Below are 115,343 nucleotides of genomic sequence, written 5' to 3'. Positions count from 1 at the left end.
TAGCTCGCCTAGAACCACCGTCGAACAATGGCATGGCAACATTCGCTAACAATGAACTGACCACTGAAGAACCGCTAGTTAAGGAACCCAAAGTCAGCGCGCTTAAACCAAGTGAACCGCTCAACGAGAAATTTGGCAACCGCGCTGCATCAGCTTGCGCCAGTTTTGCAAAGTCAGCAGTGACTCGATATTCAGCAGCGCGCACATCGGCACGTTGACGCAAAGTTTCAGCAGGAAAATTCAAAGCCAAATCATTCGCAGCCTGCGGCACTGGGTTAACTATCGATAATTGCTGCAACAAGGCAGCAGGCGGCTGACCTGTGAGCACAGCGAGCGCGTGGCTTATCTGCGCAATAGATGTTTGTAGAGGCGGAATAATGGCGCGCGTTTGCTCTGCTGAAACCCTCGCCTGCTCTGAATCTAATGATGAAACCAAGCCCGCTTGAGTCCGCCATTCGGTTATTTGCAGCGTTTCCAGCTGGCTGGTTAAATTGCTATTAGCAATCGCCAAGCGCGCCTGAGCATTGCGCAGCGAAATATAATCCAGCGCCACTTCAGCGGCAATGGACACCTGAACATCACCTAAACTCGCTTCGCTTGCCTGAGCCGTCGCCTCACTCGCGTTTAGCCCGCTACGATTGGCGCCAAAAATATCCAGCTCCCAACTTGCATCTAAGCCAGCAGAGAAATTATTCACCGCGCTATTGTTACCAGATTTACTTCGTCCTGCAGATGCCGAAGTATCAAGTGTTGGCAACAAAGTAGCCGCAGCTACATCGCGCAAAGCACGGGCTTCTTGCAATGCTGACTTTGCACTATTGACACTCGTATTGCTCTGCAAAGACTGCTGTACAAGGTTCACCAGAAGCGGATCATTAAATCGCTGCCACCAGTTATTGAGCGAGGTTGAACTAGAAGCCGCAACCGCCTCATCAGCCGACCACTTGGCAGGCACTTCCACTTTAGCTAATTCAGGATGGCTCGGGTTAAGCAAAGCACAGCCGTTGAGTGTCAGCAATAGACTAGTCAGACATAGCAAGCTCAGCTTATAGTTTTGGTAAGATTTTTTGTGATTGTCTAGTGGAACATTCATAGGCTTAAAACATTCATGGTTTTACTTTAGGTTTTGTTAAGTTTGAAGTTTGGTTAAATTTGATACTCTTAACTTAAATCGATTGTGGTTCTTAGGACATTAAAAACGTTGAACCCATTATGACCATATGCAGAAAAAATAGAATAGGCTAAATAGTAAATCCGTGTAAATCTGGGTAAATCCATATTAACTAGGATTGATAGGCTAAATCGAAGTAAGTTCGCTTCTGGACAAATTTACATCAGCCATTCAACTTCATGGTTATCTAATATTCTTATAGATTACTCTGACTTGATTTCTTACAATGACTGATTCCCTTGGTATTCATTTAAATTGAAAATAATATGACTATAAAAATTCGAATCGCCCAATTAGAAGACCTTGAGCCGCTCGCGGAGCTATTTAACGCATACCGTGAATTTTATGAAGAGACATCAGACATCGGTCTGGCAAGGCGCTTTCTGCAAGATAGACTCAACAACAAAGATTCCATCATTTTTGTTGCTGAAACTGCGAGTAATGAAAACCAAGCACAAAAGCTGATTGGCTTTTGTCAGCTTTACCCGACATTTTGCTCAGTTCTCGCTGCGCCTATCTGCGTACTTTATGATTTATTTGTAGATGTAAATATCAGAAAATCTGGTGCTGGCAAAGCGTTGATGCTGACCGCGCATGAATATGCAGCTAACAATGGATATGTGCGACTAGATTTAACCACCGCAAAAACTAACCTGACAGCTCAATCGCTGTATGAGTCTTTAGGCTGGGTGCGAGATGATGTTTTTTACACCTACAACAAAACAATTACACCAGCTAAATTAGGATAATAAATGTACTCAGCAACTTTTATTTTTGATAAAAAACAATTCGATGAAGCGTTTTATCGACTTGACCAAGCCATAGCAGAAATCGCCAAGCTAACTTCGGGTTACTTGGGCGAGGAAGCATGGGAACATCCTGAAACTGGTCGTGTGTCCAATGTGTATTACTGGCAAACCATGGACGGCCTACATGAGTTAATGAAGCATCCAAAACATCTTGAAGCCAAAGCAGCGCAATCTAATTGGCTGAATGGCTATCAGGTCATTATCTCTCAAGTGTTGCGCACTTACGGTGATGGTGCGATTTCACATCCCACGGCATCGTTTATCAATAGCTAACATTTCTTAATAATTGAAGAGCAAAAGCTACTGGCTCATAGCAGCTTGATACCGCTCAGATTCTCGGCACACGTTTGCTTGATAATATTCACCAGGTCTAAAGTGTAAGGGCGCGACATGGTGTCTGCGGTACAAGTCGCATGCAACTCAGACCATAAACCATTTTTACCTATCGACTTAGACAGAACATATTCGTGGTCAATATAGCTTTTGATGCCCCAACTAGGCAATGCCGCTAGACCTCTGCGACTTGCTACAAGCTGCATAATGGCTACCGTCAGTTCTGCCGTACGTCTGTTAAATACAATATTGGCTGGCTTTAGCACATTCCGAATAATATCAATGCGCTCTTCAGGAACCGGATAAGTAATCAAGGTTTCATTGCTAAAGTCTTCTGCAAGCAATCGCGATTTATTACCCTTGCTGCTATCTAACGGCAATACCGCCATAATCTCAAATTTGAATAGCGGTGCATGGCGCAAATCACGCATTTTCTCTGGTAAGCCTCCTATCACGATGTCGGCTTTACCTTCACGTAGCAACTGCCACGGGTCGCTATGAAATCCTGCCACTAAATCAAGCTCAACTTCTGGCCATGCGCGTCTAAACGCATCCATCACTGGTGTGAGCCAATCAAAGCAGGTGTGGCACTCCAGTACGATGCGCAATTCGCCAGACTGATCACTTTTCAATCGAATTAAATCACGCTCTGATTTTTCAATAAGCGGCAGTAACTCATTGGCTAAGTCTAGTAATCGCTGACCTGCCGGCGTGAAGCGCAAGCCTTGCGGGGTGCGCTGAAACAAGGTGATTTCATAATGTGTTTCTAGCGCACGTATTTGATGCGAAAGCGCAGATTGCGTTAAAAATACACGCTCGGCTGCTAGCCCTAATTTGCCAGTTTCGGCGATGGCTTTTAGTGATTTTAGGTGGCGAATTTCTATCATAATAAATTTTAGGTATGAATTTAATTCAAATTTATCACAAAAACTTTCGCTTTATTAAAATATTTGCAAGTTAGAAAATGCATGCCTTACATTGAATAAGGCTTAACACATGACTAAAAATAACATTAAAGCGCATATCTTGGGCTACCCACGCGTAGGCGCAAAGCGTGAACTTAAATTTGCACTGGAATCTTTTTGGCGTAAAGAAGTGCCGTCAGACGATTTGCAAAATACCGCCAAAAACTTACGTGCTGAACATTGGCAAAAACAACAAGAAGCTGGTTTGGCTTTTATCACCAGTAATGACTTTTCATTATATGACCATGTGTTGGATCATTCTGTATTGTTTGGCGCGCAACCAAAGCGCTTTAATAAAAAACCTTTTGGTGAAGCGAACCCAGCCCCAGAGAATGCATATTTTGCACTAGCACGTGGCAATTTAGAGCAACCCGCTATGGAAATGACTAAGTGGTTTGATACGAATTACCACTATATTGTGCCAGAGCTGGCAAACGATACGCAGTTTTCAATTAACGTGCATGATTATTTAAGCCAGTTAGATGAGGCGCAAAAAATCAGCAAAAATGTGAAGCCTGTATTGCTTGGTCCAGTGAGCTTTTTATACTTAAGTAAAGCTCGCGGTATTAATAAGCTAGATTTGCTAGATGGCCTGGCGCAACAATATGTGTATTTGTTGCAAGAGTTGCAGTTGCGTAAAATAGAATGGCTGCAAATTGACGAGCCTATTTTCGCCCTAGATTTAGATGATGCTTGGCTGAAAGCCTTTGACCGCGCCTACTCTTGGTTTAGAACATCACGCCCGAAATTATTACTTACCACTTACTTTGCCAATGTGTCGCGCTATCAGGCGTTTATTACTAGCTTGCCTGTGGATGGCATCCACATTGACTTGGTACGCGCGCCAGAGCAGTTAGGTCCTTGGGTAAATGCGATCCCAAGTCATTGGGTATTGTCTGCTGGCGTGATTGATGGCCGCAATATTTGGCGTAATGATTTAGATAAAACATTAGCATTGTTAGACCCATGGGTAAAAAGATTAGGCGATCGCTTATGGATTGCACCAAGCTGCTCACTGCTGCATACGCCAGTGACGCTTGCGCATGAAGTGAAATTAGACGCTGAGATTAAATCATGGTTAGCCTTTGCCGATGAAAAGATCATTGAGCTTAGTATTATTGCCAAAGCATTGAATAATGGCGTGGATTCTGTCGCGCAAGAATTGGCTATTTCACGTGCGGCGATTGCTTCACGCAATCAATCAAACCGAGTACATGACACCAATGTAAAAGCACGTATTGCAGCGCTAAGTACATTAAATGAAAATCGTGTAAGTACTTTTGAGCTGCGTGCTAAAGCCCAAAAAGTGCGCTTGAATTTACCACTTTTACCAACCACGACGATAGGCTCATTTCCCCAAACTCCTGACATTCGTGCTGCACGCGCCGCATTTAAAAAAGGTGATATTAGCCAAGCTAAATATGATGCTGAGATGGAGGCGCATATTGCCTATGCCATTGCCCAACAAGAGGAAATTGGCTTAGATGTGCTGGTACACGGTGAAGCAGAACGCAACGACATGGTGGAGTTTTTTGGCGAGCAGTTAGCTGGCTATGCCTTCACGCAAAATGGCTGGGTACAGAGTTATGGCTCGCGCTGCGTAAAACCACCTGTTATTTATGGAGATGTGCATAGACCAAAACCAATGACTGTAGACACAGCAAGTTTTGCACAATCACTTTCAAGTCGCCCAGTAAAAGGCATGCTCACGGGACCAATCACCATATTGCAATGGTCTTTTGTTCGTGATGATCAACCAAGAGAAACCACTGCCATGCAACTAGCGTTGGCAATACGTGATGAAGTTGAGGATTTGCAAAAAGCAGGCATTGCGATTATTCAAATTGATGAACCTGCTCTACGTGAAGGCTTGCCATTACAGAAAGCTGCTTGGGCGCAATATTTAGCATGGGCGGTAAAAGCATTTAAGTTGTCAGCCAGTATTGCACGTGACGATACGCAAATTCACACTCACATGTGTTATGCAGAATTCAATGATATTTTGCCTGCAATCGCAGCGATGGATGCGGATGTCATTACCATTGAAACTTCGCGCTCAGCCATGGAACTATTAGATGCATTTGGCGAATTCTCATACCCTAATGACATTGGTCCGGGTGTTTATGATATTCACTCACCTCGCGTACCAAGTGTTGAGGCGATGGAAAAACTCATGAAGCGTGCGTTCGATGTCGTGCCTGTAGAACGCTTATGGATTAACCCAGATTGCGGCCTAAAAACGCGTGGCTGGCCAGAAACTAAAACTGCATTAGAAAACATGGTGTCGGTGGCTAAAAGTTTGCGCGAGCAATTGGCATAACTTTACTCATCTCCATTTATTTCCCTATATTTTATTAACTTAGGTCGTCATTCCCGCGCAGGCGGGAATCCAGGAAAACCACAATCTCAGTCTGAGTAGCGTGGGTTCTTGAACCCACGCGATTTAAGCAATTTAAAGCACGGCTAAACGTGGGTCACAAGTGACCCACCATACAAATACTAAAAATTACAAGCTACATATGTACGCTGCCTAGATTCCCGCCTACGCGGGAATGACGAAAATAAAACAATTAAAAATTCCATATAAAACAGATATATAGAAAATAATTTAAAATATTATCTATATATAGTGTTTTTATGTTTAACAAATCCGCTATATTGCGTTATAGTGTTGTTACACGGTTCTTACGTTTTAGTCAAAATGTAAGATAAAAGGGAATACGGTGCGGTGTTTGAGCCTTCTTTTCAAACGCTTATGCCATAGCTGCCCCCGCAACTGTAATCAGCGAGTTATTTGTTACGCTTGTTTAAAAAGCACTTGCCACTGAATTGGATATTGTCAATTTGGGAAGGCCAACAAATAACGATGACCTGAGAGCCAGGAGACCTGCCGTGTACATTTTTTGCACTTACTTTTAGAGTTTAAAACCATCAATTTAAGCAATCTAAAGCAAGCGCAAAAGTACTTTTATAACGTTTGAGGCGGGGTGTCCTCGGCAGATGGAATGATGTTTTGCATCATTCCGCCATGCTGTTTTTTGTTCAAGCAATAAGCACGATATTGTTGCGAGCAAAGCGTACCTGCCCTTTTTGAAAAAGGGAATAACCAAATGGATGATGTCAGACCTTCTGTTAACACAGATTTATCTTTACCTACATTGCAAGTCATTCGTCGCAATGGCGTCGCAGTTCAATTTACACTCGATAAAATTTCTATCGCCATCACCAAAGCATTCTTAGCAGTTGAAGGTAACCAAAGTGGCGCCTCGCAACGCGTGCGCGACCAAGTCGCTACATTAAGCCAACTGGTCAATAATGCGCTGATGCGTCGCTTGCCTGCTGGCGGCTCCATTCATATTGAAGATATTCAAGACCAAGTAGAATTGGCTCTGATGCGCAATGGCAACCACGATGTAGCACGTGCTTATGTGCTTTACCGTGAAAAACGCAATGCTGAGCGTGCTGCTGAAAAAGCGAGCCATCCAACTACAGAGCCTAGCCATACGCTTAATGTGAATATTGATGGTAAGTTGATTCCACTCGATATTAAACAATTGGGTGAGATGGTCGGCGAAGCCTGCCTAAACTTGGGTGATGTAGTGAATCCAAACTTAGTGGTTGAGCAAGCCGTGCGTGATTTGTATGATGGCATTCCATTTACGGAGGTATACAAAGCACTGATTTTGTCTGCCCGTAGCTTGATTGAAACTGAGCCTGCCTACAATTATGTAACTGCCCGCTTGCAGTTGGATTTGGTACGTGCAGAAGTCCTAGGTGAGCGCGTGAGCCATGCGCAAATGGATGAGCATTACGCAGAGTATTTTCCGCGTTATATCAAAATTGGCATAGCTGCAGAGTTGCTAGACCAACGCCTAGCTCAATTTGATTTAACTAAATTAGCGGCAGCGCTGAACAAAGACCGCGATTTCCAATTTGGTTATTTAGGCATACAAACTTTGTATGACCGTTATTTTCTACATATTGAAGAGCGTCGCATTGAGTTGCCGCAGATTTTCTTCATGCGTGTAGCGATGGGCTTAGCGATTAACGAGATTGACCGTGAAAGTCGTGCGATTGAATTTTACAACGTGCTTTCTAGTTTTGACTTTATGAGCTCAACGCCAACTTTATTTAACGCTGGCACCCTGCACTCTCAGCTTTCTTCCTGCTACTTAACGACCGTCAGCGATGATTTAGACGGCATTTATCAGGGAATTAAAGAAAATGCTATGCTGCAAAAATACGCAGGCGGTTTGGGCAACGACTGGACGCCAGTGCGTTCACTAGGTGCCCGCATCAAAGGTACGAACGGCAAAAGTCAGGGCGTGATTCCATTCTTAAAAGTAGTGAACGATACGGCTGTTGCAGTGAACCAAGGCGGTAAACGTAAAGGTGCGGTATGCGGCTATTTAGAAACTTGGCACTTAGACATTGAAGAGTTTTTAGATTTACGCAAAAACACAGGTGATGACCGTCGTCGTACGCATGACATGAACACAGCGCATTGGATTCCAGATTTATTCATGCGTCGCGTGACTGAAGCCGGCGATTGGACATTATTTTCACCATCAGATGTGCCAGATTTGCATGATAAATACGGCAAAGCCTTTGAAACCGCTTATGTGGAATATGAGCGCCGTGCCGAAAATGGTGAAATCAAACTATTTAAGAAAATCCCAGCCCTGCAAATGTGGCGCAAGATGCTTTCCATGCTGTTTGAAACAGGCCATCCTTGGATTACCTTCAAAGATCCATGCAATATTCGTTCACCACAACAACATGTGGGCGTGGTACATAGTTCAAATCTATGTACAGAAATCACACTGAATACATCAGAGACTGAAATTGCCGTATGTAACTTAGGTTCTGTGAACTTATTACAGCACTTAACCGAAGTTAACGGCAAGTTGGTGCTAGATAACAACAAGCTGCAAGCTACGATTAAAATAGGTATGCGCATGTTGGACAACGTGGTGGATATTAACTTTTACCCAGTTGGCAAAGCACGTAATGCGAATACTCGCCACAGACCAGTAGGCATGGGCATCATGGGCTTTCAAAACTGCTTACACGCCATGCGTATTCCTTACGCCAGTATGGAAGCCGTAGAGTTTGCCGACCGAGCAATGGAAATGGTCTGCTACAACGCCTATTACGCTTCGACAGTGTTGGCTGAAGAGCGCGGCGCGTATTCAAGCTTTAAAGGCAGCTTGTGGGATCAAGGCATTTTGCCGCTCGACACATTAGACTTATTACTGAGTGAGCGTGGCGGTAATGTAGAAGTCGATAGAAGCAAAACGCTAGATTGGGATGCTTTGCGCAACCGTATTCAAAAAGTTGGCATGCGCAACTCTAACTGCGTTGCAATTGCACCAACGGCAACCATTTCTAACATTGTTGGCGTGTCTGCGAGTATTGAGCCTGAATACCAAAACTTATACGTGAAATCTAATCTATCTGGCGAGTTCACCATTGTGAATGAGCAATTAGTGATTGATTTGAAAGCACGTGGACTTTGGGATGCGGTCATGGTGTCTGATTTAAAATACTTTGATGGCTCATTACAAAAAATCGACCGCGTACCAGCAGATTTAAAACAGTTATACGCAACTGCGTTTGATGTAGACCCAACTTGGTTAATTGAAGCCGCAGCGCGTCGCCAAAAATGGATAGACCAAGCGCAATCGCTGAACCTGTATTTTGCTGTGCCATCAGGGAAAAAACTCAATGACACTTATCTATTGGCTTGGCAACGCGGTTTAAAAACCACGTATTACTTACGCTCATTGGGTGCAACCGCAGCAGAGAAATCGACAGGTTCAGGTGGTGAGTTGAATGCAGTTTCTGCTGGTTTAGAAGAAGCGCCGAAAATGTGCTCGATTGATAACCCCGAGTGCGAATCTTGCCAATAGAAAAAACCTCCCACCGTCATTCCCGCGAAAGCGGGAATGACGGGAATAAGTAAGAATATTGAAAATAAAGTACTTAAGAATAAGGAAAAAATATGCTTTCATTTGAAGATGACATAGCCGTAGAACAAACCAAGCCAAGTTTAATAGTTGTACCGCTAGCAGAAGTAAAACCTGCAACTATTGCAGCCAATCAACCATCACACTCAGGTCGCGTAAACGCTTCTGACAAACGCATGATTAATGGCCAAACCGACGTGAACCAACTTGTGCCGTTTAAATATCATTGGGCATGGGACAAGTATTTAGCAGGTTGCGCAAACCACTGGATGCCGCAAGAAGTGAGCATGAGCCGCGACATTGCACAGTGGAAAGATAGCACCGCGTTGAGTGATGACGAGCGTTTAATCGTGAAGCGTAACTTAGGCTTCTTCACCACCGCAGACTCACTCGCTGCGAATAATATCGTACTCGGTACCTACCGCCATATTACCGCGCCAGAATGTCGCCAATATCTTCTACGCCAAGGCTTTGAAGAGGCGATTCATACACATGCTTACCAATATATTGTTGAGAGCTTGGGCTTAGATGAAAGTGAAGTGTTTAATGCCTACCAAGAAGTAGCTAGCATTAAAGCTAAAGATGATTTTTTAATTCCATTTATTAATATTTTAACTGACCCTGAGTTTAAAACGGGTACACCAGAGGCGGATCAACAATTACTGCGCTCACTCATCGTATTTGCTTGCATTATGGAAGGCCTATTTTTCTATGTAGGTTTTGTGCAGATTTTAGCACTTGGGCGCCAAAACAAAATGCAAGGCGCGGCAGAGCAATATCAATATATTCTGCGTGACGAATCGATGCACTGTAATTTTGGCATTGATGTCATTAACACGATAAAACTTGAGAATCCACATTTATGGACGGCCGAGTTCCGTGAAGAGATAAAAACGCTCATGCAACGCGGCGTAGAGCTTGAATATCAATACGCTGAAGCCACCATGCCGCGCGGCGTGCTGGGTTTAAATGCCACCATGTTTAAAGAGTATTTACGTTTTATTGCCAACCGCCGCTGTACGCAAATTGGTTTGGATGTGTTGTATCCTGGCGCAACAAACCCATTCCCATGGATGAGTGAAATGATGGATCTTAAAAAAGAGAAAAACTTCTTTGAAACTCGCGTGACTGAGTACCAAACTGGCGGTGCTTTAAGCTGGGACTAGCTAAGACTCACTATTTATTGGCTACGATGTTCTATTAGTCAATTCAGTTATTCGTCATACCCGCGTAGGCGGGTATGACGGACTTTTTTTAAGCTTGTTCAGCAAATTAACACTTATTGCATCAATCACAAGTTATTAACCCAATTTATCTCGCAATTGATACCACAACATACCTAGTACCAATGCGGGCGTACGCAATAACTTTCCACCAGGAAAGTCATGATGCTTAATACTTGCTAACAAATCTAAGCGCTCAGCCTGCCCTGCTATGGCTTCTGCAACTAGCTTTCCCGCCAAACCAGTTAGCGCCACCCCATGCCCTGAAAAACCCTGTAAATAATAGACGTTAGGCGAGATCCGCCCAAAATCTGGTGCGCGATTCATCGTAATATCGACGAAGCCACCCCAAGTGAAATCCACTTTGGTGTTTTTAAGTTGGGGGAAAGTCTCGGCCATACGTGCTTGCATATTTTGCGTAAGATTAGGCGGCGTTAATGCACTATAACTCACACGCCCGCCATAAATCATACGTGGTCCGCTTGCTTTGGTGTTGGCAGAAAACCTAAAGTAATCGAGTACAAAATTAGTATCGCAAACAGCTGAATTAGTGGGGATTAACTTGCTAGCTAAACTGGGCGCAATCGGCTCAGTTGCAATGATATAAGTACCAACAGGCATAATGCGCTTAGCTAAACTTGGCGCAAGTTTAGGTGAAATTTCAGGTAAATACATATTACCTGCCAGTACAACGAACTTTGCCTTAACGCTGCCAGTAGCAGTTTGCAAATAAGCAGATTCATTATTGCTAACATTTGCATGCTGCATTGCAGTAACAGCTGAATTTTGGAAAACACGCACGCCAATACGGCTTGCGCCTTTCGCCAAGCCTAGACAATAATTAAGCGGATGCAAATGCCCTGAGCGCTTATCAAAATAGCCGTTGAAATAGCGCGGGCTATCTATCCAACTACGCAGGTCTTTAGGCTCTATCCATTGCGTATCGGTATCATAATGATAGCGCTTTGCCATATCTTCATACCAACTACGTAGATAAGCGCCTTTTTTTGCATTGACCGAAACGCCAAGAAAGCCATCGCTTAAGTCGCAGTCTATGTCAAAGCGTTTAATGCGCTCTCTCACCAAATCTAGGGCTTCTAGCGACATGCCCCACACTTTTTTGGCTGCGTCAAAACCCAATGCTTTTTCAATGACATCTTGCTCGCATGCAAGGCCTGCAATAATTTGCCCACCATTGCGACCACTAGCGCCCCAACCTATATGCTTAGCTTCCAGCACAACGACTGAGTAACCACGATCTGCTAGCTCTATCGCGGCAGATAGTCCGGCAAAGCCACCCCCAACCACGCAAACATCAGCTTCGATATTTGACTCAAGTTTAGAATAAATAGGCTGTTCGTTCGCACTCGCCGCGTAATATGAGTTTTGTGTAAGCTTTAATTCTGTAGCGGCAGACATTCCCTTTTACCCTTCTACTAACGATCTTGAATACAAGTCGTATGGTCGACAAACCAATTTTCAACTAAGTTCTTTTTGCAACAATACGCCCGCACAGCCACGTCCATATCAAAGTTGCGGCAGCATTTGAAGTTAATTCAGCGTGATCATAAGGCGGAGATACTTCACATAAATCCATGCCTACCCAGTTCAAATCGTGCCAAGCTTCTAGCAATGTCATGGCTTGCGCAGTGGTTAATCCGCCAACTTCTGGCGTGCCTGTACCTGGTGCAAATGCTGGGTCTAATGCATCAATGTCGAAGCTTAAATATAAAGGCGGATTACCGGCTTTTGCCATGCGTTCGCGCACTTCATCAATGACACTTTGCAAGCCTGCGCCATCTTTGCCACGTAGTTCACGTGCGGTGAAGATTCTGCCTCCTTGATCATTTACAAATTCACGCGCCGCACGCTCGCCGGATGAACGTATGCCAATTTGTATAAAGCATTTAGGATCAACCAAACCTTCGGTAATCGCTTCATACACCCAAGTGCCATGTCCAGAGGGTTCGCCAAAATGACTTTCCCAAGTATCACAGTGGGCATCAAAATGAATGCACGCGAGTGGCTGTTGGTAATGTGCGAAGTAAGCACGTAACAAAGGCAAAGTAATTGAGTGGTCGCCACCCAACCAAACCATTTCGTATTGACCAATTAACGCACTAGCTTGTGGCATCAGCGCAGCGCGCATGCTTTCAAGACTGGTATTGGGTAGCAATAAATTCCCTAAATCCAAGGTATTGTCGACAGGGGTAACATCAAATAATGGATGTTCATCTCCGCATAGCATATGACTGGCTTGGCGTATAGCATTGGGTCCAAAGCGCGCACCAGGTCGATTGGTCACGCAGCCATCCCACGTAATACCTGCTACGGCAAAAGTGCTAACGTGACTTTCTTGCCGAGACGCATTTTCTGAGGTAAACAAATCTGTAATTGGCAGGCCAAGAAAACCTCCTGTAGCGCTAAATGCAAAACCGTGATCCATAAGCCTCCCCCATCAATTCAATTAATTTACCATTAGCATACAGTTATACAAAATATTTGTACGCATTTTTTATGCATAAGATTCATTAAATGTTAAACTAAATCTTTGGTTTAACAAATAGAGCCAATTTAGCATTTTAGTTAGAACCACTTTCTTAATTTTTAAAGCTCAAAATTTTAAATTTAAAGTTACTTACCATGTTAAATCCCAACTTAATCACTAACGCTCAAGCCCTGCTAGCAAGTGAGCGCGCCAGCTACATGAAGCTGCACCCTAAGTCCGCCGAATTATCAGTTAAGGCTAACCAACACTTTCTGTATGGTGTGCCTATGCATTGGATGAACGATTGGGGCACACCTGTTCCGCTATTTATCAATCATGCCGAAGGCGCACACTTTACCTGCGCAGACGGTATTGATTACACCGACTTCTGTTTAGGCGACACGGGCGCCATGTTTGGGCATAGTTCTGCGCCAGTGGCTAAGGCAATCGCCGCACAAGCTGGTCGTGGCTACACTGCAATGTTGCCGTCAACACTCGCGCCTGATGTTGGTGAGACTTTAAGCGACTTCTTTGGCTTAGATTATTGGCAGCTTGCCACCACCGCGACAGATGCGAATCGCTTTGTATTGCGCTGGGCACGAGCGGTGACTGGTCGCAGCAAGCTATTAGTGTTTGATGGTTGCTATCATGGAACAATAGATGACACTGAAATAGATATTGTTAATGGCAAAACTGTTAACCGCGCCAGTTTATTAGGCCAAGTGTACGATTTAGGCTTACACACAGTGGCAGTGCCATTTAACGATTTAGCCGCCGTTGAACATGAATTAGCCAAGGGCGATGTCGCAGTGCTACTCACTGAACCAGCTCTCACTAACTGTGGCATGGTGTTACCGCACGCAGGTTTTATTGAAAGTTTACGCGCACTCACCTCAAAATACGGGACATTATTAACGCTTGATGAAACCCACACAATATCAACAGCACGCGGCGGCTGGGCTAAAGCCAATAGCGTCACACCGGACTTCTTAGTAGTAGGCAAACCCATCGCAGGGGGCTTACCCGCAGCGGCCTATGGTTTTAGCGAGGCGATGGCAGCCCGTATGAAAGCAGCCAAAGACGAAGCACCTGCTGGGCATTCTGGCATAGGTACGACTTTATCTGGCAATATGATGACACTAGCGGCTATCAACGCGACATTGCGCGATACCGCTACGGAGGCCGCATACCAACACATGCTTGGTTTGGCAACCAAGCTAGAAATTCAATTTAATCAGGTCATTAAAACTTATGGCTTGCCATGGAGTATTAGCCGCATGGGGGCGCGGCTTGAGTTGCAATTTTGTGCAAACCCGCCCAGCAATGCTGCAGAAGCACGCGCTGCACAAAACGACACCATAGAATCTGCCATACATTTATATTTGCTCAACCGCGGCGTTCTACTCACACCATTTCACAATATGATGTTGATTTGCCCCGTAACAACAGAAGCTGATATTGCAAAATTAGTACGGATATTTAATGAATTTTTAAAAGATCTTTTAAAAGGGATTGAGCAATGAATAAAACAATAAATGATGTGATTGACTTTGCCACCAATAAAGTAGAAGTTGAACTTAGCACAGTGCCGCAAGAACGAGTAGTAGCAGGCGTTGCTAGCGATGCCAAGACCAAAATCACCATGGAAACATACAACCACTACACAGATCCTACTGAACATTTTTTTGCGGGCATTTGGCACTCAAGTGTAGGTGCTAAAACTGTCAATTATACCGAGGAGGAAGTTTGCGTTATTTTAGAAGGCCGCGTGCGCTTAACCGATATTAATGGAAATGCTAAAGAGTTTGGTGCTGGCAGTATTTTTGCGCTGCCAGCTGGATTTAAAGGCACATGGGAAACTGTAGAGGCTATTAAGAAAGTGTATGTGATTTGGAATAACTAAGTTGTGTTAGAAAAAACGCGCCATTCAAAAAGTTTAATTTACTCACATTTTCACCATAAGAAGGAACCTCACATGAGCTTGCATCAATGGCGCCAACGTTTAATTCCAGCGCTAGTTTTATTTTCACTAGCACCTTCAGCCGCTATTGCAGCTACGGAAAAAGTATTAAATATTAACAACTGGGCGGAATACATCAGTGAAAATACCGTGAAGAACTTTGAGAAAGAAACTGGCATTAAGGTACGCTATGACAACTTTGATTCCAACGAAGTGTTGCTCGCTAAAATGCTCATCGGCAAAACTGGCTACGATATCATCGTGCCATCTTCCGACTTCGGCCGCATGATGATAGATGACGGTAAAGTACAAAAACTAGACCGCAAGAAACTCACAAACTGGAGTAATTTAAACCCAGCTGTTATGCAACAAATGGCTAAGCTAGACCCAAATAACCAATACATGGTGCCATGGCTAGGGGGCTCAGTGAGTGTGGGTTATAACGTAGATAAAGTAAAAGCAGCTCTCGGCACTGAGCCAATTCCAGCCGACCCTTTTGAACTGATGTTTAATCCAAAATACACGTCTAAGCTTAAAAAATGCGGAATTTCCATGCTCGACAGCGCCAGCGATGTGTTTCCTTCTGCGTTGATTTACGTAGGCAAGCCAGCCTTTAGTAACAACTCTGCTGATTATAAAGTGGCTGCAACCATGCTGCAAAAAGTGCGTAAAGATATTAAGCTTTTCACAAATAACGGGCACATTACAGATTTAGCAGCAGGTAATATTTGTGTAGCACTAGGTTATGGCAGTGACTTTAACAATGCAGCACTGAAGGCTAAAGAAGCTAAAAATGGCATCCATATTGAAGCACCACTACCGCCAAACGGCATGCAATTTGGCTTTGAATCGATGATGATTCCAGCGGATGCCCCGCATCCTGAAAATGCTTTACTTTGGATGAATTACATTCTGCGTCCACAAGTACAAGCAGAAATTACCAACTACACTATGTTTACCAGCCCCAACTTAGCAGCACGTAAATATATAGACCCAGACGTACTAGCCAACAAAATCGCATTCCCACCAGACAACTACTTAACAAACAAAGCGCAGTTTTACCAAGTGCGCAGCAATGCTACGCGCAAGGTGATGACTAGAGCATTTACTAAGTTGAAATCTGGGATTTAATACAATAGTCAAACCTAAAAAAATGCTCTACAAGCCACATCAATATTTTTTTCCTTGAAGAGTATCGTATTTAACGGATTAAGTTCTGCGTCTAAATGCAATTAAACCTAAACCCAAAAGTACCATGGCGTAAGTACTTGGCTCAGGGACTGATGTAACATTCACCACTGAGTCAATACTAGCTGAGCCAGTAGTAATAATTCCACCAGAACCTATGATTAACGCACCACCTACAACTGGTATATTGCTGCTTGGTTTTAAGACATATCCACTTACAGCACTTATATTCAAGTCCCTACCATCACCAATAATTACAACCGCCCCACCACCTCCTTGTAAAATATCTAGATAAGGCCACTTTACTGTTGGCTGTGTGCGAGCCTGAATAATTACTGTAGGCACGGAAGTTTTTCCGCTAGCTACAGTAATAGCTGAGCTTCCATTTAAGACTACATTATTGCCCATCGTCACGCCGGTTAGCCCTGAAACCGAGATATTAGGTGCAGTAAAAGTTAAATTATCAAGAAACAAATCTCCATCAGCTGAAATGTTAATCACTGAATCTGACGTAATAGAACCGCCGTCTAATGTAAAGTTACCTGCACAAGCAAATGATGCGCCATCTAATAATGATGTCGTTAAAGCACCCGAACAACTGGTGTTTACTATACTTGATGATGAAATTGAAGTTGCGTTGGCAGCAAAAGGGAAAAGCGTTAAGAGGCACAAAACACACAAAAGTCGAGACATACAATTCCCCATTGATTAGTAGCACAATACTAGCACAGTGCTTATGGGGATTTATTACATGTCAGTGAATCCGTAACTACTCAATCTACCTATGCAGTATAGGCAGATTAAGTGGATTGGAAATTCGGCTTTATAACACTCTATTTAAGAACTTTGACCCATTAGCCGCTCAATGCGGCTATCTGGAACAAACCAGATACAAGCAACTGCGGCATAAATCAAGCCTGACAGGATTGGCGAGAAAAACGCCGCGATGATGCCTGCAACATAAAGTGAGGCTGACAATTTACCTTTAACATCACGCCCAACAACTTTGGCTAGCAAAGAGTTTTCACCTTGGCTGACAATAATAGTGCGTTGCAATATTGAATAGGCAATGGCGGCCATCAACAATACTAGTCCGTAAAGGGCTGATGGCATCGCTGCAAAGTGATTCTCGCCCATCCAACCAGAAACAAATGGAAATAGTGATAGCCAAAACAGCAAGTGTAAGTTCGCCCACAAGATATTCCCTTTCACATGCTGAACCGTCTGCAGCATGTGATGATGATTGTTCCAGTAAATACCTACATATATAAAGCTCAACACATAACTTAAAAATACGGGCAGCAATGGTGTTAGAGAGGCAAAATCACTGCCATGTGGCACTTTTAACTCTAGCACCATAATGGTAATGATGATGGCAATCACGCCATCACTAAAGGCTTCCAGACGGTTCTTTTCCATTGTGATTTACTTAGCTAAGGAAACAATAGCTTCAATTTCCACTAATACATCACGTGGTAATTTAGCCACCTGTACGGTTGAACGCGCTGGCGTGTGTGAGCCAAAAGTTTCAGCATATACTTTATTCATCGCGACAAAATCATCCAAGTTTTTTAAAAACACAGTCGTTTTAACTACTTTATCCAAGCTTGAACCTGCAGCTTCAATCACTGCTTTTAAGTTAGCTAATACTTGCGTAGTTTGTACCGTAATATTGCCTTCGTTTAAGGTGCCGTCCGGACGTAACGGAATTTGACCTGAAGTGAATAGCAAATCACCTACCACCATAGCTTGTGAATATGGGCCGATTGCGGCAGGTGCGTTTGGCGTTTGAATAACGTGCATATGAAATCCTTTTTAAAAAAGTGAATGTAGTTAGATTATATAATGCGCTTATATATTGGCGGCATCAAAGTATTGAAAATGTGCACGTTTTACATTGCAAAATAGCTCATAAGCAATAGTACCAGCACTTGTAGCCACCGCATTGGCAGACACTTGATTGCCCCATAACTCTACTTGGCTGCCAATGATTGCGTTGGGAATATCAGTTAAATCTACAAACAGCATATCCATAGAAACGCGACCGATTAATCGCGTCATTTTGCCATCTACGGCCATGGGTGTTCCTGTTACTGCTGACCGTGGATAGCCATCCGCATAACCACAAGCAACTACGCCAACCACTGTGTCACGCTCGGCACTGAATATACTGCCGTAGCCTATAGATTCGCCCTGCTTGATACTGCGAATCGAGATGATTTTTGAAGTAAGCTGCATCACAGGCTTTAACTTGGTATCAGCGTTCATTAATGGATCGGCGCCATAGAGCATGATGCCAGGTCGCGTCCAGTCAAACTTGGCTTGCTTCCAACCTACAATTGCTGCTGAGTTAGCTAAACTTAGCTCTGCGTTTAACCCTTGGGTCGTATTTTTAAAAGTCTCAATTTGTTGCAAAGTATGGTTCGAGCTTAGATTATCCGCATTTGCGAAATGCGTCATCAGCACTATTTTTGCCACGTTTTTATGACTCTTAAGCCGCTCATAAGCTTGTACATAATCGTTTGGCGACAAACCAACTCGATGCATACCACTATCCATTTTTAGCCACACATGCAAAGGTTTTGCGAGTTTGGTTGCTAACAGAACCTCTACTTGCCATTGTGCGTGCACAACAATCCATAAATTATTTGCGACTATTTCGGGCAACTCTATTGCCTCAAAAAACCCTTCTAGCAACAAAATTGGTTCGGGTAATCCAGCTTCGCGTAGTTGCAGTGCTTCTTCTAAACAAGCGACAGCAAAACCATCCGCTTCACCTTCTATGGCTTTAGCGCAATGCACCGCGCCATGCCCATAAGCATTCGCTTTAATCACGGCCAACGCTTTGCCACCATGCGATTGCTTGGCAACACGATAATTGTGCCTAAATGCATCTAAACGAATATGAGCGATTGCTGGACGTGACATGAATATTTTTACTTTTGAGTTATTGGTTTTTTATTAAGCTCGGTTATTGAACGCTGGGGTTGTGTCAGCGCTTTTATTGTAGCGACTTCCCGCATATCGACCAAGTGACAAATCGTCGGTCTGAATCGCTGGTTGGTGATTTGCAAGTAAATCAGCCAACACTTGCCCAGAACCACACGCCATCGTCCAGCCCAACGTGCCATGGCCTGTATTGAGCCATACGTTATTATATATAGCAGAGGCTTTACCTATGATAGGTGTGCCATCAGGCGTCATCGGACGTAATCCTGTCCAAAACAGCGCTTGCGAAGTATCGCCAGCATTAGGAAATAAGCCGTTTAGCACCATCTCTAAAGTTTCACGTCTGCGTGGATTCAGACTTAAATCAAAACCTGCTAACTCAGCCATACCACCCACACGAATACGATTATCGAAGCGGGTAATGGCCACTTTGTAAGTTTCATCCATAACGGTAGAAATAGGCGCTACATCGCTGTTAATAATGGGCACGGTAAGCGAATAGCCTTTAACTGGATAGACTGGAATATCCAAACCCAAGCCCTGCATCAACTCGCGCGAGTAACTACCAAGTGCAACCACATATTGATCTGCCTCTAATACTTCAGCGCCGTTTTGAGTGCTGATTTCCACGCCAGTAAGCTTCCCATGGTGTGTTAGCAAGCAATTAATGGTGACATCTTGCCTAAATTTAACACCAAGCTTTTGAGCTTCTTTCGCCAAGTTAGTGGTAAATATCTGGCAATCACCAGTTTCATCATGGGCTAAGCGCAAACCACCTAACAGATTATCTTTTACCGAGGCCAAACCTGGCTCAACTGCAACACAACCTGCCGGATCTAAATGCTCAAACGGCACGCCCATGCGGCTTAATACGGCGATATCTTTGGCCTCAGCATCTAATTGCTTTTGTGTGCGAAATACCTGCAAAGTACCTTGTGTACGAGCTTCATAAGCAATGCCTGCGTCAGCACGAAGCTCACTCAAGCAATCACGGCTATATTCAGCCAAACGCACCATGCGCTCTTTGTTAAGGTCGTAGCTTTTAGCATTGCAGTTTTGCAATAACTTTAGCGTCCATTCAAGTTGCCATAATGACCAGTCTGGCTTCAATGCCAGCGGTGAGTGACGTTGAAATATCCACTTTAGCGCTTTCATTGGCACGCCCGGAGCTGCCCAAGGTGCAGAGTAGCCTGGGGATATTTGCCCAGCATTGGCATAACTGGTTTCTAAACCTACCGCTGGTTGCCGGTCTATCACCGTGACATCAAACCCTTTTTTTGCCAAATAATATGCGCTTGTTACGCCAACTACGCCAGAACCCAATACCAGCACCCGCATGATGACTCTCCACTACATTATTAAGAATATATTCTCATAAACCATTAACTAACGTTCAGTTAATCAAAGCCCATATATGTTAGTTTATTGAGTAATATCAACATAACTTATCTAAATAATAGTAAATAAAAAGTTAATTTAACTTAATTTAGTGATTTAAATAATATTAATCTCTAAATTTATGACTTATCATAGTTTTTATATAAAATAGTAAGGAATGCATCATGCGAATTCGTACCCATGCTGTTCGTGAACTTGATCGTATAGACTTAAAAATACTGTCGGTGTTGCAGGAAAATGCTCGCATCCCAATTACAGAACTTGCAGAACGCGTCGGACTTTCAGTAACGCCTTGTGGCGAACGTGTCAAAACTTTAGAGAAAGAAGGTGTGATTTTAGGCTACCACGCCCGCCTAGACCCTCACTCGCTCGGGTTAGGCTTACTGGTATTTGTCGAATTAAAGCTATCAACCAAATCCGGGACAATTTTCGGTAAGTTTAAACAAGAAATACTCAAGCTGCCCAGCGTACTAGAGTGTCACTTGGTATCCGGAGATTTTGACTATCTCATCAAAGCACGTATTGCACAAATGGCTGATTATCGAACCTTGCTAGGTGACATATTACTCACGCTGCCAGGCGCACAGGAGTCTAGAAGTTATATTGTGATGGAAGAAGTTAAGGAAAGCTTTGCATTACAGTTGGTGGAAACTAAAGATTAATGCAGATTAATAACTTTCCTCTATAAAAGTGGTTCTAGACTAATAACCTAAATGGCTCTTGCCGCATGTCCAATATAAGAAAACAATGTTATTGTATTGTTAGAAATCTGCATTCATTCAAGTAAAAATAATACGTTTTAATTTTTTCGAAATTTCAACATTATTAGGAGCTTAGAAATGACATCTACACTCGTTAAAAAATCCTTAATCATTGCCTTTTCAACCAGTTTGATCGCTGGGATTTACACCGTTCAGGCTGACACTACGAAAATTGGACAAGGTGAAGGTCAATTAGATGTCATTGCTTGGCCGGGATACTTAGAGCGTGGAGAATCTGACAAAAATTACGACTGGGTAACAGGTTTTGAGAAAGAAACTGGTTGCAAGGTCAATGTGAAAACCGCCGGTACTTCGGATGAAATGGTTTCACTGATGAATAAAGGCGGCTATGACTTAGTTACCGCTTCTGGTGATGCTAGTTTAAGGTTAGTGGCTGGTAAAAAAGTACAACCCATCAACACTGCCTTAGTGCCCTCTTGGTCTACTGTTGATAGTCGATTACAGAATGCCCCATGGCACACTGTAGGTGGTAAACATTACGGCGTTCCTTATCAATGGGGTCCAAATGTATTGATGTATAACACAACCACTTTCAAAACAGCCCCTACCTCTTGGGGTACGGTATTCGAGCCACAAAATCTACCAGACGGCAAACCAAATAAAGGTCGTATTCAAGCCTATGATGGGCCAATTTATATTGCTGATGCAGCGCTATATTTGATGAAAAAAGACCCCTCTCTTGGTATTAAAGATCCATACGAATTGAACGAAAAACAATATGCCGCAGTATTAAAGCTGCTGCGCCAGCAAAAGACCCTTACACATCGATATTGGCATGATGTGACGGTGCAAATGACCGACTTCAAAAAAGAAGGTGTAGTCGCCTCTGGCGCATGGCCATATCAGGTGAATGCGTTAAAAACAGAAAAACAGCCTATTGCCTCGGTGATTCCAACTGAAGGCGCTACTGGCTGGGCAGATACAACGATGTTAGCCACTAAAGCAAAACACCCGAACTGTGCTTACAAATGGCTAGAACACTCACTGGCACCAGCAACCCAAGTGGGCGTGGCTGAATGGTTTGGCTCTAACCCTGTGGTGCCAACGGCATGTAAAACCAAGGCACCGGGCGGCAGCGACTTCTGCGGAGATAATGGCTTTAGTCGTTATGCGGAAATTAAATTCTGGAGAACGCCACAAGCCAAATGCTCACTCAAAGAAGGCTGTGTGCCCTATAGCCGTTGGACTTCGGACTATATTGCCATCATGGGCGGCAGATAGTTTTAGCTTATGACTGCTATTCCAGATGTGTTTACGGCCGTAGAGTTTTCTATCGTCAGCAAACACTATGGCGATGTTCGTGCGGTGGATAACGTTTCAATTGCTGTCGCAGAGGGCGAGTTCTTTTCTATGCTTGGCCCAAGTGGTTCTGGCAAAACCACTTGCTTGCGACTCATTGCTGGCTTTGAGCAGCCAAGCATTGGTAGCATTAAAATTTTCGGCAAAGAAGCAGCAGGAACACCACCATATGAACGAGAAGTAAATACAGTTTTTCAGGATTACGCGCTGTTTCCACATATGAATGTGCTAGATAACGTTGCTTATGGTCTTCGCGTGAAAGGCATCGCCAAGCCAGAATGCTATAAGCGCGCAGAGCAAGCACTAGAGCAAGTCGCTTTGGCTGAATATGGCAAACGTAAACCTGGTGAGTTATCAGGCGGTCAGCGTCAGCGTGTCGCATTGGCGCGGGCATTGGTGAATAAACCTCGCGTTTTATTGCTGGATGAACCGCTAGGTGCGTTGGATTTAAAGCTGCGCGAGCAAATGCAGTTGGAACTCAAAACACTACATAAGAAACTTGGCATTACCTTCATTTATGTCACTCATGACCAAAGTGAGGCCTTATCCATGTCTGATCGCGTCGCAGTATTTAATCGTGGAAAAATCGAGCAAGTTGATACTCCACGCAATCTGTATATGCACCCTAAAACCAGCTTCGTCGCAGATTTTGTAGGTACTTCAAATGTGATTAATAGTGCTATGGCTCAACAACTTACAGGTCAAAATCAGCCATTTTCGATACGTCCTGAGCACATCAAGCTAGGTACTAATGAGTTCAATGATAAGCAAAATGACATCATCAAAGTAGCGGGTGAAGTGGTTGATATTCAATACCATGGCGCTACCAGTAAGGTCGAGGTAAGCGTTGGCAACCAAATGTTGTTCATGGTACTTTCCAACACTGAGCTCTCTGAGGCTGAGCTACCTAAAATCAGCCAGAGGTTGAACCTATGCTGGTCAAAAAGCCGCATGGTCATGCTGGAAAATCAAGCTAGCTAGTGTCGCACCGCCATCATGCAATCGTCTATCATCAATGCAGATACTTCAAAGCCATTTGGACGGAAGTTCAGTAACACGCTTTACCGTAAAAACAATCTCTTCCTATTTTTGCTACTCACCCCGCCACTACTATGGTTTGGAGTGGTTTACTTAGGTTCGTTATTCGCTTTATTGTGGCAAAGTTTTTATACGTTTGATAGTTTCAGCATGGCTGTTTCAAATGATTTAACACTTGAAAACTATCGCAGTCTTTTCGATGCCACTAACTTTGACATTATTCTGCGTACACTCACTATGGCAGTTGCGGTGACGCTCGCAACTGCATTGATTGGCTTCCCCATTGCTTACTACATGACGCGCTACGGTAGCCGAGCTGAAAAAGGTTTTTTCTATATTGCAGTAATGTTGCCGATGTGGGCAAGCTACATCGTTAAAACCTATGCTTGGACGGTGATTTTATCTCAACAAGGAATTTTGTACTGGTGCATCAATCATTTAGGTTTATCCGGTGCGCTTAACCATGTGCTACAAATACCAGCCATTGGCGGCAACACGCTAGCAACTTCTAATCTTGGGCGCTTTATCGTTTTCACCTATATTTGGCTGCCTTTTATGATTTTGCCTATACAAGCCGCACTTGAGCGCGTGCCTACCAATTTGCTGCAAGCCTCTGCCGACTTAGGCGCAAAGCCTGCACAAACCTTTCGTCGCGTATTGCTGCCGCTGGTCTTTCCTGGGGTTGTGGCAGGCTCAATTTTTACTTTCTCACTTACATTGGGCGATTACATTATTCCGCAGCTTATTGGCCCAAGCGGTTTATATATCGGCACCATGGTGTACACAATGCAAGGCTCGGTAGGCAATATGCCGCTGGCTGCAGCATTTACAGTGGTACCCATTACGCTCATTTTTATTTACTTATCACTTGCCAAACGTACCGGAGCATTTGATGCTCTTTAAAACGAAAAAAAACCAACCAAGCGCACCCATTTGGCTAAAAACACTAGCTTATGGCGGCTTGGTATTTTTACACGTCCCAATTGCTGTCATCGTGATTAATGCCTTTCTAGTAAGCGATGGCAGTCATACACACTTTACCTTGCATTGGTTTCATGCTGCTTTTGCACGTGAAGATGTTATGTCTGCGATTGCTTTATCGCTCAAAGTGGCGGCATTCGCAACTTCACTGGCAATCATTATGGGCACCATGACCGCTGCTGCTCTATACAGGCGTAATTTTTTTGGCAAAGAAGCTATTACAACCATGCTGATTTTACCTATCGCACTTCCTGGCATTATTACTGGTATCGCATTACTCTCTGCAATGAATATCCTAGACATTACACCAGGCTTTTTAACTATCGTCGTCAGTCATGCAACATTTTGTGTAGTGATGATTTATAACAATGTGGTAGCACGTTTTAGGCGCATGCCGCATAACTTGATTGAAGCTTCTATGGATTTAGGAGCAGATGGGTTCACCACATTTAGATTCATCATCTTACCGCAACTTGCTACCGCCTTATTAGCTGGTGCTTTGCTGGCGTTTGCGCTTTCATTTGATGAGCTGATTGTGACCATTTTCACCGCGGGTCACGAAGTAACACTACCTATTTGGCTACTCAACCAACTGTCTAGACCGCGTGATTCGGCTATTACCAACGTTGTAGCAATGATGGTCATGCTCGTGACAGCAATACCTATTATTGCTGCATATTATTTAACACGTGGCACAGAAAGCATCGCAGGCAGTAGTCGTTAAAATCAATAAAATATAATTTTTAAAGAGGATACAAAAATGCAGAACTTTCAGACTCAACTACTCATCAACGGCAAGTTTGTTATAGGTGAAGGTGCATTAATCAGTGTGCTGAACCCTGCGACTGAAGCAGAGATAACTCAAGTTGCAGAAGCATCTTTGGCACAAATTCAACAAGCGGTTTCTGCCGCTGCCAGCGCCTTTTCTAGCTGGAAAAAAACCACGCCGCGCGATCGCGCAACCATGCTACTTAAACTTGCAGACGCCATTGAATCTAACGCAGAAATTTTTGCTGAACTTGAATCGATGAATTGTGGTAAGCCTTATTTGGCGGCTTTGAATGATGAGATGCCTGCCGTTGCTGACGTGTTCCGCTTCTTTGCAGGTGCTGTACGCAACATGACGGGCTCATTAGCTGGCGAATATTTAGCTGGCCATACCAGCATGATACGCCGCGATCCTATTGGCGTAGTGGCTTCAATCGCGCCGTGGAATTATCCACTGATGATGGCAGCATGGAAACTAGGTCCTGCATTAGCCGCTGGCAATACTGTGATTCTCAAACCATCAGAAATGACGCCATTGACCACATTAAAACTTGCTGAGTTAATCGCTGATATTTTTCCTGCAGGTGTGGTGAATATTTTAAATGGTCGTGGTGAGTCTGTTGGTGCGCCTATGATTTCTCAGCCGCAAGTGCAAATGATCTCAATTACTGGTGACATTTCAACTGGTCAAAAAATTATGGAAATGGCTGCAAAAAGCGTGAAACGTACTCACCTAGAGTTGGGCGGAAAAGCACCTGTGATTGTATTTGATGATGCAGACATCGCCGCAGTAGTAGAAGGCGTGCGTACCTTCGGCTTTTACAACGCGGGGCAAGACTGCACCGCCGCTTGCCGTATTTATGCAGGCAAAAAAATCTACGATAAATTAGTCGCCGATTTATCTTCAGCCGCTGCAAGTATCAAAGTGGGCGAGCAGAAAGAGTCTGGCGTTGAGATGGGTCCATTGATTTCTGCCAGACAGCGCGACCGTGTGGCAGATTTTGTGAAGCGCGCTGCCGCACAAAAACATATTGAAATTACGACAGGTGGCGCAGCGCGTGACGGTCGTGGCTTTTTTTACCAACCCACCATTGTGGCTGGCGCTTTGCAAACCGATGAAATCGTCTGCAAAGAGGTATTTGGCCCCGTAGTTTCAGTGACTCGTTTTGATGATGAAGAGCAAGTTGTAGGCTGGGCAAATGATTCAGAATACGGGCTAGCAAGCTCTGTATGGACTAGTGATATTTCACGTGCCATGCGCGTTTCGGCTGAATTACAGTACGGCTGCACTTGGGTTAACACACATTTCATGCTGGTTTCTGAAATGCCACATGGTGGTATGAAAAAATCAGGGTATGGTAAAGATATGTCAATGTACGCGATTGAAGATTACAGCAGCGTGCGACATGTCATGGTTAAGCTATAAATAATTTAAGTTAAAAAAGCTAACTTGCAAGCAATGCTTATCAAAACTATATTAAACACTAGTTTTTATAAGCATTGCTTGCAGCTTGGCATATTGCGACAAACTCATCGGTATTGAGCGAGGCGCCGCCTACCAAGCCGCCATCGATATCAGGCATGGAGAACAACTTGGTAGCATTATCAGCTTTCACGCTTCCTCCATAGAGGATGCGAATATTTTCTGCGATGTCAGCATCTAACAACTCGATATGCCCACGCAAAAAACTTAGAATATTTTGCGCGTGTTCTGGCGATGCGGCTTTACCAGTACCAATCGCCCATACAGGCTCATAAGCGAGCACCCCATTCGCTAAGCCTTTGACGCCAATCTCAGCTATCACCGCATTGAGTTGTCGTATAGTCACGACGTCTGTAATGCCCTCTTCATACTCCTCTAAGGTTTCACCCATACAGAAAATAGGCTTCAAACCTACCTTAGTCGCCACTTCAAAGCGCTCCCCAATAGAATGGTCAGTATCATGACCGCGCTGACGGCGTTCTGAATGACCGATAATCACGTATTCGCAGCCAAACTCTTTTATCATGCCTGGCGACACCGAGCCAGTATAAGCACCCGATTCATAACGGCTCATATTCTGCCCACCCCAAGTAATAGCGCTGCCTTTTAACAATGCTTCAGCTTGAAATAAATAGGGATGCGGCATGCATACCGAGTAATCTGCATCCGGATAATCACGAGTACCAGCCAATAAGCCCTCTAAAAAGGCTTTGTTACTGGATAAAGAACCATTCATTTTTCGGTTTGCAACAACCAGCTTACGTCTCATTTAAAGTCTTACGTTTCATTTAAGTTCTCAAAAAAATTTCTGGCCGATGCGCAAGTAATATCCAAGTCATATCAAAGCTTAATCGTCTTATTAAAAAATGCCTCCACTTGGCTATGCGAAACTGGCTTACTCACGAGGAAACCTTGTATTTCATCACAACCCAATTCTCGCAAAAACTCTAATTGAGCTTTTGTTTCTATGCCTTCACTCACCACACGAATTTTTAAGGCATGTGCCAAATTAATAATCGCAGTCACGATTTCCGCATCGTCATTATTGGTTAATACGTCGTTAATAAAACTCTTGTCGATTTTAACCGCATCAATCGGCAAACGCCTTAGCTGACCTAAATTCGAATGCCCTGTACCAAAATCATCAATATACAGATGCAGATGAAGCGCGCGCATTTCCGCCAAAATCTCCATGGTCATTTCAGGATCATCCATCGTTGCGCTTTCGGTAATCTCTACGTTGAGCATAGCAGGATTCATACCTGTAGTTTTGATGATTTCCAAGATATCCGCAATTAACGACAAATCACTAAATTGTCGTGGCGAGATGTTCACCGCGACAGGCGGCGGGTTAAGTCCTGCCTCATACCATCTCACCCACTGCTCGCAAGCTTCACGGATGACAAAACGCCCAATTGGCACAATGAGGCCAGTTTCTTCAGCAATCGGAATAAACTTATCTGGGCTAGTCAGCACGCCAGCATTAGTTAACCAACGCACTAGTGCCTCTAAACCCACCACTTGATTGGTGCGTAAATCCACTTTAGGCTGATACATCAATAGCAACTCACCCTTCTCTAGGGCTTGCTGCAAACCGTTTTCAATTTGTAGTTGCTCATGCGCGAATACGTTCATCTCTTCGCTGAAGTACTCAAAACCGCTACGTTTGCTTTTTGCTTGGTACATGGCTAAATCAGCATGTCTAAGCAATGCATGTGCATCAGTCGCATCATTAGGGTAAACACTAATGCCGATACTTGCACCTACGCTGTAACGTCGCCCTTGCAGCTCAAATGGCTCTGATACTATACCAATGATTTTTCTAGCTAAATTGCTAGCAGCATTGTTCACGGGAGGATGTGTATACACGACAGCAAACTCATCGCCACCTAAGCGCGCAACAAAATCATCAGCTCGCAAAATTTCATTCAGACGCGTAGCTATGATTCTAAGCACCGCATCGCCTAGCTCATGCCCTTCTGAATCGTTAATTTTCTTAAAGCGATCTAAATCAATAAATAATAAGTAAACCTGTTGCTTTTGCCGATAAGCTTGCGCGAGGCTATGCGTTAAAAAGTGTTGAAAATAAGTACGATTTGGTAATGAAGTAAGCGGATCATGGTTCGCTAACTTATTAAGTTCAGCTTCTGCATTATGGCGTTCAGAGAAGGCTGAGGCCACAAACAAGCCACCCAAAGCCATAGGAATAAGTCCAACTTTAAGGGTGAACACTGCCTGCGAGTACAATTCAGAATGGATCTGCTCAACGTTAAAAATAAGCGAAGCAAAAGCAATGAGCGCCGCAATAAAAATAGCGGCATGCGTAACAATTGTTTGAAACCTAAGTGCAGCCAATAACACAAAGGCTAACAACACAAAAATGATAACTTCTGATGATGCCAACATCTGGCCATACTCCAAAGTTAGCCAAGAAACGATGACCATAGCGATAAATGCCGTGCCAATTTCAAGTTTTTCTTGTGTTTGGAAATAAGTATTTTGATATGCAAATATTGAAAGTAATAAAGGTACAGTGAGATAAGCAAGCAGTAACTCACTAAACCACCATGACATCGTCGTCTGAACAATCGAATCCCAAGAGGCAAAGCCCAGCCACTGCATACTCAATATTGTAATAAGAGTATGCGCGGCACTCGCAATTGGCGCGGCAATAAAAGCAAAGGTCGCCACAGTGGACACTTGATTAATAGTCACTACTGTTGGATGAAAGAGCCTTAAAAGGTAGCAGAATAGAAATGCCGCAATGCCACTACCAATAGCCAAGGTGGCAGCGAGTTGCCAAGGCATTTTGAGCAAATGAAACAGCAATGATCCTATGACGCAACCTAAAATACCAGCCCAGCCGTACCTTACGCTAAGTGCAGCAGCTAGCGCGATAGCAGGCAACTCAAAAAATGAGATTGCATCAATATAAGGGGTGATAAACGTGCCCAAATAGGCAATGATAAAGTAGACGAGTCCGATGACGCCAGCGTCTGCTAGAAAAGACTTTGCTTGCTCAATAGTAGGAATACTTACTTTAAATTCCATGTACTTATACTCATTCTTCCAAACTCAATCAGCATTAGATTCATTCTAGCCCATTGTGCTTATCAAGCAAAAACTTAGCTACGATTTTTTATGTAAATTCATGTTAAATCTTCAGACTAAAAGGTCGGTGGACTACAAGAACTCACTAAAGTACATGGCTGAGATCCTGCATTTCTAAAGCGATGCGGCATATTGCTATTAAAATAATAAGCATCGCCAACGCCTAACACCCGCGTGGATTCACCCACGGTGACCTCCAGTCGACCTGATAATATCACTCCACCCTCTTCACCTTCATGTTGCAGCATATTTAAGCCAGTATCCGCGCCCACTTCATAGGTTTCATAAAGAATTTGCAACATATGACCCGCTTTTGCTGAACCAATTTGTCGATATGAAATGCCTTCGCCACCACTAATTTCTGTCAGTGATTCAGCGCGGTAAAACACATCACTTTGCATATTTGGCAGTTCATCAGAAAAGAACTCAGCTAACGTCATTGGAATGCCTGCAAGTATGCGCTTTAGCGCGCTCACTGATGGACTAGTATTACCAGATTCAATCAATGAGATTGTCGCGTTGGCTACCCCAGCTTTTTTCGCCAAAGCACGCTGCGAGAGTTGATGCCGCAAACGAACAATTTTTAGCCTTGCGCCTAAATCTAACTCCATATACTGACCTCTTAAATTTTAACGTGTTTAAAGTGTTAAATATACAATATCACTCGAATAATTAAAACCAATAAAATCAATTGCTTAATTTTATTAAAAACCATCATTGACACAGTTTACTAAACATCTGAATATACTCACCATATTTAAGTTTTTAGAAAACAATCATGTCTCAAAGTAACTCAATCAAACTGCCTAATATGTCTAACTATTGGATGCCATTCACTGCAAATCGGCAATTTAGAAGCATGCCGCGACTCTTTAAAGCGGCTAAAGGCAATTACTTCACTTCCATAGACGATAGGCAAATTCTTGATGGCACCGCAGGTTTGTGGTGCGTACCAGCTGGGCATGGCCGTACTGAAATTGCCACAGCAGTAGGCAACCAGTTATTAACATTGGATTACGCACCTGCGTTTCAATCCAGCCACCCATTGGCTTTTGAAGCTGCAGAGCGTGTTGCAGCCTATATGCCAGAAGGCTTAGACCGTATATTCTTTACGAATTCAGGTTCAGAATCGGCTGATACAGCCCTTAAAATCGCACTCGCTTACCACCGTGTATGCGGTAACCCTTTGCGCAACAAACTAATTGGTCGTGAGCGTGGTTATCACGGTGTGAATTTTGGTGGCATCGCAGTGGGCGGCATTGCTGGTAATCGTAAAGCTTTTGGCAATGGCTTAGCTGGGGTTGACCATATTCGCAATCCATTAGATATTGCAAAAAATGCATTCACCAAAGGCGTGCCTGCCGATGGCGGTGTGGCGCTGGCGAATGAATTTGAGCAACGCATACTCACGCTGCATGATCCATCGACGATTGCCGCGCTAATTGTAGAACCCATGCAAGGCTCGGCTGGTGTAGTAGTGCCGCCAGCAGGCTACTTAAAACGTTTACGTGAAATATGTACTCAATACGGTATTTTGCTCATTTTTGATGAAGTGATTACAGGCTTCGGGCGACTTGGCACTAAATTCGGCGCCGATTATTTTAACGTGATTCCAGACATCATCACCTGCGCGAAAGGCCTCACCAATGGCGTTGTACCTATGGGTGCAGTCGCGGTAAAACGTGAGATTTACGATGCATTTATGGAAAAATCGCCAGCAGGCGCAATCGAATTACCACATGGTTATACTTATAGCGCGATTCCAATTGCTTGCGCCGCTGCCATTGCTACATTGGATATTTTTGCAGCTGAAAAGTTAGAAGACCGCGCAGCAGGTTTAAGCGCCTATTTTGAACAAGCTGCACACAGCCTAAAAGGCTTGCCGATGGTGAAAGATATTCGCAATATTGGGTTAGTCGCAGGGATTGAATTCGAGGTAATCGCAGGTAAAGCAGGTGCCATGGCTTTTGCTACTTATTTAAAGTGTTTTGAAATGGGCATACATGTGCGTTTTACAGGTGACATCATCGCAATTTCACCGCCTTTAACCATAGAGAAGAATGAAATCGATCGCATTTTCAACACGCTTGCAGATGCAATCAAAAGCGTAGCCGCCGCTGGTGAAGTTGGCCTAGATGCCAGCAACTATCTTAAAAATGAACAAGCTTGGGCGATGCAGCAGTCGCTCTAAAGCTGTAGGTCGATTAAGACCGACTTACTAGTAAATACAATATATAAAATGGAATCACAAAAATGAGTATAAAAACTATCGGACACTATATCAACGGTCAGCACATCGCTGGTGCTAGCGGCAGATTAAGTGACGTTTACAACCCAGCAACAGGTGAAGTCCAAGCAAAATTAAGTAACGCAAGCGTAGCGGAAACTGAAGCCGCGATTACTGCAGCACAGGCCGCATTCCCAGCTTGGGCTGCCATGCCAGCACTCAGACGCGCACGCATCATGTTTAAGTTCAAAGCCTTACTTGATGAACATGCCAACGATTTAGCTAAAGCGATTTCACTTGAACATGGAAAAACGATTAGTGATGCACGCGGTGAAGTGACGCGCGGAATCGAAGTGGTGGAGTTTTCCTGCGGCATGCCACATTTACTCAAAGGTGATTTTAACGAGCAAGTTGGCATGGGCATAGATACTTACAGCATGCATCAGCCACTGGGCGTTGTTGCTGGCATTACTCCATTTAACTTCCCTATTATGGTACCGCTATGGATGATTCCCATGGCATTAGCGACCGGCAATACATTTGTACTAAAACCATCAGAAAAAACGCCAAGTGCAAGCTTGATGATTGCGGATTTACTTTCTGAAGCCGGTTTGCCGGCAGGAGTATTTAACTTAGTGAATGGCGATAAAGAAGCGGTTGATGTATTACTCACAGATAAGCGCATTCAAGCTATTAGCTTTGTAGGTTCAACACCGATTGCTGAATATATTTACAGCACTGGCACTAAAAATGGCAAACGCGTGCAAGCTTTAGGTGGTGCCAAAAACCACTTAGTGGTGATGCCAGACGCGGATTTAGACCAAGTGGCTGATGCACTGATTGGCGCAGGTTACGGCTCTGCTGGTGAGCGTTGCATGGCGATTTCAGTAGCTGTAACAGTAGGTGATATTGCTGATAAATTAGTGGCTAAACTAAAAGAAAAAGTGAAAACCATCGTGATAGACCAAGGCTTGAATGAAAAAGCAGATATGGGTCCATTAGTAACACCACAGCACTTTGCCAAGGTGAAAGAATATGTTGATTTAGGTGTGTCAGAAGGTGCAAATCTAGTCATCGATGGTCGCGGCTATAGCCATGCAGGTCATGAACAAGGCTTCTTTTTGGCACCATGCTTATTCGATAATGTCACCAAAGACATGCGCATTTATAAAGAGGAAATTTTTGGTCCAGTATTATGTGTAGTGCGTGCAGAAACGTTTGAAGAAGCATTGCAATTAGTCAACGACCATGAGTTTGGCAACGGCACGGCAATTTTCACACATGACGGTGAAGTCGCACGTGAGTTCACTAGTCGCGTACAAGCGGGCATGGTTGGCGTGAATGTGGCGATTCCTGTGCCAATTGCTTTCCATAGCTTTGGTGGCTGGAAACGCTCATTATTTGGTGACCATCACATCTATGGTACTGAAGGTATGCGCTTTTACACACGCTTAAAAACCACCACTTCTCGCTGGCCTTCTGCCGCTAAAAGTACGGGCTCTGAATTTGTTATGCCGACCATGAAGTAAAAACACCCAATCAATTCACAAGATAAATTCATAAGATAAAAATATGTCATCGTTAAAGCACGTTGCTGAATTAATTAAGAAAAATAAAATCACCGAAGTAGAGTGCCTGTTCCCTACGATCAACGCCACACTACGTGGCAAGGTGATGCGCGCTCATGACTTTGCAAAAGGCAAAGAATTACGCATCGCCAGAGCGGTGATTTTACAAACTATTAATGGCGAGTATTGCGATGACCATGTGATTGGTGCGACAGATAACGACACCATACTTAAGCCAGATTACAGTACATTTAAAATACTGCCATGGCAGCCACAGCGTGCTTGGGTGCTGCATGACTGCATGAATTTTGATGGTAGTCCGTCAGAACACGCACCGCGCAATGTGCTTAGAAAAGTTTTAGCGCAATATCAAGCACTTGGTTTACAGCCTGTAGTCGCGCCAGAAATTGAGTTTTATCTATTTAAACGTGACGGTCAAGAAGCAACAGGTTTCACGCCACCTACCATGCGTGGCGGCAGCATAGAACTAGAGCGTCAAATGGGCTATAGCCTAAACTCTACTGCTGAAATGCGCGACTTTTGGCAGGCACTACAAGCCGCTTTTGATGCACTGGAAATTCGTACCGATACTTGGCTGCATGAAATGGCACCCAATCAGTTTGAAATTAATCTGCTGCATGGTAATGCGCTTAAACTTGCCGATGATGTGGTGCTATTTAAACATACCTTGCGCGAGATTGCCGCTCAACATGGCTTAAATGCGGTGTTCATGGCGAAACCTTTAGCTGATTACGACGGCAGCTCTATGCATTTACACCAAAGTATTATTGACGCTAAAGGTAACAATATTTTTAGCGATAACAAAGGAAACGCCACACCAGAGTTTTACGCCTATATTGCCGGCCTGCAAAACTACATGGCAGATTTAATGCCATGGATGGCACCTTATTTTAATTCGTGGCGCCGCTATGCGCTTGGCACGCAAGCACCGGTTAACCTGCAATGGGGGCACGATAACCGCACTATTGGCCTACGCGTACCACACTCTGTGGCTGCAGCGCGTCGCGTTGAAAATCGCTTTGCTGGCAGCGATGCCAACCCTTATTTGGCAATGGCTGCCTCGCTTGCTTGCGGCTTACGTGGTATGCAAGAAAAACTGAAGTCTACCGCACCTGTGGATGATAAAGATGGTTATGAATTCCCACGCGAAATTGCCATCGGCTTAGAAAGCGCCATCACGCAGCTTAAGCAAAGCAAATCTGCGCGTGAAATGTTTGGCAACGAATTTATAGATGCATTTTGCAACGTTAAAGAGATTGAGCTAGCGCACTTTATGTACGAAGTGAGTAGCTGGGATAGACGCTATTTGGCTTTGCAAGTATAAGTTGCATGCTCACTGCACAACTATCCGATAAACGCCGCAACTTAAGCATAGTTGCGCTCAATGCTGTTTCTACGCTTTCGCAGATTGGTCAGTATGGGCTAGGCACAACCTTGCTGCCCATCGCATTAGTCGCTAAAGGCGCAACGCCAGAGCAAATTGGTATCACTAGCTCCGCACTGTGGCTAGGCATGTTGGCTGGGCTTTTAGTCACAGGTCAACTCATACGCGCTTTGGGCTATCGCATCACGGTGATTTTAGGCTTAGTCATTAGCGCATTAAGCTTTGCTGTAATGCCCTGGCTGGATTGGCAATGGTGGCTTATTCCCGCAGCGGCTATCGGTTTTGGCTTAGGTTTGCGGTGGATAGCCAACGAAACTTGGCTATACCGACTCGCGCCTGCACATGCACGCGGCAGAATTATCGGCATACACGAAACCCTGATTAGCATTGCTGCCATCTTAGCGCCACTGATTATTGTGAGTGTGGGTGCAATCAAACCAACTGCGTTTTTGATGGCGGCAACCATCATCATGCTGGCAATCATGCCGCTATTCATCGCGGTCACTTTATCCGTGACAGATAGCTCACAAGAAAATAATTTCAAAGACAGTCATTTAAATTTAAGCAAACCTATCAAACAAACCATCGCATTTTTGATGGGATTTGGTGCGCTAATCTCAGGTTTAGGCGGCTGGATGGAAGGCAGTATCTTAGCGTTTCTACCCGTATACAGCGCTGACATTGGCTTAGCCAGCAGTAATGTAGCCTGGTTACTCACCATTCTAGGCATTGGTGCGACGACTTGTCAGTTTGCGATAGGTTGGTTAGCGGACAACAAAGGCTTATTATGGACAGCCAAACTATGCACTTTTGCCGCATTCTTAGCGGTACTAATTGCTATCATTTTCGAAAAGAACTTCTTAAATTTAGCAGTGACCATGTTCATATTAGGCGGTGTAGGCGGCGGTTTGCTTACACTAGGCATCTTTTGGGCAACACTGACTGATACAACGGTTACAAAGGCAAGCCATTCAGAAGTAAACTTAAGTAATCGCGTCAGACAAGTGTCCATCGTTTACACAATTTTGTCCGCTGCAGGACCATTTGTAGCGGGCTTTGTCGTGAGTCATGCTGGCAGCAGAAGCTTATTTTGGCAGCAATTGGCGATAATATTGGTGATCGCAATCGTACTATTTTGGCAGTCACATAAAAATACAGTCGATTGATACTATGTTATTGAATACTTTGTAAAAAATATACCCTCCACGCTCTTAATCAGAGTTCATATTCTTGAATAAAGAATCCCCAAACAATCATTATCTTTACATAAACTTACAAAAATTTACAATTAATTCAATAAGTTAGAGCGTTTAACTGCATCTAATCACACATATTGATTACGCCCGACAGTGATTAAATCATCGCTTGGAATATTCAGAAGATGAAATCGCTTTTTTGCTGATCACTTCTCGAAGATATCCATAAATCTACCACTATTTTATTTAGTTAGATTCGCATCCCTCACGACTTATATATCAAAGCTTATATATCAAAGGATGACTGATTAACACTTTATAAATAGAGGAATATTTTGTAAATTAAACTCACTAAGGAGTAATCATTATGACGAGTATCAGTAGTGTGTCATCAACCAATAGTATTTATCAAACATCGCAAACCAGCGCTGGACATAGCGCACATCGCATGAAGCCTGACAATGACCAACGTCAGGGTAAAGATGATGGTGGACTAATGGGTGCAATAGACACTGCGCTTAAATCTGCTGGAATATCAGGCGGTCTTTCTTCCATCTTTGGCGACCCCAGTGCGTCAAGCACTTCAAGTACAAGCTCAAGTAGCGATACTACAAGCTCAGACACAACGGCCTCAAGCACAGATGCTACATCTGCTTTAAGTACTTTTATGCAAAACCTAATGGCGGCACTGCAATCTCAAAGTGGCTCCAATACTTCAAATGACTCATCGTCATCAGAACAGGATTCTATGCTACCTCCCCCACCACCAATGGGCATGGGAAGCAGTGATATGGATAGCAAAATGCAAAGTTTAATTTCACAACTCAGTAATACTAGTAGCTCGTCTTCATCTGATAGCTCTAGCTCCAGTGATAGTTCAAGCTCTTCATTACAATCCAGCTTTAATGATTTGTTGAGCGCTTTGGGAAAATCCTCTTCTGGCGGAAGTAGCCTAGAGACTTTCTTACAGTCATTGTCTAGCAGTTTAGAAGGTCATGGCGCGTCAGGTAATGTGGTCAGTACTAAGGTTTAAATAGCCATTACGTGTGCAAACCTCACTAGCTGAGGTTTGCTATCACATGTGCAGAACGCCTGCGAATCATTACATGCCAGAATAAACGGGACCGCTTCCACCCTCAGGCGGAACCCACACAATATTCTGCGTAGGGTCTTTAATATCGCAGGTTTTGCAATGTATGCAGTTTTGCGCATTAATCTGCAAATGCTTTGCCTCATTCTTAACGACTATCTCATACACGCCAGCTGGGCAATAACGCTGTTCGGGCGCATCATATATTGCGAGATTGATACTGATTGGCACAGTGTTATCTAGTAAATGTAGATGACATGGTTGATTAGCATCATGCGCAATATTGCTCAGACTAATTGAATTTAATTTATCGAAGCTGTAAATTCCATCAGGTTTAGGATAGTTAATTTTAGGCATATCAGCCGCTGGTTTAGTGCAATTATGGTCAGCTTTATCATGCTGAAGTGTCCATGGTAAATGTAGCTTAAATGCCGCCAACCACATTTCAAATCCACCTAGCAACATCCCTACCCAACTACCAAATTTTGATAATAACGGCTTTACATTGCGTACAGCGTTGAGGTCTTGCCAAACCCATGAATCCTGTAACGCTTTAGTGTAGTTAAGCAACAAAGGCGTTGCTGAGTGATTATCCACTGGATTATTTAGCGCCTCGAATACCGCTTCAGCTGCCAGCATGCCTGATTTCATTGCGTTATGACTGCCTTTAATACGTGGCACATTCACCATACCTGCACTGCAACCAATCAGCGCGCCGCCAGGGAATACCAGTTCAGGCCAAGATTGCAAACCACCTTCGCTAATAGCTCTTGCGCCATAGCTTAAACGCTTACCGCCTTTAAGTAGCGCTTGCATTTTAGGGTGAGTCTTAAAGCGCTGAAATTCATCATAAAGTGATAAATGCGGATTGGCATAATCCAGATGCACGACAAAGCCAACTGAAACCAACTGTTCGCCATAGTGATAGATAAAAGATCCGCCGCCCGTATCTTTATTTAGCGGCCATCCTAGGCTATGCTGAACCAAGCCTTTACTATGCTGCTCAGCAGGAATACGCCAAACCTCTTTAAAACCTAAACCATACTTCTGTGGAGATGAATTTTTGCGTAAATCAAAATGACTTTCTAGCTCGCGCGTAAGTGAGCCGCGAGTGCCTTCTGCGATTAAGGTATAGGGCGCTCTGATTTCAATACCCGCTGTGAATTGTGCAGTTGGCTGACCAGTAGCATCTCGTCCCATATCACCAGTAATGATGCCGACGACTTTATCCTGTTCGTCATAAAGCATTTCTTGTGCAGAAAAGCCCGCGTAAATTTCAACACCCAAGGCTTCAGCTTGCTCGCCCAGCCATCGACATACATCGCCTAAGCTGGCAATGTAATTACCTTGATTGTTCATCAAAGGTGGCATTAAGCGGTGCGGGATTGACCAAGATTTTGTTTCACTTAGTATCAGAAACTCATCATCTTGAACTGGAGTATTGAGAGGCGCACCCTGCTCCTCCCAATCTGGGATGAGTTCGTTTAATGCAATGGGGTCTATCACCGCGCCTGAGAGTATATGTGCGCCAACTTCTGCGCCTTTTTCAAGGACGCATACACTTAACTCTTTGCCAGTTTCATTGGCAAGTTGCTTAAGTCTAATTGCCGCAGCAAGCCCGGACGGGCCAGCACCTACAATCAAAACATCATAATTCATCACGTCACGTTGCATCATTATCCTTCTGTATTCTTCAGTCTATTCTGGTAGTCTATTTCTGGCTAAGCAATTTCTGGCAGATTAACCAAGTCACTTCGCTCAACACCTACAGTCAAACGCTTGCATAAATTTAAAAATTCCCGAACCCCAGTCGTTTGATATTTATGATTTTCTGCTTATGCCACAGAAAATAAAAGAAACGACTCAAGTCCAAATTAGGCGTGGAAATAGCGACCAAGCTGCCGCGGCGAAAAGCATCTTTTAGCGCTAAGCGTGAAATACACCCAATGCCAAGCCCAGATTCTACGGCACGTTTAATCGCTTCGGTATGCTCTAACTCTAACCTGATTTTAAGCTCAGAGTGATGACTATGAAATGCTCGGTCAAACGTTTCGCGCGTACCGGAACCCTTTTCACGCAAAATCCAGTCTTCTTGAAGTAGTTGCTCCATAGAAACTTTACGCTGGCCAGCCAATGAATGATTTGGTGCACTAAACACAACAAGCTCATCAGCTATCCATGGCTGAACCTCAATATCAGGGTGATTGCAATCACCCTCGATTAAACCTAAGTCTAATTCATGATTGGCTATCTGCTGCACTATCGTACTGGTATTATGCACCTTTAATTGTATGCGGCTCTCAGGGTGCTCCTGTAAAAATCTGGCAACCAGAATCGTCGCTAGGTAATTGCCGACAGTAAGTGTTGCACCAATTCTCATATGCCCAAAACCAGCATGTCCTTGCAACAGGTTCTCTATTTCTTTGGCTCTATCAAGTAACTCAACGGCTCTTGGCAACAATTGCTGCCCTGTTTCATTAATGCGTAAAGATTTACCGACGCGATCGAAAAGCTGCAAATCGAATTGCCGCTCAAGTTCGCTGAGCGCAGTACTCGTTGCAGACTGTGAAAGTGACAATGCCTCAGACGCACGCGACACGCTCTCTGTACGGCTAATTGCAACAAAAATCTCAAGTTGTCGTAAGCTATATTTCATGTGCTTAATACCAAATTGATATATCTATACAATAGATATATATAATCATTATAATCCATTTAGTATATATTATACGCTAGTGTAGAATGCACAGCAATTGCAAAGGAAACTGTCATGAAAATATTAGTCGCAGTCAAACGAGTAGTAGATTACAACATTAAAGTACGCATCAAACCAGATGGTTCTGATGTGGATATCGAGGGCGTCAAAATGGGCATTAACCCTTTTGATGAGAATGCACTTGAAGAAGCTTTACGCTTAAAAGAAAAAGGTGTCGCTACAGAAGTTGTTGCTGTTTCTCTAGGCACATCAGCGAATCAAGATGTACTTCGTCATTCATTGGCAATGGGTGCGGATCGCGCCATTCTGATAGAGGCCAGCGCTGATTTACAACCATTAGCAGTTGCTAAGCTATTAAAGTCTATTGTTACACGTGAACAACCAAACCTTATCATCCTTGGCAAACAAGCGATTGACGATGATGCAGGCCAAACTGGGCAAATGTTAGCTGCGCTTTTGGATTATCCACAAGGCACATTCGCATCCACGCTACAAATTGAAGGTGAAGAGGTCACAGTCACTCGTGAGGTAGATGGCGGAACAGAAACGCTTGCTTTAGCTTTACCTGCAGTGATTACAGCGGATTTGCGCTTAAATGAACCACGTTTTGTGAAACTACCAAACTTAATGATGGCCAGAAAAAAGCCGATTGAAACGATTAACGCAGCTGAGCTTGGTGTGAATTTAGATGCACGCCTTAAGTTAATACAAGTAAGTGAACCAGCGGTAAGAAAAGCTGGTATTAAAGTAAATAGTGTTGAAGAGCTTCTCAATAAATTACGCTCGCATGAAGGGATTTTAGTATGAAAATTTTAATTCTAGCGGAACATGATGGCCTTCAATTAAGTTCTTCCGTACATCAAGCCGTGACTGCAGCGCAATTTTGGAACTCACCTATTCACGTTTTAGTTGCCGGCCATAGCGCTGATGCAGTTGTGCAACAGGCTGCTTCTATTCATGGCGTTGAACGTGTGGTGCATGCAAATGCGGCTCACCTCGCTCATCCTTTAGCAGAAGACATTGCTAACTTAGTTGCATCTATCAGTGAAGGCTATGACGTCATACTTGCGGCGCACTCCTCATTTAGTAAAAATGCATTGCCACGCTTATCTGCATTGCTAGATGTAGCGATGATTTCCGACGTGTTGGAAATCAAAGCTGATAATACCTACGTTCGCTCGACATATGCAGGTAATGTATTAACCACGATACAAAGCACTGATGCTGTTCAATTGCTGACAGTGCATGGCAGCAACTTTACTGCGGCAAGTCTTGGTGGGAATGCTGAAATTACAAGTACCGAAACACCTGCTGCTTTCAAAAAAGCTAGTTGGAAATCTGAAGTTCGCAGTCAGTCAGACCGACCACCTTTAGGTTCAGCCAAAATTGTCGTATCTGGCGGCAGATCACTTGGTAGCGCAGAGAAATTTGAACAAGTGCTATCACCATTAGCTTATAAATTAGGCGCCGCACTAGGTGCAACACGTGCAGCCGTGGATGCAGGCTACGCACCTAACGATATTCAAGTGGGTCAGACCGGTGTTGTTGTAGCGCCTGAATTGTATATTGCAGTTGGTGTGTCTGGTGCCATTCAACATACCTATGGCATGAGAGATAGTAAGATTGTGGTGGCTATCAATCAAGATCCTGATGCGCCTATCTTCCAAGTGGCGGACTATGGCCTTGTCGCGGACTTGTTCGATGTCATCCCCGAACTCACCGCGGCTATTCAATAATTACGCGTAATACAAATTACCTTTAATAAATTAAGTTAAGAAAAAATATGAGCAAATATTCAAGCGAACGTGTACTTAGTGTCCATCATTGGAACGACAGTTTATTCAGTTTTAAAACCACCCGTGACCCAGGTTTACGTTTTGAAAACGGCCAATTTGTGATGATAGGACTAGAGGTTGATGGTCGCCCGCTTACCCGCGCCTATAGTATTGCCAGCCCTAATTATGAAGAGCATTTAGAGTTTTTTAGTATTAAAGTACCTAATGGTCCATTGACATCACGTCTGCAGCATTTAAAAGTGGGCGATGAATTGTTAGTCAGCCGTAAACCAACCGGCACCTTAGTGATTCACGATTTAAAACCAGCTAAGAATCTTTACTTACTCTCTACAGGCACTGGTCTAGCGCCATTCATGAGCCTGATTCAAGACATTGAAGTGTATGATCGCTTTGAAAAAGTAATATTGATACATGGTGTACGTCATCTCAGCGAGCTTGCTTACGCAGATTTTATTGAAAAAGAACTGCCAAACAATGAGTTTTTTGGTGAGGAAGTACGTAATAAATTAATTTACTATCCAACAGTTACCAGAGAGCCTTTCCGTAATCAAGGTCGCCTGACTGATCTGATTAACTCAGGAAAACTATTTGAAGATATTGGACTGCCGCCAATCAACCCAACAGATGACCGCGCCATGATATGCGGTAGCCCACAAATGCTGGCTGATACAGAAACGCTGCTTGATAACTTAGGTTTTAAAGTATCACCTCGTATCGGTGACCCAGGTGACTATGTGATTGAACGCGCTTTTGTTGAAAAGTAACCTGCTCTAAATAAGCACTCCCTTGCTCTCGCAGCAAACACTGTAAAAGTAAAGTTAAGTAAATGTCATAGTGCGCTACTGTTTATTGCATGCCGTAGTAGCTATGATGTTGAATCTTTTATTAATTTACATGTGTAATGATGCATAAAATATTGCTTATTGATGACGACATAGCACTCACGGAGATGCTTGAACAGTATCTGGTCACAGAGGGTTTTGATGTGACAGTGGCTAATGATGGTCAGACTGGCGCCCAATATGCACTCGCAGGTCAATTCGATTTAACTGTGCTGGATGTGATGATGCCTAAACTCAATGGCATTGAAACATTATGCTTAATTCGTCAAGCAAGCCACATTCCAGTGATTATGCTCACCGCCAAAGGTGATGAATCAGAACGCGTAATGGGGTTGGAATCAGGCGCGGATGATTACGTGCCAAAACCTTGTACACCTCGCGAACTATTAGCACGAATTCGCGCCTTGTTGCGCAGATCAAAAATCACTAAAGATGGCTCTCAGTTGGCCTTACAAATCATAATTGGCGGTCTAACAATCACACCAGCGCAACGCCGTGTAGAGGTAGCAGGCAAAGCTATCAACCTCACAAGTACCGAATTTAACTTACTAGAAGTACTCGCTAAAAATGCTGGTCATGTAGTGTGCAAAGAAGATCTCGCGCTGCAGGCAATGGGTCGCACATTAGTACGATTTGACCGTAGTGTAGACGTACATATGAGCAGCATCAGGCAAAAAATCGGCACAAGTGCTAATGGTAGCGATTACATTCAAACCGTATATCGCATGGGCTACCAATTGATTAGGGAATAGTGCTGGTAAACTTAATGGGCAGACTATTCTGGAAATTCTTTATATTTTTCTTTTTGGCGCAGCTCACCACGGTTATAGGGTTAAGCTTTGCGATTTGGCTGCATAACAGACATGAAGTTTTACAAGATAATGGAGTCGAAATGTCGCCGCCAGCAAGATCTTTGCTAGCTGCCGCATCTTCAACTTTACAATTTGGCGGCGTAGAAGGACTCAAGCATCTTTTACAAGACTGGCAACGCCAGCCTATGCCAAAAGTGCTCGCGGTAAGAGAAAATGGTCAAGAGTTAATGCTGCGCCCTTACACAAAAGCCAGCTTAGATATGGCCAACAAGCTAGCCCAAGATGCAAAATTTCAAGCGTTTGCCAAAAACATTAAGCTAAGTAATGGTCAGTCCTACTTGTTATTTGTTCAAGATAATGGCCGCAGAGATGAGTTTGGCCATAACCACGGTCAACTGCCAGAACATATGCTAAAGAATGGTATGTCAACCCCAAGACCGCCACCGCGGTTTCCATTAATGCCATTATTCGGTGGCTCTCTTGTAAGCTTGATATTTGCAGCTATACTTGCAGCGTATTTTTCAAAACCTATCAGCAGCCTACGCGCAGCGTTTAAACAAGCCTCAAACGGCAAGTTAGACGTAAGGGTAGCGCATGCCATGGGTAAAAGACGTGATGAACTTTCAGATTTAGGTCATGATTTTGATGCAATGGCTTCGCGCTTAGAAAGCTTATTACAAGCGCAAACTAGGCTGTTACACCATGTTTCGCATGAAATGCGCTCACCGCTAGCCAGAATGCAAATGGCTTTAGGTTTAATGAAGCAGGATCCAACATCTGACTTTCTAGAGCGTATCGAGCTAGAGGCTAATCGCATCGATGGTTTAGTGGGTGAATTATTGGAGTTATCTAAGCTAGAATCTGGCGTCATTCAAATTGCAAAAGAACCGCTGGAATTAAGCGCTTTGCTCAATAGCATTATTGTAGATGCGCAATTTGAAGCCCAATCTAAGCGCATTCATTTGCATCTGACAGTAGACAGAGATTATGTTTTAGAAGGACAGCCAGACTTCCTTTACAGGGCGATTGAAAACGTAGTGCGTAACGCTATTAAATATGGCCCAGAAGCCAGTGATATTAGCATTTCTACAACACATTCTGATGTCGAGAAAAACCTATTCATCGCCGTTACCGATCAAGGTATTGGTGTAAAAGAAACCGAACTGGAAGATATTTTCAAACCATTTATTAGAGGTGTTTCTGGCAGTCAAACCATCGGTAATGGCCTTGGTTTAGCCATCACCAAGCAGGTGATTGAAGCCCATGGCGGCAGCGTTTCTGCGCAAAATCTCAAACCTAAAGGCTTTAGGGTACAAATCGTGCTGCCTTGCTAGTTTTTATAGCTACTCCACTAAACAATCCCACTACCTAACATGTCATTCCGTGCTCGACACGGAATCCAGTGACTTAAAAACTCTGGATACCGACTTTCGTCGGCATGACGATTTTGTGCAATTGGCTACAGTATCGGATTATTTGATGGAACAGCTATAATTAACCAAATTCTACTTAGCTATAAAAAAAGAGGCTTTAGAAAACCTCTTTTTCAGTAGTATTACTTTCAGTTTAAATCACACAGTCACATCAACCACACTACCCACTTTCTGCTGCGCTGCACTATTCTGTGTTTGCTGGTTGGCTCCAGCATCAGACTTCTTGTCAGTTGTCGCATGCTTCATATCGTAAATTAACTCCTCTGCGGCAGACACCGTTCCATCTTTGTTGGTATCTTTCACATCATAACTTTTTGTATCTCCACCACCTTGAGCGCCTCCGGGTTTTCCAGCACCACCTGCAGGCGGTTTTACTGAAGGAGGACCACTCTTGGCAGTTTCTTTAATATCTGCCTCAATATCACTTTGTGAAATTTTTCCCGTATTGTTTTTATCGATGCTATCAAATTTTTTGGCCGCATCTTCCGACGAAACACCCATGGCCGTTAATGCTTTTGTAAACTCGGCTTTATCTAACGATCCATCTTCGTTGGTATCCGATGTCTTCATCATCTGCTTGGACATCTGTGATCCCATCTTCGATACATCAAAACCGCCTGCACTCCCAACTCCGCTAACAGTCATTTAAAATCTCCTTATTCACGATTAATGTTTAGATTAAATTAATTAAGCTATAAACATATATCGTCGGAGATTATCAATAGCTAAGGCTGCAATGAGTAAAGTTGTGTAAAAGTATGTAATGAGGCAGACTAAGGCGAGCAGTGATAAAGCGGCTAAGAATACCAAGCGCGCTGTTGCTTAACATTCAGAAACGTCCAAGCGACGATACGGCTTTGCTTTTGGCCTTGCGCCATAGCAATGGTTTTTACTTCTAAGGCATTTACATTTCTAAGCGCACGGTAAACACTAGGCAAGTTTGCTGCTTTTGAAATGAGCGTACTAAACCACAAGCACTGGGTTGCAAACTGCTTACTTTCGTTGACCATGCCAGTAACAAAAGCCTCTTCGCCACCTTCGCAATACAACTCCGTTGTTTGACCGCCAAAATTTAACGCTGTAGATTGAGTCCCCTTCTTACTTTTACCTAAGCCGCGCCATTTGCGCTGTGTGCCTGCTTGCGCATCCGCTAAAGAAGCATGAAAAGGCGGATTACACATCGTAAAATCAAAAGTCTCACCTTGCTTGATAACACCCTTGAAAATGGAATTAGGTGAGGTTTGCAAGCGCAGCTCAATCATGTTCGATAGCATATTCGCATCCACAATGTGCTGCGCATTTTTTAAAGCGTTGGCATCAATATCTGCCCCAACAAAATACCAGCCATACTCGTGGCTACCAATAAGTGGATAAATTGTATTGGCACCTACGCCAATATCCAATCCTCTGACAAACTCACCTTGTGGCATCACACCAGCATTCGTCGAGCTAAGCAAATCTGCCAAGTAATGCAAATAATCTGCCCTGCCTGGAATAGGTGGGCAAAGATATTGTTTTGGAATATCCCATGTAGCAATTGCATAGAAGTGCTTAAGCAATGCCAGATTGAGCGCCTTAACGGCTTGCGCATTAGAAAAATCAATGGAAGCATCGCCATATTCATTTAACTTTACAAATGGCGCTAATGCAGCATTGGCGTGAATGAGTTGATCGAAATCGTATCGACCTCGGTGTTTATTTCGCGGGTGTAAGCCAGTTTTGATGGTGTCAGATTTAGCCATGGTACTAATCGTATTATTCTAATGATTACATTCAATTATAGGGCAAGTAGCATATCATCTATTTTAAACTCTACAGTCCTTGAAAAGCGCGAATAAAGCACATAAACGCGCTTTATTCATCAAAGTGATTTGCACTGTTTACAGGTAATATTTGCGAAGGAATAAGTAATCAGGTATTCGCTAAAGCACATTGTCTAAAAGTTGAATTTGAGAGTCGAGAATATGGAAGATCAAGCATTTATTGGGCGTCAGCCCATTATGGATGAAAAGCAACAAATCATTGGTTATGAGCTTTTCTTTAGGCATAGTGCAGAGGCGGAAAGTGCCATATTTGAGGACGAGTTTAAAGCCTACTCCAGCGTGCTGATGAACACCATAGGCGGCATTGATATGCAATGGCTTTTAGGTGATAAACTCGCGTTCATTAACGTAAATGAAGCCATGCTGAAAAGCGAATTTTTAGAGCTAATGCCGCCTAAGCGCACTGTACTAGAGATTTTACGTACGGTCCCGCCAAGCGCAGAAACTGTCGAACGCTGCCAAAATTTACGTGAGCAAGGCTTTAAAATTGCCCTAGATAATCCGCATTTAAGCGCAGAAACTTCACCGTTACTGCAATGTGCAGACTATATTAAAATTGATGTTCAAACACTTAGTTCAGCCGAATTACAAAAAGCATACAATGAACTCCATGCTTCCTCAGTAAAAATGATTGCTGAGAAAGTGGAAACCGACGCGCAATTTGAAGACTGTAAAAGAGTCGGATTCCGCTTATTTCAGGGGTTTCATTTTGCACGCCCTGAAACATTTACCTCTAAAGTCATCAACGCCTCATTTGACAGCGTATTGAATATACTCAATACCGTCAGCCAAGATGGTGAAATCAAAGACATTGAAGCTGGCTTCAAAAAAGATACCGCATTATCTTTCAAGCTACTGCGTTATATTAACTCCGTTGGGTTTGGGCTTTCATGCGAAATACAATCCATCAATCATGCATTAACCATTTTAGGCAGAAAACAACTATACCGCTGGCTAACGCTGTTAATGGTTACCGCTGGTGAAAACTCGACTCCACCAGCTTTAATGAAAACATCCATCACACGCGGACGCTTAACCGAACTGTTAGGTGAAAGCTATTTTGAGAAACATGACCGCGACAATCTATTCATCGTTGGCGTATTCTCATTATTAGACGCTATTCTAAAAATGCCGATGGAAACAGTGCTAGAGAAAATTCAACTACCAGAAACAGTGAGTGAAGCACTGCTTACACGTTCAGGCATTTACGGGCCATTCTTGCAGCTAACCGAAGCCTGCGAAGACTCTGACAATAAGAAAATTCTAGAAATAGCCGAATTATTGCAATTTGACGCGACAAAGGTGAATGAGTGCCATATTGCTGCGCTGGCTTGGGTTGAAACACTGGGTATTTAAGTAAATTTAATCTACAAAAAGCCCTAGTCAATATTTTATTGACTAGGGCTTTTTGTATTGAATTAACATGATGTCTTTATATATGATGAAGACTGTTTACGGCACAAATAGCTTAGCCTGCTAAATAAACACTCCAAGAACTTTTCACCCAAAGAACTCATTAAGCTATATGATTTGCGCCAGTACTTGCTATTTATTATACGGACAGTGCAATAGCTAACCGTCAGATTCATAAAGAAAAATAGCATGTCAAAATCAATAATCACAATATTATACGGATACATGCATCTGTATAATAATTCTTAGGGATTCTTCCAAATGGAAATAGCAAAAGTATTCGGTCTGTTTATAATTACGGCAATCGCTGAGATTGTCGGTTGCTATCTGCCTTACCTATGGCTCAAACAGGGTGGCTCGGTTTGGCTGCTTATCCCTGCAGCATTTAGTCTTGCGTTGTTTGCTTGGTTACTCACGCTACATCCTACTGCTGCTGGTCGCATTTATGCGGCTTATGGGGGCGTTTATATTGGGGTTGCCGTTATGTGGCTTTGGTTGGTTGAGTCCATTAAGCCATCAATCACCGATTGGATTGGTGTTTCGGTTTGCTTCGTTGGTATGGTAATTATTATGTTTGGTACTAAGCATGCCTAACCCATTATTAAAACGGGCCCCTTAACTAAAACGTTAAACTAATGGGCTATCAATTACTTACATCTTACTTGCCAATGCCATAGCCTGACGTTCCAAATTATAGGTATACCGATTAATCAAACCTTCATTTCCGCGTGATGGCGAAATAAATTGTAGGCCAACTCGGTACTTGGCTGCGCCATCTTTCATGGTGACTGGTGTGATGTTGCGAACTTGTAGCGTGAGGCTAGTCTCGCCAACTTCAGGGAAGTTAATTTTGCATTTATCGAAATTAGCGCCTATGACTAGTAGCTCATCTAATGGATTAGCAGCTATCACGCCAATTCCACCTAAACTTACATCAATCAAGGTCAGCTCTAGCGTTCTATCAGCATCTGGATTATCTTCATTTGAAATAGGGATGATGCAAGGCACAGGGTTAACAATAGGCGTAGCGAGTCTGAAGAATTCTCTGCGCTGCAAGCGCATTAACTTTTGTGGCAAAGCAATTTTGATGGCTTTGCCGTCTTTTAGTGTGGCTAATGTAAGTTGTTCGCTAGTCCATTTAAGCCTAATGCCATCATCTTTAGAAAAAACCACATAATGGCTAGCCAATAATCGATCATTAAATGCATCATCAATGCCTATATCAAGATACACCACATGGTTATTAACATCGACAGAAATCACATTAGTCAGGCAAGTGTCGTGACCAAACGATACTTTAAGCATTTCGTGATGCTTAGCCAGATCGTTTAATATCTGAATGATTTGTTTTTGATTTTGAACAATAAATTGTTCTTCATCATTTGCACGTGCAGCTTCTTCCATGATCGTCCCATTAACTTTCTACTGTCATTATTATTAACTACTAGCACTCCCATAACTACTTATACCGTGTATTTAATGCTATTTATTCACGATTGTCTTGCCTAAATCTGACGCAGTTGTAGGCACCGCCACCTGCGACATATTGCTGACGCCTTGCTCTATAAAGTTCTCAATCGGCTTTAGCATACCTGGTAATGAAAGGGCTATCACCACCAAGCCTATGCTTAATGTCACAGGGAAACCTATACCAAACAAATTGAGCTGTGGTGCTGTTTTTGTGAGTATGCCTAATGCCATATTGGTAATCAACAGAGCTGCCACTGCAGGCATGGCTAATATTAAGCCTACGCTGAATATAGTTTCGCCCCACATCGCGATTTTTAATGGGTCGATGCCACTGCTACCGACGGTAATCGGCATAGTGATAAAACTATTAGCCACAGCTGTAATGATGAGTAAATGGCCATCTAAACTTAAGAAAATTAGCATCGCTAACAATACCAAAAACTGATTAACAGCGGTACTTTGTCCTTGAGATTGCGGATCGTAGAAGCTAGCGAAACCAAGCCCCATCGACATACCAATCAACTGACCTGCAAGTTCAACCGCAGAGAAAACCAAGCGCATACTAAAACCAATGGCTAAACCTATCACTAATTGCTGCACTAGTATCAGTAAACCTTGAAATGAAAATATCTCAAACTGTGGCATGGCTGGCAATGTTGGCACTATGATTAAGGTCAGCATAATGCCCAAACCCAGCTTCACTTGATTGGGAATGGCTGTATGGTTAAATATAGGCGCGGCGGCTATCACGCCTAATACTCTGGTGAGCGGCCAAAGCAGGCTGACTATCCAAGTTTGTAGAAGATCGCTGCTAATTGAAATCATTGTGTAACCTTGCGATTTTACGTGGCTTAATCTGTTTAGTTTTAATTTAGCAAATCTTGACCCTGTTAACTCTAGCTTAGTTAACTTGGGCCTAGTTAGCCATAGCAGGAATGCTGGTAAAGACTAAATGCATATAATCAACCAAAGTTGTTAACATCCATTGACCAGCGAACATCAGCGTACCAAACACACCGACCAGCTTGGGAATAAACGATAATGTAGCTTCGTTAATTTGGGTTGCCGCTTGAAAAATGCTCACTAAAAGACCAATCGCCAGCACTACTAGTAAAATCGGCGCGGCAACAAGCAAGGTAATTTCCATTGCATCTCGGCCTAATGTCATCACGCTTTCTGGGGTCATTTTTGTTTCCTTTTAGAAAAAATCGTCTAATTTTATTAACAAACTGTTTTATTAAAAATAAGCTTAGTAAAAACTTTGTACCAGCGAACCTAGCAACAACTGCCAGCCATCGACCAATACAAACAACATCAGTTTGAATGGCAATGACACGATGGATGGCGAAACCATCATCATCCCCATCGCCATCAATACACTCGCAACCACCATATCAATAATCAAAAATGGAATGAATATAGCAAAGCCGATTTGGAATGCGGTTTTTAACTCACTGGTCATAAAAGCGGGTACTAACACTAATAAAGGCACTTGATCTGGCGTTTCAATCTTCTCGATTTTTGCCATATTCACAAATAGCGCTAAATCGCCTTCACGTGTTTGCTTCATCATAAAAGCTTTAAGTGGTGCTGCGCCTTTATCCATAGCTTCTTGCATGGTGATCTTATTTTCTGAAAGCGGCTGATAGGCATCTACGTAAATTTTGTCTATCACTGGGCTCATCACAAAGAAGGTCAAAAACAACGCCAAACCAACCATCACCTGATTTGGCGGTGCGGATTGCGTACCCAATGCTTGGCGTAACAATGACAGCACGATAATGATGCGTGTAAAGCCAGTCATCATTAGTAAGGCGGCTGGCAGAAACGTAAGTGAAGTCAGTAAAATGAGTGTTTGTAAGCTCAAAGTGTAGTTTTGACCGCCCCCCGGTGCAGGTAAGGCATTCACTAGCGGCATGCCATTTTCAGCTAATGCTGTGCCAGGTAACATCAGCATACTAGCTAATAACAGGCCTGCTACGGCAATGCATGTTTTGAGTGTAGATTTTAGTAGTGGTGTAGTCATGGCTAACTTAAAAATTAATGGTCTATTTACTATCTGTATCTTTTTTTTCTAAAATCCTGCCGGTTGACTTTAATAACCATGCGGCAAAGGTATTGCTAAAGTCACCGCCACCTGAGTCGGGCATGCTTCTACCCATCGGTATGCTTTCAGCTATGTTGCTAGCACCACTTTCTAAATTCGCAAGGCTACTGACTTGTCCAGCAGCGACACCCACGACTATCCACCGACCTGCGACTTCTAACACCACCACACGCTCACGTGAACCTACACTGACTCCACCGACAATACGAATGACTGATTGCTTGTTGCCCACACCAGGCACCATACGTTTTAGAACCCAAGTAATCAGCGCCATCACAGCCAGCACCACAGCCAGACCGATCACCATTTTAAGCACACCACCAGTTGGCGATACCACAGCAGTTTCTGCGGACAAAGCCAAACTCGGCACAATGCTAAGCATTGCTGAAACACTCCAAGTCAAACTCAAAGTAAAACAGTTGTGATGTTTTTTCATGACAAGCATTTCTATTAGCGGTTTATTTTGCGAATACGCTCAGCCGGCGTGATGATGTCAGTCAAACGAATACCAAACTTATCGTTCACCACCACTACTTCACCTTGCGCAATTAAGCAGCCGTTTACTAAAACATCCATAGGCTCACCCGCCATGCCATCAAGCTCAACTACTGAGCCTTGTGCAAGTTGTAGCAAGTTTTTAATGGCAATTTTGGTACGCCCAAGTTCAACGGTAAGTTGCACAGGGATATCCAAAATGAAATCAATGTCATTTTGCGTATCTTGCAACTTGTTTTTAGCTGTAAATTCAGTAAACACTTGTGTTTGCTCTACATTTTTAGCTTGTAAAACTGAAGTATCTGTGGCCTCTTGCTCGGCCATTGCCGCGCCCCAATCATCAGTTGCTTCAGCAGTGCTTTGTTCTGCCATCGCTGCGCCCCAATCATCTTCGGCTACAGCCGTGTCTTCTGCAGCATCATTCGCCATAAGGTTCTCCTTTAACATATTCAGTTGAGTTGGATCTTAATAACTTTTCTACGCGTAGCGCGTACTGGCCATTAAACATCCCATATTTACAAAGCATGACAGGTACACCATCTACCTGCGCTTCAATAGATTCTTCAATATTAAGCGGCACAACATCGCCCACTTTCATATTTAGCACATCACCAATCATCATATTGGTTTTTGCAAGGTCAGCCACAATCTCTACCTCAGCGGCTTGGACCTGCTGCGTCATGAGTTTTACCCAACGCTTATCAGTACCTAATACTTCACCTTGCAATGGTGAACTGAGCATGTCGCGAAGCGGCTCTAACATGGAGTAAGGGAAGCAAAAGTGTATCTCGCCACTCGCTGGACCTAATTCGACATTAAACGTCACGGCAATCACCACTTCATTAGGGGTAGCGATATTGGCAAACTGCGTATTCATTTCAGAGCGCATGTACTCAAACTGAACTGGATAAACTGGCTCCCATGATTTTGAGTAAGTTTCAAATACGATATTGAGAATACGCTGAATAATGCGCTGTTCAGTCTGAGTAAAGTCACGTCCTTCTACTCGCGTATGAAAGCGGCCATCACCGCCAAACATATTATCCACTACCAGAAATACCAAGGTTGGATCAAACACCATCAGTGCGGTACCGCGTAGCGGCTTCATTTGTATCAGATTTAAATTGGTAGGTACCACTAGATTTCGAACAAAATCACTGTATTTAGTAATGCGAACAGGCCCTACCGACACCTCAACAGTGCGGCGTAAAAAGTTAAACAGTTCGATGCGTACCAAACGAGCAAATCGCTCATTGATAATCTCAAGCGTAGGCATACGCCCACGTACAATGCGCTCTTGCGTAGCAAGGTTGTAATCACGCACATCACCTGCATCACTCGCAGGTTGATCGTCGTCCTGATCACCATCAACACCTTTTAATAAGGCATCAACTTCATCTTGAGATAAAAACTTATCGGCCATGGCTTAATATCTAACGCGTTATTGAATCACGAATGAAGTAAAAAACACGCCGGTCACTTCTTGCGACTTAGCGCCTTTAGAAAATGGCTTATTAACCTCGGCGACAATCTCATCGCTCAGTTTTTGCTTACCTTCAGAAGTTGAAATCTCAGAGGCCGTTTTGCTAGTTAGCAGTATTAATAGACGACTGCGCACTGCTGGCATTTGTGCTTTCATCAGCTCCTCTTGCTCTGGACTAGCCACCTGTAACGAAATCTCTGTCTGCAGAAATTTTTCATCAGGATCAGGTTGAAGGTTGACCGTAAAAGCCTCAAGCGTCACAAATACTGGCGCATGCGCTGGTTCTTCATGCTTAGCTTCTTCTTTTTTATGGTCTAATTTTTGATGCGTTAGAAACCAGCCTGCACCGCCGCCACCGGCCAACAACACAACTGCGGCAATCATAATAATCAGTTTTTTCTTGGATTTTGGTGCTACTTCAGCGCCATCGGGCTTTGGATCTGCTGCCATTTTATTGCCTTTCCATAATGAACTAAACCTGTACTACCTATATGGCAGTCATTGGCGTTATTGATGATTACATTATGGAAAAAAACGGCTGAATAACATGCTTGGATAAGAGAGGGAAAAAGCCGTTAAATTGAGGATTGTGATTAGCAAATATTGCTATTGCACAAATAACAGAACGCCAGCGCACTTATGCTCAGGCACTCTTGGACTCATGCACTCATGCAATGAGTTGCCTATAAAACTTTAACCAGTCTGGCGCTTATGCAAAAGTATCGACCAAACCATTGGCTGTACGCACCAGAGCTTTAGCGCTGCTAGTATGCTCAATCGGAGATGCAGAATCATTTCTGCCAAGTGATGCATCAGCTCTTGATTGCTGCGCAGCCTGTTGAAATTGTTGTTGCATCTGTCCGCCAGAACTCACGTTAGCCTGACCTAATTGAATACCAGACTCGTTCATTTTGTTGCGAAGATTATCCATGCCGTCTTGTAGCGCCTGCCTTACTTCAGCGTTGTCTGAGATAAACGTCGTGTCAGCTTGATCATTATGCACATGAATCACGACTTGCAACGGCCCCATATCTGGGGGATTGAGTGTTAACGTAGCAGTCTGCTCTTGCGCGCCTAACATCCACACCACCTTTTGACTAATGGCTTGATCCCAACCCGTTTTTCCTGGGTAGGCATTGATAGTATTGCTGCTGCCTAACTGTTGCATGGTTTCAGCCGCTTTGACTTGCATAGTTGATTGGCTAGCTAACTGATAATTCGCAGGCATCGCCACTTCTTTAGTCGCAGACTCTTTTTCAGCCTTCAGCATCAACTTAGCCGCATCATCCCCATTTATTGATTTAGATGCATTTGGTAACATGAAATCTATCCAATCTTGGCGTGACTGCTTATCGTCAACCACGGCTAAGTCTTTGGCATCAGCGCTGTTTTTACCTTGAGATAATGCGTTGTTTAACACAGCATCTTTTAATACAGAGCCTCTTTCAGCACCTAAGGTAAGTTGCTTATCCGCACTTACTTCAACACCTTCTCCAGCCTTGCCAAGTGATGCTTGTTTAGTGTCTGACATCATGGATGAAAGTATCTGAGCGCTCGAAATATCTGTGATTGAAGCTTTATCCGTCAAACTAGTATCGGTCAATGCTGTCACGTCACTTTCAGCTTTAGTCTCATCACTATCTTTGGCTAATGTAGGCTTTGCATCAACGGCCATCACGTCTTTAGAAGAAATCTGCAAGGGATCTATTTTTTCTGCATCTTTCTGAGTTTTTGCACGGTTGGCCGCCATCATCGCCAGTTGTAAATGGTTGGCTTTCTGCGCATTCTTTTGCGTTGTAGTCGCATCAACATTTTCAGGATTTGTTGTTGCGCTTGAATCGTTTCCAGTGGGTTTTTGAGTTTGCTTCGCTTGGCTTTGTCTATTCTCAACTTCTCTAACTGAGGTGTGCTTAGCTTGCACCTGTTTGTTCAGCATCATTTGAAATGAAGCATTATTTTCTACTTGAGTTGCACCATCCAATGCCACAGTGCTTTTATTAATAGCATCAGCTGGTTTTTTTAATGATGTTTCTGTCATTTGTAATGATAAATTTTTCATGTTGCTCAACCCCAAAGATTAAAACTCGCTCAAGTTATTACTTATGTTTCAATTAATACTCGCTGTACTTAACTATGCTTAGTTCTAGTAATGCGCATCGCAAATTCATCCATCAGTTTCTGATCTTTTTTCTGCTCTACTTTAAGCTCGCGCTTCTCAGATCTATCTGATAACACTTCGTAAGAAAGTTTTTTACGCTGACTTTCTTGCCATAATTGCTTTTGAATCTTCACCTGCTGATTCGCCAGCTCAACAACCTCTTGTTGCCCAGCAATGGCTTGATCTAACTTGCCAAAAAAATTCTGAAAATTTTGATAAGCTTTAGCGCCCATACCAGCCTCTAAAATCTTATTAAGATTCCTCACATAATCCAGCCGATATTCATTCAGCATATCTTGCTTGGCCTGCGCCTCATTTGCCAGCTTCATTGCCTTAGCCAAAGCGATGGCCGCCTCGTCAACTTCCTTAGAAGCGATGCCTTGTAACATACCTAATACATTGCTTGATTGCTTTGCCATGCTTTCTCAATCTTATGTTTTACGATTAATTAACCAAGCCATCTAAAACAAACGAAAGTTGACCAATACTCTCTTCAACACCTGATCGCTCAGAAATACCTTGCTGCAAAAATGCATCAATCTTGTCGTGTCTGGCAATCGCCTGATCCAGCACAGCATCACTACCCGCTTCATAAGCACCTACATTGATTAAATCTACACTGCGCATATAGCGTGAATTTAGCTGCTTTAACTTACGTGCAAGCTTTTGATGTTCTGGGCTAGTAATGTTGTGCATCGCACGGCTGATGGATTGTTCTACATCAATTGCTGGGTAATGTCCGCTCTCAGCCAAGCTACGGCTTAATACGATATGACCATCTAAAATCGCACGCGCCGCATCAGCGATTGGATCTTGTTGATCATCGCCTTCTGTCAGCACCGTATAGAAAGCCGTAATTGAACCTTCGCCACGTTTACCATTGCCTGTACGCTCAACCAATGCAGGTAATTTTGCGAATACTGATGGTGGATAGCCTTTAGTAGCTGGTGGCTCGCCAATGGCTAAAGCAATTTCACGCTGCGCCATGGCATAACGTGTTAATGAATCCATTATCAACAATACATTTTTGCCTTGATCGCGAAAGTTCTCAGCGATCGTAGTCGCGTAATTTGCACCTTGAAGGCGCATTAAAGCTGGCGCATCTGCTGGCGCCGCTACTACAACCGAACGTGCTAAACCAACTGGGCCTAAGATTTGTTCAATAAACTCCTGAACCTCACGCCCACGTTCACCGATTAAACCCACCACAATCACATCAGCGGTGGTGTAACGCGCCATCATGCCTAGCAGCACGCTTTTACCAACGCCAGAACCTGCAAACAAACCCATACGCTGACCACGGCCAACGGTGAGCATGCTGTTAATGGCACGCACGCCTACATCTAAAATCTCTTCGATGGGTGCACGCATCAACGGATTCATTGGTCGTGCATTAAGTGGTGAGCTTTGTGCTGCTACTATTTTTCCGAGGTCGTCTAAAGGATTGCCAGCGCCATCCACCACACGACCTAGCAACTCATTGCCAACAGGTAAATGACGTGCTCGATCTGTTACTCTCCTGCGTGGCGGATTGCTGTGATGAGGCTTAGGCAAAGCTTCTGCCACTTCTAGTGCAAATACTTTTGCACCTGGCATCACGCCATCCACACTGCTTTGTGGCATTAATAACATGCGTTCACCATCAAAGCCTACAACCTCGGCTTCCACGCGACGACCTTCAGCAAGTGGCACATAGCATGCACTGCCAATCGGTAGTTTAATACCAGCGGCCTCCATGACTAAGCCTGTTAACTTAGTAATGCGCCCTGCTATTTCTAACGGCTCTACAATGCGTAGAATCTCTTTGCAATCACGAATATGGTCATGCCAGCGTTGACGATGTATATTTTGCATATCGACTTTTGACTGAGTTGAGTCTGGCGCATCTTCGCGTAGTTGCTCTAAATCAGGCATGCTGAGGTGCGAAACTTGCGGATCTAAATTCTGTGAATTGAGCTCTGGAGAGTTCATGGTAACAACCAGTCACTTTTTTGTGATAAGGCGTCGCTAATACGTTTCCAACGCACTTCATTGCTTGCGTCAATTTGATTTGCGCCAGTTTCTACAATGCAACCCCCACGCTCAATATTGATGTCTTCTTGAATCTGCCAATGCTGGCTGGCAATCTCTTCAGCCAGATATTCACGTAACATTTGCGCATCATCATGATGAACTAGTATTCTTGCTGGTTTTTGCACATAAGGTAGATAGTGAATAGCATCCATCACCACTGGCAACACCACTGCCGGATCAATATTTAGCTTCACCTTTAACATGGCTTTTGCAATTTCTAAAGCCAGCGAAAGTGCATCATCGGCGATTTGCTCATCGGATTTTTCTAACGCATCACTGAATGAATTCATCAACGTTAAAAAGTTATTTTTTTCCTCTTGCGCATATTCACGTGCTTTTGCCATACCTACGGCAAAACCTTCTTGCATACCTTTGGTGTAAGCCTCTTTGCGCGCCACTTCAAAGATTTGTGAGATCTTTTCTGAAGCGACCGTATCTTCTTTTTTCTTAGGCTTGCTAGCGCCGATACTAGTGTTACCATCGGAAAAAGAAGACATCTCCCAGCGTTCATACGCGGTTTGCTGCTCTTTAGGAATATTCATAGAACTCCTATGCATAATGCGCATTCTTAGAAAAGTTAGACTTAGCGTAGTTAAAAATAGAGCTTTTAGACATATTGATCATCTCCACCTTTACCAGCGAGTTGAATCTGACCTTCATCAGACAACCTGCGTACAATTTGTAAGATTTGTTTTTGTTGCGCTTCAACTTCTGAAAGTTTCACAGGGCCTTTAGATTCCAAATCTTCTTTCATCATTTCAGCCGCACGAGAAGACATATTTTTGAATATTTTCTCGCGCATTTCTTCAGTAGTACCTTTAAGTGCCACAATCAGTGTTTCAGACTGCACTTCTCTCAGCATGACTTGAATGCCTTTGTCATCAATATCGATAATATTATCGAACACAAACATCTCATCCATAATCTTTTGTGCCATGTCATCATCGTAGCTTTTTAGGCCTTCCATAATGATGGCTTCATTATCGCCACTCATGTAATTCATAATTTCAGCGGCCACTTTAATGCCACCCATCGTTTGTTTTTTGAGGTTCTCATTACCGGTTAGCAATTTAGTCATCACATCATTCAACTCACGTAAGGCAATAGGCTTTACGCCATCTAGCGTTGCGATACGCAGCATGACGTCTTGGCGCAAACGTTCAGCAAAGTAACCAATAATGTCAGAAGCTTGATCTGCATCTAAATGTACAAGAATAGTGGCAATAATCTGCGGGTGTTCATTCTTAATAAACTCTGCCACAGTTGGTGCATCCATCCACTTGAGGCTTTCAATACCACTCGCATCGCGTGATTGCAATATACGGTTTAACAGGCCTGAAGCTTTATCTTCACCTAAGGCTTTATTGAGCACTGAACGAATATATTCATCTGAATCTAAACCAAAATCACTGCTTTGCTCAACCTCAGTCATAAACTCTGCAACCGTAGTTTCCACCTGCTCACGACCAACAGATTTCAATGTTGACATCGCCGTACCTATTTTCTGCACCTCTTTTGGGCTAAGAAATTTCATCACTTCAGCCGCCTCATCTTCACCCAAGGCCAGCATCAGTACAGCACTTCTCATTACGCCTGCATCACTCATTTACGCTACTCATTTCCACTTGTCCAATTAGCCACAACACTTGCCACCATTCTTGGGTTATCTTTGGCAAGCTGCTTAGCCGCTGCTAAATTGTTACTACTGGTTGCAACAGAAGCTATTTGCGCTTGCGCGTCTGCACCACTTAAATTCACCACGGCATCTTCTTCATTCGGCGCATTTAAAAGCTTTGGTGCTGGCGCAGTTAGCTTACGTAGCATTGGGCTTAAGGCGCGTTTATAGATCAACAGCAACACCACAATCCCTACAATGAATCGCAATGCATCTTTGCCGTATTCAATGGTTTCAGGATTTTTCCACATAGGCACTTCAGGAATTATTTCTTCAGGCTCGCCAGCAAATGAACTATTCACAACGGTTAAGGCATCGCCACGTTCTTTATTGAAACCCATGGCCTGCATGGCTAAATCATTAATTTGTGTTTTCTCTGCAGCCGTGAGCGGTCTGTAAGTTACTTTGCCTTTTTTATCCACTACAGGCATGTTGTTAACGACTACAGCCACATTTAAACGCTTAATACCACCCATACCTTGTTGTGAATAACGTACGGTTTTATCTACCTCAAAGTTAGTTGTGGTATTTTTTTGATTATTGACAGGTGCTGCTTCAGCAGTGGCACCAGGTGCAGCACCAGCAGGCGTTGTAATTGGCGCAGTAGCATTAGCTGGTGGTTGATTAGATAAAGCACCCGGTACGCCAGTAGCAGCGCCACCATTGCTGGTTAATGACTCATTGCTTTGTAAGCTGCGTATTGCAACATCATCAGGCTTTTGATTAGGTTTATAGATTTCTGCTGCTTGCTCTAAGCTAGAGAAATCAATCTCTGCGCTAGCCTCAGCACGCACGTTTTTAGCGCCTACTATCGGTGTAATAATAGATTCAACGCGTTTAATAATACTTTGTTGAATATCATCGATATATTTAAGCTGGGTTGGGTCTAAATTATTAACCCCCATCTTTTTAGAAGTATCTGATAGTAGATTACCGTTTTGATCGACTACCGTCACATTAGCCGCAGGCAAATTAGGCACGCTGCTGGCAACCAAATGCACTACTGCGCCAACTTGTTGCGCATCTAAGCTACGGCCAGCACGCAAATTCAGCAATACTGAGGCAGTTGGTGATTGTTGATCTCTAACAAATACTGAAGCTTTAGGAATGGCTAAATGGATACGTGCAGTTTCAACTGCGCCGATTGATTGAATACTACGCTCAAGCTCACCTTCTAAAGCACGCTGAAAGTTTACTTGTTCTACAAATTGAGAAACGCCAAATTTTTGATTCTCTAAGATTTCAAAACCAATGTTGCCACCTTTTGGCAAGCCATCAGAAGCTAATTTTAAACGTGCTTGATGCACTTGTGAGGCTGGAACAAGAATCGCTGTACCGCTATCAGAGAATTTGTAAGGAACGTTCATTTTCTCCAGTGCTGCAACAATCGCACCACCATCTTTATCAGTATAGTTAGAAAACAACACGCGATAATCTGGCTGCTGACTCCATAGCCAAAATACCACCATCACTGCGACGACTGCAGCGGCTGCAACTACCAAAAGTAACTTATTGCCTAACTGTGAGTTCAAACCAGTTCCACCTTCATTAACGCCTTGATTAATAAGCGCAGCGTTATTCTCTGCCGCCATCGTATTTCTCCAATGTTCTGCTTTTCAAATACTTAACTTATTGCGCTTTATAAGTGTTGAGTTTTTTAACCATCTAAACACTCAGCATTTACAGAAGAGTTGCTTCTATAAGCTATTGGATACCATTATGCCAATGACTAGAATTTTCAAATTTAGGAATAGAGCAATTTTCATAGACCTATTTGCACGCTCGCTATTAAAGCAAAGTGTTAAATTAACAACTGTTGGAAATGGCGATTATTTAACCGTCTAAATTTAAGTAAGAAGACTGTTAATAGAAGCGTGAATTTAAGTTGAAGGAGGCAAATCATGAAAACAGGTGGAATTGATGCAAGTAGAATAGAATCTATGCTTGCGCAGTTAAAAGCGGCTGCACAGCGCCCGCAAGCCGATGCTGCATCAGGATTAGCTTCTGCAGCAGGTCTCTCTGGCACGCAAGGCGTTAGCCAAAGCACATCAAAAGTTAACTTCTCTGATGCACTGAAAGCTTCACTCAACCAAGTTAACAAGGTGCAAGTTGAAGCAGAACAATTAGGTAAGAGTTTCGCGATGGGCGATGATAGCGTCAGTCTTTCTGACGTGATGATTGCTGGGCAGAAAGCCAACATTTCATTTCAAGCAACGGTGCAAGTACGCAATAAACTAGTGTCTGCTTACCATGACATTATGAATATGCAGGTTTAACTATTATTTAAAATACTGGTATTTAAAACACCGGCGCCTCTTCATCCGCTTTAACTTGTTCTAACTTATACAACCAAGCCAAAACCTCTGCAATCGCCTGATACAAAGCGGGCGGAATATGATCATCAAGATCAACCTGCATGAGCAGCGCAACCAAATCTTTAGACTCATGCACAAACACATCATGCTCTTTGGCTCTGGCGATAATCTGTTCGGCTATAGCACCACGACCCTTTGCGACAACTTTGGGTGCATACTCACCCGCGGCATAAGCCAAAGCAATGGCTTGCTGGTTAGGGTTCACAGCACCCTTAAGGTTAAAATCTGAACTATAGTTTTCTATAGTGCTTGAATTTTCTATTGTATCGGGTTGATGAGTGTTTAGCTGATGGTTACTCATGTCGCACCACCGTTAAAGCATCTAATTGCTGACCATTTTTGCCAATCGCTTCTGCTAAACCTAATCGCTTAGCTGTCAGCACTTCTAAGGTTTGAGCATGCTCTGCCAAAATATTGACGCGCATACGTCCATCGATCAGACTAATTCTCGCGGAAACTTTACCTAGATGCGGCAAATGTAAGATCATCTCACTAGTAATAGGTCGATCTTGATCAGCCTGCGACTGATTGGATGGCTGTTTTCCATCGGCATTTTGCGGCTGTTGATAAACATCCCAATCCATTTTTTGTCCAGGCCAAACTTCGCCGTGCCAGCTCATGCGTTGATTTTCGAGAATTGCCAACTGTTGAGACATTAAATTTGCAATGGGCGAATTGACTTGATTTTGCGGCTCTTGCTTAATCGCCGCAAGCGATTGATTACTTTGCACCAAGTCGCTCAAATGAGACTCATAAAACAGCCCGCTATTACTCACGGCATTTTTTAAATCATGTGCCATCACTTGTGGATTGCTTGGGCTATTAGTTACAACTGCCGTGGCCTGAAAGCGGCTAGTTACGCCATCACTTTCAGCTTGCTTTAGATAATGTCTAATGAGATTAGCGGCAGAACTTATTTCCGTAGTGCTGCCAGCCGCATTAGTGGGCGTAGATGCGAGTAAAAATGTAGGTACAGGATTATCGTGCATATAACGTAAGGTAAGCAGCTGCCCTGCTTTGGCTGCCGTACCTAAATCCATTTTAAGGATGGTTCCTTTAAGGCTTCCGCTTTCAACTTTTACGTTGTAAGCGGTATCACCTACTTTTGATATCACATGCGCAAAATACTCTTGGCCCTTCACAAACTGCGTAGCTCTATCTGCAAGCTCCTGCCGAATACTGCCTATACTTTCTACTGCTAGTATAGGCAAAATTCTAGCCACAGGATTTATGCTTGCGATGTCAGTTTGTTTGAGCATCTTGATTGTGACGTGTCTACTGGTTGTAGGCTCGCGTCAGTTTGTTTTCCATATGTAAACTATTCATCAGTGAGTTCAACCTCACCATCCAAGGTGAAACAATATTGCGTATCTCACGGTCATCAGCCAGTATGCTTTTGATACTCGCCAACTTACGGGCACGCACATCGCTAGGCAGTGGTAATACACTTTCATTCAGCTTTAATGTGGCTACCTGCTTAGCACAGTTGGCTTCCAGTTCAGCCAATGCATCCCAATCCTGCTGCTTGGCTGCCAACAACATCTGCTTGGTTAAGCCAGCAACAGCTTCATAAATCACAATAGTATCTTGATGTTCCATTTATAGTCGTTCCGTTTGTTATAGCTACGTTTATTATGGTTACGTTATTTAGGCTTTTGCGTAACTAGCAACATTACGATTAACCGCCATCGCCACTTGGTTAGGAATCGCCATTGATGTATCTGTAGCAGGCATTTTTACGTGATCAATGGCTTCCCATGCACTCTTTAAGTCAGTCAGCAACTTAATCACTTCATGTATTAATTCTGGTTTGTTATGAATATTTGCCGTCATTAGACGCTTACTCATATAGGCGTAAAGTGCATCTAGGCTTTGAGCAATCTCACCGCCAGATTTTTTATCTAAACTAAGTCTTAAGCCAGACTCTATGATAGAAATCGCTTTTGAGAGCATAGTACCTTTGTTGGCTATATCCTTGTTCTGCATATAGGTATCTGCACTGCGGCACGCTGCAATAGCGCCTTCATAAAGCATAATGATTAATTTATTTGGGCTAGCTGCTAATACACCAGTTTCCATACCAACTTTGGCATAAGCATTCACACCGTTTTGATTGAGTCCAAACATTTTTAATATCCTTCGCTTTTTATCTATTAGCGTTAATCGCGGCAATCTGCTGAGTTAAATATGTACTTGTTGAGGACATACTTGACATCAACGTATCAAGTTTTGTGAACTGATTACGGTATCTCGTTTCAATTGCAGCTAACCTCACTGTAAGCGATTCAGTCTGTTTATCTAAACGTGATATGGAGCTGTTTATGCCTTCTGTTCTTGAAGCCACGATACCAGTGTCACTCATTAAACCGGTAATCAAGCTATCAAACTGGGTAGCATAGCCAACGCTGTAGTTCACAGTACTTGTAACGGAACTTCCTTCAGAAAGTGTAGGGCCTTTGTAAACTATATTTAAGCCTGCACTCGCATCACCAGTCGCGCCAACAATATTATTGCCACTAACCGTTGCTGCAACGCCATTAATCGTGCCTTGCAGGCTTCCACCAGTCATAGTGAAAGTCACGGCGTAGCTGCCGGGTTGCGTTTTGCTAGTGTTGCCAGAGTAGCTGACGAGTGGATTAGTTGATTTTCCTGATGTGGCAAATACGGCAGCAATATCTGAAAAGCTACTTGCCATCGCACTGGTTAGTTTGGTGGAATCCAAGGCTAATTTACCATCGCGCTGAAATGACACGCCAATCTGACTTAATGAATTAATCGTATTACCAGAAGCAATGGTTTTAGTCATGACCGCTTTGACTTGATTAATCACAGATCTTGCTGTTGCATCGCCAAGCAACGCACCAGAAGCTTTACCCGTCTCGTCATACTTGGTGAGGCTACGTAATGTGGTATCTAACTTATTATAGGCATCTACAAAGGCAGTCACTGACGTTTTGACTGAGTCTGTATTGCTAGTCACGCCTAAGTTAGCACTGCTTGCACTGGCAGAGAGTAAGTTAAGTGTGATGCCACTAATCGCATCAGTCACGGTATTGCTTGCTTTAACAACAGCAATGCCATCAATATCTAATAGGGCATTTTTTGGCGCCTGTAACTGCGTCATATTTTTACCGCTACCCGCACTAGCGGTTGGATCAAATGCCAATTGTGATAATCCTGCAGCATCGGTATTGCTTGCATCACCAGCATCGGCCACACTAATCTTTAAGCTATTGACCTCGCCAGTATCTTTTGAAGTAATCACCAATCGATTAGTTGTACCATCATTCACAATAGTAGCGTTTACAGATGAATTAGACGCGTTAATCGCATCACGCACACCAGACAAAGTGTTATTTGAGCTATCAATAGTAATGGTGACATCACTTTTTGCGGCATTGGGTGTAAAGGTATTACCCGTCGCAGCATAAGTACCAAAACCTATCGTTAGCGTGCCTGTGCCTACCGTGTCAGTAATGTTGGTAAAGCCAACAGACGATAACTTTTGCGCCTTAGCGAGCTGGTTCACTGTGACGGCGTAATCACCAAGAGATGCCGCACCATTTGCCGTGGCAGTAAACACGCTAGTATTACCCGAGCTTACTGTTTGTGCATTGAACTTAGACGCGGTAGAAAGCGCGCTAACGGCTGTTTGAAAAGTAGATAGCGCACTTTTTAACGTGCCGTAAGCAGAGATCTGAGATTGATAATCCGTTTTTTGTGTTGCTACTGCGGTTAATGGTTTCTTTTCAAAATTCATTAAATTCGTAACAATAGATTCCACATCTAGGCCAGAGCCTATTCCTGTAGATGAAAGTCCCATGTGAATATCCTTTTCAAAACGGTTACTAATATCATCGGCTTAAACTACAAAATCTTTAGCCAATCCCCAACTTGCGTACACAACACTTCAAAACCACTCAGCCAAGCTATCTATGTAAAACTCACTAAGCCGTTTGCCTAATCATTAAACCTTGCAACTTATCTAGCGTTTTAGACATAGCCAATACCTCTTCATTTGGAATCTGCCTCAACACTTGCTTAGAGGCAGTATCAACCACTTTAACGACCATACGTTCAGACTGATCATCTAACGAAAACTGCACGGTTTGTAAAGCAGGGGCGACAAGTTCATTCAGCTTTTTAACGGCCGTCACCAACTCACTTTTGTCTACTTCTACAGGTTTAACATCAACCTTAGCATTTTCGGTCTTTATAACGGGTTTAAGCCCTGATGGGCTCGTTGTTGTTCTATCAATGGCAATTTGGCTGCCAGCAGTATTCTGCACGGCAGCCAGTTTTCTAACGGACCCATAAGCATCTAACGATGTATTGAACATGATTTTCTCCTTTGCAAAACCCCACAGGATGATCAGTCCTGTGGGTGGTAAGGTTTATACTTTAAATTACGTTTAGCCTCTTAACAGTGCTAGTACACCATTAGGTAAGGAGTTCGCCTGAGCTAACATCGCAGTACCTGCTTGTTGCAAGATTTGGCCACGTGTCAAGTTTGCTGTCTCTGCTGCAAAGTCGGCATCCATGATGCGAGATTTAGAGGCTGATTGGTTTTCCACAGAAACTTGTAAGTTACTTACCACTGATTCAAAACGGTTTTGAATAGCACCCAATTTAGCGCGGTTGGTATTCACTGTCGTTAAAGCTGCATCCAAAGCTGTAATCGCTGCTGTAGCACCTGATGCTGTAGAAATTGAACCTGTCGCTGATGTTAAAGCTGCAACACCATTCACACTAATCGTGTCTGCTGTATCAGCACCCACTTGGTATACTTTTGCTGCTGTACCGAATACTGCTGAACCGTTGAATTTAGTGGCTGTATTTAAACGTGTTACTTCAGCTTTCAACTCTGTAAACTCAGCATCTAAGTTTGTACGGTCACCACTACTATTTGTCGCATTGGCAGATTGAACCGCTAATTCACGCATACGTTGAATCGCATCAGTCTGTTTTGCCAAGCCACCTTCTGTTGTTTGTGCGAAAGAAATCGCGTCGTTTGAATTACGAATCGCAACTTGTTGACCGCGAATTTGTGAGTCCATTTTTGTAGCAATCGCTAAGCCCGCAGCGTCATCTTTAGCGCTATTAATACGCATACCTGAAGATAAACGTTGTAATGAAGTGCTTAGTGAAGCTTGTGATGAAGCTAAGTTACGTTGTGTGTTTAATGAACTGATGTTGGTATTGATTACTGAAGCCATGATAATTCTCCTAAAGTTAAATTAATTTTCAATTACATCTTTATTACTGTTAGCTCTGCATTTCACTTTGTTACTCACTGTGTGATTTGCGCTGCTGTTGTAACTGTTATCGGTAAGCTTTTAAGAAAATTTAGGGTAAGGCTTAAAATTTTCTTTTATCGTTTTTGCCGATTAAGCAATGCTGATGTAAAGAGTATCGGTCTAAGTTTTCAAAACTTTAGGATCATGCTAAATATCTCAATGGTTTTATATCAATCCACATACACAAATATGCCTGAAAATCACACCCTGCCTACATTGCAGTAGTGTTAATAAATTTGCATATCAACTATATTTAAAATAGAAAATCATGCATACGAATCTAAATTAAATACTATTCACTATGATATTTAAAAGTGACTCACAACAAAGGGGCTAATAACGCAGGGAAAGCAGGCTAAATCTGCGTATGCCGATTTAGCCAACTCATGAGGAGAGTAATAACGCTAGACTAGGTGTTTAAAAAGTTAGGCAGTACGAATGTATATTCGAAATATTTAGTAACTTTTAAGTTTTGTCGTTTTAAGTTCGGTAATTCTTTGCATGATTAAATCACCCTGCTCTTGATCAAGCGGATCAATTTTAACTTTGAGTGTTTCAAGCGCCGTTAAATCTTTTTGCAGATAGGCAATGTTAGACAAAGCCACCATCGCATCTAAATGACGTGTATTTAAGGTTTGCGCTTTATTCAAATCTTCTTTGGCAGATACCGTTTCATTGGCGCCCTCTTCCGCTAAACCTAAAAAATACCAAGCATCAGATGATTTGGGCTCTTGTAACGTCCAAGCTTGCGCTATTTTTTTTAAAGCCACCCACTCTTTATTTTGGTAAGGAATGACCACCTGCATAAAATAGGGCCTTTGTTCTAAAGGTAAAGCCCAAAACGGTACATCATTTGTGTTCAAAGAGAGTATATCTGGTGAATCAAACAACGCTTTTATCCACTCCACAGGTAGGTTGTAGAAGAAACCATGCGATCCTGGGCTTTTAAAACTGGTAATACCAATAAGATTAAATTGCTGATCAAACAAAGCACCACCACTCGAACCCATGGCAAACGCCGCACTGGTACGAATTACTACGCTATCGTCTAACGGATATGAGCCCTTAACGCTGCCATATGAAGGCTGAGGCACATTATTACCGATGGGATAACCTAGGCTGAATATCTCTTCCTCATACTTTAAAGTACTGCTATCACGCATGGGCGCGACCTTAAATGGTAAGTTATCAAACTTAAGTAAACATAAATCATGCTTCCAGTCAGCTTTCAAACCGATTGGTTGATAGGCATCACGATATTTAATAATGTTGGCGCCTTTGGCGTTAGCCAGCACATGACAATTGGTCGCCACATACTCTTTACTCACCACAACACCTGAGCCATTGCCTGTGATGCCATTTGGCAGCTCTACCGCCACTTGCACCAAAGAATCACTCAGCGCCAAAATTTCACCTATATTAGGTTGAGCCTGAGCAATAGAAACATGTGCACAAATTACCGTGAGTAAGAGTAGCTTTCTCATGATTGACCTTTTAATGATGAACACTGCATTATTAACCCAAAGCGTGATTAGTTTCGAGTAAGCCCTAACGCTTGCTAGCAAGCCAATATAATGGTCGCTGAGGCTGTTTTTTAAAAAGCAACATATCGGCTTTTCTCATTGTTTCTATCGCCTCATCAAAAGAGATGTTTTGTTTTGAGGCGTTTATCTTAGCCAACGGCTCTACATATTTCCGCCAAGCAGGATTTTCACGAAAGCCTCTGTCTGCCATACAGTTTTTCAGCACATTCGCTTTTCGACTCAGTAACTCTAGCTTTTGAAACTCAACTACTGGCGTCATGCCGATCACGGCTTTTTCTGAAATACCAACACATTCATCGCCCATATGCTCAAGCTGCGTAATTTCTTGCTTAGATGAGCTTTGATTTAGATTACTTATTATAAAAAACCAAACTAAAAAGCCAAGAATAACGACAAAACTAATCATTGAAATTGTTTTTTTCAAATCAAATCGCTTTCTTTAAACGAAAAACTTAAAGATTTTATAAATACTGATAGATATGATTAAGAGGATGAACCTAAGTTCAATACTGAAAGCTCAATACTAAAAGTTCAATGCAGGAAGCATTCATAATCTCAGTACTCACTTGCAACGCTAAGTGAACGCTTGGAATGAGCGTTTAGGCAAAGAAATCAACGGCGTATAGACCGCACGCCCATAAAGCAAAAGGGAGCATAAAGCTCCCTTTGCGTTAATCAAGAGTCAGAATTAATTAACTGAATCTTTTAATGTTTTGCCTGCAGTGAAAGCTGGTGCTTTACGTGCGGCAATTTTCAACTCAGCGCCTGTACGTGGGTTACGGCCAGTACGAGCAGCACGTTGTGTTACTTTAAATGTACCAAAACCAACAAGCGTAACTGCATCACCATTTTTAAGTGCTGCTGTGATAGCTGCAGTCGTTGCATCAATAGCACGACCTGCATCCGCTTTAGTAAGACCAGCACTTGCTGCAATAGCATCAATCAATTCAGATTTATTCATATATTTAGTTCCCTTGATAAGTGTTTGTATAAAAGCACCGTTACTTTGCTGGCATTTAATTTAACTGTCAATTGTTTTATCACCATAAGTGCATCAATTTACATGTTTTAAAGCCCACAGTGCCATTTGTAGCTAGATTCTATTCAAATTTACGCCATATCGTCAACAGTAGGTACTCATTACCTTATCAATATTAGTCATTTGTTTAAACTTTGATTTTGAGCTTTAGTGGTTTTACATCAAACCTTAAATCTTAAATCTAAGTTTAAAAAACAACATAGTGACTATGTTGGCTAGCGTACAGACCTGATTAAGTCATACGCTTACTCTGCATTGTAGTTCTTTTATATTACTTATAGGAAATCACCATGAAAAATAAATCACATTTCAAATCTACTTTACTGGCAGTAGCGTTAGCAAGCACACTAAGCGTACAAGCATTTGCTGCAGATGACTTAAGTGCAGGCAATCAATCAGCCTACGCAGCTTCATTTAAGGCCTTAGATGTAGATAACAACAGCACTTTAACTAAAGCGGAAGCAAAAAAAGAAAAACTGTTCGCTAAACACTTTGCTGTCGCTGATACTGATAACGACGGTACGCTTGATGAGCAAGAATATACTAATTACAAATCAAAATCTGAACAAAAAGCGGTTAAACGTGTCGTAAAAGACAGCGTGATTACTTCAAAAGTTAAAGGTAACTTATTAAAAGATGAAGGTTTAAAAAGCTTAAACGTGAGCGTAAAAACTAATCATGGTGTTGTGTTGTTAAGTGGTTTTGTTGAAACAGAAGATCAAATTAAACAGGCTGGAAAAATTGCCTCTGAAATCGAAGGCGTTAAATCAGTTGAAAATAGTTTGCTACTTAAAAAAGAGTAATTTCAAATTCACTAATACCTAGTGCGCAATCATTTGCAAAAATTAACCCATTTGCGAGATGATTGTGTAATAGCTTTATATTCAGGAGATTCATCATGTTTAAAAGAACTTTTGCATTAATGTTTACCGCCTTATTTCTAGTCGGTACCATCACAGCATTAAGTGGTTGCAATACGGTAGAAGGTGCTGGAAAAGATATTGAAAAAGGTGGTAAAGCCATTAAAGATGAAGCGAGTGAGCATAAATAGTTAACATCATAAGTCTGAGTCAAGCTTTCTTTACTCAGATTTAATTACTAGTTATTTAGTCTTAATTTTTGATCTTCAATACAAAACAGACTGATACTAAAACATTAGCGCCAGTCTGTTTCACCAAAACCATCGTGTCCTAAGAATGTGTAGTAGATGCCTAATGTTCCAGTTGACTGCTTTCTGTCATCAAGGTTAGAAAAAGTCGCATCACGCTGATTCCACTGATATTTGATTGAAACTGCATGTTTTTCTTGAATGCGATAAGTAAAAGCAACATCTGCGCGCACAATGTTGTCATGCCCACCTTGGTGTTCATTATCAACGTCACTGACAAAATATTCGCGACCAGTAAAATCTAAAGAAGCTTTTTTGCCAAAAATAGCACGTAACTCCACTAAGCCCTGTGGCGCCACACCATAGTGATAATCTTCTTCAGTTTTACCATTATTAGTACCTACCGCTGCATAGCCTAAACCACCCATGATTGTACTTTGTAACGCAATTGATTCACTCAGCCATAACTGCCCAGTGGTACCTAATGATAAGGCTGTGCTGGAAATTCGAAAAGTTTGCGGTGAAATGTAATCATAGCTGCCATATAAACCCCATATACCACGATAATTATCACCAGCTTGGTAAGCTGTACCAAACAATAGGCCACGCGTCATTAAATTTTCAAATACATTGGCAGTTGAAGCCGTACTTTGAAAAACAAAGTAATCAAAAGGTCTTGTATAGGTATAGCCTGGCTTGCCTGGTAGGCCATAACCTAGTACAAAATCTAATTGGGCATCGTTACGTTTAATTTCATCTGCTGTGCCTGGATTGCCACTAATTGTATTGCTGATACCCAATTGCAGACGGCTATAATAGGCGGGATCATTGCTCGCAAAAACTGCATCGAATCTATCACCCATAGCAAATCGGTTGAACCCAGCAGATGGTGAGATCATTGCTGCGCCTGTCTCACGCCAGATACTCGGCTTGCTACCGCCTCGCTCAAGCACTAAGTTAGACATTCTAAATAATGCCTCGCCGAGAAAGGAACCACCGAACCCTGTTGAAATCATATCATTTTTGGAAGGTGGTACTTTCTCACCTGCTATCTCCCAGAAAGCGCTACCGCCCAGCGTATAGCCTAATGACTCCCAATAAGTAAGGCCAGCAGAACGCGCGAAACCATGATAAATAGAACCTTGATAAGGATGCCCTAGCTGGTTGATGCTAAAAGGATCTTTATCATCCTTCCAACTGCTTGATAGATTATGTCTAATTGTATTTAAATTTGAGTCGTAATCTGAAATCCCACTATAACGGCGATTAAACTGATTTAAAAGAAAATCAAAGCCCACAATCTCTGCTGCTGGGATTAAATAGCTTTTATTCGCGTCTCTTTTAACAACCAGTTCTTTTTTTGGTTCAAGATTATTTTTTGATTCATCAACCACGCTAGCTTCATCGGCAAATGCCGAATTTGCTGATGCTGTATACAGTATGGTGATAGCACTTATAACTACCCTCTTCATACAACCGATCTTAGATAATGAGGGTAATTTAGAACTCAGTTTTTTTGTTTTCATGTTAAGTTTTCTATAATTCAATCGAGGTAACTCAAGCAACATTGCCCTAGCAATTAAGTTACAGTAAATTTAATAATGATTCTGTGGGTTAGCGTACACATAAGCACTAGAAGCCCCCAATAGCTTATCAAGGCTATTGTTGTGTCTGCTGGCGCTGATATTCTTTACGCTTCATGTCAATGTATTCATCTAGCTCCACCTCGTGTAATTGAGTGGCATATTGCTCACTGTTGCTATACCAATATTGCAAACTTTTCTCTAGTTGATGATCAGCTGGCGCGGTGAGCGCTGCAAGATAAGCATCAATCGCCAAGTAATAGCGCATAGTATTGCGCTCTACTACGCCTCGAATACCTTGAATATAGATGGGTTGACCATCACTATGCTTGCCAGTGATGGTAAATCCAACTTTGCTTCTACCTACGGTGGCAAGGTAGGTTTGCATGGCAAGTCGACCAGCCAGACCAAAAGAATAAGCATAGGTAAAATGCAAGAAAGTATGCCCATCTTTAAGCGGTGTAGCCTCTATTAAAATACGGTAATCAGAGGTGCCTAGAGGCCCTTCTTTAGCATCAAACTCCGCTACAAAATAATTAGGCGTGGTAATAATATCCTGATATTTAAACTCAATTCGGTAGGTATCTGCCAATGGTTGAAAATATTTTTTACCAATACTCAGCGTCAGCACGTTTCCACTCTGGTTACCAGCCATACGGCAATATTTGACATTGAGATTGAGTACCATCGCATCACACCAATGCGCTGGATTACTGAGTGCAGAATTGAAAGTAGAGAATGGGTAATCCACTACGGCATAAATCTCACCCTTTAAATCGTGCGAAGATTCTTCTGAGTGAAGAAATAAAGCGCGGTTAAACTGATTATTTTCAAGCTGTTTGCTCAACTCAGTATGCTTTGCTTTTAATGAGGCGACAGATGCATTGACGACATTAGCTTCATCTGCCGCAAAAGATTTTTCGCTGATAAGTAAACTGAGGGAAAACATCACGAGTACTAACGCAGAGCGCCGTGCGCTCACTTTAAAAATCTGGCTATACTGTTTCATTATAAAAAACGCGCCCATAAGCGAGCCGCTCGCTCTTTAATGCGCGCCGCGATTGAACGACTTCTCCACGACTCTAATGTGATGAGTGTAGACGACTCTAAATCTTTTTCAAACATACTTTGCATTTGCGAGCCAAAACCTTGACCTAAGACCACGGCGTTTATTTCTTGATTATTTGTAAAGCTGCGCCAATCAAGGTTTGTTGAGCCTATGGTTGACCAAACGCCATCTATCATCGCGGTTTTGGCGTGTAATAAGGCGTCCTGCCTTTCATAAATTTTCACATTGGCTGTGAGTAACTCATCATAATAAGAACGCGAGGCGTAAAATACCATCGTTGAGTCAGTTTTTTCAGGTAATAACAGTCGTACATCCACACCACGTTGAACCGCCTCTTTCAACGCAGCAAGTAACTTTGGATCTGGTACAAAGTAAGCATTAGTAATAAATACTTGGGTTTCCGCGCTATTGATGGCAGAAATCAAGGTTGAATAAATCTGGCTGTAAGGCTCATCTGGTGAGCTGCCAATCGCACGCACCACTTCACTACCTTTAATTGGAACATCTGGAAAATAGTTCTTGATAGCCAAAGTTTCTCCTTTTTGTTGGCTCCATGTTGTCATAAACAGTTTCTGAAACTCGCTCACTACTGGGCCTTCCATACGTAAATGGGTGTCGCGCCACGGCTGTTTGTTTTTTGTGGTTTTTGATCTACCGAATGAGCCGCTAGAGTAGACGCTACTAATATTGATACCGCCTACAAAGGCAATCTGCCCATCAACAATCAATAACTTTCGATGGTCGCGTTGATTCACATCCCATCCTTTGCGCGCTAGCAATGGGTTAATTGGGTTGTACTCCAACACATTAATACCACTTGCACGTAACGCCTCAAAAAATGTAGCTGGCGTGCTGATGGAACCAACACTGTCATAAATGAGGTTTACCTGCACACCGCCAGCTTGCTTAGCAATAAGTGCCTTAGCAAAGCGCCGCCCAATTTCATCATCTTCAATAATGAAAGTTTCCATATTGATATGGTCTTTAGCACTTTCTATGGCAGCAAACATCGCATCATAAGTAGTTGGGCCATCTATCAGCAGCTCTACTTTATTACCCACCATTAACGGGCTACCTACGATTTCCGCTTCCAGCGCCAAGTGTTTGTCAAAAATATTGGTATCGTCACCATTCTTTTTCAGTTTAGCGAGAATGGCTTTACTTTGCTTGGCGCTCAACTCGCCATTCGCGCCGTTTAACTTAACTGGATGCGACTGCTGCATGGCCATATCTGGCACCATTGTTGGGATTGATGTACAGCCTACAAGTAAGGTCAAGACTAGCATGGTGGCTAGATTTGCAACGCTTTTGAGCGAATTTTTTTTAATAGTCATCATATTCCTGACGGTTCAAAGTTGAAGTACGAAAATCACTACCATACACAAAAATCAATTAAACGCATGGCGTTATGTATGCTATTTCTAAGTCTAATACGTTTAGTGTTTATACGTATGTGCGATAACGAACGGAAGCACATACACGTAGTGAGTAGTATGTGCTTCAAGGCGGCTTGCCTCGTTAGGCTAATGAGGCTTTCTAGATTCATAGATTGGAGGCTGTAAATGTTAAAAATTCGACATATCTCTATTGTATTGTTAATGCTGTTTAGCACAGCAGCTTCGTCTGCCCTGCAAATGAGTGTCGGCATCGGACTTCCGAATGTAAGTATAGGTATTAATGTACCAGCTTATCCAGAGTTTGCCGTTGTGCCAGGTTATCCAGTGTATTACGCACCGCAAATGGAAGCTAACTACTTCTTTTATGATGGCCTTTACTGGGTTTACCAAGATGACAGCTGGTATGAAAGCTCTTGGTATGACGGTCCCTGGTGGCTTGTAGACCCTGACGAAGTGCCCGTATTTGTACTTCGAGTGCCTGTGCGTTATTACCGGATGCCACCAGCCTACTTTATTGGCTGGCAATATGATGCGCCCCCACGTTGGGGTGATCGCTGGGGTCGCGACTGGAATCAACATAGACGAGGCTGGGATAGATGGGATCGTCACGCCGTGCCATCGCCTGCACCTTTGCCGACCTACCAACGAAACTATTCAGGAGATAGGTACCCTAAACAAATAGAACATCAGAAAGAACTTCGTCAGCGAAACTATGGTTTTCAGTCGCGTGATCCGGTTGTGCGTAAACAAAATGAACATCCACAAATGATTCGTGAACAAAATCAGGGGCAAACAACCCCTAGGGAAGATTTTCAGCGTGGGAAATCTAATGATGATAGACAACAAATCAACCAGCATAAAAGTGTTGAGCAGTGGTCTAACCCTCGTAATAATCCATCGCAACAGGTGATACCTGCTCAACAAAACAACTCAAAAAATTATGATCAAAATCGATCTAGGAACGAGATCATCCGAGATCAAGAATCTATGCCAAACAGTCAGCAGCAGAGAGAGATGAGAGTTGAACAACCCAATCAGAGGCATGAGCAAAGAGTCATTCAACAGCAAGAACAGCAGCAACAGACTATTGAGCAAAGAGGGAGAGATACTAATCAAGGAAACAATCAAGAAAGACAACCAAGGCAAGAGCAAAATCGTGAAAGAGGAAATAGGCGTGACAATTGACATGTTCAGCTGATTTGAAAAACACGTATGGTAATAGTAGGCGGCATCAAAACAATAAGTAGTTCAATTTAACAAGGAGAATTAATATGAAGCGTTTAATCTTAGCGGCTGCAGTCGTTGCTGCAGCAATGAGTGCACCAGCTTTTGCTGCGGATGTAGGCGTATCTGTCAGCGTCGGCCAACCAGGTTTTTATGGAAGGCTAGACATAGGCGGTTATCCACCACCACAGGTGATTTACACCCAACCCAGAGTGGTTGAGCGCGTGTATGTAGAGCGCGAACCTGTTTACATGCGAGTTCCACCAGGGCATGCAAAAAACTGGCGTAAATATTGCCACAGATACAACGCATGTGGCGAGCGAGTCTACTTTGTGCAAGATAATTGGTACAGCCATGAATATGCACCTCGTTACCAAGAGCAACATTACAACCGTCATGATGACCGCCGTGACGAGCGCCGTGATGATCGTTATGACGACCGTCATGATGATCATGGAAATGATCACAAAGGAAATAAAGGCAATAATGGCAATAATGGCAATGGGCGCGATAAACATTAATTATTAGTTTATTGATCCACGCTTTAGTAACCATTCTTATCTCCGCTATTGCGGAGATATTTTTTTACCTATCCCCGTCACGCTTCTACCGTAAATCTCTATGCAATATGTACGTTAGCGCACAGATTGGTTTTTAAATGCATAGCATGATGTCAGTACTGAGCTAACAAGCGTTTTGTTTAGCGATATGAATTGAATATATCTAATTTTTAAAATTATTGTGGAGAGTTATCATGAAACAACTTAAATATTTATCAACCATTGTTTTGGCTATGGCGTTTACAGCCATGTTAGGTTGCGCTTCAACTTCAAAACATGAGGGTACTGGCGAATACATTGATGACAGTGTTATTACCACAAAAGTAAAAGCTGCTGTGTTGAATGAACCAACCCTTAAATCTACAGAAATTAATGTAGAAACATTTAAAGGGGTAGTGCAGTTAAGTGGCTTTGTAAACTCTGAGGTTGACATTAAAAAAGCTGCTGAAGTAGCGCGTGGCGTTAAAGGTGTGACATCAGTTAAAAATGATATGCATCTTAAAACCAAGTAATTAACTTACTAGCTGTCAATCTGCACGTTTAGTCGGGAGTATAAAAATGCTTGAAACAATTGCAATTATATTGGTTATTCTTTGGTTACTTGGCCTAGTGTCATCGTATACCTTGGGTGGATTCATCCATATACTTTTAGTCGTCGCGATTGTGATGATTTTGGTACGCTTCATTAAGCGCTAGAAAATAATATGAACTCAATCAAAATGTTGGCGGTAGTATTAATAGTTGCTGGTGGTCTTGGGTTGGCATATGGCGGCTTTAGCTACACTAAAGAAACTCATCAAACAAAAATTGGTCCAATTGAACTCTCAGTAAAAGATACTGAGAGAGTTAATGTACCGATATGGGCAGGTGTAGCAGCGATAGTCGCAGGTTTAGCTTTGCTAGTGACACGCAAGTAACCGCATTAGTTTAGAGATAAAATAGTAGAGATTTTTAACAGGTATTTAATTTTGAAGTTAACGGAGAAAAACATGGAAAAATTATCAGATCAGTTCGACCAAGATCAATTAATCAACGAGTTTAAAGCGGTAGTGGCCGATGCAGAAGCTTTACTAAAAGCGACGGCAAACACTGGTGACGATAAGCTATCAGAATTGCGCGCTAAAGCGGAGGAGTCACTCGGTATTGCTAAAGCTAGAATGATGGACATTCAAACTGAAGTACTTGCCAAAACTAAAGCAGCAGCCCAAGCGACAGATGCCTATGTACATGAAAATCCATGGCGCTCAATCGGCTTTGCCGCCAGCATAGGTGTAGTGGTTGGTTTGCTGATTAGCCGTCGTTAATTCAATAAGTCATGACAAACAAAACGTCTACAAGTAGCCTAGGCTTGTTTGAATCAGTTAAGGCGCTAACTTCAACGTTGGTGGCCATTATTCATACACGCCTAGAACTGCTTTCTACAGACCTAGAAGAGGATAGAGAACGCTTGATGTCATTGGTCATGCTATCTCTTATCGCTCTTTTTAGTTTATTAATCGCCGCTGTACTGGTCACCATCACTTTGGTGGTGGCATTCTGGGATAGTTATCGGGTGCTTGCACTTGCTTCAGTTTCTGGCATGTTTATTATCATCGGCGTTTCTACTTGGCTAGCCGCGGTGCATCAGGCTAAAAAGAAACCTAAAATGTTTGTAGCAAGCTTGCTTGAGTTAATTAAAGACCGTCAGCACATTGACGCTAAGTAAATGAATCGTTCATTGCAAAAACTAGCGGCTCGGCGAGAGCATTTAATTGCACAAGCTGCATCGCAAAGGGTGTTGTTATCCCAAAACGCTCATTCTTGGCGTAAACCTTTGGCAATCGCGGATAAAGGTTTAAATGTATTGCGCTATATTAAGCATCACCCCATTGTAGTTGCTGGCGGTGGTGCTACCCTACTTTCAATCACTAACCCAAGTGGTATAGCAAAATGGCTTAGACGCGGTTGGCTTACTTGGCAGCTGACGAAAAGAATCATCCAAAAAAACCACCCATAAGTAAAGCCAAATATTAGTAAAGCCATATAGTCAAATTGGCTTGCAAAAAATCATCTTCAAATAAATATCTGCAATGTGTGTTAGCAGACAGAACAAACACCTGAATCAACGTAATCTACAAATAACGCAACAACGAATTAACCGAATTGGGAATTAGCCGAATTGGTTATTTTTTGTCCGTCTTAGTGATGATGACTGATTATCACGTAACTAACTGCAAAGGAATAAAAATGAACTGGAACCAAATTGAAGGTAACTGGAAACAATTAAAAGGTAATGTAAAGCAACAATGGGGCAAGCTAACGGATGATCAGATTGACGTGATTGCAGGCAAACGTGAGCAACTAGCTGGAAAAATTCAAGAAGTCTACGGTAAAGCCATGGATGAAGTCGAAAAAGAGCTGACCGAATGGCAAAACACGCAAAAAGATAACGATCATCACACTAAATAAACTAAAGGTCATTAGCCATGAACAATCCTACTTTTAAAGCAATTGAGCACAAAGTCAATTTGGCTTTATGTCTTGTGGCATTGGTGGTTACTATAGGCTTAACCTTCAGTAACCTCGCTACAGCAAAAAGTATGACGGATAATGAATACAAACTTTTAGAAAATAATATCGCAACCAAGTTTAACGCTGCAAAATCGCGCTGCGCTACAGTGACAAGTACTGCATTTAATCAATGCGTTGCAGCCGCTGAGTCGATACGAAATACATCCAAAATAGAACTCGATACACAACGTAAAGTCGTTGCTGGTGATAAGCATGAGTCAACATCTAGCGCCAACACTGCCAAATTAGAGAGTCACAAGAATGTGAAAGCAAGAAACACCAACACTATGCCTGTGATGGACGAACTTACAACAGCTTTTAAGAAAACACGTTTAATTTAAAGTGAAAAATGTAAATTTTATGAGCATTTCACTCAATAGTTAGAAAGCGATTAAAAAATGACACAATTACCAATCAATGAAAATTTTGTAAAGCCTGTAGCTGATTTAGCGATGCTATCCGACATTAAAACCTTACGTGCGCGTGCGCGTAAAGATATTGAAGAAGGGGCCGTAACCTCAGGATATGCCGCTGATAGAAAAGTCGTTATCAAGCTATTGAATGAAGCGCTGGCTACAGAGCTAGTCTGCGTATTGCGCTATAAACGTCACCATTTTATGGCAAAAGGCATTCATTCAGAATCTATCAAAGCTGAGTTTTTGCAACATGCCAATGAAGAAATGGCTCATGCAGATAGCTTAGCCAAGCGCATTACCGAGCTAGGCGGCGAACCGGATTTTTCACCCGACGGCTTAAGCGAGCGCAGCCATGCTGAATATGTGGCAGGCGACACACTCAATGCCATGATTAAAGAAGATTTAATCGCAGAGCGCATTGCCATTGAAAGCTACCGTGAAATGATTGCATATTTAACCGATACTGACCCAACGACTCAGAAGTTGCTAAAAGAAATTTTAGCCATGGAAGAGGAGCATGCTGAAGACCTTGCTTCACTGATGTCTAATATAAAAGATGTTTAGCATAAAATCTTAGCTGCCAAACTTAGTGATTTAGCGATTATTTATAAATTGGCATGTCTCTGATGCGGTATAGCCTGAATAAGGCTATACCGCTTTTTATATTTAGATTTTACTCTCCACCAATTCCATACCTACGTCAATTAAACGTCTGCAAATAGCATATTAAAGATTAGAGTAGCGTCTAATTTCATCATTCGCAGTCTTCTGTGTGACAACGTACAGAACTATTCGCCATAGCGCGTTAATCTGGTTCTGTAACGGAAATACTAAGCTTAAGCACTTAGGCTATTTGATGGCTGCAAACCGCAGCCACAATTTTCAAACTAAAAGGATACATGATGAATAATTCAATATTAACAACCGCATTGCTTGCTGCACTATTTCTTAGTGCTTGCGATAAAACACCAGTAGTAGTCAATGTTCCGGCAGAAACAGTAATGGTACCTGGCCCTGCCGGCCCAGCAGGCAAAGCTGGCGAGCAAGGTGTTGACGGCAATAAAGGCGATCAAGGCAACACAGGTAATACTGGTGTTCAAGGCAATGAAGGCATTCAGGGCGACACAGGGCAAGCTGGTGAAACTGGCAAGTCTGGTGACACAACAGTCATCATTACACCACCTGCAGAACCTGCTCCAGCAAGCTGACTCTAATCGCTAATTATTTAAGGAGTACATCATGTTAGGTACCATATTATTAGTTATTTTGATTTTAATGCTCGTAGGCGCCATCCCAAGCTGGTCTCATAGCAAAAATTGGGGTTACGGGCCAAGTGGCGGGATTGGTTTAATCGTCATTATTCTGATTGTGCTATTATTATCGGGCAGAATATAGCGAGTTAGATTCGATGCCTGTTTTTGAATATAAGTCTAATTATAAGCTCAGAGTTAATCAGCAGTGCTTAAGCACCCTGCTGATTGGCCTGTCATTTGTTGCACTACTGGCATGCAGTGCCCCCGCTAAAAGCCCCGCATCGTTAGGGGTAGGCGCAAATCCTGATTTACCAGCACCTCAGCAATCACTCATCCCAACAGTGAACATCGCGACCGCTATAGGTTGGCCAGCTAACACCACGCCTATTGCAGCCACTGATTTAACCGTAAGTTCATTCACACGTGATTTAGATCACCCACGCTGGTTGTATGTATTGCCGAATGGCGATGTGCTGGTTGCAGAAACCAATGCGCCAGCCAAGCCAGATGACAATAAAGGCATCAAAGCAAAAATCCAAGGCATGGTGATGAAACGCGCTGGTGCTGGTGTATCTAGTGCTAATCAAATTACCATACTGCGAGATACCAATGGCGATGGTATAGCGGATGTCCGCTCTGTATTACTAAAAGACTTAAACGCACCTTTTGGCATGGCACTTGTTGGTAATAAGCTCTACGTTGCCAATTCAGACGCCATCATGATGTTTCCATACACTAATGGCGATTTGCAGATTAGCGCACTAGGTACTAAGTTGGTTGATCTGCCAGCGGGTTTACGCAATCATCATTGGACTAAAAACATCATCGCTAATGCTGATGGCTCTCAACTGTACGTTACGATTGGCTCGAACAGCAATGTGGCAGAAAATGGCTTGGAAGCTGAAACGGATCGAGCCGCCATTTGGGAAGTAAATCTCAAAACAGGCGAGCATCGTATATTCGCTTCCGGCTTACGCAACCCAAACGGGCTTGCTTGGGAGCCTACAAGCAACAAGCTATGGACCGTGGTCAACGAACGCGACGAGCTTGGCAATGATTTAGTGCCAGATTATTTAACCTCAGTGCAAGATGGCGGCTTTTATGGCTGGCCATATAGTTATTATGGGCAGCACGTAGATGAACGTGTAAAACCTCAGCAACCTGCAATGGTCGCAAAAGCTATCGTGCCAGATTACGCTTTGGGTGCGCACACGGCCTCGCTTGGTCTGGCGTCATCATTTGGAACCAGCTTACCAGAGCGTTTTAGCAGTGGCATGTTTATTGGCCAGCACGGCTCTTGGAATCGAAAACCTTTCAGCGGTTACCAAGTCATATTTGTACCTTTTAACGACGGGAAACCATTAGGGTTGCCGTTAAAGGTATTAACAGGGTTTTTGAGTGAAGAGGGCAAAGCTTATGGTCGCCCCGTTGGTGTTGCCCTAGATAAACGAGGCGCCTTGCTGGTGGCGGATGATGTAGGAAATATAGTGTGGCGTGTCACCGCTAAAACTAAAAAAGCGGTAGAATCGTCGCCCTCAGAATAAACCGTTAATGCATTAACATTACAAAAATCAACATTGGAATAAAATTGAAATTTAGATTTATCACGTCCGCCTTACTAATCATCATGTCAACCAGCGCTGTTGCAGAAGAGTCTGCAAAACCTAGCATATGGTCCCGCGCGCAGGACTCACTGACTAAAACATGGCAATCACAAAATTACGAACTGTATGTTCCCATCAACACATGGCATAACCGCAGCTACTACACACAAGAAAAAATTGATGAGTATAACGAGCGCCCATGGGGCTTAGGTATTGGTAAATATCGTTTCGATGAAGATGGTGACTGGCATGCACTATATGGCATGGCATTTAAGGATTCTCACAATGACATTGAGCCTGTTGCTGGATATGGATTTCAAAAAACTTGGCGTCCCGCTAACGATGTGCGGTTAGGTTTGGGTTACACCGTTGGTGTGACCATGCGTAGCGATATGCACTACATTCCCATTCCCATTATTGCTCCATTATTTTCAATTGATTATAAAAAACTAGCCTTGCAATCAACTTATATTCCTGGCGGCGAAGGTAACGGGAATATATTATTCACCTGGGTACGCTGGCAACTGAATTAGTTTACTAAGCACTCTGACGATATTGAACATCTGAAAGCAAGCGATTGGTTTCTTTTTTGACGACAGCGTAACATTCGCAAACGCGTTTCTCTAGACCAGCTCTATCCAGCACTGAAATGTGACCACGGCGATAGTTGATAAAACCAGCACGCTGCAAATTGCCTGCCGCTTCGGTAATACCCTCGCGGCGTACCCCCAGCATGCCAGCCACCCACTCTTGAGTAATAACCAAGTCGTTAGTTGGCATGCGGTCTGAAGTGAGTAAAAGCCAGCGACAGAGTTGTTGTTCAACCGAATGATGTCGATTGCATGCGGCGGTCTGTGACATTTGTGTCATCAGCGCTTGGGTGTAACGCAATAACAACTTTTGCAACAAGCCACCTCGATCAAACTCTTGCTTCAAGATACGCCGCTCAAGTCTATAAGCTTCTCCTGCTATCTGCACCACAGCTGAACTTGAGGTCGTACCGCCACCCATAAACAACGATATACCCACCATCCCTTCATTACCTACACCAGCAGATTCGGCTGATGAACCAGACTCCATCACATAGTGCAAAGACACGATCGAGGTGGTTGGAAAGTAGGCATACTGCAACTGTACACTAGGCTCATATATCATTTCACCAAGCGGCATTGCAACAAGCTCTAAATGTGGCGCCAGAAACTCAAAATCAGCATTGGGTAAGGCCGCAAGAAGATTGTTTTGACTGGTATTGTATTCACACAGCGGTAATTCACTAATTTTTTTCTGTTGAGAGTAATGTGTAGACATATTTAGTTAGCCTCATTTTTTGAATGAATTGCCCCTATCAGTTCTACTCCTATGCCGCGGTAGCCAACGAATCGGCAGTTTCCGTCAAACATAGGCTCACCGCTCACCTGAAACCTTCTTTGCAGTCCATCAGTTTCATTACGGTGAAAGACGAAATCTAAAAATGGTTGTCGTGCAGCGATGATTGCCTGCAATTTTCTTCGCTCAGCCTCATCCCAACCAGTTAATTGGGTGTTGCTTGATTCATCACCATTAGATTCTTCAATATTAGCATCACCTGTTAAAGTGCCAATATGAATACCTAGCATATCACTTACTGGCCCTGAAATTTTGGTAAAGTTCATATTTTCGTCTTGTTCCCAATACCAATCTGAGGCTAGCTCGGTAAGACTACGATAGCGCGCTTCGCTTTCACGTAACTCAGCAGTGCGTTCCAGCACAGTCTGCTCCAGTACTTTGTTGTAATTCTCAAGCCTTTTATATAACAGGCGTACTTCAAGCATATTATGAATACGCGTTTTGACTTCTACTAAATCAAATGGCTTACTGACAAAATCCTTTGCGCCAGACTGAAGAGCACGTAATTTATGATTAGGCTGCGCGGTAAGCACTAACACGGGCAAGTAAGCATCATCATGATTGGCTTTGAGCGCTTTCATGACCTCAAACCCATCCATTACGGGCATTTGCAAGTCGAGTAAAATTAAGTCATAGCGCTGTGTAAGGTGCATCTCAAATACTTTTTCAGGACTTTTGGTAGATGTCACCGAGGTGTATCCTGTCTCTGCCAGCAACTGCTCAAGCAAGCTAATATTGGCTTCCTGATCGTCCACAATCAGAATCTTAGCGTCAAAAATATCTCGTTCAATAGTTTTCATGTCTAATCCTTTTCACTTGCTCTTTATTCATACTAGCTCTTGCTTTGTTTTGGCAAACTTGAGTGCCAAATCCATTGTTTCCATGAATTCTTTTACCTTAATAGGCTTAGTCAGATAGCGAAAGAATCCGGCATCCAGCCCTTTTTCAATATCACGCGGCATGGCATTAGCACTGAGCGCGACTACTGGAATATGTGAGGTAAGTGGATCATCAAATAGCATATCAAACGCGTCATATCCACTAAATCCAGGTAAGTTGATGTCCATTAAGATGACATCGGGTAAAGCCGCGCGAGCCAGTTTAATGCCTTGCCTCGCGTTTTTTGCGCTGAGCAAACGTATATCTGGTCGACGCGCAATAATATCTTCAACCAGCATGAGGTTCGCAGGGTTGTCTTCTATGTAAAGCAGCGTATACAACAGCGCATCGTGATGAGGCTGTTGGGGTGTTGGCAGTGGCAGTTGATGTTGATTGTCTATATCGGATTGACTGGTTTGGTCTAGCTCAATCCAAAACGTGCTACCTTCACCCACGATACTTTCTACACCTATCTTGCCTTTCATTAAATCAATCAGGCGCTTACATACTACCAAGCCGATGCCTGTACCCTCTTCTTTAGCATTCTGCCCCAGCCGATTGAATGGCTGAAAAAGCTGTGTAAGCTCTTCGCCTGTTAGTCCTGCACCCGTATCTTGCACGCTAATACGCACGGTATCATGAGGCGTTATGCTGCACTCCACAGTCACCGTGCCATCCACTTTATTATATTTAATGGCATTAGAAAGCAAATTAATGACGATTTGCTTAACCCGTGTACGGTCACCTTTTACGCAATATGGAAATTCAGGTTGCGTAAATATTACTTTAATCTCTCGACTTTGCGCTTGCGGCTCTATCATAGCTTCGCACTCGTGCATCACATCAGCCAATAATACTGGTTCTAACGATAGTGCCAACTTGCCAGATTCAATCAGCGCTAAGTCTAGCACCTCATTAATTAATTCCAGCAAATACCAACCAGCTTTCAGAATCTGATCGATGCTTTTTTTCTGCGAAGTGGTTGGCGCCGGTGTGCCCGATTCGATCAATTGTGCAAAGCCTAGTATGGCGCCAAGTGGCGTGCGCAATTCATGGCTCATGCTCGAGAGGAAATCAGACTTCGCTAAATTGGCTTTTTCTGCCACAAAAGTAGCACGTTCAAGTTCAACATTCTTAAGCTGCAGTGCTTCATGAAGCGTTGTTCGCTCAGCTTCAATCTGTTTGCGTGCCGTATTATCGGTGCCAATGAGCAAGTAACCAATAATGGCACTTTGCGCGTCGCGTAACGCTGTAACCGACACCACTGCTGGAAAGCGGCTGCCATCCTTACGGATATAGGTCAGTTCATAAATATCTTCAATGCCGCGCGAAGCCTTAAACACCAGCGCCTCAAACCCTGGCGTAATCGCAGTTGCCAGCTCAATGCTCAATGTTTTAGCACGAGCTATCACTTCCTCAGGGTCTGAAATCTCGGCAGGCGTGATTTTATTCATCACCTCATCTGCGGTATAACCCAGCATGCGCTCGGCACCAACGTTAAAAATCTGAATCACACCTTTTGCATCGGTAGCAATGCTAGAGAAGTTTTCACTATTAAAAATCGCACTTTGTAATGCGCCAGCTTTAAGCGCAGCTTCCTCGGCAAGTCTACGTGCGCTAATGTCTCGTAAGATACAAGTAAAGTAGCGCTCGCCACCAAGCCACATCTCACTGACGGCAATTTCTAATGGAAACGGCTTGTTATCTTTGCGCCAGCCAATGACTTCACGACCTAAACCAACGGCACGTGCCTCATCACTAGCGCTGTAATGTTTAAGTGAACTATTGCGCTGCTCTTGATCAAGCTCAGGAATCAGCACACTAAAATTCAAACCAGTCAGTTCTGCCGCGCTAAAACCAAACATTTTTTGTGCAGTTGGGTTAACCGTTTCAATGGTGCCATTACTCGCATGTAGCGTAATAATGCCGTCGGCAACGGTATTTAAAATAGTTTGTATAAGTGCCGTATTGTCGCGTAAAGCTTGCTGCACCGCATACTCTTCACTCACATTGCGGAAAACCAAAACCGCACCAACGACCTGGCCTTCTCGGTCACGAATTGGTGCGCAGCTATCCGCAATATCGCACTCACTACCATCACGAGCAATCAATACGGTGTGGTTAGCCAGCCCTTGTATCGTGCCTTGGGCTAAAGTTTCCATGACTGGAATAGTTGCTTCCAAGCGCGTTTCTTTATTCACTATTGGAAAAACCTCACCTATGAGTCGCCCAGAGGCTTCAGCTAAGGTCCAACCTGTCAATTTTTCTGCGAGCGGATTCAACAGGGTGACACGTGCATCAGCATCGGTAGTAATGACGGCATCGCCAATCGAATTGAGTGTCACCGTGAGCTTTTCTTCGCTATCTTGCAGCGTGGCGTTCAGTTGACGCAGTTGCTTATTCGTACTTTCTTGAATCTCTAGTAAATGCTGAGTTTCTAAGTGCACTAAATTTCTGATTTTTTGTTGCGACTGTCGATAGATTAAATAAATAGAAGTCAGTGCAATCACTACCAATAGAAAAGCAAATTGATAATGCTTGATGCTTGATACGATGCTAGCAACTAGCATGTTGCGGCGGCTAAAGGCAGGAATAGATCTCTTTTGTGCATGGCCGACTCTCGTTTTGAATTATGAAGCTGAACAGATTTAACTGTGGATGGAATGACTAAGCAATTTAAAGAGTGAGTGAAACCCCTTAACAGTGTTATACACCCTTAATCCGCATCAGCCCCTATTTAATTTTAAAAACACGAGCGCGTTCTATTTAGCCTGAATTCAATTACTCACCCTATTTAATGCTAGATTTCGTCCGTAGCATCCGCAGCAGAATTCTTCCAGTTAAGATGCACATTGACACCTTTGTGATTTACAACTTTAACGGTTTTGGTAAAGATAACACCATTATGTTGGCTTGTGATTTTGTAAATACCATTTTCCATATGCGCAAATAGCATAGGCCCAGCATCTGCAACCTCTAGCTTAACGTTGCCTTTTTTATCGGTTACGGTCACGGTCACATCAGAAATTGATTGCCCCTGTTTAGCCTCAGAAAAATACAAACGTAAATTATACTCTCCTGCATGCAGGCGCATGTCGTCCGCTTCTTCCTGACCTATACCGCCGTTGATATAGGCGGGCTGCTCAGTATTCATTTCATCGGCATATACTGTATTTGTGATTGCAAATATTGCCATCACACCCATTAAACCAGTAAGTAAAGATTTAACTATTTTCATCACACTTATGCTCCTAAAGTAACGATCGAATCATCGGCAAATTGAAATCAAAATTGCCTTCTGATTGAATATACCTAAGCAGCATAAGATGTTCTGTGCGATAACGAACATAGACTAAAATAAGAGGCTGAATTAATGCGGATAAATGAAAGTTTAAGGTAATCGAAAATATTGCAGCGCTTTTTCAACGATCTGCTCTGGTGGAATATCCATGCATGCGAAATCGATATTTTCTACACATTGATTTTGGTAGCAATACTGGCAGCTCTTCACTTTATCTACAACCAACTCCGCACCTAATACACTTGGTGGCAGTGCGCCTGGAATCACCAACGATGGGCACCCCACTAACCTTGCCAACCATTGCGTTGAGGTAGCAACGGTAATTAATAAATCCGTCACCTTTAAGCGTGCCAACGTGGTTTGCATAGGCACGCTCCCATCAAACCGACTCCAAACAAAAAAACCAGCTTGCTCAAGTAATAACTGCAAAACTTTACCATGCGCATACTGTTTACTGGCTTTGCTACCAGATAATGAAAGCGCGATGATAGGTTTTGTTTCAGCCTGAAGCTTAAATACTAAATCTGGTTGAACTGAAAGTGACATATCCATCTCTTGCTTAAACCCACAACAATGCTGAAGGTAAAATTCAGGATACGCGATATTCGGATATTGATTCCACCATGGCGTGCTCCAATCCGCCATATTGGGATAGGTACTCGCTAGGTATAAATCAGGCATTTGAAAATATGATTGCGTTAATGCACTGCGCTGAATTTTCTGAACTAATGTATCAACTGAGAAGTTAATGAAGTTACCTTGAATATTAGCGCCTGAATCTTTTAAAACTCGCGCTAAAAAGCATGGCATAAACCAAGTATCTAGGTTAATAATCAGATCATAATCTTGTTCAATCACCACTTGAGCAATATCGATAAAACTAGCTACCGCTTTATCAACATCACTTGGCCATTGCTCTGCGCTTACGGCAAGTACGGCATTTACCGTAGGCACTAACGACATTATCTCAACACCCGCGCCGTAGGTTAACACGTCGACTATGGCATTAGGATGTTGCTGATGAACCATGTTAACTGCGGGAATTAGTATAGATGCAACATCACCAAAACCCATCATACGAATAATGAGTATTTTCAATTGGCTAAACTCTTCAATCTACTTACAAATACGAGCTAAGTATTCAAATATGTTCAAACTAAGTAAAAAGCTGTCTGATAGGCAACATCGCTGTATCAAGCTCAGCAGTCAGGCCATTCATCACATCGGATGGTAAATCTTGTGTTTGATTTTGGAATGCATTAAAAATAGCTAAGAACAAATCTAAGTCGTCGGCGCTCAGATTCATCCCGTGCTTTTCCATAATAGACATCGTCAAATCATAAAGTTTTACAGGCACGTCGCCAGCAGGTCTTGCGCAGCTAGTCATGCGATGTAAAGTTAAGAATAAACCTCTAAATACCACAAACTCCACAGGCAATGCTGTTGAGAAGTTCCACTCTAAATCAAAGAAATCACCTCGCCCTTTATCATTGACCACTAAGTTTGTAGGCGTTGCATCAATGTAATTTGGCGGTAGCAACTGAGAGAAGTGCTGCAATTCTGCAATCGTTGCACTCGTTGGCTGCAATGGCGTAGCACGCAGCGCATCTATCCAAACGCCAGTCCATTTAGACAGCTCAGCAAAGCTCCAATCTGGTCTATTCACTAATAACAAGAGTTCATCAAACCATAATTTGCCGGTTCTGTAAGGGCCTAAATCCCATTTGGCTGAGGCCAATTTACTGGTATTACCCACATATCTGGTTTGCGTCATCAAACTGCCGTCTTTAAGCGTAAACTGCGTTTCTTTAGCAAACTGCGAAGGTCGCTGACCACCATAATGTGCTGCCAAAACATTTTCTTGCTTTGGCGAGGCCGTTTTGCGCACCGCAAATAAGAACGAGTTAGCCACATCTTGTGCTAAACCATTTCTACCAATTACGCCCCAAGCACACTCTAATGAGAAAGTTGGCACTTGCGGACGTTGACGGTCATGAATCACCGCGCCAGATAGAATTGGCGATGCATCCCAACCAGCTTCAACACTAGCGTCTTCAAAGCCTTTAGGATAAATAATCGATACTGGCGTTTTATAGTCTGGCAGCGGTACATATAAATCAACAGACTCAAACCCAGCACGGTGAATATGCTGCGTAAGCTCTTTGCGACCAAACGTAATGGCTGATTTGTCAGTATATGAGTCATTCACACCAAACATAGCACGACCAAGATGGTCTTCAGGAGAGCCACAAAAATATTTAAGGCCAAGCTGGTTTTCAATCGCGATGATTAAAACACCATCGTCTTTTAAAAATGATTTTGCCAGTTTTAACAAATATTGCACTGGATCCGGTTCGTTGATATACACCTGTGAGTATTCCAGCACGCCGATTAAAGTCACCACATCAAACTTTTCATCCGGCTTAAAGTTTTGAATCAGATCAGCGATCACTGTTACATTTTTAAGTTCTGCACAACGATTGCCGATGATACGCGCACGGTCTGCACTCCCTTCAACCGCAACAACCTTGCCGCCTAACTCACCTAAAAAGCGCGTAATCGCGCCGCATCCGGCACCAAGTTCCAAACTTCGACCTGCTGAGATTTGTTTAATAAATGGTCGTAAAATATTAGCGCGTAACGGTGTTAGATGATAATAGGTCGGCCAATCATCTGCCTGATTAATCAACTCCGAAGAAAAAACACCTTTATCTTTAGAGTTTTTTATAATCCTATAAATTTTATTTTGCGCATCGCCAGAATCTTTATAGCCAAAGTCATCCTGACTTTTAGGATGATAATAATTGTCTGTGCTGTTGTACTGATAACCGTTCATCATGTTGCTCCGTATACTGTATTTTCTTTGTAATTTATTAGTGAATGACTTAATGTAAATCAGTTAAGCGCTCATAGTGAGATTAGTATAGTGCTCATACTCAGGCGCTTGCTGAGCAGACAATAAAGTCTCCATGCAACTTCTAATTGCAGCAATCTTATTTTGAGACTTTGGCACATGGCGGCTCAATTGCGCTAAATTAAACAAAGCCATATCAGCCTGACCTGCAGCGCAATAAGTTTCAATTAAGTTACTCAATGGAATCACTGGATCTGGGGCTCGCTTGACAGCATTTTCAAGTAAGAAAAAGGCATCTTCAAGATTACCTTCATTAAACATCATCGTGCCTAAGTCGTTATAGACTTCCCAACATTCAGTTTCAGCCTGCACCAATGGAATCAATATCTTCATGGCTTCTAAATTATCAGAAGCATTAATGTATTGCTCTGCTCGAAGGTATTCAGCTCTATCGAGGTCAACTTGAGCAGTCACCGCTGGTGTTGGTAGCGCTCTGCCTTCTAACGCAGCCACAATATTATCCATAATCAGTACAGCACTCTTGCCCAGGTTACTAAACTGATTATCTCTATCTTGACGGGTTTTTTGACGCGTACTTTCAGGCTCGGCCAAAATCGCTTCTACAGTTTCGCGCATTTTAGATTTGGTGGTTTTAGTCACATAGTCGTATGGCACGCTGGCTGGGCGTGGTGGATTGGTATCCGGAATAAGCCAGTCAGTCACAGCAACACCCGGAACATCTAGTAACAATGCTTCCGTAAGCACACTAGATTCATCTGAAACCAGCACATCGGCCAAGCTCAGGCAGTACATAATACTGACCTCGACATCAATAATATGCACGTTATCCGCACAACCACGATGCAGTTCATTCATCTGGCGTATATTGCTCAATACCTCAGGATAGGCATTTGACCATGGCGCTTGCTTCAATAAAACATTGACCGGTAAATCGATAAACGCCTTAACAAAATCATCTTGCTTGCCATGGTTTTCCCATGACGGAGCATAAAGCACGGATTTTTCATATTTCAGTCCAAGCGTTTTACGTAGTTTATCTGCCTCAAGAGAAAATACCTCTTTGTCACGAAACACTAAGTCAGCCTTTGGCCAGCCAGAATCAAACACTCCTAAACGTGGTCTAGCCATAGAAAATCCAGCTTGCGTTTGCCAGCGATCAACCCATGATTTACCCGGGACGATACCCATATCAAACTCATTCCAAGGTTCATAGCGCCAAAATGACGGCCAAATATCGTGTCTTTGTGCCAGATCATGCAACATAATGACTGAAAAATCAGCATTTGGTTGGCAAGCGTGTTCACAATACACGCCGATTTCAGCTCGCTCTTTTGAATTAGTACTAAACTTCACTTCAAATCCGCGATGTTCAGCTTCTAACGCCACGGGCGCCAATGCCTGACGCTCACAATTATCTGTGTAGAAAAAAGTCATGGCAGGCAATGAGCGATTGCTAGAGTTAGTCTTGGTCATATAGGTCTCATTTGATTGAGTATCTAGTTAAATTTAGTATCTAGTTAAATTTAGTATCTAGTTAAATTTAGTATCTAGTTAAAAGGTGTTCGCACTAATAATGCTTAATGTTTTTTAATGATTGCGCCAAATCGAAACCTGTTTTGCGCATATCCGGGGACACAACCATCAAAAATTTCACAACTGCAACCAAGCGCTGCTGCCTGATCTTTAAACCAAGCTCGTTCGTAATAGGTATGCTCCAGGCCAGCATATTTTTTCTCATACTCTTCTTGGCTAAGTAAATCACGCCTTAATGTTTCTGATTCAAGTTTAGTCTGCAAATCTGGCACTTCCATTACTGCAACAGCTACCTTCGCTTTTTGAACCATACGAGCCAATACGGTGGCTGCATAATCTTTTGAAAAATAATGAAAAACACTGTTCGATATCACAAAATCGTAGGCTGGCTCGGTGTCCAACAACTTCGCTTCTGCAGCGACAAACTGCCCATCTGGCATAGCATGCTTAGCAGCCTCAATCAATGCAGATGAGTAATCTAATCCACCCACTTTTAATGCATGCTTTTCTCGCAATGCATACAAAAATGCACCCGCACCACAGCCTAATTCATAAACAGAATGACCACTTTCTATCTTTAACTTATCTGAAATGATGTCTGCATAAGTCTGCCAATTTTCAGAAGAAATGCGCCCTGCACCACTATCAAACCCATCGAGCTTAATTAGTGTGTCTAGGCTCAGTTTTTCACCTGCTGAAAAACTCCTGCGACTCCATATTTCTTTCCAGTTAAGCGTATTCATTTATGTTTTTCTTCCATAATTTCTGCAACTGCCTTTAAAACTCGGCTGCGTAGCAAGCTACTACTAATGCCTTCAGTACGTGGCAATACCAGCAAGCGCGCTGGACTAATCGGATTGCTGTTGTCATGACCATGTACTAATAAATCTATGCTGTGTTGGTTTAAAAATGCCTCATCGATTAACCAATTGCACGGCACAACTTCATCTACATATTTAATAGCCTCAAGTATCTCGCGTCTTTCTTCAAAGTTAAGCTCAGATGAGTAACCCTTTTTGGTGTCAATTTCATCGTCTGTGGTTAAAGCAACGATAACAGTGCCTAATTTTTTAGCTTCTTTAAGTAAGCGAATGTGGCCGTGGTGAATCAAAGTGGCAGACATATCGACCATGATTCTTTTAGGTTTATTTTGATTAGCGACGTTTGTATCATTCATATTTTGCATAATGCTCACCTTGCCGTTAATGGCGCTGTTAATTGCAAGCTATCTAAAATTTGACCATGGGCTTGCCGTTCAAGATGTACTTCACCTAAATGGCAAACCACGCTACCGCCTTGGTTACCACGTGGTTTGTAAAGTACAGCGCGTGGATCTGAAGAGGTAATTTCACCCGCCACCCATGTACATAAAACTGGCTGATGCGTTGAGAGAAGATTCGATTCAGGACTTTTTTGATGGAGGAATTTTTCACAGAAAATACGTTTATTTTCAAAAACTGCCGCTTTGAAATCATCGTGTCTTTTTAGCACTTCATACAAAGAGGCAATTGCGTGATAAGGTCCCGTCATCCTCTTTTCTAAATGGCTGGCTAAGCTAAGGTAAAATGAATCTGACTCAATCGTTGGTGTTTCATTAAAGGCTATAAAAGCCGCACCAGTTAACCCAAACAGACCTTTGCATGAGCTATAAGCAATCACATCAGCTTGCTCGTGACCTGTTTCCAAACCAATAGAAGCTGTCGCATCTAACATCAAGCGGGCTTTTAATTTTGTGGATAATGCTTTCAAAGCTTCAATGGGCAACTTCAATCCACAACTGGTTTCTGTGTAGCAAGCGACTACCCAGTCATATTGGGCTGTGATTGACGCCATGTCTTTCCAGCCCACCGTAGTCACAGACTTAATTTCACCAGTGCGGCGTTGTGCGGACTCTGCAAGCCATGTTAAGCGTTCAGAATAGTAGCCAGTATTAATCACCAACACACGTCCGTACAAAAAATTTAACGAAGAAATTTCCAATGCAAGACTTGCCGAACCTTGCATACGCGCGATTTTTTGATGCCCTGACATCGCTTTAAGTCTAGTGAGTACATCTAGTTCTACTGCGTCATAGTCACCATCGCCACGGCCAAAACATGGACGCAAGCCTGCTAGATTTTCAGGCAATAAACTGGCTGGACCCGCAGTAAAAATAAATTTAGCCTGATTGCGCTCAGTCACTAGGTTTTCTATGGTTTTGGATTTATCGTTCATCTATATTTCCTTCTGTACTGTCCTTTGTACTGCACCGCACTTTACTGTGCAACGCCCTTCAAAAACTGCATAAAGTCGGTTTTATTCACTAAAGGTGTTCTATCTGGACGCCCTAAATCAGCTCGCGCCCCGCATCTACATTTAATTTCGATAAAAGCACTGTTTTTGCCATTAACTGCCAGTTTAATATGCTGCAAAACCTCTTGCTCTGTGGTGGCTTGTGCTACGTAGCTGTAGCCACAGTCAGCGGCAATCTTTGCTAGATTAAGGTTCTCAGCTAGCGTTGGTTGTCCGCCAACAGAATCATGCGCGCCATTATTAATGACGATATGAATTAAATTAGGCTGCTTGCCACTAATCGCCAAACCGCCCATATGCATCAACATGGCGCCATCGCCATCAATACACACAACCTTGTGATTAGGTTGAGCTAAGGCAATTCCAGTCGCAATCTGCGATGCATGTCCCATGCCACCAACAGTTAAAAAGTCATGGTCATAGGCTTTTGTAGTGGCTTTACGATGCTCAAATAACTCACGTGAAGCCATGCCAGTTGTTGATACTACAGGTGTGTTTTCAGGTAATGCGTCAATCAATAGTTTGATGGCCGCTTCTCTGGTTAACAAATGACTATCATCGCGCTGAACGTTTAACTTATAAGTTGAGAAAGTCTGCTTGCGCACCAACATAGCTACTGGGCCTGAGCGGTCTAAAGCCATCTGTACCAGTTCTTTCATTATGGAGACGATGTCATGCGTATTTTCATCGATGACTCGATAGGGAATACCTAAAATATCCAACTGATTGACAGTCATTTGACCCTGTTTTACATGCTGAGGCTCATCATGCAACTGCGTACCATCGGCTTTCATTTCGCCCCGCCAACCTACCATCAACAGCATAGGTATGCCATAAACTTGCGGATCAGCCAGTGAGGCAATAGGATTGACGACATTACCCAAGCCAGAATTTTGCATATAGACCAAGGCTGGTCGTGCAGTGGCTAGATAATGGCCGATTGCTAAACCTATGGCTCCACCTTCATTAGCCGCAATGATATGACGCTCAGCAGGATAGCTACTGCTGATACAAGCGCATACATCTTTCAAAAGTGAATCTGGCACGCCAGTGATAAAGCGAATATCGGCTTCATCTAATGCTGTACGAAAATCCATAGGGTTTATCATAAAGAAGTGTTAATCATTATCTTGTACCTGGTATCAGCTCTAAAATATCGTTAATTGCCATCAGGTCTTTATCTACTTCACTAGAGCGTCCGTTGCGCAAAATCTCACGCGCCACGTTTTGCATGGCTGGGTAAGCCGCTCTGAGTAAATGATTAGCATAAATCACGACATTAAAACCATGCTCAGCCAGCATACTTTCAGTGACTGTGTTATAGCTCGTAGGCACGCAAACCAGCGGAATGGTTGGGAAGTCAGCTTTAAAAAGTTTGGCAAATTCAAATACTTCATCTGGTGTATTCCTGCGGCTATGAATCATCACGCCGTCCACACCCGCCTCTACATAAGCTTGCGCACGTTCTATGGCATCGTTCATGCCTTTGTCTAAAATTAGACTTTCAATGCGTGAAATCACCATAAAATCATCGCTCACTCTTGCGGCACGTCCAGCGCGAATCTTGTCGCAAAATGCGCCTATATCATCTTGATTTTGAGCAACATCATTACCAAACAAGGAGTTCTTTTTTAAACCTACTTTATCTTCAATAATGGTCGCTGATATACCTAAGCGCTCCATACTGCGTACATTCAGTTCAAAGTGCTCTAACTTGCCGCCTGTATCCGCATCCATAATGAGTGGCTTGGTGGTGACATCGAATATATCGTTGATATTAGACAGACGGCTATTGATTTCCAGCGCTTCAATGTCAGGCTTTCCACGCGCGGTAGAGTCTGTCAGCGAGCTTGACCAAAAACCGTCAAACTCACAATTTTTGCCATCACGCTCAAAAGACGTATGCTCGGCAATGAGCGCTGAAATTGGATTATGCGCTTCTATAAAACGTGAAATGGGTTTTGCTGCAATTAATCGTTTCAATGTGCGTCGGCGTATATCTGGCGTGGTGCCAAGCGTCTGCATTTGCGTAAGCATTTCTTTAGAGGATACGCCGCGTGTGTAAGGGATCTCAATCAAATGTCCGCCATATTCACCTAGTGCAACGCGCGCTCTTTCGCGATAAGGCAAAAGCGGCCCCTCAAGCCAGTCATCGCCATGCACCATAATATCTGGGCGATATTTTCTAATATTAGGCGCGTAATCCCACTCTTCTTGCGGAACAACTTTCGCTACACCTTTAATATTTTCTACGATTTGCTTACGATATTCATAGGTCAAATAAGGCAAGCGCTTATGGTCAGCGACTGCTGAATCCGAAAGCAACCCTACGGTAACGTCTCCGTATTTTCTTGCTTGCTCAATGATGTTGATGTGTCCATGATGCAGAATATCAACTGTCATGCCTATGTAAACGGTGGTCATATTAGAAAGTTTCCTTTAATTCGTGCTGAATTTTTAAGTTAAGTATTTTCTTAGCGACAGTCGCAGGTGCTTGTTTGCTTAAACGCAAATTTGACTCATGCGCTTCCATATAGTCTGCAGCCAGCATTTGAGCAGTTTCGGCTCGAAGCCCATATTTCTGACCAAGTTCTAATGCTGAAATAGCCGTCTCTATTGGGCTAGACTGCATAATTGCATCGATATAACTGACCCAGTATTGTTCATTCTCGGGTTTGGCTTGCACTGCGACTTCCAACCATGGCAAAGCCGCCTGCGCGCCCTTCAAATACGCCTCTATCACACCTAAATTGTGGTTAGCTTCTGCGTGATTTGCTTGAATGCTTAGAATTTCATGATATAGCGCTTCCGCCTGCTCTATTTGCCCAGCACCTTGATGCTTTACCGCCATCTCTAATACTTCATTGATGACTTGCTGTAGTTCCTGATTTGCTTCTATAGCCTCATAATTTGCTACTGCATTGTTTGTCATCGCCATGTCCGATTTGGGGGTTTCCCACTTATTGATATATTTTTGATGCTTTTCTCGCCATTGTGGCGTGCCAAAAGTACCATCACTTTGATGGGTAAGTTGAACTAGCCATGTACCAAGCGTTAAGCCTGCTTGCCTTGCGGTGCGGCAGAAATCCAAATCGTAAAAATGAAAATCAAACTGCTTATCAAAACTAACATTCGCTCCGACTAAGCTAGATTTTTTAGCAGCGAGAAACACACCATCTAATAGTTCGCATGCGGCTGGGGCTTCGCCAAAGACCTCCACGGTACCGAAAGCATTTTTGCTATGCGCTATCTGACCGCTTAAATTAGCCTTATCATCCCAAGTGAATTGAGTATCTATAAACGCCCATGCTGGCTGGTTTGGCAATATGCGTTTGTTTCCTGCAATACCAATCACATCAAATTGCTCTAGCCCTTTTTGCACTACAACTGCGAAATTCGCTTCGTCTATCCACACATCATCGTGAATAAATACCAATGTTGCGTCTTTATCCGCTTGATTAATTCGGTCATTAAATACTTCGGATAAGCCACGTGAGTTTTCAAAGGCAATATGCGCGCTTAATCTGGCGTCTTGTTTAAGGTGTCTTTTTAAAGATAGACCTAAAGCTGATTTAGCCCAGAAGTCTGTTTCTGAATAGCGTGTAGCGCTGACGATTTCAACATCGAGTTTTACTGGCAGCTTCGTAATTTCGTCATGTTTAGAATCTGTCTTCAGTTGATTTTTTGTATACTTACTTTCAATACCTTGACTCTCGCTCCACATTTCCCACAGCGCTTTTTCCATGTTTTTTGCAAAGCGCTGTCCGTCAAATAGTGGCGAAGCTAATACTTTCACTCTTAAGCTTGAGCGTAAATGAGCAAGTTGACTTAAATCACTGCAAAATGACTTAGCCTTACTGATGTATTCTGACTTATTCTCTGCCACCCAATCTGAAAGCCCCGCTGCAGTTAGCAAACTAGCGCCTTGACGTGCGATTAATCTATCCCCAGCAAGAGTTAAAGTCGGAACGCCCATCCAAAGCGCCTCGCATGTCGTTGTGCCACCGTTAAATGGGAATGTGTCCAATATCACATCGATTTCATGGTGTGCCGCTAAATAAGCTTCTCGTACAACCGCTCCCAACAACTGTATTCTGTGCGATTCAATGCCACGCTTCGCCATGCGTTGTATTAAATCATCCGATACGGCTGCGTCACTGAATGATTTATATTGCCAGCGCAATCGACTGTTCGGCACGGCACTCAAGACTTCTGCCCATAAATCCAGCACCTCATCGCTCACCTTCGCCATATTTTGAAAGCAACCAAAGGTAATCCATTGATTAGCGAGCGCTGGCAAATCTGAAACCGAAATCTCTGTATTAGGCGCGGTAAAACACAATCTAGTGTCTGGTAAGTATTTAATCTTCTCAACAAACTGAGCTTGATTTGACTCAGGTACACCCACCTCATCTGCAACAAAATAGTCCATCGCAGCTAAACCCGTAGTGGCAAAGTAACCAAGCCAACTCACTTGTAATGGCGCTGGCTTCCAAGCAAAAATAGGTAATCGCGTGCCTGAACTGTGTCCTGATAAATCTAGCAAAACATGCAAGCTGTCATGATGAATCAGCGTTGCTGCCTCACTATCACTCAAGCCAACAAGAGACTTCCATCCAGAAAAGTAAGGTTTAAGATTTGCGGTAACTTCGTCGTTTTGATTACTCGTTGAGTAAGCAATGAGCTCAATACTAGAAACATCAACATGTTTAAGAAAATTTTCTAAAAAGTATGCCACCACATGTTGACGCAAATCACCTGAAACCAGTCCCACACGTAATTTTTTTGCATTTGGTTCATGTTGCCATGCTGTAAATGGCGCTTCTACTTTTGCAGATACCTCAATGCCATATTCACGTGCTTTTTTCAGACACTCATCAGCACTATAATCAGAAGAGTAATTCATTGAAAATAACAAATTACTCATTGCATCTAAATTATCAGGTTGAATTTCCAGAGCCTGTACACAGACATTTTCAGCCTCTTTAATGCGGCCTTGCGCTAAATAATTCACACATAAATTAATATGCGCATTAATAAATTGCGGGGAAAGTGCAAGCGCTCTTTTTAGGTAAGCTTCTGCTCTGGTGAGTTGACCTAAGGTATTTAAAGTCACACTGAAATTACTCAGTGCAGAAATATTATTAGGGTCCAACTCAAGAGACTGTTCAAAAGCAGCAACCGCTTCAATAAACCTATTTTGACTATCTAAAGCCAAACCTAAGTTGTTATAAGCATCAACGTAATTCGGTGTGATTTTCAAGGCATTTCTACAACACACCTCGGCATCAACAAAACGACCTAACTCTCTGAGCAACACAGCCAAATTACTATAAGTGACCGCGCGTAATGGATCTATTTTGAGCGCTTTCATATAATAAATTTCTGCGTCTACCTTTCGCCCAGTATCCTTTAACAAAATACCAAGATTGTTATATGCAGGCACATACTCGGGATTAATCGCGATTACTTTTCTGTAACACTCTTCAGCCTCATTAATATTGCCAAGCTCTTTTAGCGCTACACCTAAGTTATTTAAAGCATCAGCATGGTCTAGTTGCAATTCAATGGCTTTTTGATAACTAGCAACGGCATCTTGCAGATTCCCTAATGCCTTGTAGCATGCGCCTAGATTGACATACGCAGAAACAAAATCTGTCTGTAGCTTAATCACCCGCTCATAATGTTTAATGGCATCTTCGTAGCGCCCTTGCTCATAAAGCATCTGCGCTAAATTAAAATGCATTTTTGCGTTCTTTGGATTGATTTTTAATGCATGGTGATAACTAGCTTCGGCTTCTGACAACAGCCCGAGGTCTTTAAGAACACTGCCAAGATTGTAATAAGCCTGAGCAAAACTTGAATTGAGTTCAACGGCTTTTTTGTAACAATCAACGGCCTCATTAAGCATCTGCTGATCGTAATAATAATTGCCCAAGTTATATTGAGCTTCACTGTCTTTGGGTGAAAATTCTGCGGCGTTCTCTAAAGCCACGGAAGCTTTTTCAAGCAAATTTTGCTGTTGATATATCGCGCCTAATACCTTCCAACCAAACCCGTCGGTTGGATATTTTTGGGTGAGCTTAAGCGCAAGTTTCTCGCTTTCAGCTAAGCGACCATGATTAAATTTGGCAACCAACTCATTGACTTCAGAATGACTTGGTTTAGCCGTGTTTTTTACCTCGGCAATAGCTTTACTAGCAGCTTTGTTAGCATGTAGATTTGACTTATTGTTGTTCTTTGAGGCAACCATTACCCACCCTTTTTATCATGCATCATCTAGCAGCGTCATTAACATACTGACTTGCTACGATATTTGATTAGCAAAACGATTAAATTAAAGTTTTAAAACGTTTTTACCGTAATGGTTACATTATCGAAAATAATGCGGGTAATAGATGTCTGAAATAGAGGGATAAAAGTAAGCTAAATTAACTTTAGCAAATCTCTGCTGTGCGGCAGTTTTAGACTAATTGTTTCAATGCAGATATTAAGTTGATGTTGGCATGGTAAGAAATATCATGCCATATTTGATGAATGCTTATTTAGATTAAAATAAGCAAATGTTGTTTATAAAACTATCTAGCTAATCAACCAAACGATTTTTAATCGCGTAGTGTGTTAACTCAGCGTTATGGCGCAAATTCAATTTTTCAAGCATACGAGTACGATACATACTGATTGTTTTTACAGATAAAGCCAGTTTCTCAGCAATTTCACCTACAGAAAAACCTGAGGCTATCAATGTCATGGTTTGAAATTCACGATCTGAAAGGCTTTCATGTGGTGCTTTTTCAGTTTCCATACCGACTTGATTAGCCAATATCTCCCCAACTTCTGGTGAAATATATTTTTTGCCTTTAGCAACAATACGAATAGCATTCACCAATTCTGACGAGGCCGTTTGCTTACACACATAACCCGCAGCACCAGACTTTAAAGCACGTACTGCATATTGATCTTCTTTATACATCGATAACATCAACACTGCTATGTGATGATTAACATGCTTAATATACTTTAATGCATCCATGCCACTGCGGTCTGGCATCGCAATGTCCATCAAAATAACATCTGCGCCAGGCATACAACCTAGCTTGATTGCTTCAGCCGCATTCTCCGCTTCTGAAATTACCTCAATATCATCTGTTTCAGCCAAAATCTGCCTAAGACCTGCTCTTAAAATGGCATGATCATCTGCAATAATTACTTTGATTTTGTTACTTTTTGTCATGCTGATATCCGAACAAATATTAAGGTGGTGATGACAGGCTTTAGCTCTAAACAAGCTTTAAGTCGCCTATGTAATTACATACAAGCAAACTGTGTGCCAGCCAATAATTATGGGAATTTGAACTGAAATTGCAGATTGATGACTGAATAATTTAAGCTGTTATAAACTTTAAAACAGAACTTATAAGCTTAAAATACAGCAATTACTCAAGCTTATTTGAAGCAAACTACTCAACGATATTGCACAACACTTAGTGCCACAAAGACCTTGCAGTTATTTGCCAAACTTAAAGATTATGCAAACTTATTTGAAAGTCAGCGACTAAACTTAAAGGTAATGTATTTTAAAGTGCTAAGCTGGTGGGAGGAAGAGCTGTCGAAATCTGAACGAAATTTCAACAAAGTGACGAAATTTATCATCAGTGTGACGGAATTTGAACTTATATAAATTGTTGTACTAATTTTTTGGATAAAATTTTGGGATATTTTTCAACTACTCAACTGGTAACTTAATCGTAATTACCGTACCTTGTTTATTGGACTGCTGCACGGCAAATGTTCCGTTCAAGGCAGTCACGCGCTCACGCATACCACGCAATCCAAATGAGTTGGATTTCAAGGTGTCGCTAGATTTAATACCCACGCCGTTATCACCAATCGTCAAAATGATGTCGTGCGCAAAGGCGCTCAAATCAACACTCACATGGCTGGCGTTGGCGTGTTTTGCAATATTAGACATTGACTCCTGAAAAATTCTAAATAAGGTGATGCCTTGGTCTGTGGAAACAGGGATTTCTGCCTGATTACAAGTAAATTTACATGTAATACCTAATTGTTTTTCAAACTCCTTGGCTTGCCATTCCAGCGCGGCAACAATACCTAAATCTAAAACATTTGGCCTTAAATCACTAGAGATTCTATGTACCGCTTCAAAAGTACTATCTAATATAGACTCTAAACCTTGTGCTTGCTCAATAGTAACGTCCTGACCCTTGGCGAGTTTGTTAATAATTGAAGACAATCCCATTTTAATAGCCGTTAGATTACCACCCAGGTCATCATGAATCTCACGCGCGATGGCGCTCCGCTCTTGCTCTTTAATTTTGTGTATATGCGCGGTTAACTCAACAAGCTCACGTCGCGATTTTTCAATTTCATGTTTAGCATTTTTGCTTTGCGTGATATTGGTCATGATACCTTCCCATTGCACCACGCCATTGCTCAATACTCTAGGCACAGCGCGCAAATCAAGCCATTTATTATCTTGCCAACCATCAATCCAAACTTTACCCTCCCAATTCATTAAACTAAGATTGGTGGTTGATTGCTCAAGCCGTTTACGAAGCGCGCCACGATCTCTCGCGTTCATCATGGAATATAGCAAACTGGAGTCTTCTTTTAAATCTTCCGCATTTAAGCCTAGTAAGGCTTTGCAGCCATCAGTAAGATGGATGAATTTCATTTCACCATTACTATCCAGCTGAAATTGAAAAACCAACCCTGGTGTATTAGCAACCATAGTTTGCGAGCGGGTTTCATTTTCACTTAGAGTTTTCTTAGTGCCTGACTCTCCATCACGCTGACCAGTAGCAGTTTCAGTAGCATCATTTTTAATGATTAATATAAATACTCTCTTTGCCGACTCTAACACCATGAGTCGCAATTTGTTATGCTTGATATTGCCGATAATAGGCGTCTGCTCTTGCAACAACTCCACGAAATACGAGTGGTGACGGTGGCTTTCCGCGTGACTTTTTAATGTTTTTTCACTGACGCCTAATAGGCTTTCTAGGCTATGTTCTTTCAATCCTTCTAAATCGTAACCTGTATCTTTTATTACACCCTCACTCACATAAACGAGCTGCATAGAAGATACATTAAGAACGTACACCTCATCTGTCACTCCCAATAAAAGAGCATCTAACAGTAAAGAGGTATCTGGCAATTGAGACAAATTAGCTACCTTTTATTAAGTGTGAATCTACAATTTAAAAACATTATCAACTAACACTCATCGTAATTCAAATTTAGAATTATGTACAAAATTATTAAATAAAAATTTAACACCGGTCAAGCCTCAACTCAGCGGTCTAATTCATCTTCTTCTAACTCGACTTAAAGATAAATTCAATTAGCATGCGTGAGGCCGCTAATTTTTTCTAGCCATTTCTAAATCAACTTCAGTCATCACACGATTTTTACCAGATTTTTTAGCAAGATACATCGCTTGGTCAGCTCTATTCAAAACGGCAGCTTGCTCTTCAGTTTTCCGAAACAAGGCAACACCTGCACTAAAAGTGATTAACAATCTCTCGTTATTACCTAAAAAGAACTGTTTGGTGAGCGCACGCTGCAGTCTTGATATAGTCTCAATAGCCGCATCAATACTAGTATCTGGCAATAATATGACGAACTCTTCTCCACCAAATCTCGCTGCAATATCAGTTGGTCGTAAGGTTTCTTGTATCACTTTGGCTAAGTGCTGCAAGGCGGTATCGCCTACGTGGTGCCCATAGTTATCATTAAAATGTTTAAAGTTATCAATATCTAGCAATGCCACGCACAGTGAGCTAGCGCCACGTTGCGCACGTGATATTTCCCTCAGCATCGCCTCGTCTAAACCACGGCGATTAAGCACGCCAGTCAACTGATCTATCGACACTTTTTCACTTAGTTGAGATAATTCAGCTTGCAACTGCTGTATTTTCTGCTGCGCGACCTCAACCTCTGCAGTCTGCTGCATCATAGAGTCACGAGAGCGCACAATATCGGTTTGCATCGTATGCGTATCTTTCATTAAACCTTCCAACAAGATATTAATTTGCGCGATGTCCTCAGTTTCAGCTAATTTATCAGCATACTGCCCTACTTTATTTTGATAGGTATCGGTCGAGTTAGTCATATGGCTTAGGCGGTCAACAAAAGTAGCAATCATACTTTTGAATGCATTTTTAGCATCGGCTAAGCTATGCTTAAGCATGCCCTGTTTGAAAATGACTTCTTTCAGGCTTCTCTCTGCATCGACTATTAGCGCTCTATCTAGCGTACCGGAGATGATAGTTTGCACAGAAGTCACCTGCCCGCGAACCCATTGATCATCTGCGACTAACTCACCAATGTTATCAATCAACAATTTAAGCAAACTCAATAAATCCTGCTTAATGCCCTCTTCATTCGCGCCAATTAACTCCACTCTTACTAACAGCGATCTAAATTGCTTAACAACCGCCTGCCAATCCTTTAACTTACGCGCCTTTTCAGACAACGCAAATATCTGTTGGGCCTCTTCCTTTAATTCTGGATAGCCATCTAATCTAGGTATCAAACCGTGATTGAGTGATTGTTTTAACATGTCTTGCAATGCGCGAAATGTTTCTTGGAACTGATCTGGTTCATAGCCAGGATTTATGGTTTCTGGTAATTTCAAACTTGACGTATTTAATGCTGGAGCGACTAAAACTTGGTTTTCCAAAGTCGAGTCACTTAAATCTGCATCACCCAAATTAAGCAACTTTCCTTCAGTTTGTTCGATAACTTCAATCGCTTTAGAAGCGGTTGTATCTGAAACGCCATAAGTTTTCCAATTATTGGCGAGTGCTTGCAATTTTTGCGCTAAAAGTGGGTCGCTACCAAAGTTAATCAGTACTTTTTCTAGTGCTTCTTTTTTCCTTGTAACATCCAGCCCCACTTGCTTAGCATCCCAATTTTGGATGAGCTCGCGAATCGCATCCGGCCACTGTTTGGCTAGCACAACATTCGCATCCATACTATCGTTCAATAACGTAGGCAAGTCAGCCCAGTTTTCCTGCTTTAATAATTTATCCCAGCGGTTAATCCATTTACTTTGCTCTGTTGTTTCATTAGGCAGTTGTTTAAGTGCTTTTCTAATGGCTGATTCAGCAGTTTCTTTGACTGTAATCCCTGCTATCTCATTATAGATAAGCAAATAGTTATCTGGCGAAGGGACAACGCGCCGCAATGCCATTTGTTTAAAAGTTTCACGCGCTATATCTAGCGGTACGAGTGCAGGCTTGCTTGATTTACTTGGGTTAGACATGGCTTAATTAATTAAAAAACTTCCTTCTAAATAAATTGAATGAAAGTCAATTGATTACAGTCCCAAAATGATATATATAGCATTTTCCCACTTATGAAAAAAATCAAAGGCAAATTCAAGAATGCTTTTATCTGTCTATTTTGGAAAAATATTCTCCTAAGCTTTGCGGTTTATGCGTCAAAGTATTGTAAAATTGCATTTGGCGGGCCTCCCCGCATTGTGAAGTAGCCAATCTGGTCAGGTGCGGAAGCAAGCAGCCACAACTATTAAGCAAGTGCCGGGGTAAGGGCTCGCCTCTTTATTTTTGGGCAACCTAGATTTTTGGCCAACCTAATTGTTGCTATATGTGAATTACATTGCGTAATCTAAATTTTCAGCTAAAGTTGAGCCTATGTCTTATCAAGTCTTAGCCCGTAAATGGCGTCCGAAATCATTTGAAACCTTAGTCGGGCAAGACCACGTAGTTCGTGCGCTTACCAACGCGCTTGAACAAAATCGTTTACATCACGCCTATTTATTTACTGGCACACGCGGCGTCGGTAAAACGACAGTTGCGCGTATCTTAGCTAAATCACTCAATTGTGAAAAAGGCATTACGGCTAAACCTTGCGGTGTTTGTGATGCATGTACAGAGATTGATAGAGGCCGCTTTGTAGACTTGATAGAAGTAGATGCTGCCAGCAATACGCAAGTGGATGCGATGCGCGATCTGCTTGATAACGCTCAATATGCACCCACGTCTGGTCGATTCAAAGTCTACATCATCGATGAAGTACATATGTTATCCAAAAGTGCGTTTAATGCCATGCTGAAGACGCTAGAAGAACCCCCTGCACACGTTAAATTCATTCTTGCGACTACTGACCCGCAAAAAGTACCGGTCACGGTGCTATCGCGCTGCTTGCAGTTTAATTTACGTCAAATGGCAGGCACTTCGATTATTGAGCATTTGCAGAATATTCTTGGGCAAGAAAACATCCCTTTTGAGCCAACTGCACTTCATCTCATCGCACGTGCCGCAGCAGGCAGTATGCGCGATGCCTTGTCACTGACCGATCAAGCGATTGCTTATGGTGGACAAACAGTCAACGAATCTGAAGTGCGCGCCATGTTAGGTGCGATTGATCAAAGCTATTTGTACCAACTCATTAATGCACTACTAGCCAACGATGGTGCCAGTATTATTGCGCAAGCTAAGTCTATGGAAGAACGTAGCTTATCATTTGAAGTGGCTTTGAATGATCTAGCGCAACTACTACATCAAATTGCAGTCGCCCAAACCGTTCCAGATAGCATTGCAGATGACTTACCTGAACGTCATCTCTTATTAGATTTAGCACAACGTATATCACCAGAAACCTTACAGCTATATTATCAAATCGCTTTACTAGGCCGTCGTGATATTAGCTTAGCACCCGATGAATTTGCTGGCTTCACCATGAGCTTGTTGCGCATGCTAGCTTTTACACCAAGTGAAACTGATCTAAAAAAAACGCTGAACAAAACACCAGCCATCGCTAATGCAAATTTAGTAAGTGCAAATACCGTCAATATAAATGCAGCTACCACTGAAGTAAAAACTGTAACTCTGCCAACTGAGACTGCTACAGAACATCAAGTTGCGCAGAGTGCTGAGCCGACTCGCAGTCAACTGAATATTCCAGCCAGCCAGCCAGCCGCTGAATCTAGCGATGAGAATGCAGAGACGCAAAGTTTTGAAAATATCACTCACACCCCATTCAATGGTAATTGGCGCGGCTTATTAGACCAGCTAAAACTTGGCTTAGCACGTAACTTAGCGCTCAACAGCGCCTTACTCAGTTATGATGAAAATACCATGCGTTTTGCCGTGCAAGATAAGGACAAAGGCTTACTCAGCCCCATGTATCAGGACAAATTAAGCGCGGCTTTACAGCAACATTTCGGCAGAAAAATACGCCTAGAATTTAGCGTAGAAGGCAGTGTGAATACGCCAGCAAAAGAAGTAGCTCAAGAGAAAGCTGTGGCTCAAGCTGGCGCTGAAAGTTCAATTGAACAAGATGGGTTTGTGCAGGCTTTAATCAATGAGTTCGGGGCAACCATCATCCAAAACTCAATTAAACCAATCTAAAAACTATTAATTTAAAACTATAAATTTTATTAGCAATATAAACTAACTTAAGGAGATCAAAATGATGAAAGGTGGCATGGGCAATTTAATGAAGCAGGCCCAGCAAATGCAAGCAAATATGCAAAAGGCACAAGAAGAGTTAGCTAATGTAGACGTTGAAGGCGTGGCTGCGAACGGTTTAGTTAAAGTACTAATGACCTGTAAAAACGAAGTGAAACGCGTGACTTTGGATGATAGCGTGATGGATGACAAAGAAACTTTGGAAGATTTGCTCGTGATCGCTCTAAAAGATGCAACAGCTAAAGCAGAAGCGACTTCATCAGCACGTATGGCAAACTATATGCCTGCAGGCATGAAATTGCCGTTCTAATATTAATGCCTGTACTCGCCACACTTATTAGCTATTAATGAAAAATCCTCCAGCGCTTGAACAGTTGATTGATAGCTTACGCTGTTTACCAGGTGTCGGGCCAAAGTCTGCACAGCGCATGGCGTACTATCTCTTACAACGCGATAGAAACGGTGCCAGCGCCCTATCGGCGGCCTTAGAAACCGCCTTAGAGGTCGTTGATCATTGCAAGTTGTGTAACACTTTTAGCGAGCAACCCATTTGCCCGCTATGTGCTGCCGATAATCGCGATAGAAACTTGCTGTGCGTGGTAGAAATGCCTACTGACTTGTTAATGCTGGAAAATACACACGCCTATACTGGCATGTACTTTGTGTTAATGGGCAGATTATCGCCGCTGGATGGCATAGGTCCCAAAGAAATTCATTTAGACAAACTCATTAAACGTGCGCAAGACGGGTTAGTGAACGAGGTAATTCTTGCCACCAATTACACAGTGGAGGGCGAAGCCACTGCACATTACATCAGCGAACTACTTAAAACGCGCGGAATCAAAACCAGTCGCATCGCACGCGGCATGCCTATGGGTGGTGAAATTGAGTATGTAGATAGCGGCACGCTTGCACAGGCGATGATGGAGCGTCGCAATGTTATTTAGTGCGACTCCAAATAAACGCTAGTCTAAATGGCTTAGTAAATCTTTCGGTTCTTTAATGACGATGTCGGCATTCCACTCAAGCGGCTTATCCGTTTCAGCAATGTAGCCGAACAATGCCACTACTGTTTTCATGCCTGCCGCCTTACCCGCTTGCACATCACGTTCAGCATCACCTACATAGATACAATCACTTGCCTGTGTTGCTGTTTCTTCACACGCCATCAATAAAGTGTATGGCGCTGGTTTAGGCTGCGACGCATCATCGCCGCAAACCAAGCAGGCTGAACGTTCATATAAGCTTTTACTGCCCATATTGACGGCTTTAGTTAAATCTACAGAAAATCGACGAGGTTTATTGGTAACGACACCCCATTTAACACCTCTTGCGTCCAACTCATCAAGCAACTCTGCAATACCTGGCAACAATATCGGTTTACTCGTAAAGACTGTTTCGTATAAATCCAAATACTCGGTCTTTTTTGCTTCAAAATCATCATCTGCTGGTGTGATACCGAAGCCTACTGCCAATAACCCACGTGACCCATGTGAAGCTACAGGCCAAATAACATCATGGGCAAGTGCAGGCTTACCATAACGTGCCAACTGTATATTTAAGGCCAAACCTAAGTCATGGGCGGTATCTACTAAGGTACCGTCTAAATCGAATAGAACTGTCTTCATGCTGCTGATTTAATTGTATGCAACATGTAATTGATTGAAACATCATCACCTAAACTGTAGTGCTTCGTGATTGGGTTGTAGCTCATGCCACGCATGGCAGTGACATTCAAATCTGCCTGCCTAGCCCAACTAGACAACTCTGAAGGCTTAATAAATTTAGCATAATCATGTGTACCTTTAGGCAACAAGTTCAACAAGTATTCCGCACCAATCACCGCAAATAAATAAGCTTTAGGATTGCGATTAATGGTTGAGAAAAATACCGAGCCTCCTGGTTTTACTAGTCGTGCGCAGGCTGCAACAATTGATGCTGGATCAGGGACATGCTCCAGCATTTCCATACAAGTCACCACGTCAAAACTGGCAGGCTGTTGCGCCGCTAGTTGTTCTACGGCAATGTATTGATAATCAACTTTTGCACCACTTTCTAACTGATGCAATTTTGCAACACTGAGCGCCTTCTCACCTAAATCTATACCGACAACTTCGGCATCTTTAAAATACATAGATTCAGACAAAATTCCACCACCACAACCTACATCAAGTACGCGCTTGCCTCTCAGGCTAGCTAATTCATCAATCCAAGCAAGGCGCAATGGATTAAGCTCATGCAACGGTTTGAACTCACTATTTTTATCCCACCACTTGTGTGCAAGTTCACCAAATTTTTGCAATTCCAAATGATCTGCATTGATTGGCTTTTCTGTATTCGTTGCTGGAGTCGACTCTATATTCATCTCTAGCTTATCCCTATATTCATATTAGTTTAATCGGCAAACTTGCATATTAATGTTTATGCTGTTGTAGCTTTGGTTGCCATGTATTAATGATTTCTTTTAATTCTAATGGTTCAATATTGGCATAAAGACCGTTGCTATAGCGCAGCTCACCGGCAACCCAAGTGTGGCTCACGTGCTCGCGACCGCAGGTATATACCAAATGTGAAATGGGGTCATAGCATGGATTTATAATAGACTCATTCAATTTCACCGCAGTTAAATCTGCAAGTTTACCTATTTCTATCGAACCAATTTTATCTTCCAAGCCCATTGCTTTAGCGGCATTGATGGTTGCCATTTCTAAAGCCTGATGCGCTGGAATAACTGTTGCATCTTCGCTAATCCCTTTTGCCAACAGCGCACTTAAACGCATTTCAGCAAATATATCTATTCGATTATTACTTGCGGCACCATCCGACCCTAGCCCAACATTGACACCTTTAGCTAACAACTTCGATATTGGTGCTATGCCGCTAGCAAGCTTCAAATTAGAGCTTGGGCAATGCGCAATATGACAACCAAATTCAGCCAACATATCTATCTCACTATCTAACAAATGCACACCATGTGCCGCTAGAAAGTTAGGGCCTAACAAACCTAATTGCGCCAAGCGCTGTAATGGCCTTAAGCCAAACTGTGTTTGAGATTGCGCAATTTCATCACGCGTTTCATGCAAATGCGTGTGTATGCCTAGCCCCAATTGCTCGGCATAGGTTAATACAGTTTCAAAAGTTTGATTCGAAACTGTGTAAGGTGCGTGTGGAGCGATGCAAGTTGAAATCAATGGATTGCCGCGCCAACTATCGTGCGCATCAAAACCCTTTTGTAAGTAATCAGCAGCATCCGTCGCATACGCTGTTGGAAACTCTAAAACCACCAAGCCTAGATTTGCCCGTATACCTGCTTGGCTTGCCGCAATAGACGTCGCTTGTGGATAAAAGTACATATCGTTAAAACAAGTAATGCCACCACTTAACATTTCAGCGCAAGCCAATAATGTCGCATCTTGCACGTACCGCTCAGACAATACCGTCTGCTCAGCAGGCCAAATATGCTTATTCAGCCAAGTCATCAGTGGTAAATCATCAGCTACACCACGCATCAAACTCATTGCAGCATGTGTATGTAGATTGATTAAGCCTGGAATGAGCACATGTTCTGTTAACTGAACAATCTCATTTGCCTGATAAAGTTCTGAAGCTGAAGATATTGGACAAATATCAATAATCTTTCCAGATTGAATCACCACGGATTGATATTCTAAAAGTGCATTCTCGGGTACGACTGGACATAACCAACGTGCCTCGATGATTAACTCGACTTGTTTTTTCATCTACATATTATAACTATTTAAAATATAAGTTTTGAACCTAATCTAAAAGAATAGCCAATAAAAAAACCCCGCAGTTGCGGGGTTTTTGTTAAATCTAATAAAACTTAGTTACAGCCAACTTCTTTTGAAGCTTCGCCTGTAATTACAACACGACGGTTAGGTGCTAGGCAAGAGATTAATTTCTTACCTGTAACACCTTTACATGCTTCAACTGGCTCTGACTCACCTTTACCAACAGAAGTAATGATTGAGGCATCGATACCTTGAGAAACTAGGTATTCTTTAACGATGCCAGCACGTTTTTCTGAAAGTTTTTGGTTGTATGCTGCTGAACCAATGCGGTCTGTATGACCAGTAACAATTACTGTTTTTAGTTCAGGATTAGCTTTAATTTTAGCAACAGTTTCATCTAAGATTGGTTTAGCACCATCTTGTAATTTAGCCTTATCAAAGCCGAATAATTTTTCTGCACTAACTGTAACAGTTTCAAGATTTGGTTTACATGCTACTGGAGCAGGAGCAGGTGCCGGTTCAACCGCAGGTGCTGGTGCTGGAGTAGGTTCAACAACTGCTGCTGGAGCTGGCTCTGCTGCTGCAATTACTGGCATAGGTGCTGGAGCACCAAAACGGAAGATACCGCCAAGATTTAATAGTGTATTAGCAACTGTATTTGTATCGTTAGCTGCACCTACTGCAGTTCTACCAACTGGAGCACGACTCCACTGCTCACGCAAATCAGCTTGTAAACCAAAACTATCATTAACTAAGTATTGTGCACCAAGACCAACATTACCTAACCATGATGTCTTGCTATCATCCCCTGCTACACCTGCATATGAGTAATCAACCTTATTACGCGCTGCACCTAAACCAGCTAGTAAAAAAGGACGGAAGTTACTACGGCTAAACATATAAAGAGCATCTAGACCCAAAGTTGTTTGTTTGTAACGACCAGATGCGCCGGTAATACCAGTGTCTTGAGTTGCTCTGTTATAACCCAAACCTCCTTGAATATCCCAACTCTCACTTAACTCTTTACCTAGTTTTAAAAATACACCAGGGCCATTGTTAGCATTTAAATCGCTATCTGTGTTCATGTAGCTTACGCCTGGAACAGCATACCAAGCACCGCGGTACATGTCTTCTGCTGATACAGCAAATGCTGCAAGGCCTAGTGTTGCTGCAACTGCAAGATTAATAAGATTTTTTTTCATTCGTCTTTACTCCTAATTAAAATACTTCTTTGGTCTATCAAAATCTAAGATTTCATTAAGCTCGATATTACGCACCACTCACGTTTAGCGCAATCATAAATAGTTATAAATCAACGTTATTCAAATATTTTAGTTGTTTTTTTACAACAAATTTACACTATTTTACGAACTGCTTTTATTTTAGTTGCATCGAGCGCCAAGTTACGTTGATTATCTTCACAAACACCACCTCTAAAACCGACATAGCTAGGATTTAGCTCTTTAATTAACGTTACGTGTTGTAGCTTTAAAGAGCCAGCCAAACCTAATTGTAAATCATTCCCAAGTACTGTTTTTGCAAATGCTATTCTTTGTTCCTGTGAGTAATAATCAAGCAAAGTAAGTCCATTTTTTTTTGCAGTATCCAACATAATGCCCATAAATCCTGCATTTTTAATAGCTGCAATCAAGCCCTGTGGGTAAGTGGTTTCTGCAAAAAATACCGCTATAAGCTTTGTACCAGCCTGCACAACTGACTTAAGTGCATCCAAGCTTGGCTGGTAATCATCCGTTTGGAAAAACCCAATTTTAATGATAGCTACACCTGTAGCTGCTAACTTATTAACGTGTGCTAACAATAACTCTGGCTGCATAGGTAAATCACCTATAGTTGCACTGGTAAGTTTAGTCTCTGCATTTTTTGTGTTTTTTACATAAGCAACAATCGCTTGAATTGTTTCTATAGGTAAAGCGCCTAAAGCGCCCATACTTGGCTCTTTTAAATCAATAATATCAGCGCCATTTTCTAAGGCAATTTGCGCTTCTTCTATTGTGGTCACGCTGATCAATAGCTGCGTTGTTTTTAATTGCGCTGTATTAGCGCTAGTAGCCATTGGGGCAGTTATTGGCGCATTCATGCGAAGTTCTCACCGGCTTGTTGTGCATAAAAATTTTCTACTTTTTCAGTGAGCCAAGTCCATGCTTGTAATTCACGCTCACCGGCTGTTTTATCAATAGCAATTTGCAAGTATTGCATTTCCGATAGCACTTTCTCTTTAGCTAACATATTCAAGCGGCTTGCGAGTACGGCGAGCTCAATCACTGCAGCTTGAGCTCGATTAAAGCCCATAAACGACTGATGCTGGACTTCATGTATTACTTCTAAAAATAGCTGTGGGCGCAAAGCATCTTCATTAATTTTGACCAACTTTAATTCTTTATGAGTCAAGGTCTCTGCCAGCCTATAACCCGTTATTTTTTCGGCAGGAGTCAATGACCATGCTTGTCGTCCAGCTAAAGCCCCAGCAAACACACGCACATCATCGGTTAAATTCATCACCGCTTGTTGAGTTGCAAGAATATTCTCCAACGTGGCTGATGGCTTGTAAGGTGAAATGACAACTAAGCCATCTTGCATTTGTATGCCAAATGGCGTGACATGAACGTCGCCTTGGCTATTTACTGTGCTGATAATGGTTTCAAATATCATGTTATTTAAGCCTTCTTGCTAGCCTCTTTGCGTTCTTTAATTGAAGCTTCGCGATGCGCAGTTTTGTTAGTTTGTTCTTGCGGCTTGGTGTTTACGCCCCACTCGAGTTCTTGATCTTGCACATAGCGCTTTTTGAGTTGCCATGCAATCTGCGCTCGCGCCAGCTCCACACCTAAATAAAATGCATGTGATGCATCATTATCTACCTTCAAATGCTGATACAACGCGAAAGGGTCGGTGCTTTCATGTATACCATCCCGATTATAAACATGCATGCCGCTTTCAGTGACCTGTATGCGAAAGCTCGGGTCTTTAATCATAGCAGCGATTTCTTTGACCTCATCCGCACTATAAGTAAATGGACGCCTATCATGCAAACCTAACAAGCCATTACTGTAGCCACGCGGCAGCCTGTCATCATTTTTTGCCGCATGCATTATGCGCCTAGCGATATCGGCTTCTGCAACGGCATTGACTGC

112 protein-coding genes, 1 other RNA gene, 1 pseudogene and 1 riboswitch (2 of these 115 cut by a window edge) are annotated in these 115,343 nt (G+C 42.7%); of the genes and pseudogenes, 48 read left to right on the top strand and 66 right to left on the bottom strand.

All coding sequences use genetic code 11. From position 1 onward, the window contains the following. Nucleotides 1-1,093: the 5' portion of an efflux transporter outer membrane subunit gene (locus PSU72_RS05055; protein WP_300431240.1), read on the bottom strand. Its footprint begins 374 nt before the window's first position; only the first 1,093 of its 1,467 coding nucleotides appear in the window; it begins with the start codon at nucleotides 1,091-1,093; its stop codon lies off the left edge, out of view. Nucleotides 1,094-1,437: 344 nt separating this feature from the next. Between PSU72_RS05055 and PSU72_RS05050 the strand changes: the two genes are divergently transcribed. Both PSU72_RS05050 and PSU72_RS05045 read left to right on the top strand, forming a co-directional pair. After that, a complete protein-coding gene (locus PSU72_RS05050; protein ID WP_300431239.1) occupies nucleotides 1,438-1,920 on the top strand; it encodes a GNAT family N-acetyltransferase in 483 nt (160 codons plus the stop codon). A 3-nt stretch (nucleotides 1,921-1,923) separates the two neighbouring features. Further along, nucleotides 1,924-2,253, top strand: a complete 330-nt coding sequence (locus PSU72_RS05045; protein ID WP_300431238.1) for an antibiotic biosynthesis monooxygenase — start codon at nucleotides 1,924-1,926, stop codon at nucleotides 2,251-2,253. A 35-nt stretch (nucleotides 2,254-2,288) separates the two neighbouring features. On the opposite strand, the gene PSU72_RS05040 is transcribed toward PSU72_RS05045, so the two are convergent. Continuing rightward, nucleotides 2,289-3,200 (bottom strand): LysR family transcriptional regulator, encoded by a 912-nt coding sequence (locus PSU72_RS05040; protein ID WP_300431237.1) that lies wholly within the window; start codon nucleotides 3,198-3,200, stop codon nucleotides 2,289-2,291. A 109-nt stretch (nucleotides 3,201-3,309) separates the two neighbouring features. Between PSU72_RS05040 and metE the strand changes: the two genes are divergently transcribed. The 3 genes from metE (at nucleotide 3,310) to PSU72_RS05025 (ending at nucleotide 10,413) form a co-directional block, all read left to right on the top strand. Next, nucleotides 3,310-5,598, top strand: a complete 2,289-nt coding sequence (gene metE / locus PSU72_RS05035; protein ID WP_300431236.1) for a 5-methyltetrahydropteroyltriglutamate--homocysteine S-methyltransferase — start codon at nucleotides 3,310-3,312, stop codon at nucleotides 5,596-5,598. A 342-nt stretch (nucleotides 5,599-5,940) separates the two neighbouring features. Continuing rightward, a riboswitch (cobalamin riboswitch) is annotated at nucleotides 5,941-6,188 on the top strand. Between the two features lie 200 nt (nucleotides 6,189-6,388). Next, on the top strand, nucleotides 6,389-9,190 hold the full coding sequence (locus PSU72_RS05030; RefSeq protein WP_300431235.1) for a ribonucleoside-diphosphate reductase subunit alpha: 2,802 nt from the start codon (nucleotides 6,389-6,391) through the stop codon (nucleotides 9,188-9,190). A 92-nt stretch (nucleotides 9,191-9,282) separates the two neighbouring features. After that, nucleotides 9,283-10,413 carry a ribonucleotide-diphosphate reductase subunit beta gene (locus PSU72_RS05025; protein ID WP_300431234.1) on the top strand — a complete coding sequence of 377 codons (1,131 nt, stop codon included), beginning with the start codon at nucleotides 9,283-9,285 and terminating at the stop codon, nucleotides 10,411-10,413. 135 nt (nucleotides 10,414-10,548) lie between these two features. Here the strand turns inward: PSU72_RS05025 and PSU72_RS05020 are convergent, their stop codons facing one another. Then, nucleotides 10,549-11,889, bottom strand: a complete 1,341-nt coding sequence (locus PSU72_RS05020; protein WP_300431233.1) for an FAD-binding oxidoreductase — start codon at nucleotides 11,887-11,889, stop codon at nucleotides 10,549-10,551. A gap of 64 nt (nucleotides 11,890-11,953) precedes the next feature. Continuing rightward, nucleotides 11,954-12,916, bottom strand: a complete 963-nt coding sequence (gene speB / locus PSU72_RS05015; protein WP_300431232.1) for an agmatinase — start codon at nucleotides 12,914-12,916, stop codon at nucleotides 11,954-11,956. A 197-nt stretch (nucleotides 12,917-13,113) separates the two neighbouring features. On the opposite strand from speB, the gene PSU72_RS05010 reads away from it, so the two are divergent. The 3 genes from PSU72_RS05010 (at nucleotide 13,114) to PSU72_RS05000 (ending at nucleotide 16,049) form a co-directional block, all read left to right on the top strand. After that, nucleotides 13,114-14,481 carry an aspartate aminotransferase family protein gene (locus PSU72_RS05010; RefSeq protein WP_300431231.1) on the top strand — a complete coding sequence of 456 codons (1,368 nt, stop codon included), beginning with the start codon at nucleotides 13,114-13,116 and terminating at the stop codon, nucleotides 14,479-14,481. Next, a complete protein-coding gene (locus PSU72_RS05005) occupies nucleotides 14,478-14,861 on the top strand; it encodes a cupin domain-containing protein (RefSeq protein ID WP_300431230.1) in 384 nt (127 codons plus the stop codon). The genes PSU72_RS05010 and PSU72_RS05005 overlap by 4 nt, the downstream gene beginning before the upstream one ends. Nucleotides 14,862-14,933: 72 nt before the next feature. After that, the gene (locus tag PSU72_RS05000) at nucleotides 14,934-16,049 is read left to right on the top strand and encodes an extracellular solute-binding protein (protein WP_300431229.1); all 1,116 of its coding nucleotides are present in this window, start codon (nucleotides 14,934-14,936) and stop codon (nucleotides 16,047-16,049) included. Nucleotides 16,050-16,127: 78 nt separating this feature from the next. On the opposite strand, the gene PSU72_RS04995 is transcribed toward PSU72_RS05000, so the two are convergent. The 5 genes from PSU72_RS04995 to PSU72_RS04975 form a co-directional block, all read right to left on the bottom strand. Then, nucleotides 16,128-16,799 (bottom strand): PEP-CTERM sorting domain-containing protein, encoded by a 672-nt coding sequence (locus PSU72_RS04995; protein WP_300431228.1) that lies wholly within the window; start codon nucleotides 16,797-16,799, stop codon nucleotides 16,128-16,130. Nucleotides 16,800-16,943: 144 nt separating this feature from the next. Next, nucleotides 16,944-17,525: a TMEM175 family protein gene (locus PSU72_RS04990; RefSeq protein ID WP_300431227.1), complete on the bottom strand. Its 582-nt coding sequence runs from the start codon at nucleotides 17,523-17,525 to the stop codon at nucleotides 16,944-16,946. A 6-nt stretch (nucleotides 17,526-17,531) separates the two neighbouring features. Then, nucleotides 17,532-17,909, bottom strand: a complete 378-nt coding sequence (locus tag PSU72_RS04985) for a RidA family protein (protein ID WP_300431226.1) — start codon at nucleotides 17,907-17,909, stop codon at nucleotides 17,532-17,534. A 48-nt stretch (nucleotides 17,910-17,957) separates the two neighbouring features. After that, nucleotides 17,958-19,034 carry an alanine racemase gene (alr, locus tag PSU72_RS04980; protein ID WP_300431225.1) on the bottom strand — a complete coding sequence of 359 codons (1,077 nt, stop codon included), beginning with the start codon at nucleotides 19,032-19,034 and terminating at the stop codon, nucleotides 17,958-17,960. 33 nt (nucleotides 19,035-19,067) lie between these two features. Next, on the bottom strand, nucleotides 19,068-20,393 hold the full coding sequence (locus PSU72_RS04975) for a D-amino acid dehydrogenase (RefSeq protein WP_300431224.1): 1,326 nt from the start codon (nucleotides 20,391-20,393) through the stop codon (nucleotides 19,068-19,070). Between the two features lie 224 nt (nucleotides 20,394-20,617). On the opposite strand from PSU72_RS04975, the gene PSU72_RS04970 reads away from it, so the two are divergent. The 6 genes from PSU72_RS04970 to PSU72_RS04945 all read left to right on the top strand — a co-directional run bounded on the left by PSU72_RS04970 (nucleotide 20,618) and on the right by PSU72_RS04945 (nucleotide 26,747). Next, the gene (locus tag PSU72_RS04970) at nucleotides 20,618-21,115 is read left to right on the top strand and encodes a winged helix-turn-helix transcriptional regulator (protein WP_300431223.1); all 498 of its coding nucleotides are present in this window, start codon (nucleotides 20,618-20,620) and stop codon (nucleotides 21,113-21,115) included. Between the two features lie 177 nt (nucleotides 21,116-21,292). After that, nucleotides 21,293-22,456, top strand: coding sequence for an ABC transporter substrate-binding protein (locus PSU72_RS04965; RefSeq protein ID WP_300431222.1), 1,164 nt, complete (start codon nucleotides 21,293-21,295; stop codon nucleotides 22,454-22,456). A 9-nt stretch (nucleotides 22,457-22,465) separates the two neighbouring features. Beyond that, nucleotides 22,466-23,515 carry an ABC transporter ATP-binding protein gene (locus tag PSU72_RS04960; RefSeq protein ID WP_300431221.1) on the top strand — a complete coding sequence of 350 codons (1,050 nt, stop codon included), beginning with the start codon at nucleotides 22,466-22,468 and terminating at the stop codon, nucleotides 23,513-23,515. A 15-nt stretch (nucleotides 23,516-23,530) separates the two neighbouring features. Further along, nucleotides 23,531-24,475: an ABC transporter permease gene (locus PSU72_RS04955; protein WP_300431220.1), complete on the top strand. Its 945-nt coding sequence runs from the start codon at nucleotides 23,531-23,533 to the stop codon at nucleotides 24,473-24,475. After that, entirely contained in the window at nucleotides 24,465-25,277 is an 813-nt protein-coding gene (locus PSU72_RS04950) for an ABC transporter permease (RefSeq protein WP_300431219.1), read from the top strand. Before PSU72_RS04955 ends, PSU72_RS04950 begins: the two co-directional genes overlap by 11 nt. A 36-nt stretch (nucleotides 25,278-25,313) precedes the next feature. Further along, nucleotides 25,314-26,747 (top strand): gamma-aminobutyraldehyde dehydrogenase, encoded by a 1,434-nt coding sequence (locus tag PSU72_RS04945; protein ID WP_300431218.1) that lies wholly within the window; start codon nucleotides 25,314-25,316, stop codon nucleotides 26,745-26,747. Nucleotides 26,748-26,805: 58 nt separating this feature from the next. Here PSU72_RS04945 and tpiA read toward each other — a convergent pair whose 3' ends face one another. The 3 genes from tpiA to PSU72_RS04930 all read right to left on the bottom strand — a co-directional run bounded on the left by tpiA (nucleotide 26,806) and on the right by PSU72_RS04930 (nucleotide 30,526). Further along, nucleotides 26,806-27,573 (bottom strand): triose-phosphate isomerase, encoded by a 768-nt coding sequence (gene tpiA, locus PSU72_RS04940; protein ID WP_300431217.1) that lies wholly within the window; start codon nucleotides 27,571-27,573, stop codon nucleotides 26,806-26,808. 71 nt (nucleotides 27,574-27,644) lie between these two features. Next, the gene (locus tag PSU72_RS04935) at nucleotides 27,645-29,855 is read right to left on the bottom strand and encodes an EAL domain-containing protein (RefSeq protein ID WP_300431216.1); all 2,211 of its coding nucleotides are present in this window, start codon (nucleotides 29,853-29,855) and stop codon (nucleotides 27,645-27,647) included. A gap of 116 nt (nucleotides 29,856-29,971) precedes the next feature. Continuing rightward, entirely contained in the window at nucleotides 29,972-30,526 is a 555-nt protein-coding gene (locus tag PSU72_RS04930) for a cupin domain-containing protein (RefSeq protein ID WP_300431215.1), read from the bottom strand. 167 nt (nucleotides 30,527-30,693) lie between these two features. On the opposite strand from PSU72_RS04930, the gene PSU72_RS04925 reads away from it, so the two are divergent. From PSU72_RS04925 to PSU72_RS04905, 5 genes are all read left to right on the top strand, one after another. Further along, nucleotides 30,694-32,106 (top strand): aspartate aminotransferase family protein, encoded by a 1,413-nt coding sequence (locus tag PSU72_RS04925; RefSeq protein ID WP_300431214.1) that lies wholly within the window; start codon nucleotides 30,694-30,696, stop codon nucleotides 32,104-32,106. Nucleotides 32,107-32,168: 62 nt separating this feature from the next. Then, nucleotides 32,169-33,671: a CoA-acylating methylmalonate-semialdehyde dehydrogenase gene (locus tag PSU72_RS04920; protein WP_300431213.1), complete on the top strand. Its 1,503-nt coding sequence runs from the start codon at nucleotides 32,169-32,171 to the stop codon at nucleotides 33,669-33,671. Nucleotides 33,672-33,714: 43 nt separating this feature from the next. Next, complete coding sequence (locus tag PSU72_RS04915; RefSeq protein ID WP_300431212.1) at nucleotides 33,715-35,055, top strand: glutamine synthetase family protein; 1,341 nt, start codon at nucleotides 33,715-33,717, stop codon at nucleotides 35,053-35,055. Nucleotides 35,056-35,060: 5 nt separating this feature from the next. Continuing rightward, nucleotides 35,061-36,281 (top strand): MFS transporter, encoded by a 1,221-nt coding sequence (locus tag PSU72_RS04910; RefSeq protein WP_300431211.1) that lies wholly within the window; start codon nucleotides 35,061-35,063, stop codon nucleotides 36,279-36,281. A gap of 397 nt (nucleotides 36,282-36,678) precedes the next feature. Then, nucleotides 36,679-37,344, top strand: a complete 666-nt coding sequence (locus PSU72_RS04905) for a hypothetical protein (RefSeq protein WP_300431210.1) — start codon at nucleotides 36,679-36,681, stop codon at nucleotides 37,342-37,344. Nucleotides 37,345-37,413: 69 nt separating this feature from the next. Here PSU72_RS04905 and PSU72_RS04900 read toward each other — a convergent pair whose 3' ends face one another. Together PSU72_RS04900 and PSU72_RS04895 are read right to left on the bottom strand one after the other, a co-directional pair. Beyond that, nucleotides 37,414-39,075 (bottom strand): electron transfer flavoprotein-ubiquinone oxidoreductase, encoded by a 1,662-nt coding sequence (locus PSU72_RS04900; RefSeq protein WP_300431605.1) that lies wholly within the window; start codon nucleotides 39,073-39,075, stop codon nucleotides 37,414-37,416. A 47-nt stretch (nucleotides 39,076-39,122) separates the two neighbouring features. After that, a pseudogene (locus PSU72_RS04895) lies at nucleotides 39,123-40,057 on the bottom strand (LysR family transcriptional regulator). Nucleotides 40,058-40,171: 114 nt separating this feature from the next. Here PSU72_RS04895 and PSU72_RS04890 point away from each other — a divergent pair. From PSU72_RS04890 to PSU72_RS04870, 5 genes are all read left to right on the top strand, one after another. Next, a complete protein-coding gene (locus PSU72_RS04890) occupies nucleotides 40,172-40,924 on the top strand; it encodes an electron transfer flavoprotein subunit beta/FixA family protein (protein WP_300431209.1) in 753 nt (250 codons plus the stop codon). After that, entirely contained in the window at nucleotides 40,921-41,853 is a 933-nt protein-coding gene (locus tag PSU72_RS04885; RefSeq protein WP_300431208.1) for an FAD-binding protein, read from the top strand. Before PSU72_RS04890 ends, PSU72_RS04885 begins: the two co-directional genes overlap by 4 nt. 47 nt (nucleotides 41,854-41,900) lie before the next feature. Continuing rightward, nucleotides 41,901-42,677 carry a ferredoxin--NADP reductase gene (locus tag PSU72_RS04880; RefSeq protein WP_300431207.1) on the top strand — a complete coding sequence of 259 codons (777 nt, stop codon included), beginning with the start codon at nucleotides 41,901-41,903 and terminating at the stop codon, nucleotides 42,675-42,677. Nucleotides 42,678-42,817: 140 nt separating this feature from the next. Continuing rightward, nucleotides 42,818-43,507 (top strand): response regulator transcription factor, encoded by a 690-nt coding sequence (locus PSU72_RS04875; protein WP_300431604.1) that lies wholly within the window; start codon nucleotides 42,818-42,820, stop codon nucleotides 43,505-43,507. Nucleotides 43,508-43,521: 14 nt separating this feature from the next. Next, nucleotides 43,522-44,901, top strand: coding sequence for an ATP-binding protein (locus PSU72_RS04870; RefSeq protein WP_300431205.1), 1,380 nt, complete (start codon nucleotides 43,522-43,524; stop codon nucleotides 44,899-44,901). 237 nt (nucleotides 44,902-45,138) lie between these two features. On the opposite strand, the gene PSU72_RS04865 is transcribed toward PSU72_RS04870, so the two are convergent. Together PSU72_RS04865 and rlmF are read right to left on the bottom strand one after the other, a co-directional pair. After that, nucleotides 45,139-45,585, bottom strand: coding sequence for a hypothetical protein (locus tag PSU72_RS04865; protein WP_300431203.1), 447 nt, complete (start codon nucleotides 45,583-45,585; stop codon nucleotides 45,139-45,141). Between the two features lie 212 nt (nucleotides 45,586-45,797). After that, nucleotides 45,798-46,742, bottom strand: a complete 945-nt coding sequence (rlmF, locus tag PSU72_RS04860) for a 23S rRNA (adenine(1618)-N(6))-methyltransferase RlmF (protein ID WP_300431201.1) — start codon at nucleotides 46,740-46,742, stop codon at nucleotides 45,798-45,800. A gap of 222 nt (nucleotides 46,743-46,964) precedes the next feature. Between rlmF and PSU72_RS04855 the strand changes: the two genes are divergently transcribed. After that, nucleotides 46,965-48,179 (top strand): EAL domain-containing protein, encoded by a 1,215-nt coding sequence (locus tag PSU72_RS04855; protein ID WP_300431199.1) that lies wholly within the window; start codon nucleotides 46,965-46,967, stop codon nucleotides 48,177-48,179. A gap of 318 nt (nucleotides 48,180-48,497) precedes the next feature. Further along, complete coding sequence (locus PSU72_RS04850; protein WP_300431197.1) at nucleotides 48,498-48,830, top strand: YnfA family protein; 333 nt, start codon at nucleotides 48,498-48,500, stop codon at nucleotides 48,828-48,830. A 57-nt stretch (nucleotides 48,831-48,887) separates the two neighbouring features. Here the strand turns inward: PSU72_RS04850 and PSU72_RS04845 are convergent, their stop codons facing one another. The 14 genes from PSU72_RS04845 to fliF all read right to left on the bottom strand — a co-directional run bounded on the left by PSU72_RS04845 (nucleotide 48,888) and on the right by fliF (nucleotide 61,289). Continuing rightward, a complete protein-coding gene (locus tag PSU72_RS04845) occupies nucleotides 48,888-49,640 on the bottom strand; it encodes a flagellar brake protein (protein ID WP_300431195.1) in 753 nt (250 codons plus the stop codon). 78 nt (nucleotides 49,641-49,718) lie between these two features. Continuing rightward, entirely contained in the window at nucleotides 49,719-50,531 is an 813-nt protein-coding gene (gene fliR, locus PSU72_RS04840; RefSeq protein WP_300431193.1) for a flagellar biosynthetic protein FliR, read from the bottom strand. 91 nt (nucleotides 50,532-50,622) lie between these two features. Continuing rightward, nucleotides 50,623-50,892, bottom strand: coding sequence for a flagellar biosynthesis protein FliQ (fliQ, locus tag PSU72_RS04835; RefSeq protein WP_013147713.1), 270 nt, complete (start codon nucleotides 50,890-50,892; stop codon nucleotides 50,623-50,625). Nucleotides 50,893-50,955: 63 nt separating this feature from the next. Further along, on the bottom strand, nucleotides 50,956-51,732 hold the full coding sequence (gene fliP, locus PSU72_RS04830) for a flagellar type III secretion system pore protein FliP (RefSeq protein WP_300431192.1): 777 nt from the start codon (nucleotides 51,730-51,732) through the stop codon (nucleotides 50,956-50,958). Between the two features lie 22 nt (nucleotides 51,733-51,754). Further along, a complete protein-coding gene (gene fliO / locus PSU72_RS04825; protein WP_300431191.1) occupies nucleotides 51,755-52,249 on the bottom strand; it encodes a flagellar biosynthetic protein FliO in 495 nt (164 codons plus the stop codon). A gap of 14 nt (nucleotides 52,250-52,263) precedes the next feature. Next, on the bottom strand, nucleotides 52,264-52,737 hold the full coding sequence (fliN, locus tag PSU72_RS04820) for a flagellar motor switch protein FliN (RefSeq protein WP_300431190.1): 474 nt from the start codon (nucleotides 52,735-52,737) through the stop codon (nucleotides 52,264-52,266). Continuing rightward, nucleotides 52,727-53,731, bottom strand: coding sequence for a flagellar motor switch protein FliM (fliM, locus tag PSU72_RS04815; RefSeq protein ID WP_300431189.1), 1,005 nt, complete (start codon nucleotides 53,729-53,731; stop codon nucleotides 52,727-52,729). The genes fliN and fliM overlap by 11 nt, the downstream gene beginning before the upstream one ends. 18 nt (nucleotides 53,732-53,749) lie before the next feature. Next, nucleotides 53,750-54,241 carry a flagellar basal body-associated protein FliL gene (gene fliL / locus PSU72_RS04810; protein WP_300431187.1) on the bottom strand — a complete coding sequence of 164 codons (492 nt, stop codon included), beginning with the start codon at nucleotides 54,239-54,241 and terminating at the stop codon, nucleotides 53,750-53,752. Between the two features lie 259 nt (nucleotides 54,242-54,500). Then, nucleotides 54,501-55,850: a flagellar hook-length control protein FliK gene (locus PSU72_RS04805; RefSeq protein WP_300431185.1), complete on the bottom strand. Its 1,350-nt coding sequence runs from the start codon at nucleotides 55,848-55,850 to the stop codon at nucleotides 54,501-54,503. A gap of 68 nt (nucleotides 55,851-55,918) precedes the next feature. After that, a complete protein-coding gene (fliJ, locus tag PSU72_RS04800; RefSeq protein ID WP_300431183.1) occupies nucleotides 55,919-56,368 on the bottom strand; it encodes a flagellar export protein FliJ in 450 nt (149 codons plus the stop codon). Between the two features lie 25 nt (nucleotides 56,369-56,393). After that, nucleotides 56,394-57,803, bottom strand: a complete 1,410-nt coding sequence (fliI, locus tag PSU72_RS04795; RefSeq protein WP_300431603.1) for a flagellar protein export ATPase FliI — start codon at nucleotides 57,801-57,803, stop codon at nucleotides 56,394-56,396. A gap of 113 nt (nucleotides 57,804-57,916) precedes the next feature. Further along, complete coding sequence (locus tag PSU72_RS04790; RefSeq protein WP_300431181.1) at nucleotides 57,917-58,564, bottom strand: FliH/SctL family protein; 648 nt, start codon at nucleotides 58,562-58,564, stop codon at nucleotides 57,917-57,919. 65 nt (nucleotides 58,565-58,629) lie between these two features. Then, complete coding sequence (gene fliG, locus PSU72_RS04785) at nucleotides 58,630-59,628, bottom strand: flagellar motor switch protein FliG (RefSeq protein WP_300431179.1); 999 nt, start codon at nucleotides 59,626-59,628, stop codon at nucleotides 58,630-58,632. 5 nt (nucleotides 59,629-59,633) lie between these two features. Further along, the gene (gene fliF / locus PSU72_RS04780; protein WP_300431177.1) at nucleotides 59,634-61,289 is read right to left on the bottom strand and encodes a flagellar basal-body MS-ring/collar protein FliF; all 1,656 of its coding nucleotides are present in this window, start codon (nucleotides 61,287-61,289) and stop codon (nucleotides 59,634-59,636) included. A 309-nt stretch (nucleotides 61,290-61,598) separates the two neighbouring features. Here fliF and fliE point away from each other — a divergent pair, with 309 nt between their 5' ends. Continuing rightward, nucleotides 61,599-61,973, top strand: coding sequence for a flagellar hook-basal body complex protein FliE (fliE, locus tag PSU72_RS04775; protein ID WP_300431175.1), 375 nt, complete (start codon nucleotides 61,599-61,601; stop codon nucleotides 61,971-61,973). A 22-nt stretch (nucleotides 61,974-61,995) separates the two neighbouring features. Here the strand turns inward: fliE and PSU72_RS04770 are convergent, their stop codons facing one another. The 10 genes from PSU72_RS04770 to PSU72_RS04725 all read right to left on the bottom strand — a co-directional run bounded on the left by PSU72_RS04770 (nucleotide 61,996) and on the right by PSU72_RS04725 (nucleotide 69,874). Next, nucleotides 61,996-62,373 (bottom strand): EscU/YscU/HrcU family type III secretion system export apparatus switch protein, encoded by a 378-nt coding sequence (locus PSU72_RS04770; protein WP_300431173.1) that lies wholly within the window; start codon nucleotides 62,371-62,373, stop codon nucleotides 61,996-61,998. After that, nucleotides 62,366-63,331, bottom strand: coding sequence for a flagellar hook-length control protein FliK (locus PSU72_RS04765; RefSeq protein WP_300431171.1), 966 nt, complete (start codon nucleotides 63,329-63,331; stop codon nucleotides 62,366-62,368). The genes PSU72_RS04770 and PSU72_RS04765 overlap by 8 nt, the downstream gene beginning before the upstream one ends. 16 nt (nucleotides 63,332-63,347) lie before the next feature. Continuing rightward, nucleotides 63,348-63,671 (bottom strand): flagellar protein FliT, encoded by a 324-nt coding sequence (locus tag PSU72_RS04760; RefSeq protein WP_300431169.1) that lies wholly within the window; start codon nucleotides 63,669-63,671, stop codon nucleotides 63,348-63,350. 48 nt (nucleotides 63,672-63,719) lie between these two features. Beyond that, nucleotides 63,720-64,199, bottom strand: coding sequence for a flagellar export chaperone FliS (fliS, locus tag PSU72_RS04755; protein WP_300431167.1), 480 nt, complete (start codon nucleotides 64,197-64,199; stop codon nucleotides 63,720-63,722). Nucleotides 64,200-64,218: 19 nt separating this feature from the next. Beyond that, nucleotides 64,219-65,895 carry a flagellar filament capping protein FliD gene (gene fliD / locus PSU72_RS04750; protein WP_300431165.1) on the bottom strand — a complete coding sequence of 559 codons (1,677 nt, stop codon included), beginning with the start codon at nucleotides 65,893-65,895 and terminating at the stop codon, nucleotides 64,219-64,221. A gap of 124 nt (nucleotides 65,896-66,019) precedes the next feature. Next, on the bottom strand, nucleotides 66,020-66,412 hold the full coding sequence (locus PSU72_RS04745; RefSeq protein ID WP_300431164.1) for a flagellar protein FlaG: 393 nt from the start codon (nucleotides 66,410-66,412) through the stop codon (nucleotides 66,020-66,022). Nucleotides 66,413-66,484: 72 nt separating this feature from the next. Next, nucleotides 66,485-67,288 (bottom strand): flagellin, encoded by an 804-nt coding sequence (locus tag PSU72_RS04740; protein ID WP_300431162.1) that lies wholly within the window; start codon nucleotides 67,286-67,288, stop codon nucleotides 66,485-66,487. Between the two features lie 536 nt (nucleotides 67,289-67,824). Further along, nucleotides 67,825-68,853, bottom strand: a complete 1,029-nt coding sequence (locus tag PSU72_RS04735; protein ID WP_300431160.1) for a serine protease — start codon at nucleotides 68,851-68,853, stop codon at nucleotides 67,825-67,827. 64 nt (nucleotides 68,854-68,917) lie between these two features. Beyond that, nucleotides 68,918-69,337: a hypothetical protein gene (locus PSU72_RS04730; protein WP_300431158.1), complete on the bottom strand. Its 420-nt coding sequence runs from the start codon at nucleotides 69,335-69,337 to the stop codon at nucleotides 68,918-68,920. Nucleotides 69,338-69,601: 264 nt separating this feature from the next. Next, complete coding sequence (locus PSU72_RS04725) at nucleotides 69,602-69,874, bottom strand: HU family DNA-binding protein (RefSeq protein ID WP_013147689.1); 273 nt, start codon at nucleotides 69,872-69,874, stop codon at nucleotides 69,602-69,604. 368 nt (nucleotides 69,875-70,242) lie between these two features. On the opposite strand from PSU72_RS04725, the gene PSU72_RS04720 reads away from it, so the two are divergent. Beyond that, a complete protein-coding gene (locus PSU72_RS04720) occupies nucleotides 70,243-70,755 on the top strand; it encodes a BON domain-containing protein (RefSeq protein WP_300431156.1) in 513 nt (170 codons plus the stop codon). Nucleotides 70,756-70,874: 119 nt separating this feature from the next. After that, nucleotides 70,875-71,003 carry an entericidin A/B family lipoprotein gene (locus PSU72_RS04715; protein ID WP_300431602.1) on the top strand — a complete coding sequence of 43 codons (129 nt, stop codon included), beginning with the start codon at nucleotides 70,875-70,877 and terminating at the stop codon, nucleotides 71,001-71,003. A gap of 104 nt (nucleotides 71,004-71,107) precedes the next feature. Here PSU72_RS04715 and PSU72_RS04710 read toward each other — a convergent pair whose 3' ends face one another. The 3 genes from PSU72_RS04710 to cls all read right to left on the bottom strand — a co-directional run bounded on the left by PSU72_RS04710 (nucleotide 71,108) and on the right by cls (nucleotide 75,046). Further along, nucleotides 71,108-72,586, bottom strand: coding sequence for a DUF3943 domain-containing protein (locus PSU72_RS04710; RefSeq protein WP_300431154.1), 1,479 nt, complete (start codon nucleotides 72,584-72,586; stop codon nucleotides 71,108-71,110). 133 nt (nucleotides 72,587-72,719) lie between these two features. Further along, nucleotides 72,720-73,652 carry a hypothetical protein gene (locus PSU72_RS04705; protein WP_300431152.1) on the bottom strand — a complete coding sequence of 311 codons (933 nt, stop codon included), beginning with the start codon at nucleotides 73,650-73,652 and terminating at the stop codon, nucleotides 72,720-72,722. Continuing rightward, nucleotides 73,652-75,046, bottom strand: coding sequence for a cardiolipin synthase (gene cls, locus PSU72_RS04700; protein WP_300431601.1), 1,395 nt, complete (start codon nucleotides 75,044-75,046; stop codon nucleotides 73,652-73,654). Before cls ends, PSU72_RS04705 begins: the two co-directional genes overlap by 1 nt. A gap of 228 nt (nucleotides 75,047-75,274) precedes the next feature. Between cls and PSU72_RS04695 the strand changes: the two genes are divergently transcribed. The 15 genes from PSU72_RS04695 to pagP all read left to right on the top strand — a co-directional run bounded on the left by PSU72_RS04695 (nucleotide 75,275) and on the right by pagP (nucleotide 83,249). After that, nucleotides 75,275-76,294, top strand: coding sequence for a hypothetical protein (locus PSU72_RS04695; RefSeq protein ID WP_300431150.1), 1,020 nt, complete (start codon nucleotides 75,275-75,277; stop codon nucleotides 76,292-76,294). A gap of 86 nt (nucleotides 76,295-76,380) precedes the next feature. Next, complete coding sequence (locus tag PSU72_RS04690) at nucleotides 76,381-76,854, top strand: hypothetical protein (protein ID WP_300431148.1); 474 nt, start codon at nucleotides 76,381-76,383, stop codon at nucleotides 76,852-76,854. A 233-nt stretch (nucleotides 76,855-77,087) separates the two neighbouring features. Next, nucleotides 77,088-77,405 carry a BON domain-containing protein gene (locus tag PSU72_RS04685; RefSeq protein WP_300431146.1) on the top strand — a complete coding sequence of 106 codons (318 nt, stop codon included), beginning with the start codon at nucleotides 77,088-77,090 and terminating at the stop codon, nucleotides 77,403-77,405. Between the two features lie 46 nt (nucleotides 77,406-77,451). Further along, entirely contained in the window at nucleotides 77,452-77,589 is a 138-nt protein-coding gene (locus PSU72_RS04680; RefSeq protein ID WP_300431144.1) for a lmo0937 family membrane protein, read from the top strand. Between the two features lie 8 nt (nucleotides 77,590-77,597). After that, nucleotides 77,598-77,810, top strand: a complete 213-nt coding sequence (locus tag PSU72_RS04675; protein ID WP_300431142.1) for a hypothetical protein — start codon at nucleotides 77,598-77,600, stop codon at nucleotides 77,808-77,810. Nucleotides 77,811-77,882: 72 nt separating this feature from the next. Beyond that, nucleotides 77,883-78,197 carry a YqjD family protein gene (locus tag PSU72_RS04670; protein WP_300431140.1) on the top strand — a complete coding sequence of 105 codons (315 nt, stop codon included), beginning with the start codon at nucleotides 77,883-77,885 and terminating at the stop codon, nucleotides 78,195-78,197. An 11-nt stretch (nucleotides 78,198-78,208) separates the two neighbouring features. Further along, complete coding sequence (locus PSU72_RS04665; RefSeq protein WP_300431138.1) at nucleotides 78,209-78,598, top strand: phage holin family protein; 390 nt, start codon at nucleotides 78,209-78,211, stop codon at nucleotides 78,596-78,598. Then, nucleotides 78,599-78,889, top strand: a complete 291-nt coding sequence (locus tag PSU72_RS04660) for a YqjK-like family protein (RefSeq protein ID WP_300431136.1) — start codon at nucleotides 78,599-78,601, stop codon at nucleotides 78,887-78,889. It abuts the gene before it with no gap. A gap of 230 nt (nucleotides 78,890-79,119) precedes the next feature. Continuing rightward, the gene (locus tag PSU72_RS04655) at nucleotides 79,120-79,341 is read left to right on the top strand and encodes a CsbD family protein (RefSeq protein WP_300431135.1); all 222 of its coding nucleotides are present in this window, start codon (nucleotides 79,120-79,122) and stop codon (nucleotides 79,339-79,341) included. 17 nt (nucleotides 79,342-79,358) lie between these two features. Next, on the top strand, nucleotides 79,359-79,784 hold the full coding sequence (locus PSU72_RS04650) for a hypothetical protein (protein WP_300431133.1): 426 nt from the start codon (nucleotides 79,359-79,361) through the stop codon (nucleotides 79,782-79,784). Nucleotides 79,785-79,841: 57 nt separating this feature from the next. Continuing rightward, a complete protein-coding gene (locus PSU72_RS04645) occupies nucleotides 79,842-80,423 on the top strand; it encodes a ferritin-like domain-containing protein (protein WP_300431132.1) in 582 nt (193 codons plus the stop codon). Between the two features lie 335 nt (nucleotides 80,424-80,758). Continuing rightward, the gene (locus PSU72_RS04640) at nucleotides 80,759-81,067 is read left to right on the top strand and encodes a hypothetical protein (RefSeq protein WP_300431129.1); all 309 of its coding nucleotides are present in this window, start codon (nucleotides 80,759-80,761) and stop codon (nucleotides 81,065-81,067) included. 28 nt (nucleotides 81,068-81,095) lie between these two features. Continuing rightward, nucleotides 81,096-81,254 carry a DUF3309 family protein gene (locus tag PSU72_RS04635; protein WP_300431600.1) on the top strand — a complete coding sequence of 53 codons (159 nt, stop codon included), beginning with the start codon at nucleotides 81,096-81,098 and terminating at the stop codon, nucleotides 81,252-81,254. A gap of 13 nt (nucleotides 81,255-81,267) precedes the next feature. Next, nucleotides 81,268-82,656: a sorbosone dehydrogenase family protein gene (locus PSU72_RS04630; RefSeq protein WP_300431127.1), complete on the top strand. Its 1,389-nt coding sequence runs from the start codon at nucleotides 81,268-81,270 to the stop codon at nucleotides 82,654-82,656. A gap of 44 nt (nucleotides 82,657-82,700) precedes the next feature. Beyond that, nucleotides 82,701-83,249, top strand: a complete 549-nt coding sequence (pagP, locus tag PSU72_RS04625; RefSeq protein WP_300431125.1) for a lipid IV(A) palmitoyltransferase PagP — start codon at nucleotides 82,701-82,703, stop codon at nucleotides 83,247-83,249. Between the two features lie 4 nt (nucleotides 83,250-83,253). Here the strand turns inward: pagP and PSU72_RS04620 are convergent, their stop codons facing one another. The 16 genes from PSU72_RS04620 to PSU72_RS04545 all read right to left on the bottom strand — a co-directional run bounded on the left by PSU72_RS04620 (nucleotide 83,254) and on the right by PSU72_RS04545 (nucleotide 106,272). Then, nucleotides 83,254-84,024, bottom strand: coding sequence for a Crp/Fnr family transcriptional regulator (locus PSU72_RS04620; RefSeq protein ID WP_300431123.1), 771 nt, complete (start codon nucleotides 84,022-84,024; stop codon nucleotides 83,254-83,256). Nucleotides 84,025-84,026: 2 nt separating this feature from the next. After that, nucleotides 84,027-84,902, bottom strand: coding sequence for a response regulator (locus tag PSU72_RS04615; protein ID WP_300431121.1), 876 nt, complete (start codon nucleotides 84,900-84,902; stop codon nucleotides 84,027-84,029). Between the two features lie 27 nt (nucleotides 84,903-84,929). After that, nucleotides 84,930-87,551 (bottom strand): PAS domain S-box protein, encoded by a 2,622-nt coding sequence (locus tag PSU72_RS04610; protein WP_300431119.1) that lies wholly within the window; start codon nucleotides 87,549-87,551, stop codon nucleotides 84,930-84,932. Nucleotides 87,552-87,781: 230 nt separating this feature from the next. Further along, nucleotides 87,782-88,219 (bottom strand): hypothetical protein, encoded by a 438-nt coding sequence (locus PSU72_RS04605; protein WP_300431117.1) that lies wholly within the window; start codon nucleotides 88,217-88,219, stop codon nucleotides 87,782-87,784. 153 nt (nucleotides 88,220-88,372) lie between these two features. Then, nucleotides 88,373-89,380: a hypothetical protein gene (locus PSU72_RS04600; protein ID WP_300431115.1), complete on the bottom strand. Its 1,008-nt coding sequence runs from the start codon at nucleotides 89,378-89,380 to the stop codon at nucleotides 88,373-88,375. 58 nt (nucleotides 89,381-89,438) lie between these two features. Further along, nucleotides 89,439-91,121, bottom strand: coding sequence for a class I SAM-dependent methyltransferase (locus PSU72_RS04595; protein WP_300431113.1), 1,683 nt, complete (start codon nucleotides 91,119-91,121; stop codon nucleotides 89,439-89,441). A 60-nt stretch (nucleotides 91,122-91,181) separates the two neighbouring features. Continuing rightward, complete coding sequence (locus tag PSU72_RS04590) at nucleotides 91,182-92,630, bottom strand: CDP-glycerol glycerophosphotransferase family protein (RefSeq protein ID WP_300431111.1); 1,449 nt, start codon at nucleotides 92,628-92,630, stop codon at nucleotides 91,182-91,184. A 104-nt stretch (nucleotides 92,631-92,734) separates the two neighbouring features. Continuing rightward, on the bottom strand, nucleotides 92,735-93,433 hold the full coding sequence (locus tag PSU72_RS04585) for a class I SAM-dependent methyltransferase (protein WP_300431109.1): 699 nt from the start codon (nucleotides 93,431-93,433) through the stop codon (nucleotides 92,735-92,737). Next, nucleotides 93,430-93,876 carry an adenylyltransferase/cytidyltransferase family protein gene (locus PSU72_RS04580; protein WP_300431107.1) on the bottom strand — a complete coding sequence of 149 codons (447 nt, stop codon included), beginning with the start codon at nucleotides 93,874-93,876 and terminating at the stop codon, nucleotides 93,430-93,432. The genes PSU72_RS04585 and PSU72_RS04580 overlap by 4 nt, the downstream gene beginning before the upstream one ends. A gap of 5 nt (nucleotides 93,877-93,881) precedes the next feature. Then, a complete protein-coding gene (locus tag PSU72_RS04575) occupies nucleotides 93,882-94,904 on the bottom strand; it encodes a hypothetical protein (protein WP_300431105.1) in 1,023 nt (340 codons plus the stop codon). Between the two features lie 41 nt (nucleotides 94,905-94,945). Next, complete coding sequence (aepY, locus tag PSU72_RS04570) at nucleotides 94,946-96,079, bottom strand: phosphonopyruvate decarboxylase (protein WP_300431103.1); 1,134 nt, start codon at nucleotides 96,077-96,079, stop codon at nucleotides 94,946-94,948. A 28-nt stretch (nucleotides 96,080-96,107) separates the two neighbouring features. Next, nucleotides 96,108-97,406 carry a phosphoenolpyruvate mutase gene (aepX, locus tag PSU72_RS04565; RefSeq protein WP_300431101.1) on the bottom strand — a complete coding sequence of 433 codons (1,299 nt, stop codon included), beginning with the start codon at nucleotides 97,404-97,406 and terminating at the stop codon, nucleotides 96,108-96,110. Between the two features lies 1 nt (nucleotide 97,407). Continuing rightward, nucleotides 97,408-101,235 (bottom strand): tetratricopeptide repeat protein, encoded by a 3,828-nt coding sequence (locus PSU72_RS04560; protein WP_300431099.1) that lies wholly within the window; start codon nucleotides 101,233-101,235, stop codon nucleotides 97,408-97,410. 333 nt (nucleotides 101,236-101,568) lie between these two features. Further along, nucleotides 101,569-102,216, bottom strand: coding sequence for a response regulator transcription factor (locus PSU72_RS04555; RefSeq protein ID WP_300431097.1), 648 nt, complete (start codon nucleotides 102,214-102,216; stop codon nucleotides 101,569-101,571). A gap of 492 nt (nucleotides 102,217-102,708) precedes the next feature. Continuing rightward, nucleotides 102,709-104,169, bottom strand: a complete 1,461-nt coding sequence (locus PSU72_RS04550; protein WP_300431095.1) for a sensor histidine kinase — start codon at nucleotides 104,167-104,169, stop codon at nucleotides 102,709-102,711. A 195-nt stretch (nucleotides 104,170-104,364) separates the two neighbouring features. Beyond that, nucleotides 104,365-106,272 carry a GGDEF domain-containing protein gene (locus PSU72_RS04545; protein ID WP_300431093.1) on the bottom strand — a complete coding sequence of 636 codons (1,908 nt, stop codon included), beginning with the start codon at nucleotides 106,270-106,272 and terminating at the stop codon, nucleotides 104,365-104,367. Nucleotides 106,273-106,473: 201 nt separating this feature from the next. Here PSU72_RS04545 and ffs point away from each other — a divergent pair. The 4 genes from ffs to recR all read left to right on the top strand — a co-directional run bounded on the left by ffs (nucleotide 106,474) and on the right by recR (nucleotide 109,389). Then, nucleotides 106,474-106,570: signal recognition particle sRNA small type (ffs, locus tag PSU72_RS04540), an RNA gene on the top strand. 93 nt (nucleotides 106,571-106,663) lie between these two features. Continuing rightward, nucleotides 106,664-108,382, top strand: coding sequence for a DNA polymerase III subunit gamma/tau (gene dnaX, locus PSU72_RS04535; RefSeq protein WP_300431091.1), 1,719 nt, complete (start codon nucleotides 106,664-106,666; stop codon nucleotides 108,380-108,382). Nucleotides 108,383-108,443: 61 nt separating this feature from the next. Beyond that, a complete protein-coding gene (locus PSU72_RS04530) occupies nucleotides 108,444-108,752 on the top strand; it encodes a YbaB/EbfC family nucleoid-associated protein (protein ID WP_300387564.1) in 309 nt (102 codons plus the stop codon). Between the two features lie 37 nt (nucleotides 108,753-108,789). Further along, a complete protein-coding gene (gene recR, locus PSU72_RS04525) occupies nucleotides 108,790-109,389 on the top strand; it encodes a recombination mediator RecR (protein WP_300431089.1) in 600 nt (199 codons plus the stop codon). An 18-nt stretch (nucleotides 109,390-109,407) separates the two neighbouring features. Here the strand turns inward: recR and PSU72_RS04520 are convergent, their stop codons facing one another. From PSU72_RS04520 to PSU72_RS04490, 7 genes are all read right to left on the bottom strand, one after another. Next, complete coding sequence (locus PSU72_RS04520; RefSeq protein WP_300431087.1) at nucleotides 109,408-110,070, bottom strand: HAD family hydrolase; 663 nt, start codon at nucleotides 110,068-110,070, stop codon at nucleotides 109,408-109,410. Then, a complete protein-coding gene (gene ubiG, locus PSU72_RS04515) occupies nucleotides 110,067-110,807 on the bottom strand; it encodes a bifunctional 2-polyprenyl-6-hydroxyphenol methylase/3-demethylubiquinol 3-O-methyltransferase UbiG (protein ID WP_300431084.1) in 741 nt (246 codons plus the stop codon). The genes PSU72_RS04520 and ubiG overlap by 4 nt, the downstream gene beginning before the upstream one ends. Before the next feature lie 49 nt (nucleotides 110,808-110,856). Further along, nucleotides 110,857-112,182: a TRZ/ATZ family hydrolase gene (locus PSU72_RS04510; protein WP_300431082.1), complete on the bottom strand. Its 1,326-nt coding sequence runs from the start codon at nucleotides 112,180-112,182 to the stop codon at nucleotides 110,857-110,859. A 104-nt stretch (nucleotides 112,183-112,286) separates the two neighbouring features. Then, nucleotides 112,287-113,396 (bottom strand): OmpA family protein, encoded by a 1,110-nt coding sequence (locus tag PSU72_RS04505; protein WP_300431080.1) that lies wholly within the window; start codon nucleotides 113,394-113,396, stop codon nucleotides 112,287-112,289. Nucleotides 113,397-113,548: 152 nt separating this feature from the next. Beyond that, a complete protein-coding gene (locus PSU72_RS04500; protein ID WP_300431078.1) occupies nucleotides 113,549-114,292 on the bottom strand; it encodes a (5-formylfuran-3-yl)methyl phosphate synthase in 744 nt (247 codons plus the stop codon). Then, nucleotides 114,289-114,864: a DUF447 domain-containing protein gene (locus PSU72_RS04495; protein WP_300431076.1), complete on the bottom strand. Its 576-nt coding sequence runs from the start codon at nucleotides 114,862-114,864 to the stop codon at nucleotides 114,289-114,291. The genes PSU72_RS04500 and PSU72_RS04495 overlap by 4 nt, the downstream gene beginning before the upstream one ends. A gap of 5 nt (nucleotides 114,865-114,869) precedes the next feature. Then, nucleotides 114,870-115,343: the end of a DUF6513 domain-containing protein gene (locus PSU72_RS04490; RefSeq protein WP_300431074.1), read on the bottom strand. 969 nt of this gene lie beyond the right edge of the window; only the last 474 of its 1,443 coding nucleotides appear in the window; its start codon lies off the right edge, out of view — the gene reads right to left on this strand; it ends in the stop codon at nucleotides 114,870-114,872.

Source organism: Methylotenera sp. (assembly GCF_029945535.1).
Lineage (GTDB): Bacteria > Pseudomonadota > Gammaproteobacteria > Burkholderiales > Methylophilaceae > Methylotenera.
This window is presented reverse-complemented; position numbering and strand designations above follow the sequence as displayed.

Bases quoted from the DNA above. Each gene is read 5' to 3' on its own strand.
- PSU72_RS04995 (WP_300431228.1), bottom strand. From the start codon at position 16,799: ATGTCTCGACTTTTGTGTGTTTTGTGCCTCTTAACGCTTTTCCCTTTT.
- PSU72_RS04560 (WP_300431099.1), bottom strand. From the start codon at position 101,235: ATGGTTGCCTCAAAGAACAACAATAAGTCAAATCTACATGCTAACAAA.
- PSU72_RS05045 (WP_300431238.1), top strand. From the start codon at position 1,924: ATGTACTCAGCAACTTTTATTTTTGATAAAAAACAATTCGATGAAGCG.
- PSU72_RS04760 (WP_300431169.1), bottom strand. From the start codon at position 63,671: ATGGAACATCAAGATACTATTGTGATTTATGAAGCTGTTGCTGGCTTA.
- PSU72_RS04910 (WP_300431211.1), top strand. From the start codon at position 35,061: ATGCTCACTGCACAACTATCCGATAAACGCCGCAACTTAAGCATAGTT.
- fliR (WP_300431193.1), bottom strand. From the start codon at position 50,531: ATGATTTCAATTAGCAGCGATCTTCTACAAACTTGGATAGTCAGCCTG.
- fliL (WP_300431187.1), bottom strand. From the start codon at position 54,241: ATGGCAGCAGATCCAAAGCCCGATGGCGCTGAAGTAGCACCAAAATCC.
- PSU72_RS04920 (WP_300431213.1), top strand. From the start codon at position 32,169: ATGAGTATAAAAACTATCGGACACTATATCAACGGTCAGCACATCGCT.
- PSU72_RS04740 (WP_300431162.1), bottom strand. From the start codon at position 67,288: ATGGCTTCAGTAATCAATACCAACATCAGTTCATTAAACACACAACGT.
- PSU72_RS04925 (WP_300431214.1), top strand. From the start codon at position 30,694: ATGTCTCAAAGTAACTCAATCAAACTGCCTAATATGTCTAACTATTGG.
- PSU72_RS04915 (WP_300431212.1), top strand. From the start codon at position 33,715: ATGTCATCGTTAAAGCACGTTGCTGAATTAATTAAGAAAAATAAAATC.
- PSU72_RS04720 (WP_300431156.1), top strand. From the start codon at position 70,243: ATGAAAAATAAATCACATTTCAAATCTACTTTACTGGCAGTAGCGTTA.
- speB (WP_300431232.1), bottom strand. From the start codon at position 12,916: ATGGATCACGGTTTTGCATTTAGCGCTACAGGAGGTTTTCTTGGCCTG.
- PSU72_RS04680 (WP_300431144.1), top strand. From the start codon at position 77,452: ATGCTTGAAACAATTGCAATTATATTGGTTATTCTTTGGTTACTTGGC.
- PSU72_RS04650 (WP_300431133.1), top strand. From the start codon at position 79,359: ATGAACAATCCTACTTTTAAAGCAATTGAGCACAAAGTCAATTTGGCT.
- PSU72_RS04630 (WP_300431127.1), top strand. From the start codon at position 81,268: ATGCCTGTTTTTGAATATAAGTCTAATTATAAGCTCAGAGTTAATCAG.
- PSU72_RS04520 (WP_300431087.1), bottom strand. From the start codon at position 110,070: ATGAAGACAGTTCTATTCGATTTAGACGGTACCTTAGTAGATACCGCC.
- fliM (WP_300431189.1), bottom strand. From the start codon at position 53,731: ATGGCCGATAAGTTTTTATCTCAAGATGAAGTTGATGCCTTATTAAAA.
- PSU72_RS04735 (WP_300431160.1), bottom strand. From the start codon at position 68,853: ATGAGAAAGCTACTCTTACTCACGGTAATTTGTGCACATGTTTCTATT.
- PSU72_RS04620 (WP_300431123.1), bottom strand. From the start codon at position 84,024: ATGTCTACACATTACTCTCAACAGAAAAAAATTAGTGAATTACCGCTG.
- PSU72_RS04935 (WP_300431216.1), bottom strand. From the start codon at position 29,855: ATGGAATTTAAAGTAAGTATTCCTACTATTGAGCAAGCAAAGTCTTTT.
- aepX (WP_300431101.1), bottom strand. From the start codon at position 97,406: ATGACCACCGTTTACATAGGCATGACAGTTGATATTCTGCATCATGGA.
- fliP (WP_300431192.1), bottom strand. From the start codon at position 51,732: ATGACTACACCACTACTAAAATCTACACTCAAAACATGCATTGCCGTA.
- PSU72_RS04960 (WP_300431221.1), top strand. From the start codon at position 22,466: ATGACTGCTATTCCAGATGTGTTTACGGCCGTAGAGTTTTCTATCGTC.
- PSU72_RS04955 (WP_300431220.1), top strand. From the start codon at position 23,531: ATGCAATCGTCTATCATCAATGCAGATACTTCAAAGCCATTTGGACGG.
- PSU72_RS04985 (WP_300431226.1), bottom strand. From the start codon at position 17,909: ATGCACGTTATTCAAACGCCAAACGCACCTGCCGCAATCGGCCCATAT.
- PSU72_RS04790 (WP_300431181.1), bottom strand. From the start codon at position 58,564: ATGAATATTCCTAAAGAGCAGCAAACCGCGTATGAACGCTGGGAGATG.
- PSU72_RS04655 (WP_300431135.1), top strand. From the start codon at position 79,120: ATGAACTGGAACCAAATTGAAGGTAACTGGAAACAATTAAAAGGTAAT.
- PSU72_RS04930 (WP_300431215.1), bottom strand. From the start codon at position 30,526: ATGGAGTTAGATTTAGGCGCAAGGCTAAAAATTGTTCGTTTGCGGCAT.
- PSU72_RS04595 (WP_300431113.1), bottom strand. From the start codon at position 91,121: ATGATGAACGGTTATCAGTACAACAGCACAGACAATTATTATCATCCT.
- PSU72_RS04945 (WP_300431218.1), top strand. From the start codon at position 25,314: ATGCAGAACTTTCAGACTCAACTACTCATCAACGGCAAGTTTGTTATA.
- PSU72_RS04900 (WP_300431605.1), bottom strand. From the start codon at position 39,075: ATGCAACGTGACGTGATGAATTATGATGTTTTGATTGTAGGTGCTGGC.
- PSU72_RS04505 (WP_300431080.1), bottom strand. From the start codon at position 113,396: ATGAAAAAAAATCTTATTAATCTTGCAGTTGCAGCAACACTAGGCCTT.
- PSU72_RS04880 (WP_300431207.1), top strand. From the start codon at position 41,901: ATGAGCAAATATTCAAGCGAACGTGTACTTAGTGTCCATCATTGGAAC.
- PSU72_RS04865 (WP_300431203.1), bottom strand. From the start codon at position 45,585: ATGTCCAAGCAGATGATGAAGACATCGGATACCAACGAAGATGGATCG.
- PSU72_RS04970 (WP_300431223.1), top strand. From the start codon at position 20,618: ATGCGAATTCGTACCCATGCTGTTCGTGAACTTGATCGTATAGACTTA.
- PSU72_RS04510 (WP_300431082.1), bottom strand. From the start codon at position 112,182: ATGAAAAAACAAGTCGAGTTAATCATCGAGGCACGTTGGTTATGTCCA.
- PSU72_RS04710 (WP_300431154.1), bottom strand. From the start codon at position 72,586: ATGAAAACAAAAAAACTGAGTTCTAAATTACCCTCATTATCTAAGATC.
- PSU72_RS04675 (WP_300431142.1), top strand. From the start codon at position 77,598: ATGAACTCAATCAAAATGTTGGCGGTAGTATTAATAGTTGCTGGTGGT.
- fliD (WP_300431165.1), bottom strand. From the start codon at position 65,895: ATGGGACTTTCATCTACAGGAATAGGCTCTGGCCTAGATGTGGAATCT.
- tpiA (WP_300431217.1), bottom strand. From the start codon at position 27,573: ATGAGACGTAAGCTGGTTGTTGCAAACCGAAAAATGAATGGTTCTTTA.
- PSU72_RS04975 (WP_300431224.1), bottom strand. From the start codon at position 20,393: ATGCGGGTGCTGGTATTGGGTTCTGGCGTAGTTGGCGTAACAAGCGCA.
- PSU72_RS04640 (WP_300431129.1), top strand. From the start codon at position 80,759: ATGATGAATAATTCAATATTAACAACCGCATTGCTTGCTGCACTATTT.
- PSU72_RS04990 (WP_300431227.1), bottom strand. From the start codon at position 17,525: ATGGAAAAGAACCGTCTGGAAGCCTTTAGTGATGGCGTGATTGCCATC.
- aepY (WP_300431103.1), bottom strand. From the start codon at position 96,079: ATGGATTTTCGTACAGCATTAGATGAAGCCGATATTCGCTTTATCACT.
- fliG (WP_300431179.1), bottom strand. From the start codon at position 59,628: ATGAGTGATGCAGGCGTAATGAGAAGTGCTGTACTGATGCTGGCCTTG.
- fliS (WP_300431167.1), bottom strand. From the start codon at position 64,199: ATGTTTGGACTCAATCAAAACGGTGTGAATGCTTATGCCAAAGTTGGT.
- ubiG (WP_300431084.1), bottom strand. From the start codon at position 110,807: ATGAATATAGAGTCGACTCCAGCAACGAATACAGAAAAGCCAATCAAT.
- PSU72_RS04725 (WP_013147689.1), bottom strand. From the start codon at position 69,874: ATGAATAAATCTGAATTGATTGATGCTATTGCAGCAAGTGCTGGTCTT.
- cls (WP_300431601.1), bottom strand. From the start codon at position 75,046: ATGACTATTAAAAAAAATTCGCTCAAAAGCGTTGCAAATCTAGCCACC.
- PSU72_RS04545 (WP_300431093.1), bottom strand. From the start codon at position 106,272: ATGTCTAACCCAAGTAAATCAAGCAAGCCTGCACTCGTACCGCTAGAT.
- PSU72_RS04500 (WP_300431078.1), bottom strand. From the start codon at position 114,292: ATGAATGCGCCAATAACTGCCCCAATGGCTACTAGCGCTAATACAGCG.
- PSU72_RS04855 (WP_300431199.1), top strand. From the start codon at position 46,965: ATGGAAGATCAAGCATTTATTGGGCGTCAGCCCATTATGGATGAAAAG.
- rlmF (WP_300431201.1), bottom strand. From the start codon at position 46,742: ATGGCTAAATCTGACACCATCAAAACTGGCTTACACCCGCGAAATAAA.
- PSU72_RS04870 (WP_300431205.1), top strand. From the start codon at position 43,522: ATGGGCAGACTATTCTGGAAATTCTTTATATTTTTCTTTTTGGCGCAG.
- PSU72_RS04885 (WP_300431208.1), top strand. From the start codon at position 40,921: ATGAAAATTTTAATTCTAGCGGAACATGATGGCCTTCAATTAAGTTCT.
- PSU72_RS04705 (WP_300431152.1), bottom strand. From the start codon at position 73,652: ATGAAACAGTATAGCCAGATTTTTAAAGTGAGCGCACGGCGCTCTGCG.
- PSU72_RS04875 (WP_300431604.1), top strand. From the start codon at position 42,818: ATGCATAAAATATTGCTTATTGATGACGACATAGCACTCACGGAGATG.
- PSU72_RS04530 (WP_300387564.1), top strand. From the start codon at position 108,444: ATGATGAAAGGTGGCATGGGCAATTTAATGAAGCAGGCCCAGCAAATG.
- metE (WP_300431236.1), top strand. From the start codon at position 3,310: ATGACTAAAAATAACATTAAAGCGCATATCTTGGGCTACCCACGCGTA.
- PSU72_RS04950 (WP_300431219.1), top strand. From the start codon at position 24,465: ATGCTCTTTAAAACGAAAAAAAACCAACCAAGCGCACCCATTTGGCTA.
- PSU72_RS04605 (WP_300431117.1), bottom strand. From the start codon at position 88,219: ATGAAAATAGTTAAATCTTTACTTACTGGTTTAATGGGTGTGATGGCA.
- dnaX (WP_300431091.1), top strand. From the start codon at position 106,664: ATGTCTTATCAAGTCTTAGCCCGTAAATGGCGTCCGAAATCATTTGAA.
- PSU72_RS05010 (WP_300431231.1), top strand. From the start codon at position 13,114: ATGTTAAATCCCAACTTAATCACTAACGCTCAAGCCCTGCTAGCAAGT.
- PSU72_RS05030 (WP_300431235.1), top strand. From the start codon at position 6,389: ATGGATGATGTCAGACCTTCTGTTAACACAGATTTATCTTTACCTACA.
- PSU72_RS04695 (WP_300431150.1), top strand. From the start codon at position 75,275: ATGTTAAAAATTCGACATATCTCTATTGTATTGTTAATGCTGTTTAGC.
- PSU72_RS04580 (WP_300431107.1), bottom strand. From the start codon at position 93,876: ATGCAAAATATGAATGATACAAACGTCGCTAATCAAAATAAACCTAAA.
- PSU72_RS05020 (WP_300431233.1), bottom strand. From the start codon at position 11,889: ATGTCTGCCGCTACAGAATTAAAGCTTACACAAAACTCATATTACGCG.
- PSU72_RS04690 (WP_300431148.1), top strand. From the start codon at position 76,381: ATGAAGCGTTTAATCTTAGCGGCTGCAGTCGTTGCTGCAGCAATGAGT.
- PSU72_RS04590 (WP_300431111.1), bottom strand. From the start codon at position 92,630: ATGACCAAGACTAACTCTAGCAATCGCTCATTGCCTGCCATGACTTTT.
- PSU72_RS04555 (WP_300431097.1), bottom strand. From the start codon at position 102,216: ATGACAAAAAGTAACAAAATCAAAGTAATTATTGCAGATGATCATGCC.
- PSU72_RS05040 (WP_300431237.1), bottom strand. From the start codon at position 3,200: ATGATAGAAATTCGCCACCTAAAATCACTAAAAGCCATCGCCGAAACT.
- PSU72_RS04890 (WP_300431209.1), top strand. From the start codon at position 40,172: ATGAAAATATTAGTCGCAGTCAAACGAGTAGTAGATTACAACATTAAA.
- PSU72_RS05025 (WP_300431234.1), top strand. From the start codon at position 9,283: ATGCTTTCATTTGAAGATGACATAGCCGTAGAACAAACCAAGCCAAGT.
- PSU72_RS04685 (WP_300431146.1), top strand. From the start codon at position 77,088: ATGAAACAACTTAAATATTTATCAACCATTGTTTTGGCTATGGCGTTT.
- PSU72_RS04745 (WP_300431164.1), bottom strand. From the start codon at position 66,412: ATGTTCAATACATCGTTAGATGCTTATGGGTCCGTTAGAAAACTGGCT.
- fliF (WP_300431177.1), bottom strand. From the start codon at position 61,289: ATGGCGGCAGAGAATAACGCTGCGCTTATTAATCAAGGCGTTAATGAA.
- PSU72_RS05050 (WP_300431239.1), top strand. From the start codon at position 1,438: ATGACTATAAAAATTCGAATCGCCCAATTAGAAGACCTTGAGCCGCTC.
- PSU72_RS04585 (WP_300431109.1), bottom strand. From the start codon at position 93,433: ATGAATACGCTTAACTGGAAAGAAATATGGAGTCGCAGGAGTTTTTCA.
- PSU72_RS04770 (WP_300431173.1), bottom strand. From the start codon at position 62,373: ATGAGTAACCATCAGCTAAACACTCATCAACCCGATACAATAGAAAAT.
- PSU72_RS05005 (WP_300431230.1), top strand. From the start codon at position 14,478: ATGAATAAAACAATAAATGATGTGATTGACTTTGCCACCAATAAAGTA.
- PSU72_RS04850 (WP_300431197.1), top strand. From the start codon at position 48,498: ATGGAAATAGCAAAAGTATTCGGTCTGTTTATAATTACGGCAATCGCT.
- PSU72_RS04645 (WP_300431132.1), top strand. From the start codon at position 79,842: ATGACACAATTACCAATCAATGAAAATTTTGTAAAGCCTGTAGCTGAT.
- fliQ (WP_013147713.1), bottom strand. From the start codon at position 50,892: ATGACCCCAGAAAGCGTGATGACATTAGGCCGAGATGCAATGGAAATT.
- fliE (WP_300431175.1), top strand. From the start codon at position 61,599: ATGAAAACAGGTGGAATTGATGCAAGTAGAATAGAATCTATGCTTGCG.
- recR (WP_300431089.1), top strand. From the start codon at position 108,790: ATGAAAAATCCTCCAGCGCTTGAACAGTTGATTGATAGCTTACGCTGT.
- PSU72_RS04905 (WP_300431210.1), top strand. From the start codon at position 36,679: ATGACGAGTATCAGTAGTGTGTCATCAACCAATAGTATTTATCAAACA.
- PSU72_RS04615 (WP_300431121.1), bottom strand. From the start codon at position 84,902: ATGAAAACTATTGAACGAGATATTTTTGACGCTAAGATTCTGATTGTG.
- fliN (WP_300431190.1), bottom strand. From the start codon at position 52,737: ATGGCGAATGATGCTGCAGAAGACACGGCTGTAGCCGAAGATGATTGG.
- alr (WP_300431225.1), bottom strand. From the start codon at position 19,034: ATGTCACGTCCAGCAATCGCTCATATTCGTTTAGATGCATTTAGGCAC.
- PSU72_RS04610 (WP_300431119.1), bottom strand. From the start codon at position 87,551: ATGCTAGTTGCTAGCATCGTATCAAGCATCAAGCATTATCAATTTGCT.
- PSU72_RS04965 (WP_300431222.1), top strand. From the start codon at position 21,293: ATGACATCTACACTCGTTAAAAAATCCTTAATCATTGCCTTTTCAACC.
- fliI (WP_300431603.1), bottom strand. From the start codon at position 57,803: ATGCAAAATATACATCGTCAACGCTGGCATGACCATATTCGTGATTGC.
- PSU72_RS04575 (WP_300431105.1), bottom strand. From the start codon at position 94,904: ATGAACGATAAATCCAAAACCATAGAAAACCTAGTGACTGAGCGCAAT.
- PSU72_RS04765 (WP_300431171.1), bottom strand. From the start codon at position 63,331: ATGCTCAAACAAACTGACATCGCAAGCATAAATCCTGTGGCTAGAATT.
- PSU72_RS04715 (WP_300431602.1), top strand. From the start codon at position 70,875: ATGTTTACCGCCTTATTTCTAGTCGGTACCATCACAGCATTAAGTGGT.
- PSU72_RS04660 (WP_300431136.1), top strand. From the start codon at position 78,599: ATGAATCGTTCATTGCAAAAACTAGCGGCTCGGCGAGAGCATTTAATT.
- PSU72_RS05000 (WP_300431229.1), top strand. From the start codon at position 14,934: ATGAGCTTGCATCAATGGCGCCAACGTTTAATTCCAGCGCTAGTTTTA.
- PSU72_RS04495 (WP_300431076.1), bottom strand. From the start codon at position 114,864: ATGATATTTGAAACCATTATCAGCACAGTAAATAGCCAAGGCGACGTT.
- fliO (WP_300431191.1), bottom strand. From the start codon at position 52,249: ATGAAAAAACATCACAACTGTTTTACTTTGAGTTTGACTTGGAGTGTT.
- PSU72_RS04670 (WP_300431140.1), top strand. From the start codon at position 77,883: ATGGAAAAATTATCAGATCAGTTCGACCAAGATCAATTAATCAACGAG.
- PSU72_RS04805 (WP_300431185.1), bottom strand. From the start codon at position 55,850: ATGAAAAATTTATCATTACAAATGACAGAAACATCATTAAAAAAACCA.
- fliJ (WP_300431183.1), bottom strand. From the start codon at position 56,368: ATGGCAAAGCAATCAAGCAATGTATTAGGTATGTTACAAGGCATCGCT.
- PSU72_RS04665 (WP_300431138.1), top strand. From the start codon at position 78,209: ATGACAAACAAAACGTCTACAAGTAGCCTAGGCTTGTTTGAATCAGTT.
- PSU72_RS04845 (WP_300431195.1), bottom strand. From the start codon at position 49,640: ATGGAAGAAGCTGCACGTGCAAATGATGAAGAACAATTTATTGTTCAA.